Annotated in this window: 44 protein-coding genes, 1 tRNA gene and 1 pseudogene (1 of these 46 running past the window's edge); 26 read left to right on the top strand and 20 right to left on the bottom strand. The window is 70.9% G+C overall.

The window, feature by feature from the left end; genetic code table 11:
- Positions 1–482 carry the 5' portion of a C40 family peptidase gene (locus ACZ5WE_RS32115; protein ID WP_467695200.1) on the bottom strand. 568 nt of this gene lie to the left of the window's left edge, so the window shows 482 of its 1,050 coding nt (coding positions 1–482); the start codon lies at positions 480–482; its stop codon lies beyond the left edge, outside the window.
- Positions 483–699: 217 nt separating this feature from the next.
- Positions 700–1,506, bottom strand: a complete 807-nt coding sequence (locus ACZ5WE_RS32110; protein ID WP_467695202.1) for a class I SAM-dependent methyltransferase — start codon at positions 1,504–1,506, stop codon at positions 700–702.
- A 185-nt stretch (positions 1,507–1,691) separates the two neighbouring features.
- On the opposite strand from ACZ5WE_RS32110, the gene mshA reads away from it, so the two are divergent.
- From mshA to ACZ5WE_RS32095, 3 genes are all read left to right on the top strand, one after another.
- A complete protein-coding gene (gene mshA, locus ACZ5WE_RS32105) occupies positions 1,692–3,038 on the top strand; it encodes a D-inositol-3-phosphate glycosyltransferase (protein WP_467695204.1) in 1,347 nt (448 codons plus the stop codon).
- Positions 3,031–3,528, top strand: a complete 498-nt coding sequence (locus tag ACZ5WE_RS32100) for a type III secretion system chaperone family protein (protein WP_467695206.1) — start codon at positions 3,031–3,033, stop codon at positions 3,526–3,528. The genes mshA and ACZ5WE_RS32100 overlap by 8 nt, the downstream gene beginning before the upstream one ends.
- 112 nt (positions 3,529–3,640) lie before the next feature.
- Positions 3,641–5,296 (top strand): glycoside hydrolase family 55 protein, encoded by a 1,656-nt coding sequence (locus tag ACZ5WE_RS32095; RefSeq protein WP_467695208.1) that lies wholly within the window; start codon positions 3,641–3,643, stop codon positions 5,294–5,296.
- Between the two features lie 81 nt (positions 5,297–5,377).
- Here ACZ5WE_RS32095 and ACZ5WE_RS32090 read toward each other — a convergent pair whose 3' ends face one another.
- On the bottom strand, positions 5,378–6,139 hold the full coding sequence (locus tag ACZ5WE_RS32090; protein ID WP_467695210.1) for a phosphoglyceromutase: 762 nt from the start codon (positions 6,137–6,139) through the stop codon (positions 5,378–5,380).
- A gap of 201 nt (positions 6,140–6,340) precedes the next feature.
- Here ACZ5WE_RS32090 and ACZ5WE_RS32085 point away from each other — a divergent pair, with 201 nt between their 5' ends.
- On the top strand, positions 6,341–7,621 hold the full coding sequence (locus ACZ5WE_RS32085; protein ID WP_467695212.1) for an MDR family MFS transporter: 1,281 nt from the start codon (positions 6,341–6,343) through the stop codon (positions 7,619–7,621).
- A 112-nt stretch (positions 7,622–7,733) separates the two neighbouring features.
- Complete coding sequence (locus tag ACZ5WE_RS32080; RefSeq protein WP_363312846.1) at positions 7,734–7,892, top strand: hypothetical protein; 159 nt, start codon at positions 7,734–7,736, stop codon at positions 7,890–7,892.
- 378 nt (positions 7,893–8,270) lie between these two features.
- Here the strand turns inward: ACZ5WE_RS32080 and phoU are convergent, their stop codons facing one another.
- The gene (gene phoU / locus ACZ5WE_RS32075; protein ID WP_160510362.1) at positions 8,271–8,951 is read right to left on the bottom strand and encodes a phosphate signaling complex protein PhoU; all 681 of its coding nucleotides are present in this window, start codon (positions 8,949–8,951) and stop codon (positions 8,271–8,273) included.
- Positions 8,952–9,234: 283 nt separating this feature from the next.
- On the opposite strand from phoU, the gene phoR reads away from it, so the two are divergent.
- Positions 9,235–10,494 (top strand): two-component system sensor histidine kinase PhoR, encoded by a 1,260-nt coding sequence (gene phoR / locus ACZ5WE_RS32070; RefSeq protein WP_467695213.1) that lies wholly within the window; start codon positions 9,235–9,237, stop codon positions 10,492–10,494.
- A 5-nt stretch (positions 10,495–10,499) separates the two neighbouring features.
- Positions 10,500–11,171 carry a two-component system response regulator PhoP gene (gene phoP, locus ACZ5WE_RS32065; RefSeq protein ID WP_467539963.1) on the top strand — a complete coding sequence of 224 codons (672 nt, stop codon included), beginning with the start codon at positions 10,500–10,502 and terminating at the stop codon, positions 11,169–11,171.
- A 93-nt stretch (positions 11,172–11,264) separates the two neighbouring features.
- Here the strand turns inward: phoP and ACZ5WE_RS32060 are convergent, their stop codons facing one another.
- Entirely contained in the window at positions 11,265–11,990 is a 726-nt protein-coding gene (locus tag ACZ5WE_RS32060) for a copper chaperone PCu(A)C domain-containing protein (RefSeq protein ID WP_467695214.1), read from the bottom strand.
- A 638-nt stretch (positions 11,991–12,628) separates the two neighbouring features.
- On the opposite strand from ACZ5WE_RS32060, the gene ACZ5WE_RS32055 reads away from it, so the two are divergent.
- The 7 genes from ACZ5WE_RS32055 (at position 12,629) to ACZ5WE_RS32025 (ending at position 19,522) form a co-directional block, all read left to right on the top strand.
- Positions 12,629–13,111 carry a CarD family transcriptional regulator gene (locus tag ACZ5WE_RS32055; RefSeq protein ID WP_003953493.1) on the top strand — a complete coding sequence of 161 codons (483 nt, stop codon included), beginning with the start codon at positions 12,629–12,631 and terminating at the stop codon, positions 13,109–13,111.
- Positions 13,112–13,395: 284 nt separating this feature from the next.
- Positions 13,396–14,133, top strand: a complete 738-nt coding sequence (gene ispD, locus ACZ5WE_RS32050) for a 2-C-methyl-D-erythritol 4-phosphate cytidylyltransferase (RefSeq protein ID WP_467695216.1) — start codon at positions 13,396–13,398, stop codon at positions 14,131–14,133.
- Positions 14,123–14,629 (top strand): 2-C-methyl-D-erythritol 2,4-cyclodiphosphate synthase, encoded by a 507-nt coding sequence (gene ispF / locus ACZ5WE_RS32045; RefSeq protein ID WP_467695218.1) that lies wholly within the window; start codon positions 14,123–14,125, stop codon positions 14,627–14,629. The genes ispD and ispF overlap by 11 nt, the downstream gene beginning before the upstream one ends.
- A gap of 126 nt (positions 14,630–14,755) precedes the next feature.
- Positions 14,756–15,160: a PPOX class F420-dependent oxidoreductase gene (locus tag ACZ5WE_RS32040; protein WP_467695220.1), complete on the top strand. Its 405-nt coding sequence runs from the start codon at positions 14,756–14,758 to the stop codon at positions 15,158–15,160.
- Positions 15,161–15,250: 90 nt separating this feature from the next.
- The gene (cysS, locus tag ACZ5WE_RS32035; RefSeq protein ID WP_467695222.1) at positions 15,251–16,651 is read left to right on the top strand and encodes a cysteine--tRNA ligase; all 1,401 of its coding nucleotides are present in this window, start codon (positions 15,251–15,253) and stop codon (positions 16,649–16,651) included.
- Between the two features lie 124 nt (positions 16,652–16,775).
- Positions 16,776–17,732 carry a 23S rRNA (guanosine(2251)-2'-O)-methyltransferase RlmB gene (rlmB, locus tag ACZ5WE_RS32030; protein WP_467695224.1) on the top strand — a complete coding sequence of 319 codons (957 nt, stop codon included), beginning with the start codon at positions 16,776–16,778 and terminating at the stop codon, positions 17,730–17,732.
- A gap of 137 nt (positions 17,733–17,869) precedes the next feature.
- On the top strand, positions 17,870–19,522 hold the full coding sequence (locus ACZ5WE_RS32025; protein WP_467695226.1) for a DoxX family protein: 1,653 nt from the start codon (positions 17,870–17,872) through the stop codon (positions 19,520–19,522).
- Between the two features lie 83 nt (positions 19,523–19,605).
- Here the strand turns inward: ACZ5WE_RS32025 and ACZ5WE_RS32020 are convergent, their stop codons facing one another.
- From ACZ5WE_RS32020 to ACZ5WE_RS32010, 3 genes are all read right to left on the bottom strand, one after another.
- Positions 19,606–20,328, bottom strand: a complete 723-nt coding sequence (locus ACZ5WE_RS32020; RefSeq protein WP_367043303.1) for a nucleotidyltransferase family protein — start codon at positions 20,326–20,328, stop codon at positions 19,606–19,608.
- Positions 20,329–20,394: 66 nt separating this feature from the next.
- Positions 20,395–20,850: a hypothetical protein gene (locus ACZ5WE_RS32015; protein ID WP_467695228.1), complete on the bottom strand. Its 456-nt coding sequence runs from the start codon at positions 20,848–20,850 to the stop codon at positions 20,395–20,397.
- Between the two features lie 202 nt (positions 20,851–21,052).
- Complete coding sequence (locus ACZ5WE_RS32010; RefSeq protein ID WP_467695230.1) at positions 21,053–22,189, bottom strand: ABC transporter ATP-binding protein; 1,137 nt, start codon at positions 22,187–22,189, stop codon at positions 21,053–21,055.
- A gap of 202 nt (positions 22,190–22,391) precedes the next feature.
- Between ACZ5WE_RS32010 and ACZ5WE_RS32005 the strand changes: the two genes are divergently transcribed.
- Positions 22,392–22,465: transfer RNA gene (locus ACZ5WE_RS32005), tRNA-Thr, on the top strand.
- An 18-nt stretch (positions 22,466–22,483) separates the two neighbouring features.
- Here the strand turns inward: ACZ5WE_RS32005 and ACZ5WE_RS32000 are convergent.
- Genes ACZ5WE_RS32000 through ACZ5WE_RS31990 form a run of 3 tightly spaced genes read right to left on the bottom strand, consistent with a single transcriptional unit; the run spans position 22,484 to position 24,152 of the window.
- Positions 22,484–23,641 (bottom strand): sensor histidine kinase, encoded by a 1,158-nt coding sequence (locus tag ACZ5WE_RS32000; RefSeq protein WP_467695232.1) that lies wholly within the window; start codon positions 23,639–23,641, stop codon positions 22,484–22,486.
- A 47-nt stretch (positions 23,642–23,688) separates the two neighbouring features.
- Positions 23,689–23,871 (bottom strand): hypothetical protein, encoded by a 183-nt coding sequence (locus ACZ5WE_RS31995; RefSeq protein ID WP_467695234.1) that lies wholly within the window; start codon positions 23,869–23,871, stop codon positions 23,689–23,691.
- The gene (locus ACZ5WE_RS31990) at positions 23,868–24,152 is read right to left on the bottom strand and encodes a hypothetical protein (RefSeq protein WP_467695236.1); all 285 of its coding nucleotides are present in this window, start codon (positions 24,150–24,152) and stop codon (positions 23,868–23,870) included. The genes ACZ5WE_RS31995 and ACZ5WE_RS31990 overlap by 4 nt, the downstream gene beginning before the upstream one ends.
- 289 nt (positions 24,153–24,441) lie before the next feature.
- On the opposite strand from ACZ5WE_RS31990, the gene ACZ5WE_RS31985 reads away from it, so the two are divergent.
- The 6 genes from ACZ5WE_RS31985 (at position 24,442) to ACZ5WE_RS31960 (ending at position 34,209) form a co-directional block, all read left to right on the top strand.
- A complete protein-coding gene (locus ACZ5WE_RS31985) occupies positions 24,442–25,116 on the top strand; it encodes a response regulator (protein ID WP_467695238.1) in 675 nt (224 codons plus the stop codon).
- 426 nt (positions 25,117–25,542) lie between these two features.
- The gene (locus tag ACZ5WE_RS31980) at positions 25,543–26,289 is read left to right on the top strand and encodes a thioesterase II family protein (protein WP_467695240.1); all 747 of its coding nucleotides are present in this window, start codon (positions 25,543–25,545) and stop codon (positions 26,287–26,289) included.
- Between the two features lie 120 nt (positions 26,290–26,409).
- Positions 26,410–29,268 (top strand): helix-turn-helix transcriptional regulator, encoded by a 2,859-nt coding sequence (locus ACZ5WE_RS31975; RefSeq protein WP_467695242.1) that lies wholly within the window; start codon positions 26,410–26,412, stop codon positions 29,266–29,268.
- Between the two features lie 297 nt (positions 29,269–29,565).
- On the top strand, positions 29,566–32,592 hold the full coding sequence (locus tag ACZ5WE_RS31970; protein WP_467695244.1) for a helix-turn-helix transcriptional regulator: 3,027 nt from the start codon (positions 29,566–29,568) through the stop codon (positions 32,590–32,592).
- Positions 32,573–33,526, top strand: coding sequence for a metallophosphoesterase family protein (locus ACZ5WE_RS31965; protein WP_467695246.1), 954 nt, complete (start codon positions 32,573–32,575; stop codon positions 33,524–33,526). The genes ACZ5WE_RS31970 and ACZ5WE_RS31965 overlap by 20 nt, the downstream gene beginning before the upstream one ends.
- Positions 33,523–34,209: a 4'-phosphopantetheinyl transferase family protein gene (locus ACZ5WE_RS31960; protein WP_467695248.1), complete on the top strand. Its 687-nt coding sequence runs from the start codon at positions 33,523–33,525 to the stop codon at positions 34,207–34,209. Before ACZ5WE_RS31965 ends, ACZ5WE_RS31960 begins: the two co-directional genes overlap by 4 nt.
- A gap of 188 nt (positions 34,210–34,397) precedes the next feature.
- Here the strand turns inward: ACZ5WE_RS31960 and ACZ5WE_RS31955 are convergent, their stop codons facing one another.
- The 9 genes and pseudogenes from ACZ5WE_RS31955 to ACZ5WE_RS31915 form a co-directional block, all read right to left on the bottom strand.
- Positions 34,398–35,618 (bottom strand): glycosyltransferase, encoded by a 1,221-nt coding sequence (locus ACZ5WE_RS31955; protein WP_467695250.1) that lies wholly within the window; start codon positions 35,616–35,618, stop codon positions 34,398–34,400.
- Positions 35,619–35,731: 113 nt separating this feature from the next.
- Positions 35,732–36,283: a CcdC protein domain-containing protein gene (locus tag ACZ5WE_RS31950; RefSeq protein WP_467695252.1), complete on the bottom strand. Its 552-nt coding sequence runs from the start codon at positions 36,281–36,283 to the stop codon at positions 35,732–35,734.
- A 150-nt stretch (positions 36,284–36,433) separates the two neighbouring features.
- Positions 36,434–42,814, bottom strand: a pseudogene (locus tag ACZ5WE_RS31945) (type I polyketide synthase); the annotation flags it as partial.
- Between the two features lie 24 nt (positions 42,815–42,838).
- Positions 42,839–53,866 carry a type I polyketide synthase gene (locus ACZ5WE_RS31940; RefSeq protein WP_467695254.1) on the bottom strand — a complete coding sequence of 3,676 codons (11,028 nt, stop codon included), beginning with the start codon at positions 53,864–53,866 and terminating at the stop codon, positions 42,839–42,841.
- Between the two features lie 38 nt (positions 53,867–53,904).
- Complete coding sequence (locus ACZ5WE_RS31935) at positions 53,905–74,760, bottom strand: type I polyketide synthase (protein WP_469157309.1); 20,856 nt, start codon at positions 74,758–74,760, stop codon at positions 53,905–53,907.
- A 310-nt stretch (positions 74,761–75,070) separates the two neighbouring features.
- Positions 75,071–80,752: a type I polyketide synthase gene (locus ACZ5WE_RS31930; RefSeq protein ID WP_467696123.1), complete on the bottom strand. Its 5,682-nt coding sequence runs from the start codon at positions 80,750–80,752 to the stop codon at positions 75,071–75,073.
- Positions 80,753–80,833: 81 nt separating this feature from the next.
- A complete protein-coding gene (locus ACZ5WE_RS31925; protein WP_467696120.1) occupies positions 80,834–86,458 on the bottom strand; it encodes a type I polyketide synthase in 5,625 nt (1,874 codons plus the stop codon).
- 19 nt (positions 86,459–86,477) lie between these two features.
- On the bottom strand, positions 86,478–108,305 hold the full coding sequence (locus ACZ5WE_RS31920) for an SDR family NAD(P)-dependent oxidoreductase (protein WP_469157308.1): 21,828 nt from the start codon (positions 108,303–108,305) through the stop codon (positions 86,478–86,480).
- A 187-nt stretch (positions 108,306–108,492) separates the two neighbouring features.
- On the bottom strand, positions 108,493–109,383 hold the full coding sequence (locus ACZ5WE_RS31915; protein WP_467696248.1) for an ACP S-malonyltransferase: 891 nt from the start codon (positions 109,381–109,383) through the stop codon (positions 108,493–108,495).
- A 500-nt stretch (positions 109,384–109,883) separates the two neighbouring features.
- On the opposite strand from ACZ5WE_RS31915, the gene ACZ5WE_RS31910 reads away from it, so the two are divergent.
- From ACZ5WE_RS31910 to ACZ5WE_RS31890, 5 genes are all read left to right on the top strand, one after another.
- Complete coding sequence (locus tag ACZ5WE_RS31910; RefSeq protein WP_467696249.1) at positions 109,884–111,518, top strand: flavin monoamine oxidase family protein; 1,635 nt, start codon at positions 109,884–109,886, stop codon at positions 111,516–111,518.
- A 57-nt stretch (positions 111,519–111,575) separates the two neighbouring features.
- Positions 111,576–113,333, top strand: a complete 1,758-nt coding sequence (locus ACZ5WE_RS31905; RefSeq protein WP_467696251.1) for a fatty acyl-AMP ligase — start codon at positions 111,576–111,578, stop codon at positions 113,331–113,333.
- Positions 113,333–114,925 (top strand): acyl-CoA carboxylase subunit beta, encoded by a 1,593-nt coding sequence (locus ACZ5WE_RS31900; RefSeq protein ID WP_467696252.1) that lies wholly within the window; start codon positions 113,333–113,335, stop codon positions 114,923–114,925. The genes ACZ5WE_RS31905 and ACZ5WE_RS31900 overlap by 1 nt, the downstream gene beginning before the upstream one ends.
- Positions 114,922–115,152, top strand: coding sequence for an acyl-CoA carboxylase epsilon subunit (locus ACZ5WE_RS31895; RefSeq protein ID WP_467696254.1), 231 nt, complete (start codon positions 114,922–114,924; stop codon positions 115,150–115,152). The genes ACZ5WE_RS31900 and ACZ5WE_RS31895 overlap by 4 nt, the downstream gene beginning before the upstream one ends.
- A gap of 81 nt (positions 115,153–115,233) precedes the next feature.
- On the top strand, positions 115,234–115,343 hold a 110-nt coding region (locus tag ACZ5WE_RS31890), incomplete at its 3' end, for a biotin carboxylase N-terminal domain-containing protein (RefSeq protein ID WP_467696255.1).

The following is a 115,343-nucleotide window of genomic DNA, read 5'->3' as shown; positions in this document are numbered from 1 at the left end:
GCGTCCTTGGCGTAGATCCGCAGGTCTTCCTGCGTCCGCTCCATCTCGGTCATCATGCCCTTGGTGGCCTTCTGGCCCTGCCGCATCCGTCCGGCGCCGTCCAGGAACTCCTGGGGGTCGTCGCTCAGCATCAACCGGGCCTCGGACGACACCCCGCCGCTGCGGTACTGGGCGCGGGCGGCGGCGCCCGCGCGGGACTTGAGCTTGTCCAGCTTCCGCTGGCCGTCGGTGATGGACCGGGCGAGCTTCACGATCTGCTTGGACTGCTTCTCGCTCTTCTCCTCCGCCGCGTTGTACGCGTCCGTGGCGACGCCCGCGTCGTGGTAGAGCTTCTCGATCTCCTTGCGCAGGCCCTCAAGGGACGTGGTCGTGCCGGGCGTTGGCTTCGCCGGACTCGCGTGGGCCGCGCCCGGTGCGCCGAGCACCGCTGCCGCGCAGATCAGCGCCAGGCCAGCCACAGTCGAACTTCGCTTGCCGGTCACGTCCGCCTCCCCCAAAGCTGATTTACCGTCAGTAACATACGGGTGCCCCGGGGATGGTGCCATGCCGACGCGCAATGCGACAGAGCGCAGCGGCAACTCCGATCCCCAGCCGCCCCATGTGACGAACGGCACGCGTAGATCGTTCCCTTCGCGGCGTGCCGCACGCGGAGTTCACCCTGCGCCGCCTCGCGAATTCACCCGTAGGCACCCCGGGCGTTCACCCCTGATGCGGCTGACGCGGCGCCAACGCCGCCCACGGCACCGTCACTTCGCCCTGCCGCCACCGCGGGGGGCGGTCCGCCACCGGCCAGTCCGCGGCCAGGTCCCGCACCGCCCTGATCCACCGCTGGCGGGCGCCGTACGAGGCGTAGGGCGCGGCGGCGGCCCAGGCCCGGTCGAAGTCGCGCAGGAACGCGTGCACCGGCTCGCCCGGCACGTTCCGGTGGATCAGCGCCTTGGGCAGGCGCTCGGCGAGGTCGGAGGGCCGGTCCAGCGATCCGAGGCGGGTCGCGAAGGTCACCGTGCGCGGCCCTTCGGGCCCGAGCGCGACCCAGACGTGCCGCCGTCCGATCTCGTCGCACGTCCCCTCGACGAGCAGCCCGCCGGGCGCGAGCCGCGCGCACAGTCGTTCCCACACGGCGGCGACCTGTTCCTCGTCGTACTGCCTGAGCACGTTCGCGGCCCGGATCAGCGCGGGCCTGCCCGGCAGCGGGATCTCGAAGCCGCCGTGCCGGAAGGTGAGCCCTTCCCGCTCGTAGGGCTTCGCGGCCGCGACCCGCGCCGGATCGATCTCGACGCCGACCACGCGCGCGTGCGGGGCGGCGGTCCTGAGCCGCAGGAGCAGCTCGACGGCCGTCCAGGGTGCGGCCCCGTAGCCGAGGTCGACGGCTACGGGGTCGGGGGAGCGCCGCAGCCCGGCGCCGTGCGTGGCGGCGATCCAGCGGTCCATGCGGCGCAGGCGGTTGGGGTTGGTGGTCCCGCGCGTCACCGATCCCACGGGGCGGGAAGGGGTGCGGGAAGCCATGAGGGAAAGGGTATGCGCCCTGGTGGCGGGGGTACGTGCCGAGCCGCGCGAGGTCGTTGGTTGGGCCTCGACCGGTAATGATTTGGCAAAGAGGAAATGGAGCCGTCCCCTCCGATGTTCTCCCTCTGGAGGACCGTGCACGCCCTCCGTTATGCCATGCCCGCGCGCACAAGGAGGACCGCCACGTGAGCCAATACGTGACCAGGCTCGGCCGTCGCTCGCCGGCAGCGCCGAGCAGGCTCCGAATCCCCGGTACACACCGGCGCCCCCGCCGGGTGGCCATGCTCAGCGTGCACACGTCCCCGCTGCACCAGCCCGGCACGGGCGACGCGGGCGGCATGAACGTCTACATCGTGGAGCTGGCCAAGCGACTCGCGGCCATCAACATCGAGGTCGAGATCTTCACGCGCTCGACGACGGGCACACTGCCGCCGGCCGTCGAACTCGCCCCGGGCGTCCTCGTGCGCCACGTGGACGCCGGTCCCTACGAAGGCCTGGCGAAGGAGGAGCTGCCCGCCCAGCTCTGTGCCTTCACGCATGGCGTGATGCAGGCGTGGGCGGGCCACCGCCCCGGCCACTACGACCTGGTCCACTCCCACTACTGGCTCAGCGGGCATGTCGGCTGGCTCGCCGCCGAGCGCTGGGGCGTGCCGCTGGTGCACGCCATGCACACGATGGCCAAGGTCAAGAACGCGGCGCTCGCGAAGGGCGACGCCCCGGAGCCCGCGGCACGCGTGATCGGCGAGACGCAGATCGTGCGGGCGGCCGACCGGCTGATCGCCAACACCTCCGAAGAGGCCGACGAGCTCGTACGGCACTACGAAGCCGACGCCGGCAAGGTCGCTGTCGTCCACCCGGGCGTGAACCTCGACCGCTTCCGTCCCGCCGACGGCCGCGCCGCCGCCCGCCGCCGCCTCGGCCTCCCGCAGGACGCCCTTGTCCCGCTCTTCGCGGGCCGTATCCAGCCCCTGAAGGCGCCGGACGTCCTGCTCCGCGCGGTCGCCGTCCTCCTCGACCAGCGCCCCGAGCTCCGCTCGAACATCGTCGTACCCGTCGTGGGTGGCCCGAGCGGCAGCGGCCTCGCGAAGCCGGAGGGGCTGCAGAAACTGGCCGCGAGGCTGGGCATCGCGGACGTCGTCCGCTTCCAGCCGCCGGTGGGCCAGGAGCAACTGGCGGACTGGTTCCGGGCGGCCTCGGTCCTGGTGATGCCGTCGTACAGCGAGTCGTTCGGGCTCGTGGCCATCGAGGCCCAGGCGGCAGGCACCCCGGTCCTCGCGGCATCGGTGGGCGGTCTGCCGGTCGCCGTACGCGACGGCGTGACCGGCTTCCTGATGGACGGCCACGAACCGGCCCACTACGCGCGCGTGCTGCGCGATTTCGCCGAAACCCCCCACCTCGTGGATCGCATGGGCGACGCGGCCGCCCGGCACGCGCAATCCTTCGGCTGGGACACGGCGGCTTCGGCCACGGCGGACGTGTACACGGCGGCCATGCACGAGCACAGGCGTCGCGTACGCTCGCATCATGGCTGATGAGGCGGGCGCGGCGGAGATCATCGAGGGGACGCTGACGGAGGCGGACCTGGAGTGGGAGAGCCCGGAGCCGGGCTCGTACGTGGTGAAGCTGCCCGGCACGCGCAAACTGTCGACGACCCTGTCCGTGAAGCTCGGCAAGCACGCGCTGTCCCTGACGGCGTTCGTGATCCGGCACCCCGAGGAGAACCACGAGGCGGTGCACCGCTGGCTCCTTGAGCGGAACCTGCGCCTGTACGGCGTGAGTTACGCGATCGACCCCCTCGGCGACGTCTATCTCACCGGCAAGCTCCCGCTCTCGGCGGTCACCCCGGACGAGCTCGACCGCCTGCTCGGCTCGGTCCTGGAGAACGCGGACGGCTCCTTCAACACGCTCCTGGAGCTGGGATTCGCGTCGGCGATCCGCAAGGAGTACGCGTGGCGGGTGTCGCGGGGCGAGTCCACGCGCAACCTCGACGCGTTCACTCACCTGACCCAGCCGCGGGACTGACCCGCAGAGCTAAGAGGCTCAGTACGACTCCTTCCCCCTAGGGGGCGCTCGTGGCATGCTCGCGCCATCGCAGAGTGAATGGCGTTCACATCCATGGAAGATGGTGGCGGGCATGGGCACGGAACTCCCCAGCAGACGTGGCGTACTCGGCGGCGCGATGGCCGTGGCGGCGGTCGCCGCGACCGGCGGGGCACAGGCACACGCGGGAGCAGACGAAACCCCTGTTCTCTGGCGGGAGTTCACGGCAACCCCGTACACGCACCCCCAGATCCCCTACGTAGCCCGAGCGGGCGCCCACTCCGGCACCCGCCATCTCCCCAGCCCCCAAGTGGTCGCCAACGTGAGGGACTACGGAGCGAGGCCGGACGGCACGCAGGACGCGGCCCCCGCGATCAACCGGGCCCTGGCGGAAGCGGGCGCGAGGGGCGGCGGCACGGTGGTCATCCCGCCCGGCAGGTACCGCGTCGACGGCATCATCCGCATCGCCCACGACAACGTGGTGCTTCGGGGGGCGGGCAGCGCGCGCACCACCCTCCACGCGACGAGGAACCTCACGGAACTGATCGGCCCCTACGGCTCCCGCTACGGCGGCGACAAGTCGAGCTGGTCCTGGGCGGGCGGCCTCATCTGGCTCTGTCCACAGCCTCGTTGGGAGTCACTGACGACGGCCATCAAGGCGAAGGCGTGGCCCTTCGAGGGCTGGACGGGCAACAAGCGCGACGCATGGCAGACGCTCACGACGACAGCCGCCGCGAGCCGGGGCGATCGCACCCTGAGGGTCAGCGACACCTCCCGCCTCCACAAGGGAGACCTGGTGCTCCTGCGCCTCGCGGACGACGCGGACCACACGCTCCTGGAGCACATGGCGGGCGGAGGGCCGGGCGCGGAGTCCTACACCTGGGACGACAAGACGAAGCTCACGTCGTACGTCCCCTACGAGTGGCCGGTACGGATCACTTCAGTAAAGAAGAGCACGGTCACCCTGGAACGCCCGCTTCCGTTGGACGTGCGCGAGGAGTGGGACCCGCGACTGACGACGCACGTGAAGGCGCTGACGGGCGCGGGAGTCGAGGCACTGACGCTGGAGGCGGTCGAGACCCCCCAATCCCCCCACCTCCTGGACAAGGGCTACAACGGGGTCACGTTCCAGTGCGCGTACGACTGCTGGGCGGACGACATCGTGGTCCGACACGTGGACAACGGCTTCGGCCTGGTGAGCGCGTCGGCCTGCACCCTGCGCCGCACGCGTGTCGCGGGCCGGGGCGCGCACCACCCGTACTTCTGCCGGGAGGGCTCGCACGACAACCTGATCGAGGACTTCCACATAGACCGGCGCACGACTCCGGCCCCCTCGGGCACCCAGCTCCACGGCATCAACGTAGAGGGCCTGTCCTCCTACAACGTCTGGTCCCGGGGCGTGATGGAGATGGGCACGTTCGACAGCCACAGGGGCATGCCCTTCGCGAACGTCCGCACCGACATCACGGTCGACAACAACGGCCGCCACGGGGGAGACGCCAGCGCGGGCCCCCTCTTCGGAGCCCGCTTCACGCACTGGAACATCCGCGTCACCAACGAGCGCGCGGGCCTGATGAAGATCGACGGCCTGGCCTCGTACAGCGCGACGGTGGGCCTCAACGAAGTCCGCGAGTTCGACCAGATCGACGTACCGGACTTCTCCGGAGACCTCCATGCGCGACTGGAGCTCTACGGGACCACGGGCACGGTCCGCCCGCGGAACCTGCATGAGGCGCAGAGAGAGCTGTAGCAGCCCTCGGCGGCCCCGGCACAAAGCCCCCCGCCGGCGAGAAACCGCAGGCAGGGGGCTCGGCTCAGTGAAAATGCAGGGCTACTTCTTCTTGCCCTGGTTCTTGACCGCCTCGATGGCCGCCTTCGCCGCGTCCGGGTCGAGGTACGTGCCGCCCGGCTTCACGGGCTTGAACTCGGCGTCCAGTTCGTACGCCAGCGGGATGCCCGTCGGGATGTTCAGGCCCGCGATGTCCTCGTCCGAGATGCCGTCCAGGTGCTTGACCAGGGCGCGCAGCGAGTTGCCGTGGGCCGCGACCAGGACCGTCCTGCCCGTCAGGAGGTCCGGGACGATGCCGTCGAACCAGTACGGGAGCATGCGGACGACGACGTCCTTGAGGCACTCCGTCTGCGGGCGCAGCTCCGGCGGGAGCGTCGCGTAACGCGGGTCCTCGAACTGCGAGTACTCGGCGTCGCGGTCCAGCGCCGGCGGCGGGGTGTCGTACGAGCGGCGCCAGAGCATGAACTGCTCCTCGCCGAACTCGGCGAGCGTCTGCGCCTTGTCCTTGCCCTGCAGCGCACCGTAGTGACGCTCGTTCAGGCGCCAGCTGCGGTGGACCGGGATCCAGTGGCGGTCGGCCGCCTCGAGGGACAGCTGCGCGGTGCGGATCGCGCGCTTCTGGAGCGACGTGTGGACCACGTCGGGGAGCAGGCCGGCGTCCTTGAGCAGCTCACCGCCGCGGACCGCCTCCTTCTCGCCCTTCTCGTTGAGATTGACGTCCACCCAGCCGGTGAACAGGTTCTTCGCGTTCCACTCGCTCTCGCCGTGGCGGAGGAGGATCAGCTTGTACGGTGCGTCGGCCATGCCCCTGAGCGTAATCGAACCGCCGGGTGCCCCGCGCGCCCGCCCGCGGCCCGGACGGCGGGCCGGTGGATTGACGGGTTTCGCTAATCCGCTGGCTCTCCGGGACGGCCAGGTCGTAATGTTCGATCGGCGCTAGAGACACTTACAAGAGGCGCTGACGCGAGACGCTTGCACGTCTGCCCGAACCGTGGGGGAAAACCGATGTCACTCGCCGCCCTGAGACGCGCCGCCAAGGAGTCCGTCTCCGGTCTTCCCCGCGAGTTCTGGTGGCTGTGGACCAGCACCCTGGTCAACCGCCTCGGCGCCTTCGTCGCCACCTTCATGGCGCTCTACCTGACCCTCGACCGCGGCTACTCCGCGACGTACGCCGGTCTCGTCGCCGCCCTGCACGGACTCGGCGGCGTCATCTCCTCGCTCGGCGCCGGCGTGATGACGGACCGTCTCGGGCGGCGGCCCACCCTCCTCATCGCCCAGGCCTCCACCGCACTCTCCGTCGCCCTCCTCGGCTTCATGAAGGACCCCCTGGCCATCGCGGCCGTCGCCTTCCTCGTCGGCATGGCGAGCAACGCCTCCCGGCCGGCCGTCCAGGCGATGATGGCCGACATCGTCCGCCCCGAGGACCGGGTGCGGGCCTTCTCGCTCAACTACTGGGCCATCAACCTCGGGTTCGCGATCTCGTCCACCGGCGCGGGCTTCATCGCGGAGTTCAGCTACCTCGCCGGGTTCCTCATCGAAGCCGTGATGACCATGGCCTGCGCCATCGTCGTCTTCATGAAGCTGCCGGAGTCGCGGCCCGTGCGCACCGCCCTGGAGAAGGCGTCGGAACCGGACGTCGGCCTCGGGACCGTCCTGCGCGACGGGCGCTTCATGGGCGTCGTGGGGCTCTCCTTCCTCCTGGCGCTGATCTTCCAGCAGGGTTCCGTGGGGCTGCCCGTCGCCATGGGCGAGGCCGGGTTCACGCCTGCCGACTACGGCATGGCCATCGCCGTCAACGGCGTACTGATCGTCGCCCTGCAGATCCCGGTCACACGCTTCATCGAGCACCGCGACCCGCAACGCCTGTTGGTCATCTCCGCGCTGCTCGCCGGCTACGGCTTCGGACTCACCGCCTTCGCCGGGTCCATCGGCGTCTTCGCCCTGACCGTGTGCGTCTGGACGCTGGCCGAGATCGTCAACGCCCCCACGCAGACCGGCCTCGTCGTACGGCTCTCGCCGACCCACGGCAGGGGCCGTTACCAGGGCATGTACACCCTGTCGTGGGCCGTCGCCGCGCTCGTCGCCCCGCTGATGTCCGGCTTCGTCATCGACCGCTTCGGGGCCCAGTGGCTCTGGGGCACCTGCGCGGTCATCGGCACGGTCGCGGCCGTCGGCTACTGGTCGCTGATGAGGGGGCTGCGCGCCGAGGGGGAGGCGGTGGAAGCGGCCGCCGTGCCCACGGCTCCCGCGTCCGGCGAGGCCGTCGATGTTCCCGCCCGCGCATAAGGGTCGCGCCACTGCCTGCCCGTCAACACCCGCGCGCGTGTGCGCCGTTGCTGCGCCCCTTCCAGTGGGCATGGAATGGGCATCAGGCAGTACGCCTTCGAGGAGGAGTCCCATGGCCGAGTCCCCCATGACCGAAACCGCCCCCGAGCAGTCGGCGAAGACGCCCGGCCTGCCCGAGCTCGTACTCCTTGGCTCCTGCGGCTGCGGCTCGGGCTGCGGCTGCGGCTGCCAGTCGGGCGGCCCGTGCCAGTGCGGCGGCTGCTGCGGCTGACCCCGCCTCGAACACAGCTGTGCCCCGCACGAACTGACCGTGCGGGGCGCACCCCTGCGCGGGGACAGCCTCAGGCGCCCTCCACCGGCGTTCCCGGCAGAACCATCCTCGTGCGTCCCTCGCACTGCTCGGCGCCGGGGCGCCTCCCAGGCTTCGGGACGCTGCGCCGGACTCCGTCCGTCGACGGGCGGGAGGCGCGGTCCGTCACCGGCGGGGGCGTTGGGGCGGGACCGGTGACGTCGGCCTCAGGCGCCCTCCACCGGCGTTCCCGGCAGAACCTTCCTCGTGCGTCCCTCGCACTGCTCGGCGCCGGGGCGCCTCCCAGGCTTCGGGACGCTGCGCCGGACTCCGTCCGTCGACGAGTGGGAGGCGCGGTTCTCAGGCGCCCTCCACCGGCGTTCCCGTCTGCTGCATTTCGTCGGCGTGTTCGCCGGTGACCAGGTAGACGACCCGCTTCGCCACCGACACCGCATGGTCCGCGAAGCGCTCGTAGTAGCGGCCCAGGAGCGTCACGTCCACGGCCGTTTCGATGCCGTGCTTCCAGCGGTCGTCCATCAGGTGCTGGAAGAGCGTCCGGTGCAGCAGGTCCATCTCGTCGTCGTCCTGCTCCAGCTGGAGCGCCAGGTCGACGTCCTTGGTGATGATGACCTCCGCCGCCTTGGCCATGAGCCGCTGCGCCAGCTGACCCATCTCCAGGATCGTCGCGTGCAGGTCCTGCGGAACGGCCGACGCGGGGAAGCGGAGGCGGGTCAGCTTTCCGACGTGCTGGGCGAGGTCGCCCGAGCGCTCCAGGTCGGCGCTCATCCGCAGCGAGGTGACGACGATGCGCAGATCCGTGGCGACCGGCTGCTGCCGTGCGAGGAGGGCTATCGCGCGCGCCTCCAGCTCGTGCTGCAGATCATCGACCTTCTGGTCGGCGGCGATCACGCTCTCGGCCATCTTCAGGTCGGCGTCGAGCATGGCCGTGGTGGCACGCCCGATCGCGGACCCGACAAGGCGGGCCATCTCGACCAGGCCCTCGCCGATCGAGTCAAGTTCCTCGTGGTACGCGTCCCGCATGTGGATGTCCCTCTCTAAGTACGTCCGGGGGGTGACCCCCACGCTCCCACGGTGGGGGTCGCACGCGTCCGTTTCCGGCATCCCGAATGAACCATCCCTGTCACCCAGGTGAACTGTGGGCGACGGGGAGCGCCCCGCCCGGAACCGCCCCGGCGCGGGCCGGAGTAACCCGTTCGGCCGAAGTGAACCATCACCGTCCCCTCGGTGAACTCTGGGCGACGAGTGTTCGAGTGGGCCCCCGTATGGCTGTGGCCCGCGCGTAAAGGACGCATAACCTGGAGGCATGGACGTGAACGCGGCGGTCGCCGCAGCGGCAGCGATCGCCGGAGTGTGCACCGGTGTGATCGCCATGCTGGCGTTCCGCTGGAGCGAGCGCGACCTGAAACGCCCCACCCGGACCTCCCTGCACACCGACCCCGTACTCCCGCCCGGAGTGGACACCGTCCTCTCCGTGCTCCGCTCCTCCGCGGTCGTCCTCGACGAGGCGGACAGCGTCGTGAAGGCCAGCTCGGCGGCGTACGCCCTGGGCCTGGTCCGCGGCGGCAAGCTCGCCGTCGAGCCCATGCTCCAGATGGCACGCGACACCCGCCGTGACGGCGAGATACGCCAGGTCGAGCTTGACCTGCCGCGCCGCGGCACCGGCCGCGGCGAGGCCCTCGCCGTCTCCGCCCGCGTCGCCCCCCTCGGCTCCCGCCTGGTCCTGCTCCTGGTGGAGGACCTCACCGAGGCCCGCCGCATCGAGGCCGTACGACGCGACTTCGTCGCGAACGTGAGCCATGAGCTCAAGACCCCGGTGGGGGCACTCTCCCTGCTCTCCGAGGCCGTCATGGACGCCTCCGACGAGCCCGAGGCAGTCGAACGCTTCGCGGGCCGCATGCAGATCGAGGCGACCCGCCTGACCAGCCTCGTCCAGGAACTCATCGACCTCTCCCGGGTCCAGAACGACGACCCCTTGGAGGACGCCGAACCCGTCCGTGTCGACGAACTGGTGGCGGAGGCGATCGACCGCAGCCGTCACCAGGCCTCCCACAAACAGATCACCATGGCCGCGGGCGGCACCGCCGACCTGCAGATATGGGGCAACCGCGGCCAGCTGGCCGCGGCACTGGGCAACCTCGTCGAGAACGCCGTGAACTACTCGCCCGCCCGCACCCGGGTGGGCATCGCGGCCCGCCGGGTCACCGCACCGGGCGGAGACCTCATAGAGGTGGCCGTCACCGACCAGGGGATCGGCATCTCCGACAAGGACAAGGAGCGCATCTTCGAGCGCTTCTACCGAGTGGACCCGGCCCGCTCCCGGGCCACCGGCGGCACCGGCCTCGGCCTCGCCATCGTCAAACACGTGGCCGCCTCGCACGGCGGGGAGGTCACCGTGTGGAGCTCCGAGGGACAGGGCTCCACCTTCACGCTGCGGCTGCCCGAAGCAGCCGCGAACCGCGACCGCGGATCCGGTCACGGCGGAGACGGCAGCGAAGCCGACACCGCACGGCCCGAAGAGACCACTTCGTACGAACCCATTCCTGCCCCGGAGGTCCTTCCGTGACCCGAGTGCTCGTCGTAGAGGACGAGGAATCCTTCTCCGACGCCCTGTCCTACATGCTCCGCAAAGAAGGCTTCGAGGTCGCCATCGCGGCCACCGGCCCGGACGGACTCGACGAGTTCGAGCGCAATGGCGCCGACCTCGTCCTGCTCGACCTGATGCTGCCGGGCCTGCCCGGCACGGAGGTCTGCCGCCAGCTGCGCGGCCGCTCCAATGTCCCGGTGATCATGGTCACCGCCAAGGACAGCGAGATCGACAAGGTGGTCGGACTCGAAATAGGAGCCGACGACTACGTGACGAAGCCCTTCTCGTCCCGCGAGCTCGTGGCCCGCATCCGCGCGGTCCTGCGCCGCCGCGGCGAGCCCGAGGAGGTCGCGCCGCAGGCCCTGGAGGCGGGCCCGGTCCGTATGGACGTGGACCGTCACGTCGTCACGGTCTCCGGCTCCAAGGTCGACCTGCCCCTCAAGGAGTTCGACCTCCTGGAGATGCTCCTGCGCAACGCGGGCCGCGTCCTGACCCGCATGCAGCTCATCGACCGCGTCTGGGGCGCGGACTACGTGGGGGACACCAAGACCCTCGACGTCCACGTCAAGCGCCTGCGCGCCAAGATCGAGCCCGACCCCGGCGCACCGCGCTACCTGGTCACGGTGCGCGGCCTGGGCTACAAGTTCGAGCCGTAGACGGCCCCCCGGTAGACCCGGCAGACATAGGAAGGGCGGGAACCCGGCACCGGGTTCCCGCCCTCCCGTGTGTACGTCTCGTACGTACGCCGGTCAGTGCTGGACGGCGTCGCCCGCACCGTGCGACTGGGCGCCGCCGCCGGCCGGCGACGAGGCCGCCCCGGACGGCTCGGTGTTCGCACCGTCGGCGGGCGTGCCCGAGGGGTTCGTGGACGGCGAGCCCGACGGGTCGGCCGATGCGCCGCCGGACGGCTTCGACGACGGCTTCGCGCCCGGAGCCTCGGGAACCTCGGTCGGGCCCCACTTCTTGAAGTAGCTCTCGGCCGGCACGACGAAGGTCTTCATCTTCACGTCGCCGGTCTTGCTGAAGGCGAAGGTGACCGGCTGCGCGTCGCCGTCCTTGACGGCCTCGCGGCTGCTGGCCAGGACGGCGGAGGCGTTGTCCTTGCCGCCGATGATGACCGAGCCGCCGGCGGGGATGGTCAGCGGACCGCCCCGCTTGGAGGTCTTGTCGTCCTTGGCCGGCGTGATCTTGGCCTTCTTGCCGGTGCCGTTGACCGCGATCTCGTCCAGCGTCTGGTCGGTGCTGCCGTTGTTGAAGATCGTCGCGGAGATCACCGCGGGGCCGGTCGACTTCAGGTCGGGCTGGGTGATCACCATGGCGTTCTGGATCTTGATGTCGCCGACGGCGGTCGCGGCGTTGTCCGGCTTGATCTCGTGCGTCTGGGCGTTGTTACCGGCGCCGCACGCGGCGAGCGACGCGAGCGAGAACGCGATGGCGGTGGCGGCGATGGCGCCACGTCGAAGGCTGCGGCTCACGGCGGCGGCAACTCCTTGAACGAGGGCGGAACGGGAGGGGCGGGCGGCCGTAAAGCCGCCCTAAGTGTGTGTCAGCGGGCTTAGGTTACCGAGCCGTTCCCGCGCCACCGCACCCGACCCGCCCCTACGGGTGGTGAGCCTGGCTCCCGCGGCTTGTGTCCCGACACGCGCGCCCCTGCCGTCACGTCCGCGACATTGGCCTCTCGTTCACCATTCACTTAAGTGCCGTCAAGAGTCATCGCGGCCCGTCCTGCGGATTTCCGGTAAGGAATGCATGGCGGTCCGGGGAAGTCGGGGAAATTGATCACCGGGGACACTTGATCAATTCCGGATTCCTGCCGAACGCGGGCCCGCATGCCTCTCCGGTCGCCGAACGGAGTAGCGGAAGTTCACCGCTTGGAACCCGGCAAACCGGGACGTTCAGCCTCGTGGAGCGCTCTCGAAGGGGGTGTGACAGGCGCGTTTCTGCTTCCCCGGAGAGCCGCTCCCACCTGCGAATACCTCGCTCCGGAAGCCCTTCGCAGCACGTTCCTGTTGCTGTTGTCAAGCCCCGAGATATGCCCTGACCTGCGAAAACGCCATTCAGAAGAGGCGGTTCTCGTGTTAGGATGGATAGCCACGGAAGGGGTACCTGTCACATGACGTTCAAGGTTGGCGACACCGTGGTCTATCCCCATCACGGGGCCGCGCTGATCGAGGCCATTGAGACTCGCCAGATCAAAGGCGTGGACAAGACCTACTTGGTGCTGAAGGTCGCCCAGGGCGACCTGACGGTACGTGTGCCTGCGGACAATGCGGAGTTCGTCGGCGTGCGTGATGTGGTCGGTCAGGACGGGCTCGACCGGGTCTTCGAAGTACTGCGCGCGCCGTACGCCGAAGAGCCGACGAACTGGTCCCGTCGCTACAAGGCAAATCTCGAGAAACTCGCATCGGGCGATGTCATCAAGGTCGCGGAAGTCGTGCGTGACCTGTGGCGTCGTGAGCGTGAGCGCGGACTGTCCGCGGGTGAGAAGCGCATGCTCGCCAAGGCTCGCCAGATCCTGGTGAGCGAGCTCGCCCTCGCGGAGAACACGAACGAGGACAAGGCCGAGGCCCTGCTTGACGAGGTCCTCGCGTCCTGATCGCGTCCTGACACAGGCATACGTCTCGGCGCCATGAAATGCCGCGGTGCCCGCTGACCCTCAATGGTGTCGCCGGGCGCTGCGGCATGTTCGTACCCAGACGTCATCCCTGAAGTGCCAGATGTGATCAGCGCCAGATGTATTCCCTGAAGCGTGAGGCGTGAGTGCCGGGCTCGGGCGGCTGGCTCGACCAGATGTCACGGAAGGGTCCGGTCAAAGGCCCGCGCCCGGCGTCGCTGTGGCCATACCCACCTCGGCCGAGCGCACAAACCTGAACGGAAGCGATGTCTGAGGAATCCCGCACCGCGGTCGTGATCCCCGCCGCCGGACGCGGCGTGCGGCTCGGCCCGGGCGCCCCCAAGGCGCTCCGCGCGCTGAACGGCACGCCCATGCTCATCCATGCCGTACGGGCCATGGCCGCCTCCCGCGCCGTCTCGCTCGTCGTCGTCGTGGCCCCGCCGGAGGGCGCCGCCGAGGTCAAGTCCCTGCTCGCCGATCACGCGCTGCCCGAGCGCACCGACTTCGTCGTGGTCCCCGGCGGCGAAACCCGCCAGGAGTCCGTGAAGCTCGGCCTCGACGCCCTGCCGGACGGCATCGGCGTCGTCCTGGTGCACGACGCGGCCCGCCCGCTCGTGCCCGTCGACACCGTCGACGGAGTCATCGAGGCCGTCCGCGAAGGCGCCCCGGCCGTCGTCCCCGCGCTGCCCCTGACCGACACCGTCAAACAGGTCGAGCCCGGGGACCCCGAAGAGCCTGGCCGGCCCGAGCCCGTGGTCGCCACGCCCGAGCGGTCCCGCCTGCGCGCCGTGCAGACCCCGCAGGGCTTCGACCGCGACACCCTCGTCCGCGCCCACGAGACGGTCACCGACAACGTCACGGACGACGCCAGCATGGTCGAGCAGCTGGGCCTCCAGGTCGTCGTCGTACCCGGCCACGAAGAAGCCTTCAAGGTCACGCGGCCCCTCGACCTCGTCCTGGCCGAGGCCGTGCTCGCCCGCAGGAGGGCCAACGATGGCTTCTGAGAACCAGCCACAGCAGATCCGCATCCCGCAGGTCGGCATCGGCACCGACGTGCACGCCTTCGAGGAAGGGCGCGAGCTGTGGTGTGCCGGGCTCCTCTGGGAGGGCGAGAGCGCGGGCCTCGCAGGCCACTCGGACGGGGACGTCGCCGCGCACGCCGCCTGCGACGCCCTGTTCTCCGCGGCCGGCATCGGTGACCTCGGCGCGCACTTCGGCACCGGCAGGCCCCAGTGGTCCGGCGCGTCGGGTGTGACGCTGCTCGCAGAGGCGGCCAGGATCGTGCGCGCCGAGGGCTTCGAGATCGGCAACATCGCCGTCCAGGTCATCGGCGTACGCCCCAAGGTCGGCAAGCGGCGTGACGAGGCGCAGAAGACGCTGAGCGCCGCCGCGGGCGCCCCGGTCGCCGTGTCCGGCACGACGACGGACGGGCTCGGCCTCACCGGCCGCGCCGAGGGCCTCGCCGCGATCGCGACGGCACTGGTCGTGCGGACGGACTGACCGGCGAACCGGCGACGGGTGAAATGCCGCTGCGGTGGGGTGCGTTGGAGGAGTATCGGGAACGCACCCCGCAGTACCTCCACACCTCCACGTCAGTCAGCGACGTACGAGAGAGAGGCACCCGCCATGGCCGCCGAACTGTCCGACAGGCTCAAGGCCCTTCTCGACACCCCCGTCTTCATCAGCGTGGCCACCGTCCAGCCCGACGGCAGCCCTCAGGTCTCACCGGTCTGGGTGAAGCGCGACGGCGACGAACTGCTCTTCTCCACCGTGCTCGACCGCCGCAAGGAGAGGAACCTGCGCCGCGACCCCCGCGTGACGGTGCTGCTCCAGCCCTTCGAGGCGCCGTACACGTACGCCGAGATCCGCGGTGAGGTGACGATGACCACCGAGGGCGGGCAGGAGCTGATCGACGAGCTGGCGCTGAAGTACACCGGCCTCAAGTACGTCGAGTTCAATCCGTCCTCCGTGAACGAGAAGCCCCGCGTCGTCGTCCGCGTCACTCCGCGCAAGGTCGTCGGCCGCCTCTGAGGCCCTCTCGCGCCCGCGCATGCCACAGTTCCGTGCCCTGTCGACCCCGGAGGTCGCAGGGCACTGTCCTTGGACCACTACCCTGGTGTGGTGACGATTCGCCTGTACGACACCAGCGCCCGGCAGATCCGAGACTTCAGCCCGCTCACCGACGGCTGTGTCTCGATCTACCTGTGCGGCGCGACGGTGCAGGCGGCCCCGCACATCGGCCACATCCGGTCGGGCCTCAACTTCGACATCATGCGCCGCTGGTTCGACTACCGCGGCTATGAGGTCACCTTCATCCGCAACGTCACGGACATCGACGACAAGATCATCCGGAAGTCGGCCGAGCAGGGCCGTCCATGGTGGTCGATCGGGTACGAGAACGAGCGGGCCTTCAACGACGGCTACGACGTCCTCGGCTGCCTGCCGCCCACGTACGAGCCGCGCGCCACCGGGCACATCACCGAGATGGTCGAGATGATGCGCGGCCTGATCGAGCGCGGCCACGCGTACGAGTCGGACGGCAACGTCTACTTCGACGTGAAGTCCTTCCCGGGCTATCTGGAGCTGTCCAACCAAGAGCTGGACAACCTGCTGCAGCCGTCGGGCGAGGGCGAGACCGGCAAGCGCGACCCGCGTGACTTCGCCATGTGGAAGGCCGCCAAGGAGGGGGAGCCCAGTTGGGAGACCCCCTGGGGCCGCGGCCGTCCCGGCTGGCACCTGGAGTGCTCGGCGATGGCCCACAAGTACCTCGGCCGTGAGTTCGACATCCACGGCGGCGGCATCGACCTGATCTTCCCGCACCACGAGAACGAGATCGCGCAGGCCAAGGCCTTCGGCGACGCGTTCGCGCGGTACTGGGTGCACAACGGCTGGGTCACCATGAGCGGCGAGAAGATGTCGAAGTCGCTCGGCAACTCGGTCCTCGTGTCCGAGATGGTCAAGAAGTGGCGCCCGATCGTCCTTCGCTACTACCTGGGCACCCCGCACTACCGCTCGATGATCGAGTACAGCGAGGAGGCCCTGCGCGAGGCCGAGTCCGCGTTCGCGCGGATCGAGGGCTTCGTGCAGCGCGTGGTGGAGAAGGCCGGGGGCGTCGTGGAGCCCGCCGCCGATGTGCCGCCCGCCTTCGCCGACGCGATGGACGACGACCTGGGCGTCCCGCAGGCGCTCGCCATCGTGCACACGACGGTCCGGCAGGGTAATTCCGCCCTGGCCGCCGACGACAAGGAAGCCGCGGTGGAGCGGCTCGCCGAGGTGCGGGCCATGCTGGGCGTCCTCGGCCTCGACCCGCTCGACCCGCAGTGGGCCGGCGAGGGCGACCGCGGCGAAGACCTCCACGGGGTCGTCGACACGCTCGTCCGTCTCGTGCTCCAGCAGCGGGAGGCGGCGCGTGGCCGCAAGGACTGGGCCACCGCCGACGCCATCCGCGACCAGCTCAACCAGTCGGGCCTCGTCATCGAGGACGGCCCGACCGGACCGCGGTGGACTCTCGGCCCGCGCTGAGCGTCCGACCTCGCGATGTGCCGCCCGGCGACCCAGGCGGCACACTTCATATACGTACGCAGTCACGCCGTGGGCAGCCATGCAGCAAGCAGGCAGCCGCACGCAACACAGAGACAGGTAGGTCATGGCCGCTAACAACCGCCGCATGTCAGGCAAGAAGGGCGCGCAGGTCGGCAGCGGCGGGAACCGGCGCCGCGGCCTTGAGGGCAAGGGCCCGACGCCGCCCGCCGAGGCGCGCAAGGGACACAAGAAGAACCGCATCGCCAACGCCGCCGCCAAGAAGGCCTCGGGCGGTCCCGGCGGACGCCGTCCCGCCGCCGTGAAGGGCCGCGGCAAGGGCACGTCCGAGATGGTCGTCGGCCGCAACTCGGTCGTCGAGGCGCTGCGCGAGGGCGTGCCGGCCTCGATGCTCTACGTCCAGCAGTTCATCGACAACGACGAGCGCGTCCGCGAGGCGCTGCAGATCGCCGGTGAGCGCGGCGGCATCCACCTCATGGAGGCGCCCCGCCCCGAGCTGGACCGCATGACCAACGGCCTCAACCACCAGGGCCTCGTGCTCCAGGTGCCGCCCTACGAGTACGCGCACCCCGAGGAGCTCGCGGCCGCCGCGTACGACCAGGGCGAGGACCCGCTGATCGTCGCGCTCGACGGCGTGACGGACCCGCGGAACCTGGGCGCCGTGGTGCGTTCCGCCTCCGCCTTCGGCGGGCACGGCGTCGTCGTCCCCGAGCGGCGTGCCGCCGGGATGACCGCGGGCGCCTGGAAGACGGCCGCCGGTGCCGCGGCGCGTACGCCCGTCGCGCGTGCCACGAACCTGACCCGCGTCCTCGAGGCCTACAAGAAGGCCGGGCTCGCGATCGTCGGGCTCGCGGCGGACGGCGAGCACGAGGTCGGCGACCTGGAGGCGCTGTCCGGTCCCGTCGTCATCGTCATCGGCAGCGAGGGCAAGGGCCTCTCGCGTCTGGTCGGCGAGACCTGCGACTACCGCGTGCGGATTCCGATGCCGGGCGGGACGGAGTCCCTGAACGCCGGTGTCGCCGCGGGCGTCGTGCTCTACGAGGCGTCCCGGCGCCGGAGTTAGCCGTCATCCCGGACGTCGGCCGGCCCGGATTCAATGGGCCGGCCGACGTCGGTGCCGACGTCCGTAGGAGATCTTGACGCGGTCCGGACATTTCCGCGCGGTCAAGGCAGTGTCCTAAACACACATCACTCGGTTAGATGAGTGTGGACACCAGAACGCCCCGCAATCCCACGGGGGGAAGCTCGTCAGGGTTCGACGAAGCTCCCGCGCTGAGCATGGTGAAGGTGCCGAGCGACCCGGCGCAGGTCATCGTGAATCACGCGAGCTTCCGCGTGCAGCTCCCCACCGCGCAGCGGACCCAATCCCCGCGTATCGCACGGCACTTGAGAAATGCCGATGACAGCGTGCGTATCCCCGCAGCCGGCGCCGCCGCCCGGCGCCGCTCGCCCGTCGTCTGGAGCGGGAAGTCCGAGCCGGGCGACCCCGGAGCCACCGGACTGCTGCAGGCGGTGCGTGGAACCGGCGTGCGCCATTCGGCCGAAGCCGGCGGCTCCTCCTACGACGACGGAGGTGCCACGCAGGTCATCCCCCGCATCGACGTCGACGACGACCTCGAGAGTACGCAGGCCACGCCTGCCGTCATCGGTCCTCGTCATCCCGGCCCCGGCACCCGGCTCATTCCGCGCATGCCGATGCCGGAGAGCGACCTCGACGAACAACTCCCCTACGGGGGCGACGAGTTCGACCAGGACTACGGCGACACGGACGACCGCCAGGTCGTGCGGCGGCACGGGGCCGACCCGGTCCGGCACGCCTACTACCCCGGCCGCCGGATGAACCTCGGCGTCGTGCTGCTTCCGCTGCGCGTCTTCCTCGGGTTCATCTCCATCTACGCCGGCATGGGCAAGCTCTGCGACCCCGTGTACTTCGACGGCGGCGACCGCGGCTCCATGGTCAAGTGGCTCAACTCGCTGCACCCCTGGGCGCTCGCCGAGCCACTGCGGGACTTCGCCCTCTCGCACCCGGTGGGCGCCGGGCTCTGCATCGCCTTCCTGCAGATCATCGTCGGCGTGCTCACGGTGCTCGGTCTCTGGCAGCGGGTCGCGGCCGGCATCGGCGTGCTCCTGTCCGCCGCGCTCATCGTCACCGTCAGCTGGAAGACCGTCCCCGCCTACGACGCGCCGGACATCATCTATCTGGCCGCATGGTCGCCGCTGATCATCGCGGGCGCACCCGTCTACTCCGTCGACGGACGCCTCGCCGGTGAGGCGTGGCGGACGCTCGGGCCGCGCGTGGACATCTGGGAGCTCCGGCGCCGTGTGCTGCGGCGCGGGGCGCTCGTCGGGGCGCTCGTCGTCGGGCTCACACTGCTCATCGGTTCGATGCTCGGCGGCGCCGTGCGGGACGCCGACCGTGTGACCGTGCCGGGACCCGGCGAGGCCCCGCGCAACGAACTGCCGGGCTCACCGCTCCCGGGGGAGCCCGGGAAGAAGCAGCAGCAGCGCCAGGGACAGTCGCAGAGCCCCACGGACACCGGGTCCGGGGCGCCGACGCGGGGCAGTTCCGCGAGCCCCACGCAGGGCGCCGCGGCGACCACTCCGGGCGCGGCGCGCGAGTCCGCCGCGGCGGGCACCGGCCAGGGGCAGCCCAGCCAGACACAGGGCGCCACCGGTCAGGCACCGCCACAGCAGTCCTCGCCCCAGCAGCCTCCGACGTCGGCCACCGCGGGACCCACGTCCAGCGGCGGCGGCAGCGGCGGCGGAGCACCCGAGGGCGGCACGAGCGGCGGCAGCGGCAGCACGGGCGGCGGCAACAGCCGGCTCGTGGGCGGCCTGCTGGGCGGCGGCTGACCTCCCCCCTCCGGATACGGCGACGGGGCCCCGCACAGACACTGTGCGGGGCCCCGTCGGCGTACGTAGGCGGGGAGCGGGTCTCAACCCTCCTTGCCCGCCAGTTCCTTGGCCGCCTCCGTGAGGTCCTTCGCGGTGTCGATCGCCCGCCAGTAGGCGCCCTGCGGCAGCGGGAAACCCGCCAGGCTCTTCTCGCGGGCCAGGCGGGGGAACGTGGTGCGCTCGTGGTCGCCGCGGTCCGGCAGGAGCGCCGTGAAGGAGGCGGAGAAGACGTACACGCCCGCGTTGATGAGGTAGGGGGACGGCGGGGACTCGATGAAGTCCGTGATGTGGCCGAACGCGTCCGTCTCGACGGCGCCCCACGGAATGCGGGGGCGGGCCAGGGCGAGGGTCGCGGTGGCGTCGCGCTCGGCGTGGAAGGCCGCCATGTCGCGCAGCGAGAAGCGGGTCCAGATGTCGCCGTTCGTCGCGTACCAGGGGCGGTCCGCGTGCGGGAGGTGGCGGGCGGCGTACTTCAGGCCGCCGCCGCGGCCCAGGGGCTCGTTCTCGACGACCGTGGTGACGTTCAGGGGGAGGTCCGCCGACTCCAGCCACTCCTGGAGCACTTCGGCGAGATGGCCGCAGGAGACGACCGCGTCCGTCACGCCCTCGGCCGCCAGCCAGGAAAGCTGATGGCCGATGATCGGGGTCCCCGTGCCGGGGATCTCGACCATCGGCTTGGGCCGGTCGTCGGTGTACGGACGGAGGCGCGAGCCTTGGCCTCCGGCCAGGACAACGGCTTGGACAGGGTGCGGGTCAGAGGTCATGTACCGCACGATATGCGGATGTCGCGGGACTCCGACCCGGCCCCCTGTCCTCGGTCTCCGGGCGGCTCAAGACGACTGTGCGGCGACACCTGTCGCGAAGGACGTGTCGCAGACCGGGCGGGCGTACGACTGGGCGCGTGTCGGGCCGTACGCCCGGACGGCCGCGCGGCCGAGAGCACGGGCGATGGAGACGCAGTGCTTGGCGAGCGACGGGTGGCGGTTCACCTCCTGCTGGAGGTGGGTGAGCGCGACGCCCGGGTTCCTCTCCTGGAGCTCCAGGAGCAGCCGGTCGCGCAGGATGTCCTGCGGTGCGCGGGACTTGGCCGGTACGGAGAGGTCGTCGGCGGATGCGGTGAGCATCGATTCCGAGGAGCTCTGGGACCAGTTGACGCTGGTGACCGCGAGGGTCCCGGAGAGCACCAGCATCACGGGCAGGACGAGGGCGAGCGTGCGGCCGATGCGGCGGGCGGGGCCCCGGTGGGCTCGGCGCGGCTTCTGGGTGTAGTTGGCGGAGTGCGTCACGCGAGTGAGCGTAGCGGTCGGTGATGATTTGGCGACATTACGTCACTCGGTCGAGCGACGGAGAATGAGGTTTCTTTGGAGCGGTGTTGACGAGCGCGAGGCGAAATGACCGGTCTGCCGGGGTATTTGTCGACAACGTGGGTGCACGCGCAGGGCCCCGCACCGGAGTGCGGGGCCCTGTCCTTGCTGGTGAGCGGGATCGTCAGTCGGTGAGGCGCTCGCCCGTCGACGTCGAGAACACGTGGATCTCGCCCGGACGGGGTACGACGTGCAGCTGCGTGCCCTTCTCCGGGACCCGGCGGCCGTTCACACGGACCACGAGGTCCTTGTGCTCGCCGCCGACCTCCGCGGAGCCGTAGACATAGCCGTCGGCGCCGAGCTCCTCGACGACGTTCACGGATACGGCGAGGCCCGCGGGGGCGTCCTCGGTCTCCTTCGAGAGGGACTTCGCCGTGGCGCCGTCCTGCTCGACGATGTCGAAGTGCTCCGGGCGGACGCCGACGGTGACCGTGCGGTCGCCCTTGTCGGCGGCGGCGGACAGCGCCTCGCGGTTGACCGGCACGACGGAGTTGCCGAACTTCACGCCGCCGTCGGTGATCGGGACCTCGACGAGGTTCATGGCGGGGGAGCCGATGAAGCCCGCGACGAAGAGGTTGACCGGGCGGTCGTACATGTTGCGCGGCGAGTCGACCTGCTGGAGCAGACCGTCCTTCAGCACGGCCACGCGGTCGCCCATGGTCATGGCCTCGACCTGGTCGTGGGTGACGTAGACGGTGGTGATGCCGAGGCGGCGCTGCAGGCTCGCGATCTGCGTACGGGTGCTCACGCGGAGCTTGGCGTCGAGGTTCGACAGCGGCTCGTCCATGAGGAAGACCTGGGGCTCACGCACGATGGCGCGACCCATGGCGACACGCTGGCGCTGACCACCGGAGAGCGCCTTCGGCTTGCGGGCCAGGTAGTCCGTGAGGTCGAGGATCTTCGCCGCGTCCTCGACCTTCTGGCGGATCTCGGCCTTGTTGACGCCCGCGATCTTCAGGGCGAAGCCCATGTTGTCGGCGACCGTCATGTGCGGGTAGAGCGCGTAGTTCTGGAACACCATGGCGATGTCCCGGTCCTTGGGCGGCAGGTGCGTGACGTCGCGGTCACCGATGCGGATGGCGCCGGCGTTCACGTCCTCCAGGCCCGCGAGCATGCGCAGGGAGGTGGACTTTCCGCAGCCGGAGGGACCGACGAGGACGAGGAACTCGCCGTCCGCGACGTCGAGCTCGAGCTGGTCGACGGCGGGCTTGTCGCCACCCGGGTAGATGCGGGTCGCCTTGTCGAACGAAACAGTGGCCATGGTGAGGGCCCCCTTCACCGGCAGGAACGTGCCGGACGATCCGTTGTAAAGAGAGGAGTGGTGTAGTCCACCTGAGCGAACTGCTCGGACGGTACCCCGGGGGGGACGGGTCTGTCAGTAGTCCTGCGCCCGCGACCTTCGAGGAAATTTTCGACAGGGGCACCGTCGGTGTTGGTTACACTGCTCGGGCACGTCAGTGCATGCCTCCTTAGCTCAGATGGCCAGAGCAACGCACTTGTAATGCGTAGGTCGTCGGTTCGAATCCGACAGGGGGCTCTTGCGTCCGGCACCGTTTCACTCGGGTACCTCGGCGGTCACCGCCCACCGCGTGTCGCCCTCCAGGCGGTGGGCGACGAGTGAGCCGCCGACGAGGGCCAGGCGTTCGCGCATGCCCGTGAGGCCGTAGCCGGGGGCGTGGTCCGGGTCGGGGAGGCTCGACGTCGGCGTGGCGTTCTCGACGGTGAGCCGCAGTCCGTCCGCGCGGTACTCCACCGTCACCCCGACTGTCTCGCGGGGGGCGTGCTTGGCGGCGTTGGTCAACGCCTCGCGTGCCGTCTGCACCAGCGAGACCGTGGCCGCGGGTGAGATCGGCCGCAGGTCGCCCAGGATGTCCACGTGGACCTCGCTGAGGTGGTTCGAACGGTGTTGCACGGCGAGGCTCTTGAGCGCCTCGGGGAGTGAGGGCACGTCCCCCCGCAGGGCCGCCACCGCGTTGCGCGCCTCGACCAGGCCCTCGTCCGCCAGCCGGTTGGACCGGCGCACCCGGGTCAGCGCCCCGGCCGCGTCGCCCTTCTCTATCAGCGCGGTGGCGACCTTGAGCTGGACGCTCAGCGCACCCAGGGAGTGCGCGAGTACATCGTGCATCTCCCGTGCGATCCTGCTGCGTTCACCCAGCGCGGCGGCCCGCGCCTGCTCCTGCTGGATCAGCTGGTTCTGCGCCAGCAGTTGCTCGGCCTGTTTGGCGCGGCCCTCGTACTGGCGCCGGTTGAGGCCGAACAGCGTCAGCACTAGGGCGAGCAGGGTGTAGCCGAGTACATACGTGAGCGGCTGCCCGGCGAGCGCGCAACTCAGCCAGATGGCCACCACGCACGCGCACGTCACGACCGTGAGCATGCGCGCCGAGGAGGCGATCATCGAGGTGAATCTGCCGAGGAGTACGCACAGCATGATCACCGCGGTCGCGTCGTCGGAGTACCCCACGACCAGCGCCGGCAGCAGCGCGCTCGCCGCCAGCATGGCACTGGCCGCCTCGGGCCGGACGGGATGCAGGACCATGAACAGGGTCCAGCACAGCAGACTCGCCGCGTACACGCCCCAGACCCAGAGCGTGTCCTCCCTCGCCGTGACCATGGCCACGACGAGCACGGCCGTCCCGAAGAACTGCACCACGAGCCAGGCAGGCGCCAGCCGGTCCACGAGGCGCCAACTGCCGCGTGCGGATGCCTTGTTCACCTTGCTCCAACGATGTCGTGCGATGACCCCGGGCGGTATGGGCAAGCCTATTTGGGGCCCGTTCTCCGATAGATGATGATCATGGCGGTCAGTACGAGAATAACCGCTGCCACCACGATGCCCATCTTCCACAGCCGGTCCAGCAGGACCGCGAAGAGGATGTCTCCCGCCTCCTCGCCATCTGCCTGAACGGACATGGCCGGCTGCCCCGCCCGAACCGTCCAGCTCATGGCCGGCCGCCGCCTCCGGTGAGGCGGTCCAGGGCCCAGAGAACCCCTCGGCGCCCCGGCGCCGCACGGTCGGCGGGTAGTCCCGCGGCCCGTCGGTCCCGGAGCTGAGACCTCACGGCGCCCTCCACCCGCCTTCTGACGGCGGCGAGTTGGCCGCCGCGCTTGAGGACGATCAGGATCACGAAGGCGATGACCACGAGCACCGAGACGGCGGCGACGATCAGGGCGAAGCGGATCAACAGGATGGTCATGACCGTATCGAGGTCCAGGGCCAGGCTCATGTGCGTTCCTTCCGGGGCATGCCCAGAGGGTAGGAACGAGGGGCCTTTCCGCGGGTCCACCCTGTGGTGGAGATCAGGGCGCAGATCCTCGCTTGCGCCCTTCCCCGCCTGGCCGGTTGCGCATCCGCGGTCACACACCGTGCCTGGCCGGCCCGGGGATTGCGGGTAGGTTGGGTCGCCGAAGGAGAGCGGGGGACGCCTGGTTCGGCGGCCGCGCTCGGACCGCAAGAGGTGTGTGTGGGGGGTCGCCGGCGTGGATGCTGAGCCCGGATCGGTGCGGATTCGCGTCATGGTCGTGGACGATCAGCAGATCGTTCGTGAAGGTCTGATGTCACTGCTCGATCTGATGGATGACATCGAGGTGGTGGGAGGCGCGGCCGACGGCGCTCAGGCGGTGCGGCTGGCCGGTGAGACCTCGCCCCAGGTGGTGCTCATGGACTTGCGCATGCCGGGCATGGGCGGGGCGGAGGCCACCCGGAGGATTCTCTCGGAACACCCGGACGTGGCCGTGTTGGTGCTGTCGACGTTCGCCGACGACGAGTCCCTCGTCGACGCGCTGAATGCCGGGGCGTGCGGCTATCTGACGAAGGACGCCAATCAGGAGCAGATCGCGGTGGCCATCCGCAGCTCCGCCCACGGCCAGTCCACCTTCGATCCGGCGGTGACCCGCCGGCTGGCCGCCGCGCTCAGCGTGCCCGGTGCCGCCCCGAGTCGGGCCCAACAGCCCTCGCCCGCACCGGCCCCGGTCCGGCGCCGGGTCAATCCCGACGGCCTGACCGGCCGCGAGGTCGATGTGCTCAAGCTGATCGCCCAGGGGCTGAGCAACGGGGAGATCGCCTCGACGCTCTTCATCGAGGAGGCGACGGTCAAGACGCACATCAACAACGCGTTCGCCAAGATCAACGCACGCAACCGGGCCGATGCCGTGCGCTACGCCTATCAGCAGGGGCTGGCGCACCCCTGAGCCGCCCGCCACGGGAGGGGCGTGTCCGGCGGGCGAAGGCTCCCTGCCGGGCCGCCGCTCGTGGCGGTGGGGCACCCGCGGGTCGTTGCCCCGGACCTCGTTCTGCCTGTCATGGGAAGGCGGGCGGAGCGTCGAACCCCTACTTTTTGAGGTTTATTTGAGGTTTGGGGGCCCGCAGGGGTGGGCATGGCGTAAATCACGTCCGCGCCGCCTTGATGTCGCCCGACGGGGGCGCATCCCTCGTGGAACTCGGCTTTTGTGCCGTCGAACCCCTGCGCCGCCCCCAATGCCGGGCGCCGCAACCCCTCGACGCGGCCGCGCAGCCCCTAAATAGGGGTACCCCCTACTTTGATCAAGCTGTCTACTATTGCTGCTTCCGGCGGGTACGTCGCACCGAGCTCCTAATTGAAGGCGGAACGGCAGCCAATGATTGAAACGCTAACCAACACGCCCTGGTTGATACGGTTCCGGGCCGCCCCGCAGGCCCGAACCCGCCTCATCTGCTTTCCTCACGCGGGTGGCTCGGCATCATTTTACTTTCCCATGACCCGGATGATCGCTGCCGATGCGGACGTTCTCGCGGTGCAATACCCGGGACGCCAAGATCGTCGGTCCGAACCCTGCATCACGGATTTGGGAGCGCTCGCCGACGAGATCGCGTCGGCCCTCGAGCCGGGGCTCGACCTGCCCACCGTCCTCTTCGGCCACAGCATGGGGGCGACGCTCGCCTTCGAGGTGGCGCGACGGCTGGAGCGGGACCCGGGGTTCACTCCGCGAAGGATCGTCGCCTCGGGGCGGCGCGCGCCCTCCGCGCACCGTGACGAGACAGTCCACAAGCGCGACGACGACGGCATCATCGACGAGATGCGCCTGCTCAGTGGCACTGACGCCCGCATCTTGGCCGACGAGGAGTTCCTCCGGATGGCGATGCCCGCCATCCGCGGCGACTACACCGCCGTCGAGACGTACCGGGTCGAACCGGGCGCCACGGTGCGGGCGCCGATCACCGTGCTCACGGGCGACACCGACGTACGGACGAGTGCGGAGGAAGCCGCCGCGTGGCGGCAGCACACCAGTGGCGACTTCGAACTGCACACCTTCGCCGGCGGCCACTTCTTCCTGACCGACCACCAGGAGCGGGTCGGCAGAATCGTTTCGGGTTGCCTGCTCTAGAACCCTTCGTCTGCACGACCGGCGCGCGAGGGTGTTTTTGCGGTTCGCATTCACTGACATAATATTCACCGTCGGGCTTTCCGTTTCACCGCGAAAGCCCCGGCGGCTCGGGGGAGAAATATGTTCTTGGAGGCACACTATGTCGAGCGGGAAAATCAGCGGGGCCTGCTGAGAGAGCTCCTGGAAAGCGCGGGCGAGGGGCGAGGACAGGTCGCACTGCTCAGCGGTGCGGTCGCCAGCGGGAAATCAGCGCTATTGATGAATTGCGCCGACCAGGCATTGGCGGAAGGCGCCATCCTGCTGGATGCGGCGGGGGTCCCCGCCGAGCGTGCCCGGCCGTTCGGTCTCCTCGGCAGGATCTTCGCGAGCGCGCCGCTGACCTCGGCGGTCCACGCCGAAGTGGCCCGGCTGATCGACGGAGCGTCCGGGGACGAGTCATCGGTTCACGACCAGATGCTGGCCATGCCCCAACTGAGTGCGGCTCTCCTCGACTTGGCGAAGAGCGACCTGGTGGTGATCGCGGTTGATGATGTTCATGACAGCGATCAGGCATCTCTTCGGTTTCTGCTCTATCTGACCCGCCGCATTCGCCACGTCCGGATGCTGGTCGTGCTGACCGAACCCGCCCGACTCGAATCGAGCAAGCGTGGATTTCACACGGAACTCGCGCATCTGCCGCACTGCACCTTGCTGCGGCTGAAGTTGCTGTCGCCGATCGGCACCGTGGGACTCCTGAGCGAACATTTCTCCCCCTCGACGGCCGCGCGCCTCGCCCCGGAACTGCAGGACATCACCGGCGGCAGCCCGCTCCTGCTCCGGGCACTGGTCGAGGACCGCCTCACCGCCACCGAGGCGGGCGACCCGTACCAGCCGCTCGAACGGGGCGACAACTACGCGCAGGCCGTGATCGACTGCCTGCACCGGTGCGGCCCCGAACCGACGGAGATCGCGCGGGGCATCGCCGTCCTTGGGCCGCACACCGGACCGGGGCTGCTCAGCCGCCTGCTCGGCCTCCACCTCAGGGCTGTCGAGCAGGCCGTCGCCGACCTCGGGCAGTGCGGGCTCCTGAGCGAGGGCCGCTTCCGCGACGAACAGGTCGCGTCGGTCGTGCGGGACGCCATGCCGGCCGACCGCCTCTCGCGACTGCACACCCGCGCCGCCGAACTCCTGCACCAGGACGGCTCAGCCGCGAACGACATCGCCCACCACCTCGTCGTGGCCCGGGACACGGCGGACCTCTGGACGGTTCCGGTGCTCCAGGAGGCCGCCGAGTACGCGCTGGCGGACGGCGACAAGGACTTCGCCCGCCGCTGCCTCGCCCTCGCCAGGGAATCCTGCCGGGACGACCGCGTGCGCGCCTCGCTCACCGTCAAGCTGGCCGGCGTCGCCTGGCGCACCGATCCGGCGGCCGTCGACATCAAGGCTTCGACGCTCCTGCTGGACGCGAGGGCGGCCCGGCTCTCGCCCGGCGACCTCGTGGTCTCCCTGTCGTATCTGGCCTGGTCGGGTCGGCTGCACGAGGCGAGGGAGGTGCTGGAGGCCCTCGAGGGGGACGACGGCTGGTCCGGGCGCGAGGAACGGACGGCCCTGACCGCCGCCCGCCGCTGGCTGACCGTGCTCAGTCCCTCGCTGGGCATGGAGCCGGGCGGTGAGGAGCCGATGCGCCCCGGCCCCGCCGACACGCTCGCCGGAGACGCGGAGATCGCCCATCTGCACGCCTCGTCCGCGGTGTCGGCCGCCCTGTCGGACAGCCGGCGCGAGGACGCGGTCTCCGAGGCCACCCGGGTCCTGCAGCGCTACCGGCTCGACGACGGCTACGTACAGCCCCTGGTCCTCGCCCTCTGGGCGCTCGTTTACGCCGACCGGCTGGATCTCGCCATCCCCTGGTGCGAGCGGCTGCTCAACGAGTCCGCGGACCACCATGCCCCGCCGTGGCAGGCCATGTTCACCTCCGTACGGGCCGAGATAGCCCTGCGCCAGGGCGACCTGCCCGGGGCGAAGGCGCGCGCCGAAGCGGCGCTGCGGCAGCTGGGGCCGCGAAGCTGGTCCCTGGCCCGCTCCTTCCCGCTCGCCACGCTGATCCAGGCGCACACGGGCATGGGGCAGTTCGACGAGGCGGAGAGCCTGCTCGGCCAGACCGTGCCCGAGGTGTTCCTGCACACCCTGCCCGGCCTGCACTACGCACGCGCCAGGGGCCGGTGGAACCTGGCCACCGGCCGCCACCACGCCGCTCTGGGGGACTTCCTGGCCTGCGGCGAGGCCCTCGAGGAGTGGGGTGTGGACGCTCCCGAGCTGGTGCCGTGGCGGCTCGACGCGGCGGAGACCTGGCTGGCCCTCGGCCACCCCGAGAAGGCCCGGAGCCTGGCCGAGCAGCAGCTGCTGCGCAGCCCCGGCCGGGCGCGCGGTACCGCTCTGCGGCTGGTCGGCGCGACCGGCGACGGCCGCCGCGGCCTCCAGCAGCTCCAGGAGGCGGTGGAGCTACTGGAGAACGGCGGAGACCGGCTTCAACTGGCCCTGTGCCTCGGCGATCTGGGGCGGCTCCACCGGGTGATGGACGATGTCAACCGGGCCCGGATGCTCGTACGCAAGGCGTGGCATGTGGCCAAGTCCTGCGGCGCCGAACCGCTCTGCCGTCAGCTGATACCGGGCGGCGCGGAACCCGATCTGGAGACGCCGCGTCATGAGCCGGTGCTGCCGCAGAACACGGCCTCGCTGACCGAGGCGGAGAGCCGGGTCGCCGTGCTGGCAGCCCACGGCAACACGAACCGGGAGATCGCGGCCAGGCTGTATGTCACCGTGAGCACGGTGGAGCAGCATCTGACGCGCATATACCGGAAGTTGAAGGTCAACCGGCGGCGCGAGCTGCCGACCCGGCTGGTGGGCGGCAGCAACGCCCAGTTCGCGCTGAACGGCAGGCAAACAGTCGCCGACCTGGTTCCGATGGAGGTGACGTCCTGTGGAACCGGCCGTCGCAGCTAACCGAATCTGTACATGACCTGGACACCTTTCCGGTGTCCTGACCGGAGATGATGCTCCGGTCACCCCCGCTCCGCCGGACCGCCGCGGAGCAGTCGGGGGCAGTACCCCCGCACCGCGGGGAACGCAACGGGGAAGCGCAGCGGCAGTCGTGTCCCGGCCTCGGCCGGGACAGCGGTCACGACCGGCGCGGCGCACATCGCAACGGGGAAGCACGAAGTGCGGGCATGACCGGTCGACCGCCGGTGTGTCCGTACCTCATCGCCCCTCGCGTGCGACGGAGGGGAAGGACACGTGGCCATGATGGTGCATCGGGGCGAGGAAACGGCGCGGCTCCGCGAGTTTCTCGGGATGGACTCAAGAGCGGCGAGACCCTGTCCCCGCCTCGCGGTCATCAGCGGCGCGGCCGGCATCGGCAAGAGTGAACTCCTGCACGCGCTCGCTGACTTCGCGGCGGCGAACCGGATCACCGTCGTGAGCGCCGTGGCGGCGCCCACGGAACAGGGCCTGCCGTACGCGGTCCTGGAACAGCTCCAGCAGGGCATGCCGGGCGAGCCCGAGCCGGCGCACCGGGCGGCCCCCGGCCGTTCCGGAGCCACCGAGCCCCCGGCCCCCGTCTCCCAGGTGCCCCTGCGGGTCCTGCGGGAACTGACGCGCAGGCTCGGCGCACCGGCCGCCGCGGGGCAGGTGCTGATCACCGTCGACGACATCCAGTTCGCGGACGTCCAGTCCCGCCAGGTCCTGCGGTACCTGCTGCGGCACTCCGGTCTGACCGGGCTGTCCGTGGTGGTGACGGAAGGGCCCGCGGCGACCGGGGCGCTCTTCTCCGCCGACGCGTTGCCGGAGCCCGGCCGCGTGCTGCGCGTGCCGCTCGGCCCGCTCGGTGTCGAGGGCGTCGGCCACCTGCTCGCCGACCGGCTGCCCTCCGCCGATGCCGGCCGCCTCGCCCCGGACTTCCACCGTGCGACGGGTGGCAGTCCCATGCTGCTCGAGGCGCTCGCCGCGGACCAGCTCCTGCTGCCGGCCGCAGACCGGGGTGACGGGACGCCCCGGGCCGGTGACCTCTTCCGGCAGGCCGTGCTGCGCTGTGTCCAGCGCAGCGGTCACCACGCCCTCAACGTCGCACGCGGTCTCGCGCTGCTCAGGGAGCCGTCGACCTCGCCCAACGTGAGTCTTCTGCTCAGCGTCGAGGACCGGACGATCCGACAGGCCGCGACCGCTCTGGAGGAGGCGGGCATCCTGCATGGCCGGCAGTTCCGCCATGAGGCGATGGCGCAGGCCGTACTGGAGGACCTGCCGGCCGAGGAGGCGGCGCAGCTGCGCTACTGCGCGGCCAAGGTGCTGCACCAGCGCGGTGCGGACCCCGTGCGGGTCGCGGTCCAGCTGCTGGACCAGGACCTGCGAGGGCCGGCGGATGAGGCATGGGTGTGGCAGGTCCTCCAGGAGGCCGCCCGCCGGACGTCGGCCGACGGTGAGGCGGACTTCGCGATGCGGTGCCTGCAGATGGCCGAGCGCTGCTGCCGCGACGAGCCGACCCGGTTGTCCATCAGGGCCCAGCTGGCCGAGCTCAACTGGCGTCATCAGCCGGCGACCGCCGCCCAACAGGTCCAGTCACTGGCCCTGCCGGCCCGCGGCGGTCAGCTGACGGTGGGTCACACCCTGCGGCTGGTGCCCAAGTTGATGTGGTACGGGTACGTGGACGAGGCGACCGCTGCCCTGCGGGCGGCGAGCACGACGGCCGCCGAGACGCACGCACCGCGCCTGGACGACGAGGTCACGGCCGCCCGGCTGCAGGTGGCCGGCACCTGCCCGGGCGCCCTCACGGAGAACGACCGGGCCCCGTACGACGAACAGTGGCCGGAGCTAGGGACGGCCACCTCCAAGGCGTCCACCTCCAAGGCGTCCACCTCCAAGGCGTCCACCTCCAAGGCGTCCACCACCGAGGCTCCCACCACCGAGGCTCCCACCACTACTGCGACCGTATCCACGGCGACCGAGCCCGTGGCGGCCGAGTCCGCGTCGACCGCACCCGTCACGACCGCACCCGCCACGACCACACCCTCCCCGGCTGCCAAAGTCAGTGCGCCGGTGCGGGCGTTCAGCGCTCTGAACTCCGTCCTGGGGCTGCGGGCGGAGGCGACGGCGGTGGCGGACGCCGAGCAGACGCTGCGGTCCACCGTCCTCACCGAGGCCACCGTCGAGACGTTGCTGGCGGCGCTTGCCGCCCTCATCCTCAGCGATCTGCTCACCACATCGGCCCGCTGGTGCGACCGGCTGTTCGGGCAGGCCCGCAGCGGGCGTGCCCCGGCCCTGCTCATGGCGATCCGGGCGCACATCTTCCTGCGGCAGGGCAACCTCACCGCGGCGGTGGAGCGAGCCGAGTCGGCACTGGCGCGGCTGCCGACGCACGGCTGGGGCGTCGGCATCGGCCTGCCCCTGTCCGCGCTGGTGGAGGCCCGCACGCGCATGGGGCATCACGAGGCGGCGGCGGAACTGCTCGAACGGCCCATACCCGACGCGATGTTCCGGACCCGCTACGGACTCTCCTACCTCCACGCACGGGGTGGGCTGCAGCTGCGGACCGGGCGTCATCATGCCGCTCTCGCCGACTTCCTGCGGTGCGGCGAACTCATGACGGCCTGGGGCATGGACTCACCCACCCTGACGCCGTGGCGCACCGGCGCGGCGCAGACCTGGCTCAAGCTGAAGCACCCCGAGCGGGCCGCGGCCCTGGTCGACGACGAGCTGTCCCGCACGCATCCCGAACACCTGCGCACCCGGGGGGCCGCTCTGCGGGTGCTGGCGGCAACCCGCCCCCTCCCGCACCGGCCGGCACTGCTGGAAGAGGCCGTACGACTGCTTCGCGACGTCGGTGACTCCTACACCATGGCCCTGGCCATGACCGACCTCGGCCACGCCTACAAGCGGCTGGGCGAACCCGCCAAGGGGCGCGGGCTGGTCCGGCAGGCGGGCCAGGTGGCCGACCTCTGCGGCGCGTACGAACTGTTCCGGGCGCCCCAGCCCGCCGCGGCCCGCGTCGCCCCCACCGCGGACCGAGTCGCCCCCGCCGAGCCCGAACCCCTGCCCGACAGGCCGGAGCCCACCACCGGGACCGGCGTCCGCGCGGAGGAGGCACTCACGGAGGCCGAGCGCCGGGTCGCCAGGCTGGCCGCGCTCGGCCACACCAACCGCGAGATCTCCAGCAAGCTCTTCATCACCGTCAGCACGGTGGAGCAGCACCTCACCCGGGTCTACCGGAAAATCAACATCAGGCGCCGACAGGACCTGCCGACCAGTTTGGAATTCGATGTCGCCGACTGCGCCTGAACTCCCCGCCCACGAACCCGCCCCCGCCCACGACCCCGCTCCGGCCAGTGGCGCCGGACGGCAGCTCCTCGCGGTGAGCGACCTGCATGTCGGGATGGCCGACAACTGGCCCATCACCGAGTCGCTGCGCCCGGAGGGCGACGACGACTGGCTGATCGTGGCCGGAGACGTCGCCGAACTGACGCAGGACATCGAGCGGGCACTGCGCATGCTGGCCGACCGGTTCGCCAAGGTGATCTGGGCGCCGGGCAACCACGAGCTGTGGACGCCGCGCGAGGACCCGGTCCAGTTGCGCGGCGAAGCCCGCTACCGGCATCTGGTGGAACTCTGCAGAAGCCTCGGCGTGGTCACGCCGGAGGACCCCTACCCGGTCTGGGACGGCCCGGGCGGGCCCGTCGCCGTCGCCCCGCTCTTCGTGCTCTACGACTACACCTTCCGGGTACCCGGCGCGACGACAGAGGAGGAGTCGCTGGCGCTCGCCTACGAGGCGGGCGTGGTGTGCACGGACGAGTTCCTGCTCCATCCAGACCCCTACCCCGGCCGGGCCGCGTGGTGCCGGGCGCGCGTGGCCGAGACCGAACGCCGACTGGCGGCGCACGACCCGGAGCTGCCCCTCGTACTCGTGAACCACTTCCCGCTGGTGCGCCAACCCACGGACGTCCTGTGGCACCCGGAGTTCGCCCAGTGGTGCGGGACCGAGCTGACCGCCGACTGGCACACACGCTTCAACACCGCCGCGGTCGTCTACGGGCATCTGCACATCCCGCGCACCACCTGGTACGACGGAGTCCGCTTCGAGGAGGTCTCCATCGGCTACCCGCGCGAGTGGCGCAAACGCGGCCACCCGCGCGGGCTGCTGCGCCGGATCGCTCCGTTCACACCGGAACCCGGGGCCCAGGAGGGCGCCGCCGACCGACTGAAGGCGCGGGCATGATCGGCGGGTTGCTGCCGGGGACGGTCGTCTGCGCCGAGGCCTTCGAGGACGGAGAGCGGCCGGAGGCCGCCCTGTTTCCGCAGGAGGCGGCCCTCGTCGCGTCCTCGGTGGCCGGGCGGCGCGCGGAGTTCGCGACCGTACGGGCCTGCGCGCGGCGGGCGCTCGCCGGTCTGGGGCTGCCGCCCGCACCGGTGCTGCCGGGGGTGCGCAACGTGCCGCAGTGGCCGCGGGGCGTGGTGGGCAGCATGACGCACTGTGCGGGCTATCGCGCCGCGGCGCTGGCCAGGGGCGACGACGTCCTGGCCGTCGGGATCGACGCGGAGCCCGACGGGCCGCTCCCCGACGGGGTGCTGGGGGCGATCGCACTGCCGCGCGAGGCCGCGTGGGTGCGCGCGCCGGGGCCAGCCAGCGGCGTGCACCGGGACCGCTTGCTGTTCAGCGCCAAGGAGTGCGTCTACAAGACCTGGTTCCCGCTCACCCGGCGGGAGATCGACTTCGACGACGCGGAGATCACCTTCAGCGATACCGACGGGACGTCCGGGATGTTCTCGGCGCGGATCCTGCGCCCGGGGCGGCTGCCGGACGGGGCTCCGCTGACGGGGTTCACCGGACGCTGGCTCGCCCGGGACGGGCTGCTCGTCACCGCGATCGCGCTGGAGACTCAGCGGCCTGCCCGGCCTTAGGCACGGCGGCACGCGACAAGAGACCGGAACGCCAGAAGGGACGGGCGCCGGCTCCGATGGTCGATCGGAACCGGCGCCCGCCGGACGCTGCCGGACGGGGGGCCGGCAGCGGGCTCAGGTGGACCTGTCGTGAGGTCAGATCCTGGTCACAGTCACAGTCACAGTCACAGTCGGAGTCCCAGTCACAGTCACGCGGTGGCTGTGGCGACGAGCGATTCGAGGTGGGCGACGACCTCGCCGATGCCGGCAAGGCCGAGCATCTGCCGGTGGGCGCTGCGCATGCCCGCCTTGATCCGGTCGTCGCCGAGCACCTGCTTGCAGGCCAGGGCGACACCCTCGGCCGTCACGTCCGTGACGTGGGCGCCGAGGCCGAGCTCCGCCAGCCGCTCGGAGTTGTGCAGATGGTCGCCGAACTGCGGCAGCGACACCATCGGCACACCCTGCCGGATGGCCTCACGCACGCTGTTGTACCCGCCGTGCGTCACGAACAGCTGGGCGCACTCCAGGAGTTGCTGCTGGGGCAGCCAGTCCGTCACGATCACGTTGTCGCCCACCGTGACGCCGTCGACGGGGAAGCCCGCGGTGCCCACGACCGCGTAGCAGTCGAGTGCGGAGAGCCCCTCGATGATGGCCCGCAGCGTCTCGGAGGGGTGGAGCATGCCCTCGGGCGGTTCGACGCCCTGCTCCTTCATGCCCATCACCGTGGGCAGCGCGCTGCCCACCGACGCCACCACCAGCGGGCGGTCGCCCGGCAGTTCGGCCAGCTCGGCGGGCAGGCCGCGCGTGCCGTGCAGCGCCGCGGGCTGCTGGTAGGCGAACGCCTCCGGCGCCGGGTACCGGGTGAAGGAGAACGTCCCGGGGACGCAGTCGATGCGGCCGTAGGGGTAGACCGACCACGGCTCCGTACGGGGCGGGAGGCCGACTTCCGCGCGCCGCTCGTTCAGGAAAGGCAGCAGACCTTCGGGATCGGTGACATTCGTCGGCCCGGAAGGGCAGGAGACGTGCGGAATACCGAGCGCTTCTGCGACCAGTACGCCGGTCAATTCGCCACCGTCCCGCAACACCAGATCGGGATTCCATTCCCGGGCGATCGGAATGATCCGCTCGAAGGTGGTCGTGATATGCGGTCCGCCGCCCCACAGGATCATCTGCAGCCTGTTGTCGACGACGATCTCCTCGCCGGGATTGCTCTCCGTGAAGCGGTCCCGCAGGGAGAATATGGAGTGCATGATCTCCGGAATGCCCGGCATGACGGGCCGTACGGTGACCGGCGTTCCCTCGAATACGGGGACGAGATGCTCGGGCACCGTGGCGAGTACCTCGTGGCCCGCCTCGGCCAGCGCCCGCGCCAGCGGCAGCACCTCATTGGCATGCCCCTGGGTTCCGGTCACCGTACAGAAAACTCGCATTTCCAGATCTCCCTGAGGTTCAGTGTGTGCCGTGCCGGCCCAATTTCCTGGAGTGAATATTTCCGGCCGGCGAGAGGCGGCGACAACCCCTACCCGCCCCACCCGTCACACGGTCAGACCGTGCTGGTCTGCCTGGTCCGCGGCGCCGGCGCCACGGGCCGCGGGCGCCGCATCCAGCGGATGGCCACGCCGACCGTGCGGACCAGGACCATGGCCATGGCCATCAGGACGAAGAAGGCGGCGACCCCCTCGGGGTCGATCTGCTGCTCCACGGTCCACTTGCCGAAATCGGCGCGGAAGGAATCGATGTTCTCCAGCGACCAGATGAAGCTGAGCCGGCCGACGAGTACCACCATCCAGATGGCCAGGTATTTCCAGCCGGCCCTGGTGTAGGTCTTTCCGGTGGCCGCGTCGTTCTCGACGCGCATGGTGTAGAGAAGTCCGACACCGATGGCCGCGCCAATGGCGATTCCGATACCCGCCGACGTGAGATTGGGCTGCGACGTCTTCATGTTGTGCAGCATGTCGTAGGCGAAATACGCCACCAGCCCCAGCGGCATGAGCAGCTTGAGGAGTCCGAAGCGATGCCGCCCCACCTGGGTGGTAAGGACGATGGTGATCAGGATCCCGCTCAGGAACAGAGCATCCAACATGGCGTCAGTCACTGCGTACCTCCGATTCGTTCTAGTGCGTATAAAGAAGACTAGGAGCCGCGCGATTATCGGTCCTGAGGTCACGGGTGGAGAAAGGGGGTGGAGACCGAGACTTCGGTTTCCACCCCCACATGCCCCCCGCAGGGAGGAGCCGGCCGACCGCTACGCCGACGGGTCCAGCCGCGACAGCCACTCGTGCACGGCCCGCGCGGTCTCCCCCGCGTGCTCCTCCATCATCGAGAAGTGGTCGCCCCCGGTGTCGAGCACGCTGTGCTCAAGGCGCCAGGAGGACTGCCAGTCGGCTGTGTGCCGCCAGTTGGGCAGCGGCTCCGAAGCCCTCACCAGCAGCGTGGGCGTGGCGATCGGCTGTGGCTGCCACCCGCCGAAGACGCGGAAGTACCCCGCCATCGCGGTGAGCCGCACATCACCGAGCGCCCCCAGGCCGCCTGCCGCCGCGCCCGATCCGGCCCCGGAGTCCGGCCCTTGCGCGTCGTCCGGATTCCCGGCCCCGCCGATCCGCGTCTGGACGCCCGCGAACGCCCGCGCGTCCAGCGGATAGATGTCCATCAGGACCAGCGCCCGCGGCCGTACGCCCAACGACTCGAGCCGCCTCACCAGCGCGTGCGCCAGCATGCCTCCGGAGGAGTGCGCGGCGAGCACGAACGGCTTTCCGTCCGTGTGGGCGAGCAGCGATTCGGCGTGCGCCGCGGCCAGCGCGTCCACATGCGCGGGCAGCGGCTCCCCGGGGACGAAGCCGGGCGCCGGCAGCACCGACACAGTACGGACATCGCGGAGCGCGGCGGCGAACCGGGCGTACTCGTGCGGTCCTGACATCGGCAGGACCGAGGGGATGCAGATCAGTTCGGCGCCGGACTCGCCCTTGGCGAGCCGGACCACGTCCAGCTCTCCGGAGAGCTCCGCGGACGACGCGAACGACGGCCGGAACTCCGAGGCGGTGGTGAGCAGCGTGACGAACTCCTGGAGCCGCCCCATCTCGCCCGCGCGCCGCGCCATCGCTCCGAACACGCTCTCCTGGCCGGCCGCGGCGGGCGCGGCCCCTTCCTCGGGACGCGGCTCGGCCGATGCCATGGCCCGGGTGAGATAGCCGGCAAGCGCCTCCGAGGTCGGGTTCTCGAAGGCGACGGTCGCCGGCAGCCGTACACCGGTCGCGGCGCCGAGGCGGTTGCGCAGTTCGACGGCGCTGAGCGAGTCGAAACCCATCTCCAAAAACCGCCGGGTGGGCGCCACCGCGTCCGCGTCGGCATAGCCGAGGACCGAAGCGGCCTGGGTACGGACGTACTCCAGCATCGCCGCGCCCCGCTCGTGCTCCGGCAGCCCGGCCAGCCGCTCCGTCAGCGACGGGCCCGTGGCCCCCGCCCCGCCGGCGGAGCGCCGGGCGACAGCCTTGACCAGGCCCCGCAACAGCGGCGGCACACCCTCCGGATCCGCCTGGGCACGCAGGCCCGCCAGGTCCAGCCGCATCGGCACGAAAAGGGTGCGCTCGTGGTGCCACGCCGCGTCGAACAGCTCCAGACCCTCCTGCGAACCGAGGCCGGGGATACGGCTTCGGGTGCGGGTGGCGGCGTCCTCACCATTGGCCTCACCGATCACACCGAGGCTGTCCAGCCACAGGCCCCAGGCCATCGAGGTGGCGGGCAGGCCCCGGACGCGCCGGTGCTGGGCGAGGGCGTCGACGAACGCGTTGGCGGCCGCGTAGTTGGCCTGGCCCGGGTTGCCCATCACGCCGGCCGCGGACGAGAACAGCACGAAGGCACTGAGGTCCAGTTTCTCGGTCAGCTCGTGCAGATGCAGCGCGGCATCCACCTTGGGGCGCATGACCTTCGCCAGCCGCTCGTGGGTCAGCCCGTCGACGACGCCGTCGTCCAGCACTCCGGCGCTGTGCACCACCGCCGTCAGCGGATGGTCGGCGGGCACATCGGCGAACAGCGCCTCGAGCGCGGACCGGTCGGAGGTGTCGCAGGCCGCCAGCCGTACATCGGCGCCCAGCGCGGTGAGTTCGGCCGTCAGCTCGGCGGCTCCGGCCGCTTCGGCGCCACGCCTGCTGGTCAGCAGCAGACGGCGCGCGCCGTGCTCCGTCACCAGGTGGCGGGCCACCAGGGCGCCCAGCGTCCCAGTGCCGCCGGTGATCAGCACGGTCCCGTCGGGGTCGAGAGCCGTGCCCGGCCCCGCATCCCCGGCCGCCGGATCCGTCCCCGCTCCGCTCGCGCCGGCCACCGGGACCCGCGCGAGCCGAGGTGCCAGCGCGCTGCCCGCACGCAGCGCGATCTCCGGCTCCTCGGAGGCCGCCGCGGCCCACAGCGCATCGGCCGAGGACCGCTCACCGTCCAGGTCGACGGTGACGAACCGGTCCGGATTCTCCGCACGCGCGGAGCGCAGCAGGCCCCATACGGGGGAGTCCGCCAGGCCCGGTACGTCCTCGTCGGGGCCGGTGGCGACCGCGTTCCGGGTCACCACGACCAGCCGGGCGTCCGCGAGGCGCGGCTCCGCGAGCCACGCCTGGACGAGGTCGAGCGCTTCGCGGGCCGCGCGGTGCGCGGCCGCCGCGGTCTCGGCCGCACCACCGGTGCCGCCCCCGGGGGCCAGGCCCAGCGGCGCGAAGACCAGCTCAGGGACGGGCGTGCCCGCCGCCAACTCGGCGGCCAGCGCATCGAGATCGGCGTGGCTCGGCCCCGTCGCGTCGGGCAGAGCGGCACCGATCACCGCGTACGATGCCTTCCCGCCGGCCGCCGAGAGCGACAGCGGCACCCAGTCGACCTGGAACAGCGACTCATGGTGGCGCGTGCTCGCCGCGCTCAGCTTCTCCGCCGAGATCTGCCGCACCACCAGCGCGTCGGCGGCCACGACCGGACGCCCGGCGGCGTCACCGACCTGAAGGGAGAGCGCGTCCTCGCCCTCGACCGGCGCGAAACGCACCCGCAGGGCCTTGGCGCCCGTCGCGTACAGGCTGACGCCTCGCCACGAGAAGGGCAGCCACAGCCCGCCCGCATCCGACCCGTCCGCTCCGTCGCCGACCGTCCCCGCGGCCACGGCGTGCATCGCCGCGTCCAGCAGAGCGGGATGCACACCGAACTCCGTTGCCGCGGAGTGCAGTTCCTCCGGCAGGTCGATCTCGGCGAAGATCTCCGCACCGCGCCGCCACACCCCGCGCAGCCCCTGGAACGCCGGTCCGTAGCCGATCCCGGCGGCGTGGAACTCGTCGTACAGGCCGTCCACCGGCACCGCCTCGCCACCCTGGGGCGGCCACGCCGTGAAGTCGAACGACGCGGGCGCGGCGGCTCCGGCGAGGGTTCCCGTGGCGTGTCTGGTCCACGGCTGCTCGCCGGTGGCATCGTCCGGCCGGGCGTGGACACTGACGGCGCGGCGCCCCGTACCGTCCGGCACGCCGACGACGAGCTGCACCGCGACGCCGCCCTCCGCGGGCAGGATCAGCGGGGCCTCGAACGTCAGCTCCTCCACCACCCCGCAGCCCACCCGGACACCGGCATGCAGGGCCAGCTCCACGAAGGCCGTACCCGGCAGCAGCACGGTGTCCAACGCGGCATGGTCCGCGAGCCACGGATGGGTGCGCAGAGAGAGCCTGCCGGAGAGCAACAGGCCGTCCTCGTCGGCCCGTTCGATCGCTGCGGCCAGCAGCGGATGACCGGCCGGAACCAGCCCCGCCGATGTCACATCACCGTCATAGGGCCCCGGCTCCAGCCAGTAGCGGCTGCGCTGGAACGCGTATGTCGGCAGCTCGGCCCGCCCCGCGGGGCCAGGGCTGATCACGGTGTCCCACGCGGGCTCGGCCCCCGCGGCGTGGGCGGTGGCCAGCGCGGTGAGGAAACGCCGCGCGCCTCCCTCACCGCGTCGCAGCGTGCCAAGGACAGTGGCCTCGCCGCCGGCGCTCTCCAGGATGCCCTGCAGCGGCACCGTAAGGACGGGATGCGGGCTGACCTCGATGAACATCTGGTGACCTGAGGCCAGCAACTCGCGTACCGTGCCGTCGAACTCGACCGTCCGGCGCATGTTCTCGTACCAGTACGCGGCGTCCATCGTGGCGGTGTCGAGCAGCCCACCGGTGACGGTCGAGTACAACGGCACTTGAGCAGGCCGCGGCACGACCGGGCCGAGATCGGCGAGGATCCGCTCGCGGAGCGGCTCGACCTGCGCGGAGTGCCCGGCACCCAGCGCACCCGGCACGCGCCGGACCCGTATCTCCGCCGCTTCCATCGCGGCGACGAACTCGTCGACCGCGTCGGGCACCCCGGCCACCACACACGCGCCGGGTCCGTTGACCACCGCGACCGACAGGCGGTCGCCATGGGGTGCGATCCACTCCCGCACGGACTCCACCGGGGCGAGGACGGATGCCATCGCGCCCTTGCCGATCAGCGCGAGCAGAGCCTTGCTGCGCAGCGCGACGATGCGGGAGGCATCCTGCAGCGACAGCGCGCCTGCGACGTACGCGGCGGCGACCTCGCCCTGCGAGTGGCCCACGACGGCAGCGGGCCGCACGCCCAAGGACCGCCACAGCGCGGCCAGCGACACCATCGTGGTGAACAGCATCGGCTGCAGCACATCGAGCCGTTCCGGGTCCGGTGTGCCCTGCGATCCGCGCAGCGCGTCGGCCACCGACCAGTCGAGGAACTCGGCGAAGGCCGCGTCACACTCGGCGACGGAGGCCGCGAACACCGGCGACGACTCCAGCAGCCCGGCGGCCATGCCGAGCCACTGCGAACCCTGACCCGGGAAGACGAACGCGATCTTCCGGTCCGGCCGGGCCATGCCCTGGACGATCCGCGCGTCCTCGACTCCCTCACCCGTCTCCGCGGAGCCATCCGCGAGCGCCGCCAGGCCGCGAAGCAGCCCGTCACGGTCGTCGGCGACCACGGCGGCCCGGTAGTCGAACGAGGCGCGCGTGGTCACCAGGGAGTGCGCCACATCCGCCGGGTCCAGGTCGGGGCGGGCGGCGATGTGGGCCCGCAGACGCCCGGCCTGACCGCGCAGCGCCTGCTGCGACTTGGCGGACAGGAGCCAGGGAGCGGCGGCATCCGGCAGCGGCCGGACGACCGCCCGCGGGGAACCCTCCACGGAGGCGGTCCGCGCGGGGGCCGACGGGAGGGCCGCGGCGTCCACCGGCTCCGGGTCCTGGTCCGGTGCCTGCTCCAGGATCACGTGCGCGTTGGTGCCACTGACACCGAACGACGAGACGCCCGCGCGGCGGGGCTCCTCGGACTCCGGCCACGGGCGGGCCTCGGTGAGCACCGCCACGGAACCACCGGACCAGTCGACCTTCCTCGTCACCTCGCCGACATGCAGGGTCTTCGGCAGCACTCCGTGCCGCATGGCCATCACCATTTTGATGACGCCGCCGACACCCGCCGCGGCCTGCGTATGCCCGACGTTGGACTTGAACGAGCCGACCCACAAGGGGTGTTCGGCGTCACGAGCCTGCCCGTACGTGGCGATCAGCGCCTGCGCCTCGATCGGGTCGCCGAGCGTGGTCCCGGTGCCGTGCGCCTCCACCGCGTCCACCTGCTCCGGCGCGAGGCGGGCGTTGGCCAGCGCCTCCTGGATGACGCGCTGCTGGGAAGGGCCGTTCGGGGAGGTCAGGCCATTGGACGCGCCGTCCTGATTGACCGCCGTACCCCGAATGACACCCAGCACCCGGTGGCCGCTGCGGCGCGCGTCGGAGAGCCGCTCCAGGAGCAGCATGCCCGCTCCCTCGGAGAAACCCGCGCCGTCCGCGTCCTCGGAGAATGCCTTGCACCGTCCGTCCGCCGCCAGCCCCTGTTGCTTGCTGACCTCGATGAAGGTGCCCGGCGCGCACATGACGGTCGCGCCGCCTGCGAGCGCCATGGAGCACTCGCCGCTGCGCAGCGCCTGAACCGCCAGGTGCAGGGTGACCAGCGACGAGGAGCACGCGGTGTCCACGGTCACGGCCGGACCGACCAGACCGAAGGTGTACGAGACCCGGCCCGAGGCCACGCTCCCGGAGGTTCCCGTGCTGAGGAAACCGCCGACACCCTCCGGCAGCACGGGAGCCTGCGCCAGATAGTCCGTGTTGTTCATCAGGCCCGCGAACACACCGGTCCTGCTGCCCCGCAGCTCGGCCGGGTCGATCCCGGCGCTCTCGAACGCCTCCCACGACGCTTCGAGCAGCAGCCGCTGCTGCGGCTCCGTCGCGAGCGCCTCACGCGGCGAGATACCGAAGAACGCCGGGTCGAACTCGGCGGCACCGTGCACGAACCCGCCGTACACGGTGTCGGAGGTGTATCCCTCGCCCTCCTCGCCGGAGCCCTGCAGCGCCGCGATGTCCCACCCTCGGTCGGTGGGGAACTCCGTGACGCCGTCACGGCCCTCGCGCACCAACTCCCACAGCCCGTCGGGGTCTTCCACCCCGCCCGGGAAGCGGCAGCTCATGCCGACGATCGCGATGGGCTCGTGCGCGCCGGCCTCCAGCTCGCCGAGGCGCTGACGGGTCTGGTGCAGATCGGCCGTGACCTGCTTAAGGAAGTGACGGAGCTTTTCCTCGTTGGACATGGTGACGTCTCTTCTCCTAGCGGGTCAGGAAATGCCGAATTCTCGGCCGATGAACTGGAACATCTCGTCGTCGCTCGCGGAGCCGATCGCGTCCGCCACCGACTCCGTCTCCCCGGCGCCCTCGTCGCCGCGGCCCTCGCCCAGGCGGGCCAGCAGCGTCTGGAGACGGGTGCTGATACGGACCCGCTCACCGCCGTCCGGTTCGAGCGAGGAGAGCAGCGACTCGAGCGCGTCCAACTCGTCGTGCACGCTGCGCCCGGCTCCGTCGCCGTCGGGCAGCGCGCCCAGCAGGTACTCGGCGAGTTCGACCGGGTTCGGGTAGTCGAAGATCAGCGTGGCCGGCGGCCGCAGTCCGGTCGCCTTGCCGAGCTGGTTGCGGAGCTCGACACCGGTCAGCGAGTCGAACCCCAGCTCCCGGAAGGCACGGTCCGCGGGAACCTCCGACACACCTGCGAAACCGAGCACCGACGCGGCCTGCTGCCGTACGAGGTCGAGCAGCGCGGCCCGGCGGTCCTCACGCGAGAGCCCGGCGAGCCGCTGGGTGAGCGTGTCGCTCTCGGCCCGTGAAGTGGCCTGGGCCGTCCGGCGGTTGGGGGTGCGGATGAGTCCGCGGAGGAGTGGGGGTGTGCCGTGTGTGGTGGCTTGGGTGCGTACCGCGGCCAGGTCCATGTGCATGGGTACGAGCAGGGTCTGCTCGTTGGTCCACGCGGTGTCGAGGAGGCGCAGGCCCTCGGCGTGGGTGAGGCCGGTCATGCCGCCGCGGTTGATGCGGTTGGCGTTGGCGTCGCCGAGGTCCGCGGTCATGCCGCTGGTTTGTTCCCAGGCTCCCCAGGCGAGGGAGGTTGCGGGGAGGCCGAGTGAGTGGCGGTGGTGGGCGAGTGCGTCGAGGAAGGTGTTGGCGGCGGCGTAGTTGGCTTGGCCGGGGTTGCCGAGGATGCCGGCTGCGGAGGAGAAGAGGACGAAGGCGGAGAGGTCGAGGTCCTTGGTGAGGTGGTGGAGGTTGAGGGCGGCATCGGCTTTGGGGCGCAGGACTGCGTCGAGGCGTTCGGGGGTGAGGGAGTTGATGACGCCGTCGTCGAGGACGCCTGCCGTGTGGATGACGGCGGTGAGGGGGTGCGTGTCGTCGATCGTGTGGAGCAGTGTTTGGAGTGCGTCCCGGTCGGCGGCGTCGCATGCGGCGATGTCGACGGTGGTGGCGCCGAGTTGGGTCAGTTCGGCGGCGAGTTCGGGTGCGCCTTCGGCGTCGAGGCCGCGGCGGCTGGTGAGGAGGAGGTGGCGTGCGCCGTGTTCGGTGACGAGGTGGCGGGCGACGAGTGAGCCGAGGGCGCCGGTGCCGCCGGTGATGAGAACGGTGCCCGAGGGGTCCAGGGCGGTGGCGGCCGGGTTGTCGGTTACGGGCACGCGGGCCAGGCGCGGCACGCGTACGCCGCCATCGCGCAGTGCCGCCTCCGGTTCGTCGGAGCCGAGGAGCGCCCACAGCCCGGTGAGTTCCGAGGCCTCGTCGAGGTCCAGGAGGACGAACCGGTCGGGGTTCTCGGCTTGCGCGGCGCGTACGAGGCCCCAGACGGGTGCGTTGGCCAGGTCGCTGACGGTGTCGTCGGGGCCGGCGGCGACGGCGCCGCGCGTGACGAACACCAGGCGGGAGGCGGCGAAACGGTCTTCCGCCAACCAGTGCTGGACCAGGGCCAGCGCGTGGTGCGCGGCCCGATGCGCGGCGGCAGCCGTGTCCGTACCTTCGTGGGCAGGGGCAGCACCTTCGTGGGCAGGGACAGTACCTTCGTGCGCAGGGGCAGCACCTTCGTGCGCAGGGGCAGCGGCGAGAACGACCTCGGGAATGGCGTCGGACCCTGCGATTTCCGCCAGGTCCATGAAGGTCGCCGCGTCGACACCGGAGCCCTTGAGCAGCCGCTGGAGTCCGTCATCGGTTCCGACAACGGCACAGGAGAGTGCCGGAGCGGCCGGAGCGGCCGGAGGAGTGGTGAGTTCGGTCCAGTCGATGCGGAAGAGAGCGTCGTGCGTGGCCTCGCGCCCACCGGCGAGCTGCTCGGCCGCGAGCGCGCGCAGCGTCAACGACTCCACCGACGCCACGTGGGCGCCTGTCTCGTCGGCGACCGTCAGCGACACCGCGTCGGCGCCGCCGGAACCGTTGGCCGCGGCCGGGGACAGCCGCACGCGCAGGGCGGATGCGCCGGTCGCGTGCAGGGACACACCGTTCCACGCGAAGGGCAGCCACGGGCCGCTCTCCGGCCGGCCCTCGCCCGGCGCTCCCACGAAGTCGCCCAGGGCCACGGCGTGCAGAGCGGAGTCGAGGAGGGCGGGGTGGAGCCCGTAGCCGCTGGTCGCGGTGTCCTCGGGCAGCGCCACTTCGGCGTAGACGTCGCTGCCGAGCCGCCAGGCCGCGCGAAGGCCCTGGAAGACCGGGCCGTACGCGAGGCCGGCCCCGACGAGGTCCGCGTAGAGGCTCTCCGTGTCCAACGACTCGGCGCCCTTGGGCGGCCACACCGACAGGTCGGAAGAGGCGACCGGCGTGTTCTCCGCCAGGAGGCCGGAGGCATGGCGGGTCCACGGCTCCGTGGCGTCCGCGCCGTCCGGGCGGGAGTAGATACCGACCTGGCGCAACCCGTTCTCCTCGGCGGCACCCACCGTCACCCGCAGGGCGACACCGCCGCGCTCGGGCAGGACGAGGGGGGCTTCGAGCGTCAGCTCCTCGACCTGGCCGCAGCCGGCCTGGTCACCGGCGTGGATCGCGAGCTCGACCAGCGCGGTACCCGGGAGGAGGACGGTGTCCATGACGGTGTGGTCGGCGAGCCAGGGGTGGGACTGGAGGGACAGCCGGCCGGTGAGCAGGACGCCGTCCGAGTCGGGGAGAGCGATCGCGGCCCCGAGCAGCGGATGGCTGGTGGCGGACTGGCCGAGCCCCGACGCGTCGCCGGTGGCGGACAGCGACTGGAGCCAGTAGCGCTGGTGTTGGAAGGCGTAGGTGGGGAGGTCGATGCGGTGGGCGCCCCGGCCCTCGTATACGCCGTCCCAGTTGAGTTCGGCGCCGTGGACGTGGGTGTGGGTGAGGGCGGAGGTGAGGGTTTCGGTTTCGGGGCGGTTTTTGCGGAGTACGGGGCTGAAGAGCGTGTCTTCGGGGGCTTCGGTGAGGGTTTGCTGGGCCATGGCGGAGAGGGTTCCGTCGGGGCCCAGCTCGATGAAGGTGGTGACGCCTTGGTCGGCGAGGTGGGTGATGCCGTCGGCGTAGCGGACTGCCTGGCGGACGTGGCGGACCCAGTAGTCGGCGGTGCAGAGGTCTGCGGTGTCGGCGAGCTGGCCGGTGAGGTTGGAGACGACGGGGATGTTCGGAGCACCGTAGGTCAGGCGTGCTGCGATGGTGCGGAATTCGTCCAGCATGGGTTCCATGCGGGGTGAGTGGAAGGCGTGGCTGACGCGGAGTTGGTGGACCTTGCGGCTCTGCTGACGCCAGTGCTCCAGGACTTCGACCACGGCCGGTTCGTCGCCGGAGATGACTACGGAGGAGGGTCCGTTGATGGCGGCGATGGCGATCTCGTGGTCGCGGCCTTCGATCGTCGCAAGGACTTCGGCTTCGGTGGCCTGGATCGCGGCCATGGCCCCACCGGCAGGCAGGGCCTGCATGAGTCGTCCGCGTGCGGCGACCAGCGTGGTCGCGTCATCGAGCCCGAAGACCCCGGCCACGTGTGCGGCGGCCAGTTCGCCGACCGAGTGGCCGACGAGGAAGTCAGGGGTGAGCCCCCATGCCTCGACCAGGCGGAAGAGTGCGACCTCGATCGCGAAGAGTGCGGCCTGGGTGAATACCGTCTGATCGATGAGCCCGGCATCCGTGCTGCTGTCCGTACCGAAGACGACGTCCTTCAGCGGCTGCTCAAGGTGTCCGTCGAAGTGCGCGCACACCTCATCGAAGGCAGCGGCGAACACCGGGTACGCCTCGTACAGCTCGCGGCCCATCCCAACCCGCTGGCTGCCCTGACCCGTGAACAAGAGCGCCAGCTTGCCGCGGTTGGTGCTGCCGGTCGTGACCGCTCCGGACGGTTCGCCTGCGGCCAAGGCCCGGACGCCCGCCAGGAGTGCGTCCCGGTCGGTGCCGGTGACGATGGCTCGGTGTTCGAAGCGGGCCCGCGCGATGGCGAGGGAGTAGCCCACATCGGTCGGGCTCAGCTCGGGGCGCTCGTCGAGGTAGGTCGTGAGCCGTGCCGCCTGTGCCCGCAGCGCGTCCTCGGTCTTCCCGGAGAGCACCCACGGCACCGCGCCACCAACCACGGTCGGCACGGTCGACGGCACTGTCCCGGCTTCAGTCGCGAACTGCTCGATCACGACGTGGGCGTTGGTGCCGCTGATGCCGAAGGAGGAGACGGCGGCTCGGCGGGGGTGTCCGGTTTCGGGCCACGGCTGGGCTTGGGTGAGGAGGGAGACGTTGCCGGTGGTCCAGTCGACGTGGGGGGAGGGTTCGTCGACGTGGAGGGTCTTGGGCATGACGCCGTTGCGTAGCGCCATCACCATTTTGATGATGCCGGCGACGCCGGCGGCTGCCTGGGTGTGGCCGAGGTTGGACTTGATGGAGCCGAGCCAGAGCGGCTGTTCGGTGTTGCGGTCCTGGCCGTAGGTGGCCAGCAGCGCCTGGGCTTCGATGGGGTCGCCGAGCCGTGTGCCGGTGCCGTGCGCCTCGACGATGTCCACATCGGCCGTGGTCAGGTCGGCGTTGGCGAGGGCTTGGCGGATGACGCGCTGCTGGGAGGGGCCGTTGGGGGCGGTGAGGCCGTTGGAGGCGCCGTCCTGGTTGACGGCGGAGCCGCGGACGACGGCGAGGATGTGGTGGCCGTTGCGCTCGGCGTCGGAGAGGCGTTCGACGAGGAGCATGCCCACGCCCTCGGACCAGCCGGTGCCGTCGGCGGCGCCGGCGAAGGGCTTGCAGCGGCCGTTCAGGGCCAGGCCGCGCTGGAGGGCGAAGCTGGCGAACGTGTCGGGCGTCGGCATGACCGTGACACCACCGGCCAAGGCCAAGGAGCACTCGCCCCGGCGCAGCGACTGCGCGGCCAGATGGAGGGCGACGAGGGAGGACGAGCACGCGGTGTCCACGGTGACGGCCGGGCCCTCGAACCCGAACGTGTAGGACACCCGCCCCGAGATGACACTGCTGGAACCGCCCGTACCGAGGAAGCCCTCCACACCCTCCGGGATCTCCGTCGGACGCGAGGCGTAGTTGTGGTACATCACGCCCGCGAAGATGCCTGTTGAACTGCCGCGTACGGAGGCCGGATCGATGCCCGCGCGCTCCAGTGCTTCCCAGGAGGCTTCGAGGAGCAGCCGCTGTTGCGGGTCCATCGCCACGGCCTCACGCGGGGAGATGCCGAAGAAGGCCGGGTCGAAGTCGCCCGCGCCCTGCAGGAATCCGCCTTCGAGGGCGTACGAATCGCCGTCGCGCTCCGGGTCCTCGCCGAAGACCCGCTCCAGGTCCCAGCCGCGGTCGGTCGGGAAGGACGTGATCCCGTCGCCGCCGTTGAGCAGGAACTGCCACATGCCCTCGGGTGACGTGATTCCGCCCGGGTAGCGGCAGGCCATACCGACGATCGCGATCGGCTCGTCATCCGCGGGCCCGGCAGCCGAGGCCTCGATCGCCGCATGGGTGTCGGTGAGCTCGGCCACTACGAAGTCGGCGACGGCCGTCGCGTTCGGGTGGTCGAAGACGAGGGTGGCGGGGAGCCGGAGCCCGACAGCCGTACCGAGCTGGTTACGGAACTCGACGGCCGTCAGCGAGTCGAACCCGAACTCCTTGAACGCCTTCTCAGGGTCCACCGATTCGACATCGGGATAGCTGAGCACCGCGGCGACCCTCGACCTGACCAGCTCGAGCGCGAACGCATGCCGCTCGCTGGGCGCGTGCGCGACCAGTTGCCTCGCCCATTCGCCCTGCGCCACGGCCGGTGTGTTGGTGTGGGCGTTGCGGCGGCTGGGGGTGCGGATGAGTCCGCGGAGGAGTGGGGGTGTGCCGTGTGTGGTGGCTTGGGTGCGGATGGCGGCCAGGTCCATGTGCATGGGTACGAGCAGGGTCTGCTCGCTGGTCCACGCGGTGTCGAGGAGGCGCAGGCCCTCGGCGTGGGTGAGGCCGGTCATGCCGCCGCGGTTGATGCGGTTGGCGTTGGTGTCGCCGAGGTCCGCGGTCATGCCGCTGGTTTGTTCCCAGGCTCCCCAGGCGAGGGAGGTTGCGGGGAGGTTGTGGGTGTGGCGGTGGTGGGCGAGTGCGTCGAGGAAGGTGTTGGCGGCGGCGTAGTTGGCTTGGCCGGGGTTGCCGAGGATGCCGGCTGCGGAGGAGAAGAGGACGAAGGCGGAGAGGTCGAGGTCCTTGGTGAGGTGGTGGAGGTTGAGGGCTGCGTCGGCTTTGGGGCGGAGTACGGCGTCGAGGCGTTCGGGGGTGAGGGAGTTGATGACGCCGTCGTCGAGGACTCCGGCCGTGTGGATGACGGCGGTGAGGGGGCGCTGGTGATCGATCGAGTCGAGCAGTGTTTGGAGTGCGTCCCGGTCGGCGGCGTCGCAGGCGGTGATCTCGATGGTGGTGGCGCCGAGTTGGGTCAGTTCGGTGGCGAGTTCGGGTGCGCCTTCGGCGTCGAGGCCGCGGCGGCTGGTGAGGAGGAGGTGGCGTGCGCCGTGTTCGGTGACGAGGTGGCGGGCGACGAGTGAGCCGAGGGCGCCGGTGCCGCCGGTGATGAGGACGGTGCCCGAGGGGTCCAGGGCGGTGGCGGCCGGGTTGTCGGTGACGGGCACGCGGGCCAGGCGCGGCACGCGTACGCCGCCGTCGCGAAGTACGGCTTCGGGCTCATCGGAGGCGATGATGGGCCACAGCGCGCTGAGCTCGGGCGTGTCGTGGCCGGTGTCGATGAGGACGAACCGGTCGGGGTTCTCGGCCTGTGCGGAGCGCACGAGGCCCCAGACGGGAGCGTGGGCGAGGTCGCTGACCGTGTCGTCGGGGCCGGCGGCGACGGCGCCGCGCGTGACGAACACCAGGCGGGAGTCCGCGAGGCGGTCCTCGGCCAGCCAGTTCTGCACGAGGGCCAGCGCGCGGTGAGCGGCGACGTGTGCGGCATCGGCCGTACCTGTGCCCTCGTCGGAATCGAGGGGAGCGAAGACGACCTCGGGGATCGTGCCGGTGGCGGCGAGTTCGGTCAGGTCCGAGAACAGGGGTCCGTCGGCGAAGGGGTTCGCCCCGCCCAGCACGGCGTGAGACCTGGACTCGGCGGCCGGTAGTGACAGCTCCGGCCACTCCACGTGGAAAAGCGAGTCGTGGAACCCGCCACGCCTGGCGGTGAGTTGTTCGGGGGTGATGGCGCGGAGTACGAGGGCGTCGGCGGTGGCGACGGGTGTTCCGGTCTCGTCTGCGGCGGTGATGGATACGGCGTCGGTGCCGGCTGGTGAGAGTTTGACGCGCAGTGAGGTTGCGCCGGTGGCGTGGAGGGTGACGCCGGTCCAGGCGAAGGGCAGGTGTGCCTGGTCCGATGTCTGGGTGAAGTTGCCGAGGGCCACGGCGTGGAGGGCGGCGTCGAGGAGTGCGGGGTGCAGTCCGAAGCCGTCGGTGGTGGTGTCTTCGGGCAGTGCCACCTCGGCGAACACATCGCCGCCCGATCGCCAGGCAGCCCGCAGGCCCTGGAACACCGGACCGTAGGACAGGCCCGCATCGGCCAAGCCGGCGTACAGACCGTCGAGTTCGACGAACTCGGCTCCCTTTGGCGGCCACACCGACAGATCAGGGGAGGCGGCCGGGACGGTGTCGTTCAGCGAGCCGACCGCATGAAGGGTCCATGGGACATCGGGCTCGGTGTCGTCGGGGCGCGAGTGGATGGCTACGGACCGGCGGCCTCCCTCGTCGGGGGCCTCCACCGTGACGCGTAGCGCTACGCCCCCATGCTCGGGGAGAACCAGCGGTGCCTGGAGCGTCAGCTCGTCCAGGGAACCGCAGCCGACCTGGTCACCGGCGTGGATCGCGAGCTCGACCAGTCCGGTACCGGGTACGAGGACGGTGTCCATGACGGTGTGGTCGGCGAGCCAGGGGTGGGACTGCAGGGACAGACGCCCCGCGAGAAGCACCCCGTCGGAGTCCGGGATCGCCACAGCGGCGCCCAGCAGCGGATGCCCGGTCGCCCCGAGGCCGAGGCTGATCGCGTCACCACCGGGGGCCGGCATGTCCAGCCAGTAGCGCTGGTGTTGGAAGGCGTAGGTGGGGAGGTCGACGCGGTGTGCGTCGTGGCCCGCGAAGACGCTGTCCCAGTTCAGTTCGCGTCCGCGTATGTGGGTGTGGGTGAGGGCCTGGGTGAGGGTTTCGGCTTCGGGGCGGTTCTTGCGGAGTACGGGGGTGAAGAGTGTGTCGTCGGGGGCTTCGGTGAGGGTTTGTTGGGCCATGGCGGAGAGGGTTCCGTCGGGGCCGAGTTCGATGAAGGTGGTGACGCCTTGGTCGGCGAGGTGGGTGATGCCGTCGGCGTAGCGGACTGCCTGGCGGACGTGGCGGACCCAGTAGTCGGGCGAGGAGAGGTCTGCAGTGTCGGCGAGCTGGCCGGTGAGGTTGGAGACGACCGGAATCTGCGGGGTTCCGAATGTGATTCCGGCTGCGATGGTGCGGAACTCTTCCAGCATGGGTTCCATGCGGGGGGAGTGGAAGGCGTGGCTGACCCGCAGCTGGTGGACCTTTCGGCCCTGCTGACGCCAGTGCTCCATGATCTCGGCCACGGCCGTCTCGTCGCCGGAAATGACTACGGAGGAGGGTCCGTTGATGGCGGCGATGGCGATCTCGTGGTCGCGGCCTTCGATCGTCGCAAGGACTTCGGCTTCGGTGGCTTGGATGGCGGCCATGGCCCCACCGGCAGGCAGTGCCTGCATGAGTCGTCCGCGTGCGGCGACCAGCGTGGTCGCGTCATCAAGCCCGAAAACCCCGGCCACGTGCGCGGCAGCCAGCTCGCCCACCGAGTGACCGACGAGGAAGTCAGGCGTCAGCCCCCACGCCTCGACCAGCCGGAACAGCGCGACCTCAATCGCGAACAACGCGGCCTGGGTGAACACCGTCTGGTCGATGAGACCAGAGCCGTCGGCCGCGCCGCCCGTACCAAAGACGACATCCTTCAACGGACGCTCAAGATGCCCATCGAAGCGTGCACACACCTCATCGAAGGCAGCAGCGAATACCGGATAGGCCTCGTACAGCTCGCGACCCATCCCAACCCGCTGGCTGCCCTGACCCGTGAACAAGAACGCAAGCCGGCCCCGGCGCACGACCCCTGCCGTCACTGATCCGGAGACCTCACCGGCGGCGAGGGCCTCCAGCGCGGCCAGCAGCTCTTCGCGGTTCGCGCCGGTGACGATGGCCCGGTGCTCGAAGCGGGCCCGCGCGACGGCGAGGGAGTAGCCCACATCGGCCGGACACAGGTCGGAGTTCTCCCGCACGAACGAGTGCAGCCGCTCGGCCTGCGCCCGCAGCGCGTCCTCCGTCTTGCCCGAAAGCACCCACGGAACGATCCCGCCGACGGCCGGAGTCGCGACGGCGTCGGAGGTCTCTGCCTCCACCGCCGCGGTCGGCGCCTGCTCCAGCACCACGTGGGCGTTGGTGCCGCTGACGCCGAAGGAGGAGACGGCGGCCCGTCGGGGCCGTCCGGTCTCCGGCCACTCCCGCGCCTCGGTCAGCAGCGATACCGCCCCCGCCGACCAGTCGATCTTTCTGGAAGGAGCGTCCACGTGCAGGGTCTTCGGCAGGACACCAGCGCGCAGCGCCAGGACCATCTTGATGATGCCCGCGACACCGGCCGCCGCCTGCGTGTGACCGACGTTCGACTTGAACGACCCGAGCCACAGGGGCTGTTCCGCCGAACGTTCCTTGCCGTAGGTGGCCAGCAGCGCCTGGGCTTCGATCGGGTCGCCCAGTCGCGTACCCGTGCCATGTGCCTCGACGACATCCACATCGCCCGTCGACAGACCGGCGTTGGCGAGGGCCTGTCGGATGACGCGCTGCTGCGAGGGGCCGTTGGGGGCGGTGAGGCCGCTGCTCGCGCCGTCCTGGTTGACGGCGGAGCCGCGGACGACCGCGAGCACCTTGTGGCCGTTGCGCTCCGCGTCCGAGAGCTTCTCCAGGAGCAGCATGCCGACGCCCTCTGAGAAGCCCGTGCCGTCGGCTGCGTCGGCGAAGGCCTTGCAGCGGCCGTCGAGCGCGAGACCGCGCTGGCGCGAGAACTCCAGGTACGTACCCGGAGTGGCCATCACGGTGGCGCCACCGGCCAGGGCGAGGGTGCAGTCGTCGTTGCGCAGCGCCTGAGCGGCGAGGTGCAGTGTCACGAGCGAGGACGAGCAGGCCGTGTCCACGGTGACGGCCGGGCCTTCGAGGCCCAGAGTGTAGGAGACGCGGCCGGAAGCGACGCTGCCGGAACCGCCCGTGCCCAGGAAACCCTCCAGGCCCTCGGGTATGCCCTCCTGCGCGGGAGAGGGCGTGTAGTCGGTGTTGTTCATCAGGCCCGCGAACACGCCGGTCTTGCTGCCGTGCACCGACTCCGGGTCGATCCCGGCCCGCTCGAAGGCCTCCCAGGAGGCTTCGAGGAGCAGCCGCTGCTGCGGGTCCATCGCCAGCGCCTCACGCGGCGAGATCCGGAAGAAGGTGGGGTCGAAGTCCCCGGCGCCTTCCAGGAATCCACCGCGCGGTACGCGCTTCTCACCGGAGCCACCGGAGCCACCGGAGTCACCGGACCCGGCGGAGTCACCGGACCCGGCGGAGTCACCGGACCCGACGGAGTCACCGGACCCGGCGGCCGCCTCCTCGTCGGCGAGCGACAGGGCATCGAGGTCCCAGCCGCGGTCGGCGGGGACCTCCGTGATGCCGTCCCGCCCGTCGGCCACCATCTGCCACATCTCCTCGGGCGTGCTGATTCCGCCCGGGTAGCGGCAGGCCATGCCGATGACGGCAATCGGCTCGCGGTCCTTGTCCTCCGCCTCCTGCAGGCGGCGGCGGGTATCGCGCAGGTCGGCCGTCGCCCGCTTGAGGTAGTCGACCAATTTTTCTTCGTTCGACACTGAGGTCACTCCACTGTGAGGGCTACGACGTGCGGGTTTCAGGACTGGCCAAGTTCGTTGTCGAGCAGGTCGAACAACTCGTCGGCTGTCGCCGACTCCAGCGCGTCGTCCGATGCCGCGCCGTTCGTTTCGGTCTGGGCGTCGGTCCACTTCGACATCACGGCCCGCAGACGGGCGGTGATCCCGGAACGCTCGTCGGCGCCGCCACCGATCTCCGCGAGCAGGGATTCGAGCTTGTCGAGCTCGGAGTGGACGGACAGCGCGGACGTGCCCGTCTCCGTACCGAGCTCCGCCGCGAGGTAGTCGGCCACGGCGACCGGCACCGGGTAGTCGAAGATCAGCGTGGCGGGCGGCCGGAGTCCGGTTGCCTTGCCGAGCTGGTTGCGCAGTTCGACGGCCGTCAGCGAGTCGACACCCAGCTCCAGGAAGCCGCGCTTCGGGTCGATGTCATCGGGTCCCGCAAAACTGAGGACGGCTGCCGTCTGCGTACGGACGAGGTCGAGCAGCAGCTCCGTGCGCTTCTCCGCGGTGAGGCCGGCCAGGCGCTCCGCGAAGGCCTGGGACTCGACGGCCGGTGTGGTGGTGTGGGCGTTGCGGCGGCTGGGTGTGCGGATGAGTCCGCGGAGGAGTGGGGGTGTGCCGTGTGTGGTGGCTTGGGTGCGGATGGCGGGGAGGTCGAGGTGCAGGGGGATGAGGAGGGGGTGGTGTGTGTGCCATGTGGCGTCGAGGAGTTGGAGGCCTTGGGTGGGGGTGAGGCCGTTGAGGCGGTGTTGGTGTGTGTCGGTGAGGTCGGCGGCCATGCCGCCCGCCTGCTCCCAGGCTCCCCAGGCGAGGGAGGTTGCGGGGAGGTTGTGGGTGTGGCGGTGGTGGGCGAGTGCGTCGAGGAAGGTGTTGGCGGCGGCGTAGTTGGCTTGGCCGGGGTTGCCGAGGATGCCGGCTGCGGAGGAGAAGAGGACGAAGGCGGACAGTTCCGTGTCGGCTGTCAGTTCGTGGAGGTTGAGGGCGGCGTCGGCCTTGGGGCGCAGGACTGCGTCGAGGCGTTCGGGGGTGAGGGAGTTGATGACGCCGTCGTCGAGGACGCCGGCCGTGTGGATGACGGCGGTGAGGGGGTGCTGGTGATCGATGGACTTGAGCAGTGTTTGGAGGGCGCTGCGGTCGGCGGCGTCGCATGCGGCGATGTCGACGGTGGTGGCGCCGAGTTGGGTCAGTTCGGCGGCGAGTTCGGGTGCGCCTTCGGCGTCGAGGCCGCGGCGGCTGGTGAGGAGGAGGTGGCGTGCGCCGTGTTCGGTGACGAGATGGCGGGCCACGAGTGAGCCCAGAGCTCCGGTGCCGCCGGTGATGAGGACGGTGCCCGAGGGGTCCAGGGCGGTGGCGGCCGGGTTGTCGGTGACGGGCACGCGGGCCAGGCGCGGCACACGTACGCCGCCACCGCGCAGTGCCGCCTCCGGTTCACCGGTCGACACCACCGAGGCGAGCCGGTCCCAGGCCGGCGACGCGTCGTGGTCGGTGTCGATGAGGACGAACCGGTCGGGGTTCTCGGCCTGTGCGGAGCGTACGAGGCCCCAGACGGGAGCGTTGGGCAGGTCGCTGACGGTGTCGTCGGGGCCGGCGGCGACGGCGCCGCGCGTGACGAACACCAGGCGGGAGTCCGCGAGGCGGTCCTCGGCCAGCCAGTTCTGCACGAGGGCCAGCGCGCGGTGAGCGGCGACGTGTGCGGCATCGGCCGTGTCGACGGACTCGGCGGCTGCTGCCGATGGCGCGAAGACGACATCCGGCAGGGGCGTACCGGACTCGACGGCCTTGGCGAGAGCGTCGATGTCGGCGTACGTCACGGGCTCCGAAGCACCGGGCGGCAGCCCGGCATCGGTGCCGATCACAGCCAGGGCCCTGTGCACGGGTGCCGGGACGGGGATCTCCGTCCAGTCGACCTCGAACAGGGAGTCGTGGAAGGCCTGCCGGTCGGCGGCGAGCTGGGTGGAGTCCACCGGCCGCAGCATCAGTGACTCCACGGTCGCGACAGACGCGCCGCTTCCGTCGGCCGCGCTGATCGATACGGCGTCGGTGCCGGCTGCCGAGAGCTTGACGCGCAGTGCGGTTGCGCCGGTGGCATGGAGGGTCACGCCGGTCCAGGCGAACGGCAGCAGTGCCTCGTCTGACGCTTCGGTGAAGTCACCCAAGGAAACGGCGTGCAGAACGGCGTCGAGGAGAGCGGGGTGCAGTCCGTAACCGTCGGTCGCTGTGCCTTCGGGGAGTGTGACCTCCGCGTAGATGTCGTCACCGAGTCGCCAGGCCGCGTGCAGCCCCTGGAAGACCGGGCCGTAGGTGAGGCCGACACTCGCCAGACCGTCGTACAGCCCGTCGAGTTCGATGGCATCGGCGCCCTTGGGCGGCCAGACCGACAAGTCGGCGCCACCGTAGGAAACTCCTCCGGACAGGAGTCCGGTGGCGTGGCGCGTCCACGGCGTCTCAGCCTCGGCGTCGTCGTGGCGCGAGTGGATGGTGACGCGGCGGTGACCGTCGTCCTCGGCGGCCACGGTCACCCGGAGGGCGATGCCGCCCTGTCGCGGGAGGACGAGGGGGGCTTGAAGCGTCAGTTCCTCGAGTACGTCGCAGCCGACCTGGTCACCGGCGTGGATGGCCAGCTCGACCAGCGCGGTACCCGGGAGGAGGACGGTGTCCATGACGGTGTGGTCGGCGAGCCAGGGGTGGGACTGGAGGGACAGCCGGCCGGTGAGCAGGACGCCGTCCGAGTCGGGGAGCGCGATCGCGGCCCCGAGCAGCGGGTGCTTGGTCGTGCCGAGCCCGAGGCTGGTGGCGTCGCCGGACGAGGCTGTGGCGTGGAGCCAGTAGTGGTCGTGTTGGAAGGCGTAGGTGGGGAGGTCGATGCGGCGGGCGCCCCGGCCCTCGTATACGCCTTCCCAGTTCAGTTCCCGACCGCGTATGTGGGTGTGGGTGAGGGCCTGGGTGAGGGTGTCGGCTTCGGGTCGGTTTTTGCGGAGTACGGGGCTGAAGAGCGTGTCTTCGGAGGCGTCGGTGAGGGTTTGCTGGGCCATGGCGGAGAGGGTTCCGTCGGGGCCCAACTCCAGGAATGTCGTGACGCCTTGGTCGGCCAGGTATGTGATGCCGTCGGCGTAGCGGACTGCCTGGCGGACGTGGCGGACCCAGTAGTCGGCGGTGCAGAGGTCTGCAGTGTCGGCGAGCTGGCCGGTGAGGTTGGAGACGATCGGAATCTGCGGAGTTCCGAATGTGATTCCGGCTGCGATGGTGCGGAATTCTTCCAGCATGGGTTCCATGCGGGGTGAGTGGAAGGCGTGGCTGACGCGGAGTTGGTGGACCTTGCGGCCCTGCTGGCGCCAGTGCTCCAGAACCTCGACCACGGCCGTCTCGTCGCCGGAAATGACTACGGAGGAGGGTCCGTTGATGGCGGCGATGGCGATCTCGTGGTCGCGGCCTTCGATCGTCGCAAGGACTTCTGCTTCGGTGGCCTGGATCGCGGCCATGGCCCCACCGGCAGGCAGCGCCTGCATCAGCCGTCCCCGCGCGGCGACCAGCGTGGTCGCGTCATCGAGCCCGAAAACCCCGGCCACGTGTGCGGCAGCCAGTTCGCCGACCGAGTGGCCGACGAGGAAGTCAGGGGTCAGCCCCCACGCCTCGACCAGTCGGAAGAGTGCGACCTCGATCGCGAAGAGTGCGGCCTGCGTGAATACCGTCTGATCGATGAGCCCGGCATCCGCGCTGGCGCCCGTACCGAAGACGACATCCTTCAACGGCCGTTCAAGGTGTCCGTCGAAGTGCGCGCACACCTCATCGAAGGCAGCGGCGAACACCGGATACGTCTCGTAAAGCTCGCGGCCCATTCCGACCCGCTGACTGCCCTGACCCGTGAAGAGGAACGCCAGCTTGCCGACCGGACTGGTCGAGCCTTCGACGAGTCCAGGGGCCGTGTGTTCGGCGGCGAGGGCCTCCAGCCCGGCCAGCAGCTCCTGACGGTTCGCGCCCGAGACGACGGCTCGGTGTTCGAAGCGTGCCCGGGTGACGGCGAGGGAGTAGCCCACGTCGGCCGGGCTCAGCTCGGGGCGCTCGTCGAGGTAGGTCGTGAGCCGTGCCGCCTGTGCCCGCAGCGCGTCCTCGGTCTTGCCGGAGAGCACCCACGGCACGACCCCGCCGTCCGCCGGAGCCTCTGTCACCGGCTCGGCGTCGACGGTCGGCGCCTGCTCCAGGATGACGTGGGCGTTGGTGCCGCTGATGCCGAAGGAGGAGACGGCGGCTCGGCGGGGGTGTCCGGTTTCGGGCCACGGCTGGGCTTGTGTGAGGAGGGAAACGGCACCCGTCGACCAGTCGACGTGGGGTGAGGGTTCGTCGACGTGGAGGGTCTTGGGCATGACGCCGTTGCGTAGCGCCATCACCATTTTGATGATGCCGGCGACGCCGGCGGCTGCCTGCGTGTGACCGAGGTTGGACTTGATGGAGCCGAGCCAGAGCGGCTCGCTGCCCTCGCGGTCCTGGCCGTAGGTGGCCAGTAGTGCCTGGGCTTCGATCGGGTCGCCCAGTCGCGTACCCGTGCCATGTGCCTCGACCACGTCCACGTCACCGGGCGCCAGGCCCGCGCCCGCCAGGGCTTGGCGGATGACGCGCTGCTGGGAGGGGCCGTTGGGGGCGGTGAGGCCGTTGGAGGCGCCGTCCTGGTTGACGGCGGAGCCGCGGACCACCGCGAGGACCTGGTGGCCGTTGCGCTCGGCGTCAGAGAGGCGTTCGACGAGGAGCATGCCCACGCCCTCGGACCAGCCGGTGCCGTCGGCGGCGCCGGCGAAGGGCTTGCAGCGGCCGTTCAGGGCCAGGCCCCGCTGGAGGGCGAAGCTGGCGAACGTGTCGGGCGTCGGCATGACCGTGACACCACCGACAAGCGCCATGGAGCAGTCACCACGCTGCAGCGACTGCGTCGCCATCTGCAGGGCGACGAGGGAGGACGAGCACGCGGTGTCCACGGTGACGGCCGGGCCCTCGAACCCGAACGTGTACGAGACACGGCCGGACGTGATGCTGCTCGCACTGCCGTTGCCGAGGAAGCCCGCCACCTCGTCCGGCACCTCGGTGAGCCGGGACGCGTAGTTGTGGTACATCACGCCGGCGAAGACGCCGGTCGAGCTGCCGCGTACGGAGGCCGGATCGATGCCCGCGCGCTCCAGTGCCTCCCAGGAGACCTCCAGCAGCAACCGCTGCTGCGGGTCCATCGCCATGGCCTCGCGCGGCGAGATACCGAAGAAGGTCGGATCGAAGTCGGCGGCCTGGTGCAGGAAGCCGCCCTCCAGCGCGTACTCCGACGAGGGCCGGTCCGTGTCACCGTCGAAGAGCCCGTCCAGGTCCCAGCCGCGGTCGGTCGGGAAGGGGGTGATCCCGTCCCCGTCCGCGAGCAGGAACCGCCACATCTCCTCGGGGGTGGTGATTCCGCCCGGGTAGCGGCAGGCCATGCCGACGATCGCGATCGGATCGTCGTCGGTGTTGTCGCGGGTCACCACAACGGCGGTCGCCTCGGGCCGGGTGCCCATGACTTCGGCGATGAGGTACTCGGCGACGGCTGTCGCGTTCGGGTAGTCGAAGACGAGGGTGGCGGGGAGGCGGAGCCCGGTGGCGGTGTTGAGCTGGTTGCGCAGTTCGACGGCGGTGAGGGAGTCGAAGCCCAACTCCTTGAAGGCGCGCGCCGGTTCGACGGTGGCGGCATCCTCATAGCCCAGGACATGGGCGACGCTTGTGCGGACCAGGTCGAGGAGGAGCGTGTGGCGCTCTTCGGACGAGAGCCCGGAAAGGCGTTGCGCCAGGGCACCGGTCTCGACGGTCGCGGCGGAGGCCGTGCGACGGGTGGAGGTACGGACCAGTCCACGCATCAAGGGCGGCACGCCGGTCGAGGTGGCCTGGGCGCGTACCGCGGCCAGGTCCATGTGCATGGGTACGAGCAGGGTCTGCTCGCTGGTCCACGCGGTGTCGAGGAGGCGCAGGCCCTCGGCGTGGGTGAGGCCGGTCATGCCGCCGCGGTTGATGCGGTTGGCGTTGGTGTCCCCGAGGTCCGCTGTCATGCCGCCCGCCTGCTCCCAGGCACCCCAGGCGAGGGAGGTTGCGGGGAGGCCGAGCGAGTGGCGGTGGTGGGCGAGTGCGTCGAGGAAGGTGTTGGCGGCGGCGTAGTTGCCCTGCCCCGGGCTGCCCATGACGCCGGCAACGGAGGAGAACAGGACGAAGGCGGACAGTTCCGTGTCGGCTGTCAGTTCGTGGAGGTTGAGGGCGGCGTCGGCCTTGGGGCGCAGGACCGTGTCGAGGCGTTCGGGGGTGAGGGAGTTGATGACGCCGTCGTCGAGGACTCCGGCCGTGTGGATGACGGCGGTGAGGGGGCGCGCGGCGTCGATCGAGTCGAGCAGTGTTTGGAGTGCGTCCCGGTCGGCGGCGTCGCATGCGGTGATCTCGACGGTGTCCGCGCCGAGTTGGGTCAGTTCGGCGGCGAGTTCGGGTGCGCCTTCGGCAGCAAGGCCGCGGCGGCTGGTGAGCAGGAGGTGGCGTGCGCCGTGTTCGGTGACGAGGTGGCGGGCGACGAGTGAGCCGAGGGCGCCGGTGCCGCCGGTGATGAGAACGGTGCCGGACGGGTTCAGTCGGATGTCCGTCTGGTCGGTACCGGGCGCGGGCACGCGGGCGAGGCGTGGCACGCGTACGCCGCCGTCGCGGAGGGCGGCTTCGGGTTCGTCGGAGGCCAGGAGGGGCCACAGGGTTCCGAGTTCAGGTGCTTCGGTGTCGGTGTCGAGGAGGAGGAAGCGTTCCGGGTTTTCGGACTGGGCGGAACGTATGAGTCCCCAGAGGGGTGCGTTGGCCAGGTCGGTGACGGTGTCGTCGGGGCCGGTGGCGATGGCACCACGGGTGACGAACACCAGTCGGGAGTCGGCGAAGCGGTCTTCGGTCAGCCAGTTCTGGATCAGGTTCAGGGCGTGGTGTGTGGCTTGGTGGGCTGCGGTGGCCGGGTCTGGGCCCTCGTAGGGCGGCAGGGGCGCGAGGACGACCTGGGGGATGGTGTCGTCGGTGGCGGCGAGTTCGGTCAGGTTCGTGTACGAGGGTCCGTCGGCGAGGAGGCCCGAGGCGTCGCCGAGCACTGCCCATGTACCCGACTCGGCCGGCGACAGCGACAGCTCAGGCCACTCGATGCTGAACAGCGAGTCGCTGAAACTCTGTGAGCCTGCGGTGAGTTGTTCGGGGGTGATGGCGCGGAGTACGAGGGCGTCGGCGGTGGCGACGGGTGTTCCGGTCTCGTCTGCGGCGGTGATGGATACGGCGTCGGTGCCGGCTGGTGAGAGTTTGACGCGCAGTGCGGTTGCGCCGGTGGCGTGGAGGGTGACGCCGGTCCAGGCGAAGGGCAGGTGTGCCTGGTCCGATGTCTGGGTGAAGTTGCCGAGGGCCACGGCGTGGAGGGCGGCGTCGAGGAGTGCGGGGTGCAGTCCGAAGCCGTCGGTGGTGGTGTCTTCGGGCAGTGCTACCTCGGCGAACACATCGCCGCCCGATCGCCAGGCAGCCCGCAGGCCCTGGAACACCGGACCGTAGGACAGGCCCGCATCGGCCAAGCCTGCGTACAGACCGTCGAGTTCGACGGACTCGGCTCCCTTCGGCGGCCACGCCGACAGGTCGAAGGACGCTTCCGGCGTGCTCTCCGTGAGGAGGCCGACCGCGTGACGGGTCCACGGCTCCGTGACATCCGCCTCGTCGAGTCGCGAGAAGATCGCGACCTGCCGCCGCCCGCTCCCATCGGCAGCGTCAACGGCCACTCGGACGGCGATACCGCCGCGCTCGGGAAGCACCAGCGGCGCCTGGAGTGTCAGCTCCTCCAGGGAACCGCAGCCGACCTGGTCACCGGCGTGGATCGCGAGCTCGACCAGTCCGGTACCGGGTACGAGGACGGTGTCCATGACGGTGTGGTCGGCGAGCCACGCGTGTGACTGGAGCGAGAGACGGCCCGTGAGGACGATGCTGTCCGTCTCGGGCAGCGACATCGCCGCGCCGAGGAGCGGGTGTCCGGTCTTACCGAGTCCGAGGCTGGTGGCATCACCGGCCGGGGCGGTGGCCCGGAGCCAGTAGTGCTGGTGTTGGAAGGCGTAGGTGGGGAGGTCGACGCGGTGGGCGCCCCGGCCCTCGTATACGCCGTCCCAGTCGAGTTCCGCGCCGTGGACGTGCGCGTGGGCGATGGCGGAGGTGAAGGTTTCGGCTTCGGGGCGGTTCTTGCGGAGCACGGGGCTGAAGACCGCGGTGCGGAGGGCCTCGGGGACGGATTCCTGGGCCATGGCGGAGAGGGTTCCGTCGGGGCCCAGCTCGATGAATGTCGTGACGCCTTGCTCGGCGAGGTGGGTGATGCCGTCGGCGTAGCGGACTGCCTGGCGGACGTGGCGGACCCAGTAGTCGGGCGAGGAGAGGTCTGCAGTGTCGGCGAGCTGGCCGGTGAGGTTGGAGATGACCGGAATCTGCGGGGTTCCGAATGTGATCCCGGCTGCGATGGTGCGGAACTCTTCCAGCATGGGTTCCATGCGGGGGGAGTGGAAGGCGTGGCTGACCCGCAGCTGGTGGACCTTGCGGCCCTGCTGACGCCAGTGCTCCAGAACCTCGGCCACAGCCGGCTCGTCACCGGAAATCACCACGGACGACGGGCCGTTGATGGCGGCGATGGCGATCTCGTGGTCGCGGCCTTCGATCGTCGCAAGGACTTCTGCCTCGGTGGCCTGGATCGCGGCCATGGCCCCACCGGCAGGCAGCCCCTGCATGAGCTGTCCGCGCGCGGCGACAAGCCTGGTCGCGTCATCAAGCCCGAAGACCCCGGCCACGTGTGCGGCGGCAAGCTCGCCCACGGAGTGACCGACGAGGAAGTCAGGCGTCAGACCCCACGCCTCGACCAACCGGAACAGCGCGACCTCGATCGCGAACAGCGCAGCCTGCGTGAACACCGTCTGGTCGATCAGACCGGCATCCGCGCTGGCGCCCGTACCGAAGACGACGTCCTTCAGCGGCCGTTCAAGGTGTCCGTCGAAGTGCGCGCACACCTCATCGAAGGCAGCGGCGAACACCGGATACGTCTCATACAGCTCGCGGCCCATCCCAACCCGCTGGCTGCCCTGACCCGTGAAGAGGAACGCGACCCGGCCACGGCTGACGCTGCCCGAGGTCACCGCCCCCGACACGTCCCCGGCCGCCAACGCAGCGACACCCGCCAGGAGTTCACCCTGGTCGGCCCCGGTGATGACGGCCCGGTGCTCGAAGCGTGCCCGGGCGACGGCAAGCGAGTAGCCCACATCGGCCGGACGCAGGTCGGAGTTCTCCCGCAGGAAGGCCACGAGCCGCTCGGCCTGTGCCCGCAGCGCACCCTCCGTCTTGCCGGAGAGCACCCACGGCACGACCCCACCGGTCACCGGCGCCGCACCCACCGGCGAAGTGGCCACCGTGTCGGGGCTCTCGGTCGGTGCCTGCTCCAGGATGATGTGCGCGTTCGTGCCGCTGATGCCGAAGGACGACACCGCTGCTCGGCGCGGACGGTCGGACCCGGACCACTCCCGCGCCTCGGTCAGCAGCGAGACATCACCCGCCGACCAGTCGACGTGTGGGGAGGGCTCGTCGATGTGCAGGGTCTTGGGCATGACGCCGTTGCGCAGCGCCATCACCATCTTGATGATGCCGGCGGCTCCGGCCGCAGCCTGCGTGTGACCGAGGTTCGACTTGATGGAGCCGAGCCAGAGCGGCTCGCGGCCCTCGCGGTCCTGGCCATAGGTGGCCAGCAGCGCCTGCGCCTCGATCGGGTCGCCCAGTCGCGTACCCGTGCCGTGTGCCTCGACCACGTCCACGTCGCCCGGTGCCAGGCCCGCGACTGCCAGGGCCTGGCGGATGACGCGCTGCTGCGAGGGGCCGTTGGGGGCGGTCAGGCCGTTCGACGCGCCGTCCTGGTTGACGGCGGAGCCGCGGACCACCGCGAGCACCTGGTGGCCGTTGCGCTCCGCGTCCGAGAGCCGCTCGACCAGGAGCATGCCCACGCCCTCGGACCACGCGGTGCCGTCCGCGGCGCCCGCGAAGGCCTTGCAGCGGCCGTCGCCTGCGAGGCCGCCCTGGAGGGCGAAGTCGATGAAGGTGTCCGGGTTCGGCATGACGGTGACGCCGCCGGCCAGCGCCAGGGAGCACTCCCCGCGACGCAGCGCCTGAACAGCGAGGTGCAGGGTGACCAGCGAGGACGAGCACGCGGTGTCCACGGTCACGGCAGGCCCCTCGAGGCCGAACGTGTACGAGACGCGGCCGGACACGACACTGCTGGAGTTGCCGGTGCCGAGGAAGCCGCCGACCCCGTCGGGGATGTCCGTCACGCGAGCGGCGTAGTTGTGGTACATCACGCCGGCGAACACGCCGGTCGAGCTGCCGCGTACGGACGCGGGGTCGATCCCGGCCCGCTCGAACGTCTCCCAGGAGGCTTCGAGGAGCAGCCGCTGCTGCGGGTCCATCGCCAGCGCCTCACGTGGCGAGATCCCGAAGAAGCCGGGGTCGAACTCGGGGGCGTCGTGCAGGAATCCGCCGGCCAGCGCGTACTTCGTGCCGGGCCGCTCCGGGTCCTCGATGAACTGGTCCTCGACGTCCCAGCCGCGGTCGGCGGGGAACCGCGATGTGCCGTCGCCGCCCCGCATCAGGAACTGCCACATGCCCTCGGGCGATGTGATTCCGCCCGGGTAGCGGCAGGCCATGCCGACGATCGCGATCGGCTCGTCGTCGGTGAGCACCACGGCGGCGGGCGCCGCCGCCTGCGGGGTGTCCGCACCACCGAACTCGGTGAGCAGGAAGTCGACCAGGGACAGAGGGTTCGGGTAGTCGAAGACGAGGGTGGCGGGGAGGCGGAGCCCGGTGGCGGTGTTGAGCTGGTTGCGCAGTTCGACGGCGGTGAGGGAGTCGAAGCCCAACTCCTTGAAGGCACGGGCGGGTTCGACGGTCGCGTGGTTGTCGTAACCCAGGACGTGGGCGACATGCGTACGGACCAGGTCGAGGAGGTGCGCGTGGCGCTCATCGCGGGTGAGCGGGGCCAGACGTTGTGCGAGGGCACCGGTCTCGACGGCCGCGGTGTGGGCGGTACGGCGTGCCGGGGCGCGGACGAGACCGCGCATCAGAGGCGGCACGCCCGCCGAGGCGGCCTGGGCGCGCACGGCGGCCAGGTCCATGTGCGCCGGCAAGAGCAGGGCCGCGCCGGTGGACCATGCGGCGTCGAGGAGGCGCAGGCCCTCGGCGTGGGTGAGGCCGGTCATGCCGCCGCGGCTCATGCGGCCGGCGTTGGTGTCGCCGAGGTCCGCTGTCATGCCGCCCGCCTGCTCCCAGGCACCCCAGGCGAGGGAGGTCGCGGGGAGGCCGAGTGAGTGGCGGTGGTGGGCGAGTGCGTCGAGGAAGGTGTTGGCGGCGGCGTAGTTGCCCTGGCCGGCGTTGCCCATGACGCCGGAGGCCGACGAGAAGAGGACGAACGCGGAGAGCCCCAGATCCCAGGTGAGTTCGTGGAGGTTGAGGGCGGCGTCGGCCTTGGGGCGCAGGACCGTGTCGAGGCGTTCGGGGGTGAGGGAGTTGATGACGCCGTCGTCGAGGACTCCGGCCGTGTGGATGACGGCGGTGAGGGGGCGCGCGGCGTCGATCGAGTCGAGCAGTGTTTGGAGTGCGTCCCGGTCGGCGGCGTCGCATGCGGTGATCTCGACGGTGTCCGCGCCGAGTTGGGTCAGTTCGGCGGCGAGTTCGGGTGCGCCTTCGGCAGCAAGGCCGCGGCGGCTGGTGAGCAGGAGGTGGCGTGCGCCGTGTTCGGTGACGAGGTGGCGGGCGACGAGTGAGCCGAGGGCGCCGGTGCCGCCGGTGATGAGAACAGTGCCCGACGGGTCCGGAACGAGGGCGGCCGCTTCACTGTCGGAGACGGGCATGCGTGCCAGCCGGGGAGCCCGTACGACGCCGTCGCGCAGGGCTGCTTCCGGCTCATCGGAGCCCAGGAAGGGCCACAGCGAGCCAAGTTCGAGAGATGCGCCGTTGGTGCCGGTGCCGGTGTCGGTGTCGGTGTCGGTGTCGGTGTCGAGGAGGACGAACCGGCCGGGGTTCTCGGCCTGCGCGGACCGTACGAGGCCCCAGACAGCCGCGTTGATCAGATCACGGACGGTGTCGTCGGGGCCGGCGGCGACGGCGCCGCGTGTGACGAACACCAGCCGGGAGTCGGTGAACCGGTCTTCGTCCAGCCAGTCCTGGATGAGGGCCAACGCGCGATGCGTGGCCCGATGCACGGCAGCGGCAGCGGCAGTGCCCGTATCCGTGTCCGTCTGCGCCTCCGTACCCTTGCGGTCGGTCAGCGGGACGAGCACGACCTCGGGGACCGTCTCGACGTCGGCGAGCTCGGCCAGGCCGGAGAAGACCCGGCCATCGGCGAGAGAACCCGGCTCCCCGAGCACTGCCCAGGTCGACGGCTCGGCCGACGGCACGGAAAGCTCGGGCCACTCCACGCGGAACAGCGAGTCGGTGAAGCCGCCTTGGCCCGCCGAGAGCTGCTCGGCCGTGACCTGGCGGAAGACGAGGGAATCGGTCGAGGCGACCGGCGCACCGGCTTCGTCCGCCATGACGAGGGCCACACCGTCGGGTCCGGTCGGCGTCAGCCGTACGCGCAGCATCGACGCGGCCGTGGCGTACAGGGACACGCCACTCCACGCGAACGGCAGACCCGTCCCCGTCCCCGTCCCCGTCTCCTGCTCCGGCGACGTGCTCAGCGATGCGGCGTGCAGGGCGGCGTCGAACAGCGCGGGGTGGAGCCCGAAACCGCCGGTCGGGGTGCCCTCGGGCAGGGCGACCTCGGCGTATACGGCGTCGTCCAACCGCCAGGCGGCGCGCAGCCCCTGGAAGACCGGCCCGTAGGACAGTCCCGTGCCGGAAAGGTTCTCGTAGAGATCCTCGACCTCGATGGACTCGGCGCCCCTCGGCGGCCATACGGACAGGTCGAAGGAGGCATCCGGCGCGGTCTCCGCCAGGAAACCGGCGGCGTGCCGGGTCCACGGCTCTTCTTCCGCGCCCTCGGGCCGGGAGAAGACGGCCACCGGACGCCGCCCGAGCGTGTCCACGGCCTCCACGGTCACGCGCAGGACGACGGCACCGCGCTCGGGGAGAACCAACGGGGCCTGGAGCATCAGCTCGTCGAGGTGGCCGAAGTTCACCTGATCACCGGCATGGATCGCCAGCTCGACCAGCCCGGTACCGGGCAGCAGAGCCGACCCCATCACGAGGTGGTCCGCGATCCACGGGTGGCTCTGCAGGGAGATGCGCCCGGTGAGGACGAGCGTGTCCGACTCGGGCATCACGACGGCGGCACCGAGCAGTGGGTGCTCGGTCGCGGACTGCCCGAGCACGGAGACGTCACCCGCGGGGACGCCCATCTCCAGCCAGTAGTGCTGGTGCTGGAAGGCGTAGGTGGGGAGGTCGACGCGGTGGGCGTCGTGGCCTGCGTATACGCCGTCCCAGTCGAGCTCCGCGCCGTGGACGTGCGCGTGGGCGAGGGCGGAGGTGAAGGTTTCGGCTTCGGGGCGGTTCTTGCGGAGTACGGGGCTGAAGACCGCGGTGCGGAGGGCCTCGGGGACGGATTCCTGGGCCATGGCGGAGAGGGTTCCGTCGGGGCCCAGCTCCAGGAATGTCGTGACGCCTTGGTCGGCGAGGTGGGTGATGCCGTCGGCGTAGCGGACTGCCTGGCGGACGTGGCGCACCCAGTAGTCGGGCGAGGAGAGGTCTTCGGTGTCGGCGAGCCGTCCGGTCAGGTTGGAGACGACCGGAATCCGCGGAGTCCCGAACGTGATCCCGGCTGCGATGGTGCGGAATTCGTCCAGCATGGGTTCCATGCGGGGGGAGTGGAAGGCGTGGCTGACCCGCAGTTGGTGGACCTTGCGGCCCTGCTGACGCCAGTGCTCCAGAACCTCGGCCACGGCCGGTTCGTCGCCGGAAATGACTACGGAGGAGGGTCCGTTGATGGCGGCGATGGCGATCTCGTGGTCGCGGCCTTCGATCGTCGCAAGGACTTCGGCTTCGGTGGCCTGGATCGCGGCCATGGCCCCACCGGCAGGCAGTGCCTGCATCAGCCGACCCCGCGCGGCGACCAGCCTGGTCGCGTCATCGAGCCCGAAGACCCCGGCCACGTGCGCGGCGGCCAGCTCGCCGACCGAGTGGCCGACGAGGAAGTCAGGGGTCAGCCCCCATGCCTCGACCAGGCGGAAGAGTGCGACCTCGATCGCGAACAGCGCCGCCTGCGTGAACACCGTCTGATCCAGCAGACCAGAGCGGTCGGCATCCGCGCTGGCGCCCGTACCGAAGACGACATCCTTCAACGGCTGCTCAAGATGCCCGTCGAAGTGCGCGCACACCTCATCGAAGGCAGCGGCGAACACCGGATAGGCCTGGTAAAGCTCGCGGCCCATCCCAACCCGCTGGCTGCCCTGCCCCGTGAACAGGAACGCGACCCGGCCACGGCTGACACTGCCCGAGGTGACCGCCCCCGACACGTCCCCGGCCGCCAACGCAGCGACACCCGCCAGGAGTTCACCCTGGTCAACCCCGGTGATGACGGCCCGGTGCTCGAAGCGTGCCCGCGCGACGGCGAGGGAGTAGCCCACATCGGCCGGACGCAGGTCGGAGTTCTCCCGTACGAAGGCCGCGAGCCGCTCGGCCTGTGCCCGCAGCGCACCCTCCGTCTTGCCGGAGAGCACCCACGGAACGACGACCCCACCATCCACCGGAGCCCCAGCGACCGGCTCGGAGGTCTCTGCCTCCACCGCCGTGGCCGGCGTCGGCGCCTGCTCCAGGATGGTGTGCACGTTCGTGCCGCTGACGCCGAACGACGAGATGCCTGCCCGGCGCGGGTGCCCGGTCTCCGGCCACTCCCGCACCTCGGTCAGCAGGGAGACGGCGCCCGCCGACCAGTCGACCTGCGGCGTCGGCTCGTCCACGTGCAGGGTCTTCGGCAGCAGGCCTTCCCGCATGGCCATGACCATCTTGATGACACCGGCGACACCCGCGGCCGTCTGGGTGTGGCCGATGTTGGACTTGATGGAGCCGAGCCACAGGGGCTGGTCCGCGTCGCGGCCCTGACCGTAGGTGGCGAGCAGTGCGCCCGCCTCGATCGGGTCGCCGAGCCGTGTGCCGGTGCCGTGTGCCTCGACCACGTCCACGTCGCCCGGTGCCAGGCCCGCGCCCGCCAGGGCTTGGCGGATGACGCGCTGCTGGGAGGGGCCGTTGGGGGCGGTGAGGCCGTTGGAGGCGCCGTCCTGGTTCACGGCGGAGCCGCGGACCACCGCGAGGACCTGGTGGCCGTTGCGCTCGGCGTCGGAGAGCCGCTCCAGCAGGAGCAGTCCCGCGCCCTCGGACCAGCCGGTGCCGTCGGCGGCACCGGCGAAGGCCTTGCAGCGGCCGTCGCCGGACAGACCGCGCTGCCGGCTGAACTCGATGAAGGCGCCCGGGGTGGCCATGACGGTGATACCGCCGGCCAGAGCCAGATCGCACTCGCCCTGGCGCAGCGACTGCGCGGCCAGGTGCAGGGCGACGAGGGAGGACGAGCAGGCGGTGTCCACGGTCACGGCGGGGCCCTCCAGCCCCAGGGTGTAGGACACACGGCCGGAGATGACGGAGGACTGGGTGCCGGTGAGGAAGTAGCCCTCGGTTCCCTCGGGGGCGTCGTGCGCGTCGATGCCGTAACCCTGGGACCCGGCGCCGATGAAGACGCCGCCCTGGCTGCCGCGCAGCGACAGGGGGTCGATGCCCGCGCGCTCCAGCGCCTCCCAGGAGGCTTCGAGCAGCAGCCGCTGCTGCGGGTCCATCGCCAGCGCCTCACGCGGCGAGATCCCGAAGAACCCGGCGTCGAAGCCGCCGGCGCCGTCGATGAAGCCGCCCTCGTACGCGTACGTGGTTCCGCTGCGCTCCGGGTCCGGGTCGTACAGGTCGTCGATGGGCCAGCCGCGGTCGGTGGGGAACGGGGAAATGGCGTCGCGGCCTTCGAGGACGAGTCGCCAGAGCTCCTCGGGCGTGCTGACGCCGCCCGGGTAGCGGCAGCTCATCGCGACGATGGCGATGGGCTCGTCGTCGACCGCCGGGCCGGCGACGGCGCCGGGACGTGCCGAGTCGGCCGCGCCCGCGTCGTCGGCGCCGAGCAGCTCGGTGAGGACGAGCCCGGCGACGGCGTCGGCGTTCGGGTAGTCGAAGACGAGCGTCGTGGGCATCTTGAGACCGGTCGCGCCGTTCAGGCGGTTGCGGATGTCGACCGCCGTGAGCGAGTCGAAGCCGAGCTCGCGGAAGGCTGAACCGGGCTCGATCGCCGCCGCGTCGGCGTGGCCGAGCGCGGCGGCGGCCTGCGTGCGGACGAGGTCGAGGACCAGCTCGCGCTGTTCGCCCGCCGACAGACCGCTCAGCCTCCGCGCGAGCGCGTTGCCGCCCGCGGGCTCGGTGGGATTCTCCGTGGCCGCGTCCAGGACGCGCCGTACCTCGGGAAGGTCTTCGATGAGGGGACGCCGGCGGATGGCGGAATAGGCGGGGGCGAACCGGTCCCAGACGAGGTCGGACACGCACACCGTGGTCTCGTCGTGTTCCACGGCCTGGACCAGGGCGGAGACGGCGAGTTCGGGGCTCATGCGCTTGAGGCCGACGCGCAGCATGGCCTCTTCGTCGCCATCGGTGCCCATACCGCCGCCGCCCCACAGGCCCCAGGCGATGGACGTGGCGGTACGGCCCCTGGCGCGGCGCCGCTCGGCGAACGCGTCGAGGAAGGAGTTGCCGGCGGCGTACGCGCCCTGGTCGGCGCCGCCCCACACCGCGGCGGCGGAGGAGAAGAGGACGAAGGCGTCCAGGGGGGTGTCGCCGAGCAGGTCGTCGAGGTGGGTGGCGCCCGCGGTCTTGGCCGCGACGACGCCCGCCACGTCGTCGAGGGCGCTGTCCATGAGCGAGCCGGTGTCGCCGACTCCGGCGGCGTGCACGACCGCCGTCAGCGGCCGGGCCTCGTCGGCCTCCAGGTCGGCCAGGAGGGCGGCCAGCGAGTCGCGGTCGCCCGCGTCGCACGCGGCGATGGTGACCTGGGCGGCGCCGAGCCCGGCGAGCTCGGCGCCCAACTCACGGGCGCCGGGCGCCTGATCGCCGCGGCGGCTGGTGAGGACCAGGTGCTCGGCGCCGTTGGCCGCCGCCCAGCGGGCGACATGGCCGCCGAGCGCGCCCGTACCGCCGGTGATGAGAATCGTGCCCCGCGGCGTCCACGAACCGCCGGCCGAGTCGGCGAGCGGCGCCCGGACGAGACGGCGGCCGAAGATCCCCGTCGAACGTATCGCGAGCTCGTCCTCCGCGCCGAGACCGGCCAGGACGTCGGTGAAGCGGGCCAGCGAAGGAGCGTCGACCGTCTCGGGCAGGTCGAGCAGACCGCCCCAGCGGTCGGGGTGTTCGAGCCCGGCCACCCTGCCGAGGCCCCAGACCTGGGCCTGCGCCGGGTCGGCGGCCCGGTCCGACCGGCCGACGGATACGGCGCCGCGGCCGGCGAGCCACAGCGGAGCCTCGACCCCGGAGTCACCGAGGGCCTGGACGAGTTCGAGCGTTCCGGCGAGCCCCGACGCCACGTGGGGGTGGCCGGGGTGCGGGGCCGTGTCGAGCGCGAGCAGCGAGAGCACACCGTCCAGGGCCTGGTCGCCCGCGGCCGCACGGATCAGCTCGGCGAGCGACGCGCGGTCCGAGCCGGTCGCGCTCCACGCCACCCGCACCGTCGCGACACCGCGGCCGCGCAGGGCCTGCTCGGCCGCGGGCACCCAGGCGTGGGTCTCGTCCCCGGCCGGGACCACCAGCAGCCAGGTGCCGGAGAGGCGCTTCGCCGGGGAGACGGACAGGGGCTTCCAAGTGACGCGGTACCGCCAGGCGTCGACGGTGTTCTTCCGCCGGTTCTGGCGCCGCCACGTCGACAGGACCGGCAGCGCCGCTTCGAGCCACTCGGGCTCTACCTCACCGTCGAAGTCGAGCGCGGCGGCCAGCGCGGCCGTGTCCTCGCGCTCCACGGCCTCCCAGAAGCGCGTCTCCTCGGGGGCGGCGGCATGGTCGGCCGCCGCCTCGTCGGGCTGCGCGGCTTCGAGCCAGTAGCGCTGGTGCTGGAAGGCGTAGGTGGGGAGGCCGACGCGGTGTGCGTCGTGGCCCTCGTATACGCCGTCCCAGTCGAGTTCCGCGCCATGGACGTGTGCGTGGGCGATGGCGGAGGTGAGAGTTTCGGCTTCGGGGCGGTTCTTGCGGAGTGCGGGGCTGAAGACCGCGGTGCGGAGGGCCTCGGGGACGGATTCCTGGGCCATGGCGGAGAGGGTTCCGTCGGGGCCCAGCTCGATGAAGGTGGTGACGCCTTGGTCGGCGAGGTGGGTGATGCCGTCGGCGTAGCGGACTGCCTGGCGGACGTGGCGGACCCAGTAGTCGGCGGTGCAGAGGTCTGCAGTGTCGGCGAGCTGGCCGGTGAGGTTGGAGATGACGGGGATGTTCGGGGCCCCGTAGGTCAGGCTGTCTGCGATGGTGTGGAATTCGTCCAGCATGGGTTCCATGCGGGGTGAGTGGAAGGCGTGGCTGACGCGGAGTTGGTGGACCTTGCGGCCCTGCTGACGCCAGTGCTCCAGGACTTCGACCACGGCCGGTTCGTCGCCGGAGATGACTACGGAGGAGGGTCCGTTGATGGCGGCGATGGCGATCTCGTGGTCGCGGCCTTCGATCGTCGCAAGGACTTCGGCTTCGGTGGCCTGGATCGCGGCCATGGCCCCACCGGCAGGCAGGGCCTGCATGAGTCGTCCCCGTGCGGCGACCAGCGTGGTCGCGTCATCGAGCCCGAAAACCCCGGCCACGTGTGCGGCGGCCAGCTCGCCCACCGAGTGGCCGACGAGGAAGTCAGGGGTCAGCCCCCATGCCTCGACCAGCCGGAAGAGTGCGACCTCGATCGCGAAGAGTGCGGCCTGTGTGAACACCGTCTGGTCGATCAGACCAGAGCGGTCGGCATCCGCGCTGGCGCCCGTGCCGAAGACGACGTCCTTCAGCGGCTGCTCAAGGTGTCCGTCGAAGTGCGCGCACACCTCATCGAAGGCAGCGGCGAACACCGGATACGTCTCGTACAGCTCGCGGCCCATCCCGACCCGCTGGCTGCCCTGGCCCGTGAACAGGAACGCCAGCTTGCCGGCCGTGCTCGCGGAGGCCGTACCCTCCACGACCCCCGCGGCGGACCGCCCGGCGGCCACGGCTTCCAGACCGGCCAGCAGTTCCGCACGGTTCGTACCCGAGACCACGGCCCGGTGCTCGAACCGCGCGCGCGAGACGGCGAGTGAGTACCCCACGTCGGCCGGTCCGAGGCCAAGCCGCCCCGCGAGGAACGAGGTCAGGCGCTCGGACTGGGCCCGCAGCGCGGCCTCGGTCCTGCCCGAGATCACCCAGGACACGGGGGCGTTCTCCTGCTGCGTCCCGGTCGGGGGCTCCTCGGCGGGAGGCTCGGCCGCCGCCTGCTCCAGGATGATGTGCGCGTTCGTACCGCTGATGCCGAACGAGGACACCGCGGCCCGCCGCGGACGCCCGGTCTCCGGCCAGTCCCGCGCTTCGGTCAGCAGGGAGACGGCACCCGCCGACCAGTCGACCTTGGTGGAGGGCTCGTCGATGTGCAGGGTCTTGGGCATGACGCCGTTGCGCAGCGCCATCACCATCTTGATGATGCCGCCGGCGCCCGCGGCGGCCTGCGTGTGCCCGACGTTGGACTTGAAGGAGCCGATCCACAGCGGTTGTTCGGCCGGGCGCTCCTGGCCGTAGGTGTTGATGAGCGCCTGGGCCTCGATGGGGTCACCGAGCGTGGTGCCCGTGCCGTGGGCCTCGACGACGTCGACCTGGTCGGAGGAGAGCTGGGCGTTGTCGAGGGCCTGGCGGATGACGCGCTGCTGGGAGGGGCCGTTGGGGGCGGTGAGGCCGCTGCTCGCGCCGTCCTGGTTGACGGCGGAGCCGCGGACGACCGCGAGCACCTGGTGGCCGTTGCGCTCCGCGTCCGAGAGCCGCTCGACGAGCAGCATGCCCACACCCTCGGCGAAGCCGGCACCGTCCGCGAGGTCCGAGAAGGCCTTGCAGCGGCCGTCGGGCGAGAGGCCGCCCTGGCGTGCGAGGTCGATGAACGCCTCGGGGGTCGACATGACCGTGGTGCCGCCGGCGAGAGCCATGGAGCACTCGCCGTTGCGCAGCGCCTGGACGGCCAGGTGCAGTGTCACCAGCGACGAGGAGCAGGCCGTGTCGACGGAGACGGCCGGGCCCTCGAGCCCGAGGGTGTACGAGATGCGTCCCGACGTGACGCTGTATGCGTTGCCGGTGCTGAGATATCCCTCTACGCCGTCCGGGATTCGGTCGAGCCGGGTGGCGTAGTCCTGGTACATCACGCCCGCGAAAACTCCGGTCTTGCTTCCGCGCATCGCGTGCGGGTCAATTCCCGCGTGCTCGAAGGCTTCCCAGGCGACTTCGAGGAGCAGTCGCTGCTGCGGGTCCATCGCCAGCGCCTCACGCGGCGAAATTCCGAAGAACGCGGGGTCGAACTGTGCGGCGTCGTAAAGGAATCCGCTCTCACGGTTGTAGAAAGTTCCCGGCTTTTCGCGGTCGGGGCTGTAGAGCCGATCGATGTCCCAGCCGCGGTCGGTGGGAAGGTCGGATACGGCGTCCCGGCCGTCCGCGACCATCTGCCACAGATCCTCCGGGGAGTTGGCTCCGCCCGGATAACGGCAGCTCATGCCCACGATCGCGATGGGCTCGTGTGCCCGCGAGTCGGCCTCGCTCAACAGCTGCTTCGTCTGCTGCAGATCGGCCATTACCCGCTTGAGGTAGTCGCGAAGCTTCTGCTCATTCTGCATCTAAAGCAACCTCTTGAGGACGGACAGCACTTGGGCACCTGGGCAATACATGAGATCGCGCCGCACGCGAAACCCCGGCGGAAGCCCTTTGCGACGTGACTCCCCGGCTGGGAGACCCATTCGGCGATGCCTCGAACCGGCTGGGGATGAGCACGGGGGACACATCGACAAGACTTCACATATGACGCTAGGAGATGGCCACCCGACGCGGCACCCCTAACCTTCCCTAACCGCCCCCCTACGCCCCCCAGGGCCGGCCACGCTCCTTTGGGGAGGTGACCGGCCCTGGGCCGGAAGGAATTGCCGTGGGTCAGGACAGACCGAGCTCCTGGTCGATCAGGGCGAACATCTCGTCGTCGCTCGCCGCTGTGAGGTCCGTGGCCACGGCAGCGGCGCCGCCGCCCACGACGACCTGGCGGCCGAGGACGGCCAGTAGGGCCTGGAGCCGGCTCGCGACCTTGTCGCGGTCCTCGTCGGACAGTTCGGCGGTGGAGACGGTGGCCTCGAGACGGCCGAGGTCGACATGGACGGGGGTGGCTCCCGGCCCCGCGGCGTCGGCGGTGAACCGAGTGCCGAGATACTTGGCCACCGCGCCCGCCGACGGATAGTCGAAGATCAGGGTAGCCGGGAGTCGCAGGCCGGTCGCGCCGTTGAGCCGGTTTCGCAGCTCCAGGGCGGTCAGCGAGTCGACGCCGAGGTCCAGGAAGCCGCGCTCCGGCTCGACCTGCCTGCTGCCGGTGAAGCCGAGCACCTTGGCGACGTTCAACTGGACCAGTTCCAGCAGCACGGCGGCCTGCTTCTCGTCGGTGAGACCCGACAGCCGTTGCGCGAGCGAACTGCCCTGCGGTTCCGCGTCCGGCGCGTTCGACGTGGCACGGCGTACCGGCGCCTTGACCAACCGGTCCAGCAGGGCGGTGAGTTCACCGGACGAGGCCTGGGCGCGCAGCCGGGGGAGGTCGAGCCGTACCGGCACGGAGACGGCCTCCCCGGTGGCCAGCGCGGCATCGAGCAGGGCGAGTCCCTCCGTCGAGGAGATCGTGGCCAGGCCCGAGCCCGTGATGCGCCGTACGTCGCCGGTGGCCAGGTTCGCGGTCAGATCACTGCGCTGCTCCCACAGGCCCCAGGCCAGTGAGTGGGCGGTGCGGCCGGCGGCCCTGCGGTGCCGGGCCAGTGCGTCGAGGAACACGTTCGCCGCCGCGTAGTTCGCCTGGCCGGGGCCGCCGAAGACACCCGCCGCCGAGGAGAAGAGCACGAACGCGGCAAGATCGATGTCCTGTGTCAGCAGATGCAGATTGACGGCTGCGTCGACCTTCGGACGCATGACCGCCTCGAGTCGCTCGGGGGTGAGCGAGCCGACCACACCGTCGTCGAGTGAGCCCGCCGTGTGGACGACAGCGGTCAGCGGACGGTCCGCGGGCACGGCGGCCAGGAGTGCCGCCAGAGCCTCCCGGTCCGCGGCGTCGCACGCGGCGACGGTCGTCTCGGCCCCGAGCGCGGCGAGCTCGGCCACCAGTTCGGTGACGCCCGCTGCCGCCGCCCCGCGGCGACTCGCCAGCAGCAGGCGGCGGGCTCCGTACTCGGTCACCAGGTGGCGGGCCACCAGCGCACCGAGAGTGCCGGTACCGCCGGTGATCAGGACAGTGCCCTCGGGATCGAGCCGCGGGCGGGCGGGTTCGGCAGGAGCCTCGGTCCTGGCGAGCTTCGGCACGTAGAGGGCGTCGCCGCGCACGGCGAGCTCGGGTTCCTTCGAGCCGGCCGCCGAAGCCAGCAGGTCACGCGTCACGCCGTCCGCGCCGTCCGCGCCGTCCGGATCGAGGTCGAGGAGGACGAACTGCCCCGGGTTCTCCGCCTCTGCCGAGCGGATCAGACCCCATAGGGGTGCGTGCACGAGGTCGGTGGGAGCCGCGTCAGCGCGCCCGGCCGTGGCCCCGCGGGTGATCAGGACGAGCCGCGACCCGCCGAACCGCTCGTCGGCCAGCCACGCCTGTACGGTCTCCAACGCCCGGACGGAAGCGGCGCGCGCGTCCTTCGCCACGCTCGTGAGGCCCTTGGCGCCGAGCGGCGCGAAGGGCACAAAGACGATCTCCGGCACGGGCAGGCCCCCGTCGACGGCAGCCGCGAGACCGGCGAGATCCGCATGGACCGCCGACTCCGCCGCCGACTCCGCCGCACCGTCGTCGGCACCCCCCAGCACACCGTGCAGACCGAACCCGTCGCTCCCCAGGGCTGCCCACCGCCTGCCGGCGGACGCGATCGGCGCCGCCGGAGCACTCGGGGCGCTCACCCAGTCGACGTGGAACAGCGACTCGTGCCACGCCCCACCGGCCGAGGACAACTGCCCCGCCGATACGGGACGCGTCGCCAGGCCCTCCACGGAGACGATCGGGGCGCCGGTGGTGTCGGCCGCCGCCAGAGTGATCCGCCGGTCGCTGTCGACACTGAGCCGCACCCGCAGATGCGAGGCACCCTCGGCGTGGAAGCTGACGCCGGCCCACGAGAACGGGAGCCGCACCTCGGCCTCCTCGCCCCCGCCGCCGCTTCGCGCGGCGTGTTCGGCGCCGACGATGACAGCGTGCAACGCGGCGTCGAGCAGCGCGGGATGCACGGCGAACCCGTCGGTACCGGTGCCCGGGGCCAGCGCGACCTCCGCGAAGATCTCCTCACCGCGCACCCAGACCGAGCGCAGGCCCTGGAAGGCGGGCCCGTACTCGTAGCCGTGCTCGACCAGACCCTCGTACAGGCCGTCGAGCGCGACCTCGTCGGAATCGGCCGGCGGCCAGGACATCAGGTCGGCGTCCACGGTCGCCACGGCCGGTGCGAGCGCGCCCACGGCGTGCGGCGTCCACGGCTCGTCGACGGCGTTGTCCGGGCGTGAGTAGATGCCGACCGTACGGCGCTCCGACGCGTCGGGAGCACCCACGACCACCTGCAACTGCAACGCCCCGGCCTGCGGCAGCACCAGCGGAGCCTGAATCGTGAGCTCCTCGACCTGACCGCAACCGACCTGGCCGCCGGCGTGGATCGCCAGCTCGACCAGCCCGGTGCCGGGGAGCAGCACGGTGCCCATGACGGCATGGTCGGCCAGCCACGGGTGCGTGCGGAGGGAGACCCGTCCGGTGAGCAACAGGCTGTCGGAGTCGGCTGGGGTGACGGCGGCTCCGAGCAGCGCGTGCTCACTCCCCACGAGGCCCAGGCCGGCGGCGTCATGGGCGGATGCGGGGCCTTCGAGCCAGTAGTGGTCGTGTTGGAAGGCGTAGGTGGGGAGGTCGATGCGGTGGGGGGCGTGGCCTGCGTATACGCCGTCCCAGTTGAGTTCCGCGCCGTGGACGTGCGCGTGGGCGATGGCCTGGGTGAGGGTTTCGGCTTCGGGGCGGTTTTTGCGGAGTACGGGGGTGAAGAGTGTGTCGCTGGGGGCGTCGGTGAGGGTTTGTTGGGCCATGGCGGAGAGGGTTCCGTCGGGGCCCAGCTCCAGGAATGTCGTGACGCCTTGGTCGGCCAGGTATGTGATGCCGTCGGCGTAGCGGACTGCGTTGCGGACGTGGCGGACCCAGTAGTCGGGCGAGGAGAGGTCTTCGGTGTCGGCGAGCTGGCCGGTGAGGTTGGAGACGACCGGAATCCGCGGAGTTCCGAATGTGATTCCGGCTGCGATGGTGCGGAATTCGTCCAGCATGGGTTCCATGCGGGGGGAGTGGAAGGCGTGGCTGACCCGCAGCTGGTGGACCTTGCGGCCCTGCTGACGCCAGTGCTCCAGAACCTCGACCACAGCCGCCTCGTCACCGGAAATCACCACGGACGAGGGTCCGTTGATGGCGGCGATGGCGATCTCGTGGTCGCGGCCTTCGATCGTCGCAAGGACTTCGGCTTCGGTGGCCTGGATCGCGGCCATGGCCCCACCGGCAGGCAGCGCCTGCATGAGGCGTCCCCGCGCGGCGACCAGCGTGGTCGCGTCATCGAGCCCGAAAACCCCGGCCACGTGTGCGGCGGCCAGCTCGCCCACCGAGTGGCCGACGAGGAAGTCGGGGGTGAGCCCCCACGCTTCGACCAGTCGGAAGAGTGCGACCTCGATCGCGAACAGCGCAGCCTGCGTGAACACCGTCTGATCCAGCAGACCAGAGCCGTCGGCATCCGCGCTGGCGCCCGTACCGAAGACGACATCCTTCAACGGACGCTCAAGATGCCCATCGAAGCGTGCACACACCTCATCAAAGGCAGCAGCGAACACCGGATACGTCTCATACAGCTCGCGACCCATCCCAACCCGCTGGCTGCCCTGACCAGTGAACAGGAACGCGACCCGGCCGCTGTTCACGCTGCCTGAGGTCACCGCCCCCGACACGTCCCCGGCCGCCAACGCAGCGACACCCGCCAGGAGTTCACCCTGGTCGGCCCCGGTGATGACGGCCCGGTGCTCGAAGCGTGCCCGCGCGACGGCAAGCGAGTAGCCCACATCGGCCGGACGCAGGTCGGAGTTCTCCCGTACGAAGGCCGCGAGCCGCTCGGCCTGTGCCCGCAGCGCACCCTCCGTCTTGCCCGACAGGACCCACGGAACGACGACCCCACCATCCACCGGAGCCCCGGCGACCGGCTCGGTGTCGACGGTCGGCGCCTGCTCCAGGATGACGTGGGCGTTGGTGCCGCTGAGACCGAAGGACGAGACACCGGCCCGGCGCGGGCGCCCGGCCGACGGCCAATCGCGTGCCTCGGTCAGCAGCCGGACGTCACCCGCCGACCAGTCGATCCTTCGGGAGGGCTCGTCGACATGAAGGGTCTTGGGCATGACGCCGTTGCGCAGCGCCATCACCATCTTGATGACGCCGACGACGCCCGCAGCGGCCTGCGTATGACCGAGGTTGGACTTGACCGAGCCGAGCCACAGCGGTTCCGCGCCCTCGCGCCCCTGCCCGTAGGTGGCTATGAGGGCCTGCGCCTCGATCGGGTCGCCCAGCCGCGTACCCGTGCCGTGCGCCTCGACCACGTCGACTTCCGCCGACGTCAGCCGGGCGTCCGCGAGTGCCTGGCGGATCATGCGCTGCTGGGAAGGGCCGTTCGGGGCGGTGAGTCCGTTGGAAGCGCCGTCCTGATTGATGGCCGAACCGCGTATCACGGCAAGGATGTCGCGACCGTTGCGTTGCGCGTCGGAGAGCCGCTCCAGGAGCAGCATGCCCACGCCCTCGCCCCAGATCGTGCCGTCCGCGCCGTCGGCGAACGCCTTGATGCGGCCGTCCGTCGCGAGGCCCCGCTGCCGGGCGAAGTCGGTGAAGGAGATGGGCGTCGCCTGGACCTGGGCCCCGCCGGCGAGCGCAAGCGCGCAGTCGCCGCGGCGCAGTGCCTGCGCGGCGAGGTGCAGCGAGACCAGGGACGACGAGCACGCGGTGTCCAGCGTGATCGCGGGCCCCTGGAGGCCGAGGCTGTAGGCGATCCGGCCCGAGGCGACGCTGTTGACATTTCCATTGGACAGGAACGGCTCGACATCGGCCGGCACAGTCGGGAGAATGCAGCCGTATTCGTTGTGGATCATTCCCAGATACACGCCGGTCGAACTGCCCTTCAGCGAAACGGGGTCGATCCCCGCACGCTCCAGTACCTCCCATGAGGTCTCCAGAGCGAGCCGCTGCTGGGGATCCATCGCGACGGCCTCGCGCGGGGAGATCCCGAAGAACGCCGGGTCGAACGCGTCGGCGTCCTCGATGAAACCGCCTTGGCGCACGTACGTCGTGCCGGGGCGGTCGGGGTCCGGGTCGTACAGCGAATCAAGTTCCCAGCCGCGGCCCTCGGGGAACTCGGAGATCGCGTCGACCCCGTCCGCCACCAACCGCCACAGGTCCTCGGGTGAGGCCACTCCGCCGGGGAATCGGCAGGCCATGCCCACGATCGCGATCGGCTCGTGCTCCGCTTCCTCGACCTCGACCAGGCGATGACGGGTCCGGCGCAGCTCGGCCGTCACGAACTTGAGATTTTCCAGAAGTTTCTCGTCCTGCGCCATCAGATTCATCACCTATCGAAGTCAAATACCGTGCGAGGGCCGGAGATGCCGGTACCGGGATTTCGCTGGATCCCGGTACGCGGCGGATTCTCAGGCCTTTCCGAATTCCCGCTGGATAAGGGCCAGCATCTCGTCGGCGGTCGCCGATTCGAGATCGTCGTCACTGTCCGCGGCAGCCCCGGACGCGGCGCTCTGGATTTCGCTCCACTTGGACAGCAGGCTCTGCAACCTTTCCGTGACCCTCGCCACCCGGTCGCCCTCGTCGCTGTCGACGCCCCCTTCTCCTTCCGCGCTGAAGTCGCCGGTGCCGGTGCCGGTGCCGGTGAGCGCGACGCGGGACATCGCCGACTCCAAGCGGTCGAGCTCGGACAGGACCGAACCGACCGGTGCGGCAGCGTTCGCGGCAGCGGCTGTGTCCGCGGTACCGCCGACCACCTCGGCGCACAGGTACCGCGCCAGGTCCAGCGGGGTGGGGTAGTCGAAGACCAAGGTGGACGAGAGGCGGAGCCCGCCGCTCGTGCCGATACTCGCGTTCAGGCGGTTGCGCAGCTCGACCGCGGTCAGCGAGTCGAAGCCAAGCTCTCTGAAAGTCCGTTCGGCGTCGACCGAGCCGGCCTCCGAGTGCCCGAGCACCGTCGCCACGTTCGACGTCACCAGCTCGAGGACGCTCCTCATCCGCTCGGCGGGTGACAGTCCGGCGAGGCGATCCGCGAAGGACAGAGCCTTCGGTCCGGTGTCGGCACCGGCGTTCGCGTGTGCCACTCGCCTCGCCGGCACCCGTACGAGCTTGCGGAGGATCGCGGACGCCGGGCTGTCGTCCACCCGCAGCCGCGCCGGATGCAGCCCCATCGGAGAAACGGCCGCCAGCCCCGATGTGCGTGCTGTGTCGAGGAGTTGGAGGGCTTGGGTGGTGGGGAGGGGGGTCATGCCGGAGCGGTGGATGCGCTCGATGTCGGCGGTGGTGAGGTGTCCGGTGATGCCGCTGCGTTGTTCCCACAGGCCCCATTGGAGGGAGGTTGCGGGGAGGCCGAGTGAGTGGCGGTGGTGGGCGAGGGCGTCGAGGAAGGTGTTGGCGGCGGCGTAGTTGCCCTGTCCTGGGTCGCCGAAGAGGCCGGCGGATGAGGAGAAGAGGACGAAGGTGGAGAGGTTGAGGTCCTTCGTCAGGTCGTGGAGGTTGACGGCCGCGTCGATCTTGGGGCGGAGAACCGCGTCGAGACGCTCGGGGGTAAGAGAGGTGAGCAGGCCGTCGTCGACGACGCCGGCGGTGTGGAAGACGCCGGTGAGAGGACGGTCGACGGGGATGTCGGCGAGGAGAGCCGCGAGCGCCTCACGGTCCGCGACGTCACAGGCGGCGAACTGGACACTCTCCGCACCCAGTTCCGCGAGTCGGTCGGCCAGTTCGCGCGCGCCGTCCGCGTTCTGCCCGCGACGGCTGGTGAGGATCAGGTGCCGTACGCCGTGCTCGGTGACGAGATGGCGGGCGACGAGACCGCCCAGCGTGCCCGCTCCGGTGATCAGGGCTGTTCCGTCCAGGTCCGGCGCTGCGACCTCAACGTCGTCATCGGTTCTGGCGACTCGACTCAACCGCGGTACGTGCACCGCTCCTTCCCGCACGGCGATCTGCGGCTCAGCGGCTCGGAGTACCGGCCACAGGGCCGCGAGCCCCGCGGATTCGTCGGTGTCGAGGAGCAGGAAGCGATCGGGGTTCTCGGCCTGCGCGGAACGTACGAGTCCCCAGATGGGCGCGTTGGCCAGATCGGTCACGCCTTCGCCGGGCCGGACGGCGACCGCACCTCGGGTGGCGAGGACGAGTCGGGACGCGGCGAAGCGGTCCTCCGCCAGCCAGTCCTGGACGAGCGCGAGCGTATGGCGGGCGGCCCGGTGCGCGGCGATGGCCGTGTCGGCGTCCCCGTATCCCGCCAGGGGCGCGAGTACGACGTCGGGAACGGTGTCTGCGGCAGCCAGTTCGGCCAGGTCCGCGAACTTCGGGCCGCCGACGGTGAAGCCCTCCGGCTCACCCAGCACCGCCCACGTGGCTGGGCTCACCGAAGGGAGAGACAGCTCCGGCCATTGCACGTGGTAGAGGGAGTCGTGGAAGGGGCGGTGGGTGGTGGTGAGTTCGGCGGGGGTTGTGTGGCGCCAGGTGATGGTGTGTGCGGTGAGGACGGGTGTGCCTGTGTTGTCGGCTGCGTGGAGGGAGCCGTTGGTGGTGGAGAGTTTGATGCGCAGGGTGGTGGCGCCGGTGGCGTGGAGGGATACCTGGTGCCAGGTGGCGGTGGTGCGTGGCTGTTCGTGGGGGTTCAGTGGCAGGGCGTGGAGGGCGGCGTCGAGGAGTGCGGGATGTAGTGCGTAGCCGTCGGTGGTGGTGCCTTCGGGGAGGGTGACTTCGGCGTAGACGTCGTCGCCGAGTCGCCATGCCGCACGCAGGCCCTGGAAGACCGGCCCGTAGGTCAGCTCGGCGTGTGCGAGGTCTCCGTAGACCGTGTCGACGTCGATCGGCACGGCCCCCTGCGGCGGCCACACCGACAGATCGGAGCCCTCGCTGTGGACATCGCCCGTGAGCAGGCCCACGGCGTTCTTCGACCAAGGCGTGTCGGCCCCGGCGCTCTCGGGCCGCGAGTGGATCGCCACCGCCCGGTGCCCCCGGTCATCTGCGGCATCGACCGTCAGCCGGAGCACTACTCCGCCCTGCTCGGGCAGGACGAGGGGGGCCTGGAGCGTGAGCTCCTGGACGTGACCGCAGCCGACCTGGTCACCGGCGTGGATCGCGAGCTCGACCAGTGCCGTGCCCGGCACCACTGCCGTGCCCACGAGGGTGTGGTCGGCCAGCCACGGGTGCGACTGCAACGACAGCCGGCCGGTGAGGAGCACGCCACCGGTATCGGGGATGACCACGGCGGCACCGAGCAGCGGATGCGCTGTCCCGTCCAGCCCGAGGCCGGCGGCATCACCGGCCGGGGCGGTGGCCCGGAGCCAGTAGTGCTGGTGTTGGAAGGCGTAGGTGGGGAGGTCGACGCGGTGTGCGTCGTGGCCCTCGTATACGCCGTCCCAGTTGAGTTCCGCGCCGTGGGTGTGGGCGTGGGCGATGGCGGAGGTGAGGGTTTCGGCTTCGGGGCGGTTCTTGCGGAGTACGGGGCTGAAGAGTGTGTCGCTGGGGGCGTCGGTGAGGGTTTGCTGGGCCATGGCGGAGAGGGTTCCGTCGGGGCCCAGCTCCAGGAATGTCGTGACGCCTTGGTCGGCCAGGTATGTGATGCCGTCGGCGTAGCGGACTGCGTTGCGGACGTGGCGGACCCAGTAGTCGGGCGAGGAGAGGTCTGCAGTGTCGGCGAGCTGACCGGTGAGGTTGGAGACGATCGAGATGCTCGGGTTCCTGTAGTCGATCCCGGCTGCGATGGTGCGGAATTCTTCCAGCATGGGTTCCATGCGGGGTGAGTGGAAGGCGTGGCTGACCCGCAGCTGGTGGACCTTGCGGCCCTGCTGACGCCACTGCTCCATGATCTCGACCACGGCCGTCTCGTCTCCGGAAATGACCACGGAGGAGGGGCCGTTGATGGCGGCGATGGCGATCTCGTGGGCGCGGCCTTCGATCGTCGCAAGGACTTCGGCTTCGGTGGCCTGGATGGCGGCCATGGCCCCACCGGCAGGCAGCGCCTGCATCAGCCGCCCCCGCGCGGCGACCAGCGTGGTCGCGTCATCGAGCCCGAAAACCCCGGCCACGTGTGCGGCGGCCAGCTCGCCCACCGAGTGGCCGACGAGGAAGTCGGGGGTGAGCCCCCACGCTTCGACCAGTCGGAAGAGTGCGACCTCGATCGCGAACAGCGCAGCCTGGGTGAACACCGTCTGGTCGATCAGACCAGAGCCGTCGGCATCCGCGCTGGCGCCCGTACCGAAGACGACATCCTTCAACGGCTGCTCAAGGTGCCCGTCGAAGTGCGCGCACACCTCATCAAAGGCAGCAGCGAACACCGGATAGGCCTCGTAAAGCTCGCGGCCCATCCCAACCCGCTGGCTGCCCTGCCCCGTGAACAGGAACGCGACCCGGCCACGGCTGACAGCGCCCGAGGTGGTCTCCCCGGCAGCAACAGCCCGCAGTCCGGCCAGCAGCTCCTCACGGCTCGTGCCCGCGACCGCGGCCCGGTGCTCGAACCGTGCCCGCGACACCGCCAGCGAGTACCCCACGTCCGCCGGGCGCAGCTCGGGCCTCTGCTCCACGAAGGAGAGCAGCCGCTCGGCCTGCGCCCGCAACGCGCCCTCGGTCTTGGCCGAAAGGACCCATGGGACGGGACCGCCGGCAACCGGCGTCCCTCCGGCCCCGAGTTCCGGCGTAGGCGCCTGTTCCAGCACCACGTGGGCGTTCGTGCCGCTCATGCCGAACGACGACACCGCTGCCCGCCTCGGCCTGTCGACCTGCGGCCACTTGCGTGCCTCGGTCAGCAGGCGGACGTCACCCGCTGCCCAGTCCACCTCGGGGGCCGGCTCGTCGACGTGCAGGGTCTTGGGCAGCAGGCCCTCCCGCATGGCGATGACCATTTTGATGATGCCCGCGATGCCCGAGGCCGCCTGGCTGTGGCCGATGTTGGACTTGATGGAGCCGAGCCAGAGCGGCTCGCCGCCCTCGCGGCCCTGGCCGTACGTGGCCAGCAGTGCCTGCGCCTCGATCGGGTCGCCCAACCGCGTACCCGTGCCGTGCGCCTCGACCGCGTCGACATCGTTCGTCGACAGCCCGGCGTTGCTCAGCGCCCGCCGGATGACGCGCTGCTGCGAGGGCCCGTTGGGTGCCGTCAGGCCGTTCGACGCGCCATCCTGGTTGAGGGCCGTGCCCCTGATCACCGCCAGTACCTGGTGGCCGTTCCGGCGGGCGTCGGAGAGGCGTTCGACGAGGAGCATGCCCACGCCCTCCGCCCAGCCGGTGCCGTCCGCCGCACCCGCGAAGGGCTTGCAGCGGCCGTCGGGGGCGAGGCCGCGCTGCCGCGAGAACTCCACGAACGTGTCCGGCGTCGACATGACCGTGACGCCACCTGCGAGCGCGAGCGAGCACTCTCCCCGGCGCAACGACTGGACCGCCAGGTGCAGGGCGACGAGCGAGGACGAGCACGCGGTGTCCACGGAGACGGCGGGCCCTTCGAGGCCGAGCACGTACGAGACACGACCCGAGGCGACGCTGCCCGAGTTGCCGGTGCTGAGGTAACCCTCGAGACCCTCCACGGACTTGGTGAACTCGGAGTAGTAGTCCGAGCTCATCACTCCGGCGAACATGCCCGTCTGGCTGCCGCGCATCGCCTCGGGATCGAGACCGGCCCGCTCGAAGGCCTCCCAGGAGGCTTCGAGGAGCAGTCGCTGCTGCGGGTCCATCGCCAGCGCCTCGCGCGGCGAGATCCCGAAGAACGCGGGATCGAAGTCACCCGCCTCGTAGAGGAATCCGCCCTCACGCGAGACGATCTTTCCGGGCTTGTCGGGATCGGGGTCGTACAGCCCCTCGATGTCCCAGCCGCGGTCCGTCGGGAACCCGGAGATCGCGTCGGCCCCGTCCGACACCAGCCTCCACAGGTCCTCGGGCGAAGCGGCCCCGCCCGGGTAGCGGCAGGCCATGCCGACGATCGCGACGGGCTCCGTCGCCGCTCCGACGAGTTGCCTGTTCTGCTGCTTGAGGCTCTCGGCTTCCTTGATCGACGCACGCAGCGCCTCGACGAGTTGTGCCTGGGACGTTGTCATCAAGAGCTCCACACATCAGACGTCACGAGTCGGCGTTTCCGAGCGCCATACGGATCAGGTGTTCGGTGTCCATCGCGTCGATATCGTCGATCGCGTCGGCTCGGCCGTCTTCCTCGGGCGCGGGGTCCGCGCCACCCGAACCGGCCAGGTCCATCAGGAGATCCAGCACACCGGCCTCGCGGAAGCGAGCCAGCGGGACCGCCGCGAGGGCGGCGCGGATACGCGCCTCCTCGGGGTCGGCGCCGGTGTCGGTGCCCTCGCCGTCCGGGACCAGCTGGGCCCGCAGGTATCCGGTGATTGCGAGCGGCGTCGGATAGTCGAAGACGAGAGTGGCGGGCAGCCGCAGGCCGGTCTCCCCGTTGAGACGGTTGCGCAGTTCGACCGCCGTCAGCGAGTCGAAGCCCAACTCCTTGAAGGCGCGGCCCGGTTCGAGGCCTCCACCCCCACCGGCGCCCCCGCTGCCGCTGTGTCCGAGGACCGCCGCGACATGGGTGCGCACGGCCTCGAGCAACAACGCGTCCTGTTCCTCACCGCTGAGGCCGGCGAGCCGGTCGGCGAACGCCGCCCCGCCACCGGAGGGGCCGCCGCCCGCCGCCGTGCGCCGGCCGGGCCCACGCCGCAGCCCGCGCAGCAACGCCTCGTCCGAACCGCCCTCATGCGCGAGCAACTTGATGAGATCCAGGCGGACCGGGGCGACCACGGGCCGACCGGACTCGCGGGCCACGTCGAACAGCGACATGCCGAGCTCCGAGGAGATCGGCAGCATGCCGCCGCGCTCCATGCGCTGCACGTCGGCTGCCGTGAGGTGCCCGGTGATGCCACTGCGCGCACCCCAGAAGCCCCACTGGAGGGAGGTGGCGGCGAGGCCGCAGGACCGCCGGTGCTGCGCCAGGGCGTCGAGGAAGGAGTTGCCCGCCACGTAGTTGGCCTGGCCCGCCTCGCCGAAGAGACTGGCGGCGGAGGAGAAGAGGACGAAGGCCGACAGGTCCAGGTCCCTCGTCAGCTCGTGGAGGTTGAGTACGGCGTCGATCTTCGGTCGCAGTACCCGGCCGAGCCGCTCAGGCGTGAGCGAACCGACCGTGGCGTCGTCGATCACTCCGGCGGTGTGCACGACCGCGGTGAGCGGATGTTCGGCCGGCACGGACTTCACCAGGGTGGTCAGCGCCGAGAAGTCCGTCACGTCACAGGAGGCGATCTCCACCTGCGCGCCGAGTCCCGTGAGCTCGGCCGCCAACTCCGGTGCGCCCTCGGCGTCGAGGCCGCGGCGGCTGGTCAGCAGGAGATGACGCACGCCGTGTTCGGTCACCAGGTGACGCGCCACCAGCGCTCCGAGCGTGCCGGTACCGCCGGTGATCAGCGCGGTGCCGTCCCGGTCCAGTCCGACAGGGGCTGCCGTGGGCACCCCGGCGACGGGAACGCGGGCGAGGCGCCGCGCGGACACCTGGCCTCCCCGTACGGCCAGTTCGGGCTCACCGGAGGCGAGGGCATCGGCGAGCAGCTCGGCGGTGAGTTCGTCACTCCGCACGTCCAGGAGCACGATCCGGTCCGGGTTCTCGGTCTGCGCCGAGCGGATCAGCCCCCATACGGCGGCGTTCTCCAGGTCCGGCACGTCCTCGTCGGGGTCGGTGGCAGCCGCTCCCTGGGTCACGACCACGAGACGCGAGTCGGCGAACCGCTCGTCGGCCAGCCACTCCTGGGCCAGGCCGAGCGTCCGGTACAGCGCCGAGTGCGCCGCCTGCGCGAGGCCCTGCGCGAGGTCCTGCGCGCCACCCAGTTCCGCCCCGCCGCTCGTTTCGGGCGTGGAACTCAGGGGCGCGAACACCACGCGCGGTACGGACCGCTCCCGGGCCAGCTCGCTCAGATCCGCGTACCAGGCCGCACCGTCGAAGGGCAACCCCAGGGAGTCACCCCCGAGCACAGCCCACCCGGCGGCGGCGTCCGGCGCGAAGGCGCCGGAGGTGCCGAGCGCCAGTGGTGCCCACTCGGAGTGGAACAGCGCCTCATGGAACCCGGCGCGGCCCGCGGAGATCGCCTCGCCCGTCACCGGCTGCCGCTCCAGCGCGGCGATCGTCGCCACGGGTGATCCGGTGCGATCCGCGATCTGCACGGCAAGGTGCTCGGTGATGCGTACGCGCAGCAGGGAAGCGCCCGTCGCGTGGAGCGAGACGCCGCTCCACGTGGTCGGCAGGGAGACCCGGCCGTCGTCAGTCGCCTCAGTCGCGTTGGTCGCGTCGAGCGTGTCGAGGTGCAGCGTGTGCAGCGCGGCGTCGAGGAGCGCGGGGTGGATCCCGAAGCCGTCGGTCGCGGTTCCCTCGGGAAGCGCGATCTCGGCGTACGTGTCGTTACCGAGCCGCCAGGCATTGCGCAGGCCCCGGAAAACCGGTCCGTAGTCGGCGCCGATATGCGTCAAGTCGTCGTACAGACCGTCGAGTCCGACCTCCGTGGAGCCCTTGGGCGGCCACACCGAGAGGTCGAAGTCGCTGTCGGCGGTGCCGTTCGCGAGCACTCCGTCGGCGTGCCGGGTCCACGGAGCCCGCGCGTCGGCGTCGTCCGGCCGCGAGTAGATCACCACACGTCGGCGACCGCTTTCGTCGGCGGCCTCCACGGTCACGCGGACAGCGCTGCCGCCGCGCTGGGGGAGCACGAGCGGGGTCTGAACCGTCAGCTCCGCCAGGCTGCCGCAGCCGGCTTCGTCGCCGGCGTGGATCGCCAGCTCGACGAGGACGGACCCGGGCACCAACACCGACCCGAGGACCACGTGGTCGGCCAGCCAGGGGTGCGACTGGAGTGAAAGCCGGCCGGTGAGGACGGTCGTGTCCGACTCCGGAAGGGCGATGGTGGCACCGAGCAACGGGTGCCCGGCGGGCGCCTGGCCGAGCCCTGTGGCATCACCGAGGGGAGAGAGCGCTTCGAGCCAGTAGCGGTCGTGTTGGAAGGCGTAGGTGGGGAGGTCGATGCGGTGGGGGGCGTGGCCCTCGTATACGCCGTTCCAGTCGAGTTCGGCGCCGTGGGTGTGGGCGTGGGCGATGGCCTGGGTGAGGGTTTCCGTTTCGGGGCGGTTTTTGCGGAGTACGGGGGTGAAGAGTGTGTCTTCGGGGGCTTCGGTGAGGGTTTGTTGGGCCATGGCGGAGAGGGTTCCGTCGGGGCCCAACTCGACGAACGTCGTGACGCCTTGGTCGGCCAGGTATGTGATGCCGTCGGCGTAACGGACTGCCTGGCGGACGTGGCGGACCCAGTAGTCGGCGGTGCAGAGGTCTGCAGTGTCGGCGAGCTGACCGGTGAGGTTGGAGACGATCGAGATGCTCGGGATGCCGTAGTCGATCCCGGCTGCGATGGTGTGGAATTCGTCCAGCATGGGTTCCATGCGGGGGGAGTGGAAGGCGTGGCTGACCCGCAGCTGGTGGACCTTGCGGCCCTGCTGACGCCAGTGCTCCATGATCTCGACCACGGCCGTCTCGTCGCCGGAAATGACTACGGAGGAGGGTCCGTTGATGGCGGCAATGGCGATCTCGTGCTCGCGGCCTTCGATCGTCGCAAGGACTTCTGCCTCGGTGGCCTGGATCGCGGCCATGGCCCCACCGGCAGGCAGTGCCTGCATCAGCCGTCCCCGCGCGGCGACCAGCCTGGTCGCGTCATCAAGCCCGAAAACCCCGGCCACGTGCGCGGCGGCAAGCTCGCCCACCGAGTGACCGACGAGGAAGTCAGGGGTCAGCCCCCACGCCTCGACCAGCCGGAAGAGCGCGACCTCGATCGCGAACAGCGCCGCCTGCGTGAACACCGTCTGGTCGATGAGCCCGGCATCCGCGCTGGCGCCCGTACCGAAGACGACATCCTTCAGCGGCTGCTCAAGGTGTCCGTCGAAGCGTGCACACACCTCATCGAAGGCAGCGGCGAACACCGGATAGGCCTCGTACAGCTCGCGGCCCATCCCGACCCGCTGGCTGCCCTGCCCCGTGAACAGGAACGCGACCCGGCCACGGCTGACGCTGCCCGAGGTCACCGCCCCTGACACGTCCCCGGCCGCCAACGCAGCGACACCCGCCAGGAGTTCGTTCCGATCGGCCCCGGTGATGACGGCCCGGTGTTCGAAGCGTGCCCGGGCGACGGCGAGGGAGTAGCCCACATCGGCCGGACGCAGGTCGGAGTTCTCCCGCAGGAAGGCCGCGAGCCGCTCGGCCTGTGCCCGCAGCGCACCCTCGGTCTTGCCGGAGAGCACCCACGGCACGACCCCACCGTCCGCCGGAGCCTCTGTCACCGGCTCGGCGTCGACGGTCGGTGCCTGCTCCAGGATGACGTGGGCGTTCGTACCGCCGATGCCGAAGGACGAGACGCCTGCCCGGCGCGGGTGGTCGGCCTCCGGCCAGTCCCGTGCCTCGGTCAGTAGCCGGACATCGCCCGCCGACCAGTCCACCTCCGCCGACGGCTCGTCGACGTGCAGGGTCTTGGGCAGCAGCCCCTCCCGCATCGCCATGACCATCTTGATGATGCCCGCCACGCCCGAAGCAGCCTGGCTGTGGCCGATGTTGGACTTGATCGAGCCGAGCCAGAGCGGTTCCCCGCCCTCGCGGCCCTGGCCGTACGTGGCCAGCAGTGCCTGCGCCTCGATCGGGTCGCCCAACCGCGTACCGGTGCCGTGCGCCTCCACGGCGTCCACGTCCGTCGGCGTCAGCCTCGCGTTGGCGAGTGCCTGGCGGATGACGCGCTGCTGGGACGGGCCGTTCGGGGCGGTCAGACCGTTCGACGCGCCGTCCTGGTTGACGGCTGTGCCGCGCACCAGCGCGAGAACGGTGTGGCCGTTGCTGCGTGCCTCCGACAGCCGCTCGACCAGCAGCATGCCCACGCCTTCCGCCCAGCCGGTGCCGTCCGCGGCCGCCGCGAAGGCCTTGCAGCGGCCGTCGGGTGCGAGCCCGCGCTGCCGCGAGAAGTCGACGAACGTGTCCGGGCTGGCCATGACGGTGACGCCGCCGACCAGTGCAAGCGAGCACTCACGCTGGCGCAGCGACTGCACGGCCAGGTGCAGGGCGACGAGCGAGGACGAGCACGCCGTGTCCACGGAGACGGCGGGGCCTTCGAGGCCGAGCACGTACGAGACACGACCCGAGGCGACGCTGCCCGAGTTGCCGGTGCCGAGGTAGCCCTCGACGCCTTCCGGGGCGGAGTCGCGGCCCGAGTAGTAGTCGGAGCTCATGACACCGGCGAAGACACCGGTCTGGCTGCCGCGTATGGCCGCCGGGTCGATCCCGGCCCGCTCGAGCGCCTCCCAGGAGGCTTCGAGGAGCAGCCGCTGCTGCGGGTCCATCGCCAGCGCCTCGCGCGGCGAGATCCCGAAGAACGCGGGATCGAAGTCACCGGCGCTCTCCAGGAAGCCGCCGACGCGGGCGTACGTGGTGCCGACGCGGTCGGGGTCGGAGTCGAAGAGGGCGTCGAGGTCCCAGCCGCGGTCGGCCGGGAAGTCCGTCAGGCCCTCCTCGCCCGCGAGCAGCAGCCGCCACAGCGCCTCGGACGACGTGGCCCCACCGGGATAGCGGCAGGCGACGCCCACGATCGCGATCGGGTCGTCGTCCGTCGCCGCGACGGTGTCGGTCGGCACGGCGACGGCGAGTGCCGCCCCGTCCCCCTGTCCGAGAACCTCACTGCCTATGTACTCGACGAGTGCGGCGGGCGTCGGGTAGTCGAAGACCAGGGTCGCGGGGAGCCGGAGGCCGGTCTCGCCGCCCAGGCGGTTGCGCAGTTCGACGGCGGTGAGGGAGTCGAAGCCCAGCTCCTTGAAGGCCCGGCCGGGTTCGACCGCGCTCGCGCCGCCGTGACCGAGAACGGCGGCCACGTGGGTGCGTACGAGGTCCAGCAGCGCGTTGTCCTGCTCGGCGCGGGACAGACCGGACAGGCGCTGCGCCAGACCCGATCCGGCGGCCACGGCCCCGGTCCGGACCGTGCGCCGCGCGGGAGCGCCGACGAGCTGGTGGAGAAGCGCCGGGACGGTGCTGCCCTGCGTCCGTAGTGCGGCGAGGTCCAGCGGGATCGGGACCAGCGCCGGCTCCGTGCCGCGGACCGCGGCGTCGAACATCGCGAGCCCCGCATCCGTGGCGAGCGGCACGGTTCCCGCACGCCTCATGCGCTCGATGTCGGCGGCGGAGAGGTGCCCGGTGATCCCGCTGCGCTGCTCCCAGAACCCCCAGGCCAGGGAGGTGGCGGGCAGTCCCTGGGCGCGGCGGTGTGAGGCCAGGGCATCCAGGAAGGTGTTGGCGGCCGAGTAGTTGCCCTGCCCGGCCTCGCCGAACACGCCGGCCGCGGAGGAGAAGAGGACGAAGGCGGACAGGTCCAGGTCCTTCGTCAGCTCGTGCAGATGGAAGGCGGCGTCCGCCTTGGGGCGCAGGACCGCGTCGAGTCGCTCCGGGGTGAGGGAGTCGATGACCCCGTCGTCGAGGACACCGGCGGTGTGGATGACGGCCGTGAGGGGCTGCTCGGCGGGGATGCCGGCGATGAGGGCCGCCAGAGCCTCGCGGTCCGAGGCGTCGCAGGCTGCGATGGTGACGGTGGTGGCGCCGAGGGCGCCGAGTTCGCGGGCCAGTTCGTCGGCGCCTTCGGCCGCACGGCCTCGGCGGCTGGTGAGCACCAGGTGACGTATGCCGTGCTCGGTGACGAGGTGGCGGGCGAACAGCGCGCCGAGCGACCCGGTACCACCGGTGATCAGGGCCGTGCCCCGGTCGTCGATGCCGGTGCCCGGCTCTGCTCCCCCGGTGGAGAAGCGGGCCAGGCGCGGTACGAGAGCCCTGCCCTGACGCAGCGCCACCTGCTCCTCGGTCGTGGCGGCGACAGCCGCAAGGAGTGCGGCCCCGTGGGCCGTCGGCATCGCACCGGCGGCGCCGGTACGGGCGGGGGCAGGGTCGGGGGCGGGGGCGTGCGTGTCCAGGTCGAGGAGGCCGAACCTCCCCGGGTTCTCCGCCTGCGCCGACCGTACGAGGCCCCAGACGGGGGCGTTCACGAGGTCCTCGACCCCGCCATCCGCACCCGTCGCAACCGCGCCTCGGGTCACGAAGACCAGGCGGGACCCGGCGAAGCGGTTCTCCGCCAGCCAGCTCTGGACGAGCTCCAGGACGCGATGCGCGGCCGAGCGGACGGCAGCCGCGATGTCCGTCTCGAAGTGGCCGTCGGTCTCGGCGCCGGCGTCGGGGTCCGGGTCGGTGTCCGTGCCTGCGTCCATGGCCGTCGCCGTGGCGGTGAGGGGGACGAACACCACGGCAGGTACGACGTCCGCCTGAGCCAGCTCGGCCAGGTCGGCGCACAGGGTCGCGCCGGTCAGACCGAGGGAGTCGCCCCCGACCACGGCCGACGTGGTACTCGCGCCCGTCGCAGGAATTGCCGTCTCCGGCCATTGCACGTGGAAGAGGGAGTTGTGGAAGGGGTGGTGGGTGGTGGTGAGTTCGTCGGTGGTGGGGCGGCGCCAGGTGATGGTTCGTGCGGTGAGTACGGGGGCGCCTGTGTCGTCGGTGGCGGTGATGGAGCTGTTGGTGGGGGTGAGCTTGACGCGCAGGGTGGTGGCGCCGGTGGCGTGGAGGGTGACGTTGTTCCAGGTGGCGGTGGTGCGTGGCTGCTTGTGGGGGTTCAGTGGCAGGGCGTGGAGGGCGGCGTCGAGGAGTGCGGGGTGCAGTCCGTAACCGTTGGTGGTGGTGCCCTCGGGGAGTGCGACTTCGGCGTATACGTCCTCGCCGAGTCGCCAGGCGGCGCGCAGGCCTTGGAAGGCGGGGCCGTAGGCCAGCTCGGCATGTGCGAGGTGTTCGTGGACCCTGTCGACGTCGATCGGAGCGGCACCCTGCGGCGGCCACACCGACAGATCGAGAGACTCTCCCTCGGCCATGGCGGACAGCAGGCCGTCCGCATTGAGTACCCATGCCTCGTCCGGCTCCGCCTCCTCGGGCCGGGAGAAGATCCGCACCGGGCAGAACCCGTTCTCGTCGGCCTCCTGCACGGTCACACGCAGCGCGACGCCGCCGCGCTGGGGAAGGACCAGCGGAGCCTGGAGCGTCAGGGTGTCGATCGTGCCGTGCCCGACCTGGTCACCGGCGTGGATCGCGAGCTCGACCAGCGCCGTGCCCGGCACCACTGCCGTGCCCATGACGGCGTGGTCGGCCAGCCACGGGTGAGACTGCAGGGAGAGTCGGCCGGTGAGGATGGTCGTGTCCGAGTCGGGGAGAGCAATGGTGGCGCCGAGCAGCGGGTGCTCGGTGGTACCGAGCCCGAGGCTGGTGGCATCGCCGGACGAGGCCGCCACTTGCAGCCAGTAGTGCTGGTGTTGGAAGGCGTAGGTGGGGAGGTCGACGCGGTGTGCGTCGTGGCCTGCGTATACGCCGTCCCAGTTGAGTTCGGCGCCGTGGACGTGCGCGTGGGCGATGGCGGAGGTGAGGGTTTCGGCTTCGGGGCGGTTTTTGCGGAGTACGGGGGTGAAGAGTGTGTCTTCGGGGGCTTCGGTGAGGGTTTGTTGGGCCATGGCGGAGAGGGTTCCGTCGGGGCCGAGTTCGATGAAGGTGGTGACGCCTTGTTCGGCGAGGTGGGTGATGCCGTCGGCGTAGCGGACTGCGTTGCGGACGTGGCGGACCCAGTAGTCGGGCGAGGAGAGGTCTTGGGTGTCGGCGAGCTGGCCGGTGAGGTTGGAGACGATCGAGATGCTCGGGGTCCCGTAGTCGATTCCGGCTGCGATGGTGCGGAATTCGTCGAGCATGGGTTCCATGCGGGGTGAGTGGAAGGCGTGGCTGACGCGGAGTTGGTGGACCTTGCGGCCCTGCTGGCGCCAGTGCTCCAGGACTTCGACCACGGCCGTCTCGTCGCCGGAAATGACTACGGAGGAGGGTCCGTTGATGGCGGCGATGGCGATCTCGTGGTCGCGGCCTTCGATCGTCGCAAGGATTTCGGCTTCGGTGGCTTGGATGGCGGCCATGGCCCCACCGGCAGGCAGTGCCTGCATGAGTCGTCCGCGTGCGGCGACCAGCGTGGTCGCGTCATCGAGCCCGAAGACCCCGGCTACGTGTGCGGCGGCAAGCTCGCCGACCGAGTGGCCGACGAGGAAGTCGGGGGCGAGCCCCCATGCCTCGACGAGTCGGAAGAGTGCGACCTCGATCGCGAAGAGTGCGGCCTGTGTGAACACCGTCTGGTCGATCAGACCAGAGCCGTCGGCATCCGCGCTGGCGCCCGTACCGAAGACGACGTCCTTCAACGGACGCTCAAGATGCCCATCGAAGCGTGCACACACCTCATCGAAGGCAGCGGCGAACACCGGATACGTCTCGTACAGCTCGCGACCCATCCCAACCCGCTGGCTGCCCTGACCAGTGAACAGGAACGCAACCCGGCCGCTGTTCACGCTGCCTGAGGTCACCGCCCCTGACACGTCTCCGGTCGCCAACGCAGCGACACCCGCCAGGAGTTCACCCTGGTCGGCCCCGGTGATGACGGCTCGGTGCTCGAAGCGTGCTCGGGCGACGGCGAGGGAGTAGCCCACATCGGCCGGACGCAGGTCGGAGTTCTCCCGTACGAAGGCCGCGAGCCGCTCGGCCTGTGCCCGCAGCGCGTCCTCGGTCTTGCCGGAGAGCACCCACGGAACGACGACCCCACCATCCACCGGAGCCCCGGTGACCGGCTCGGTGTCTACGGTCGGCGCCTGCTCGATGATCGTGTGCGCGTTCGTGCCGCTCAGGCCGAACGACGAGATGCCTGCCCGGCGCGGGTGCCCGGTCTCCGGCCACTGCCGCGCCTCGGTCAGGAGGGACACCGCCCCTGCCGACCAGTCGACCTCGGGCGACGGCTGATCCACGTGAAGGGTTCGCGGGAGGACACCCTCCCGTATGGCCATGACCATCTTGATGACACCGGCGACGCCGGCGGCTGCCTGGGTGTGGCCGATGTTGGACTTGATGGAGCCGAGCCAGAGGGGCTCCCCGCCCTCGCGGCCCTCGCTGCCCTCGCGGTCCTGGCCGTAGGTGGCCAGTAGTGCCTGGGCTTCGATCGGGTCGCCCAGTCGCGTACCTGTGCCGTGTGCCTCGACCACGTCCACGTCGCCCGGTGCCAGGCCCGCGCCCGCCAGGGCCTGGCGGATGACGCGCTGCTGGGAGGGACCGTTCGGAGCGGTGAGGCCGTTGGAGGCGCCGTCCTGGTTGATGGCGGAACCGCGGACCACTGCCAGCACTTGGTGGCCCTTGCGCCGTGCGTCCGACAGCTTCTCGACGAGCAGCATGCCCACGCCCTCGGCCCACGCGGTGCCGTCGGCGGCGCCGGCGAAGGCCTTGCAGCGGCCGTCGGGGGCGAGGCCGCGCTGCCGCGAGAAGTCGACGAACGTGTCCGGTCCCGCCATCACGGTGACACCGCTGACCAGGGCCAGCGAGCAGTCACCCTGGCGGAGCGACTGCACGGCCAGGTGCAGGGCGACGAGCGAGGACGAGCACGCGGTGTCCACGGAGACGGCGGGGCCTTCGAGGCCGAGTGCGTACGAGATGCGTCCGGAGGCCACGCTTCCGGACGTGCCGGTGCTGAGGTAGCCCTCCAGATCCTCGGGGACCGACTGGAGACCGGGGAAGTAGTCGGTGGCCATCACGCCGGCGAAGACGCCGGTCTGGCTGCCGCGTACCGAATCGGGGTCGATGCCCGCACGCTCGAAGGCCTCCCAGGCCGCCTCCAGCATCAGGCGCTGCTGGGGGTCCGTGGCGAGCGCCTCGCGCGGCGAGATCCCGAAGAACGCGGGATCGAAGTCGCCCGCCCGCTCCAGGAACCCACCGACCTGGACGTAGGTCGTGCCCGTCTTCGCCGGGTCCGGGTCATACAGGCTCTCGACGTCCCAGCCGCGGTCCGTGGGGAACGGCGAGAGCCCTTCACGCCCGTCGATCAGGAGCTGCCACAGCTCCTCCGGTGAGGACACCCCACCGGGGAAGCGGCAGCTCATGCCCACGATCACGATGGGGTCGTCGTCCGACCCCGCCGAGCCGACCGGGACCGTCGGTGAGGTCACGTCGGTCACGTCGATCCCCGCGGCACCGAGGAGTTCGGTGCGCAGGAAGTCGACGAGTGCGGCGGGCGTCGGGTAGTCGAAGACCAGGGTCGCGGGGAGCCGGAGGCCGGTCTCGCCGCCCAGGCGGTTGCGCAGTTCGACGGCGGTCAGCGAGTCGAAGCCCAGCTCCTTGAAGGCGCGCTTCGGCGCGACGGCGTCCGCGCTGCCGTGGCCCAGAGCGGCTGCGACGTGGGTGCGCACCAGGGCGAGAAGTGCGCTGCTCTGCTCGCCTTCCGGCTGCCCGGCGAGGCGGAGAGCCAGGGACGACGTCTCGGTGTGCGCCGCCTTTCCGCCGGCGACACGGCGGGCCGGAGACCCGGCAAGGCCGCGCAGCAGCGCGGGAAGTGCCGTGCCCTGGCCGCGCAGCGCGACGAGATCCAGCGGCATGGGTACATACAGCGCCTCGTCCGACGACGAGATGACGGTGTCCAAGAGGGACATGCCGAGCTCCGAGGAGATCGGCAGCATGCCGGAGCGCCTGATGCGCTCGATGTCTGCGGCAGAGAGGTGTCCGGTGATGCCGCTGCGCTGCTCCCAGAAGCCCCAGGCGAGGGAGGTCGCGGGGAGGCCGAGTGAGCGGCGGTGGTGGGCGAGGGCGTCGAGGAAGGTGTTGGCGGCCGAGTAGTTGGCCTGACCCGCGTCGCCGAATACACCGGCGGCGGAGGAGAAGAGGACGAACGCGGAGAGGTCGAGGTCCTTGGTGAGTTCGTGGAGGTTGAGGGCGGCGTCGGCCTTGGGGCGCAGGACCGTGTCGAGACGCTCGGGGGTGAGGGCGCTGATGACACCGTCGTCGAGGACGCCGGCCGTGTGGATCACCGCACCGAGGGGCCGCTCAGTGGGGATACCGGACAGGAGGGCCGCGACGGCTTCGCGGTCGGCGGCGTCGCAGGCGGCGATCTCGACTGTGTCCGCGCCGAGTTGGTTCAGTTCGGCGGCCAACTCGGTTGCGCCTTCGGCAGCAAGGCCGCGGCGGCTGGTGAGCAGGAGGTGGCGTGCGCCGTGTTCGGTGACGAGGTGGCGGGCGACGAGGGAGCCGAGGGCGCCGGTGCCGCCGGTGATGAGAACGGTGCCGGACGGGTTCAGTCGGATGTCCGTCTGGTCGGTGCCGGGCGCGGGCACGCGGGCGAGGCGTGGCACGCGTACGCCGCCGTCGCGGAGGGCGGCTTCGGGTTCGTCGGAGGCCAGGAGGGGCCACAGGGTTCCGAGGTCAGGTGCTTCGGTGTCGGTGTCGGTGTCGAGGAGGAGGAAGCGTTCCGGGTTTTCGGACTGGGCGGAACGTATGAGTCCCCAGAGGGGTGCGTTGGCCAGGTCGGTAACGGTGTCGTCGGGGCCGGTGGCGATGGCACCACGGGTGACGAACACCAGTCGGGAGTCGGCGAAGCGGTCTTCGGTCAGCCAGTTCTGGATCAGGTTCAGTGCGTGGTGTGTGGCTTGGTGGGCTGCGGTGGCCGGGTCTGGGCCCTCGTAGGGCGGCAGGGGCGCGATGACGACCTGGGGGATGGTGTCGTCGGTGGCGGCGAGTTCGGTCAGGTTCGTGTACGAGGGTCCGTCGGCGAGGAGGCCCGAGGCGTCGCCGCCGAGTACCGCCCACGTGTCCGGTTCGGCGGGTGCCAGCGTCAGCTCGGGCCAGTCGAGGCGGTAGAGGGAGTTGTGGAAGGGGTGGTGGGCGGTGGTGAGTTCGTCGGGGGTTGTGTGGCGCCAGGTGATGGTGTGTGCGGTGAGGACGGGTGTGCCTGTGTTGTCGGCTGCGTGGAGGGAGCCGTTGGTGGTGGAGAGTTTGATGCGCAGGGTGGTGGCGCCGGTGGCGTGGAGGGATACCTGGTGCCAGGTGGCGGTGGTGCGTGGTTGTTCGTGGGGGTTCAGTGGCAGGGCGTGGAGGGCGGCGTCGAGGAGTGCGGGGTGTAGTGCGTAGCCGTCGGTGGTGGTGCCTTCGGGGAGGGTGATCTCGGCGTAGACGTCGTCGCCGAGTCGCCATGCCGCACGCAGGCCCTGGAAGACCGGCCCGTAGGAGAGTTCAGCCTGGGCGAGGCGCTCATAGACCGCGTCCACGTCGAGGGGCGCGGCATCTTCGGGCGGCCACACCGACAAGTCGAAGTCGGCGACTTGGGCCACTTCGGAGACGCGGCCCGTTGCGTGGCACTGCCATGGCTCGTCGATCGAGGCCTCTTCGGCACGCGAGTAGATCGCGACGGCCCGGTGCCTGTCTTCGTCGGCGTCGTCCACGGTCACGCGGAGGGCGACGCCGCCCTGTGCGGGCAGTACGAGCGGAGCCTGAAGGGTCAATTCCGCCAACGCACCGCAACCGGCTTCGTCGCCGGCCCGAGTCGCCAGCTCCACCAGGAGTGATGCGGGCACCACTGGTACGCCCATCACCACGTGATCCGCGAGCCAGTCGTGGGACTGCAGCGAGAGACGGCCGGTCAGCAGGATGGTTCCCGTCGCGGGCAGCGCGACCGCAGCGCCGAGCAGCGGGTGCGTGACCGACGCCAGCCCGGCAGGGACAAGGCTGCCGGTGGGGGCGGTGGCACGGAGCCAGTAGTGCTGGTGTTGGAAGGCGTAGGTGGGGAGGTCGACGCGGTGGGCGCCCCGGCCCTCGTATACGCCGTCCCAGTTGAGTTCCGCGCCGTGGGTGTGGGCGTGGGCGATGGCGGAGGTGAGGGTTTCGGCTTCGGGGCGGTTCTTGCGGAGTACGGGGCTGAAGAGTGTGTCTTCGGAGGCGTCGGTGAGGGTTTGCTGGGCCATGGCGGAGAGGGTTCCGTCGGGGCCCAGCTCCAGGAACGTCGTGACGCCTTGCTCGGCCAGGTATGTGATGCCGTCGGCGTAGCGGACTGCCTGGCGGACGTGGCGGACCCAGTAGTCGGGCGAGGAGAGGTCTGCGGTGTCGGCGAGCTGGCCGGTCAGGTTGGAGACGACGGGGATGTTCGGGGCCCCGTAGGTCAGGCGTGCTGCGATGGTGCGGAATTCTTCCAGCATGGGTTCCATGCGGGGTGAGTGGAAGGCGTGGCTGACCCGCAGTTGGTGGACCTTTCGGCCCTGCTGACGCCAGTGCTCCATGATCTCGGCCACGGCCGCCTCGTCGCCGGAAATGACTACGGAGGAGGGTCCGTTGATGGCGGCGATGGCGATCTCGTGCTCGCGGCCTTCGATCGTCGCAAGGACTTCTGCTTCGGTGGCCTGGATCGCGGCCATGGCCCCACCGGCAGGCAGCGCCTGCATGAGTCGTCCGCGTGCGGCGACCAGCGTGGTCGCGTCATCGAGCCCGAAGACCCCGGCTACGTGTGCGGCGGCAAGCTCGCCGACCGAGTGGCCGACGAGGAAGTCGGGGGCGAGCCCCCATGCCTCGACGAGTCGGAAGAGTGCGACCTCGATCGCGAAGAGTGCGGCCTGCGTGAACACCGTCTGGTCGATCAGACCAGAGCCGTCGGCATCCGCGCTGGCACCCGTACCGAAGACGACATCCTTCAACGGCTGCTCAAGGTGCCCGTCGAAGTGCGCGCACACCTCATCGAAGGCAGCGGCGAACACCGGATACGTCTCGTACAGCTCGCGGCCCATCCCGACCCGCTGGCTGCCCTGACCCGTGAACAAGAACGCGACCCGGCCACGGCTGACAGCGCCCGAGGTAACCGCCCCCGACACGTCCCCGGCCGCCAACGCAGCAACACCCGCCAGGAGTTCACCCTGGTCGGCCCCGGTGATGACGGCCCGGTGCTCGAAGCGTGCCCGGGCGACGGCAAGCGAGTAGCCCACATCGGCCGGACGCAGGTCGGAGTTCTCCCGTACGAAGGCCGCGAGCCGCTCGGCCTGTGCCCGCAGCGCACCCTCCGTCTTGCCCGACAGGACCCATGGAACGACGACCCCACCATCCACCGGCGCCCCGGTGACCGGCTCGGAGGTCTCTGCCTCCACCGCCGTGGTCGGCGTCGGCGCCTGTTCCAGAATCACGTGGGCGTTCGTGCCGCTGATGCCGAACGACGAGACGCCCACCCTGCGCGGACGTCCGGTGTCCGGCCACTGCCGCGCCTCGGTCAGCAGGGAGACGGCACCCGCCGACCAGTCGATCTCGGGCGACGGCTCGTCCACATGCAGGGTTTGCGGCAGAACGCCTTCCCGCATCGCGGCGACCATCTTGATGATGCCGGCGGCTCCGGCCGCAGCCTGCGTGTGACCGATGTTGGACTTGACGGAGCCGAGCCAGAGCGGCTCGCGGCCCTCGCGGTCCTGGCCGTAGGTGGCCAGTAGTGCCTGGGCTTCGATCGGGTCGCCCAACCGCGTACCCGTGCCGTGTGCCTCGACCACGTCCACGTCGCCCGGTGCCAGGCCAGCGCCCGCCAGGGCCTGGCGGATGACGCGCTGCTGCGAGGGGCCGTTGGGGGCGGTGAGACCGTTCGACGCGCCGTCCTGGTTCACGGCCGTACCGCGGACGACCGCGAGCACCTTGTGGCCGTTGCGCTCGGCGTCGGAGAGTCGCTCGACGAGCAGCATGCCCACGCCCTCGGCCCAGATCGTGCCGTCGGCGGCGCCGGCGAAGGCCTTGCAGCGGCCGTCGGGTGCGAGGCCGCGCTGGCGCGAGAAGTCGACGAAGGTGTCCGGGGTCGACATGACCGTGACGCCACCTGCGAGCGCCATCGAGCACTCTCCCCGGCGCAACGACTCGACGGCCAGGTGCAGGGCGACGAGCGAGGACGAGCACGCGGTGTCCACGGAGACGGCGGGGCCTTCGAGGCCGAGTGCGTAGGAGATGCGTCCGGACGCCACGCTTCCGGACGTGCCGGTGCTGAGGTAGCCCTCCAGATCCTCGGGGACCGACTGAAGGCCGGGGAAGTAGTCGGTGTTCATGACACCGGCGAAGACACCGGTCTGACTGCCGCGTACGGACGCCGGGTCGATTCCAGCCGCCTCAAGCGACTCCCAGGAGGCTTCGAGGAGCAGCCGCTGCTGCGGGTCCATCGCCAGCGCCTCGCGCGGCGAGATCCCGAAGAACTCGGCGTCGAATTCGGCGGCGGAGACGAATCCGCCCCGGCGGACGTATGTCGTACCGACGTGTGCCGGGTCCGGGTCGTACACGCCCTCGATGTCCCAGCCGCGGTCGGTGGGGAACGTGGAGAGGCCCTCGCCCTTCCCGACGACCATGCGCCAGAGGTCGTCCGGCGAGGCCACGTCACCCGGGAAGCGGCAGGCCATGCCGACGATCGCGATCGGCTCGCCGTCGTTGCGCGGCGCGGTGGCCGGGGTAACGGAGCCGACGGTGGCGGACTGGTCGGCGAACGTCTCGGCGAGGAGGTGCTCCACCAGCGCCGACGGGGTCGGGTAGTCGAACGTGAGGGTCGCGGGCAGGCGGAGCCCGGTGAGAGTGTTCAGGCGGTTGCGCAGCTCGACCGCGGTCAGCGAGTCGAACCCCACTTCCTTGAAGGCCCGCCCCGGCTCGATCGCCCGCGCGTCGCCGTGACCGAGCACGGACGCGACGTGACCGCGTACGAGTTCGAGCAACGTGCTCGTCCGCTCCGCGGGCGACAGCCCGGCCAACCGACGGGCCAGCGCGGACGTGCCGCCGGCCGCAGACGCACCGCTCGCGGCCACACGGCGCGCGGGCATGCCGACGAGCCCGCGCAGCAGCGCCGGGGCAACGGCCGAGGGCGCGCGGAAGGCGGCGAGATCCAGGCTCATGGGCGCTGAGACAGGAGCGCCCGATGTGCGTGCTGTGTCGAGGAGTTGGAGGGCTTGGGTGGTGGGGAGGGGGGTCATGCCGGAGCGGTGGATGCGCTCGATGTCGGCGGTGGTGAGGTGTCCGGTGATGCCGCTGCGTTGTTCCCACAGGCCCCATTGGAGGGAGGTTGCGGGGAGGCCGAGTGAGTGGCGGTGGTGGGCGAGGGCGTCGAGGAAGGTGTTGGCGGCGGCGTAGTTGCCCTGTCCTGGGTCGCCGAAGAGGCCGGCGGATGAGGAGAAGAGGACGAAGGTGGAGAGGTCGAGGTCCTTCGTCAGGTCGTGGAGGTTGACGGCCGCGTCGATCTTGGGGCGGAGAACCGCGTCGAGACGCTCGGGGGTGAGGGCGCTGACGATGCCGTCGTCGAGGACTCCGGCCGTGTGGATGACGGCGGTGAGGGGGCGCGTGTCGTCGATCGAGTCGAGCAGCGTCTGCAGTGCGTCCCGGTCGGCGGCGTCGCATGCGGTGATCTCGACGGTGTTCGCGCCGAGTTGGGTCAGTTCGGCGGCCAACTCGGGTGCGCCTTCGGCAGCAAGGCCGCGGCGGCTGGTGAGCAGCAGGTTGCGTACGCCGTGCTCGGTGACGAGGTGGCGGGCGACGAGTGAGCCCAGAGCTCCGGTGCCGCCGGTGATGAGAACGGTGCCCGAGGGGTCCAGGGCAACGGCGGCAACGGCGACCGGGTCATCCTCGACAACGGGCACGCGGGCGAGGCGTGGCACGCGTACGCCGCCGTCGCGGAGGGCGGCTTCGGGTTCGTCGGAGGCCAGGAGGGGCCACAGGGTTCCGAGGTCAGGTGCTTCGGTGTCGGTGTCGAGGAGGAGGAAGCGTTCCGGGTTTTCGGATTGGGCTGTGCGGACCAGGCCCCAGAGGGGTGCGTTGGCCAGGTCGGTGACGGTGTCGTGGGGGCCGGTGGCGATGGCACCACGGGTGACGAACACCAGTCGGGAGTCGGCGAAGCGGTCTTCGGTCAGCCAGTTCTGGATCAGGTTCAGGGCGTGGTGTGTGGCTTGGTGGGCTGCGGTGGCCGGGTCTGGGCCCTCGTAGGGCGGCAGGGGCGCGATGACGACCTGGGGGATGGTGTCGTCGGTGGCGGCGAGTTCGGTCAGGTTCGTGTACGAGGGTCCGTCGGCGAGGAGGCCCGAGGCGTCGCCGCCGAGCACCGCCCACGTGGCCGGGCTCACCGAAGGGAGAGACAGCTCCGGCCATTGCACGTGGTAGAGGGAGTTGTGGAGGGGGTGGTGGGTGGTGGTGAGTTCGTCGGGGGTTGTTTGGCGCCAGGTGATGGTGTGTGCGGTGAGGACGGGTGTGCCTGTGTTGTCGGCTGCGTGGAGGGAGCCGTTGGTGGTGGAGAGTTTGATGCGCAGGGTGGTGGCGCCGGTGGCGTGGAGGGATACCTGGTGCCAGGTGGCGGTGGTGCGTGGTTGTTCGTGGGGGTTCAGTGGCAGGGCGTGGAGGGCGGCGTCGAGGAGTGCGGGGTGTAGTGCGTAGCCGTCGGTGGTGGTGCCTTCGGGGAGGGTGACTTCGGCGTAGACGTCGTCGCCGAGTCGCCATGCCGCACGCAGGCCCTGGAAGACCGGCCCGTAGGAGAGACCACTGTGTTCCAGGCCGGCGTAGACACCGTCGGCCCCGGCCGGGGTGGCACCCTGCGGCGGCCATGCGGACAGGTCGAACTCCGCGTGCTCGGCGGCCCTCGTCAGCGTGCCGGTCGCGTGCAGCGTCCACAGGCTGCCGGGGGCTGCCTCGTCGGAGCGGGAGAAGAACCGGATCGGGCGGCGGCCCGCGTCGTCGGCGGCGTCCACGGCCAGCCGCAGCACCACCGCGCCCTGTTCGGGCAGGACCAGCGGAGCCTGGAGCGTGAGTTCCTCGACCGTCCCGCAGCCGACCTGGTCACCGGCGTGGACGGCCAGCTCGACCAGTGCCGAGCCCGGTACGACGGGCGAGCCCAGCACCACGTGATCCGCGAGCCACGCGTGCGACTGCAGCGACAGGCGCCCTGTCAGAAGCACCCCGTCCGACTCCGGCAGCGCGACCGCCGCGCTCAGGAGCGGATGCCCCGTCGCCGACTGCCCGAAGCCCGTGGCGTCCCCGGAGCGGGTGGGCGTCTCCAGCCAGTAGTGGCGGCGCTGGAAGGCGTACGTCGGCAGGTCCACGCGCTGCCCGCCGCGGCCCGCGAAGACCCCGTCCCAGTCCAGCTCCGCGCCGTTCACGTGCATGTGGGCGACGGCCGACGTGAAGGCCTCGGCCTCGGGGCGGTCCCTGCGCAGCGCCGGGGCGAAGACCACGTCCTCGGCGTCGGGCAGGGACTCCTGGCCCATCGCCGAGAGGATGCCGTCGGGGCCGAGTTCCACGAAGGAGGTGACGCCCTGCTCGGCGAGGCAGGTGATGCCGTCCCGGAAACGTACGGCCTGACGCACGTGCCGTACCCAGTACTCCGGTGAGCACAGCTCTTCCGCGGTGGCCTGCTCGCCGGTCACGTTGGAGACGATCGGGATACGCGGCGCGGAGTAGGTCATCACACGGGCGTGCCAGCGGAATTCGTCCAGCATGGGTTCCATGCGGGGTGAGTGGAAGGCGTGGCTGACGCGGAGCCGGCGGACCTTGCGGTCCTTCTGACGCCAGTGCTCCAGGACCTCGGCCACGGCCGTCTCGTCGCCGGAAACCACTACGGAGGAGGGTCCGTTGATGGCGGCGATGGCGATCTCGTGCTCGCGGCCTTCGATCGTCGCAAGGACTTCTGCCTCGGTGGCCTGGATGGCGGCCATGGCTCCACCGGCGGGCAGCGCCTGCATGAGCCGTCCCCGCGCGGTCACCAAAATCGCCGCGTCCTCGAGATCGAAGACGCCGGCCACGTGCGCGGCGGCCAGCTCGCCGACCGAGTGGCCGATGAGGAAGTCGGGGGTCAGCCCCCACGCTTCGACCAGCCGGAAGAGTGCGACCTCGATCGCGAACAGCGCGGCCTGCGTGAACACCGTCTGGTCGATCAGACCAGAGCCGTCGGCATCCGCCTGGTCCGCACCGAAGACGATCTCCTTCAACGGCCGCTCAAGATGCAGGTCGAGGTAGGAGCAGACTTCGTCGAAGGCAGCGGCGAACACCGGATACGTCTCGTACAGTTCGCGGCCCATTCCGGCCCGCTGGCTGCCCTGACCCGTGAACAGGAACGCGACCCGGCCACGGCCGGCACTCCCCGCCGTCACCGATCCGGAGACCTCACCGGCGGCGAGGGCCTCCAGCGCGGTCAGCAGCTCCTCGCGGCTCGCGCCCGCGACGACGGCGCGGTGCTCGAAGCGGGCCCGCGCGACGGCGAGGGAGTAACCCACGTCGGCCCGACGCAGGTCGGAGTTCTCCCGTACGAAGGCCGCGAGCCGCCCGGCCTGCGCGCGCAGTGCGTCATCCGTCTTGCCCGAAAGGACCCACGGCACGACCCCGCCGACCACCGGAGCCCCGAGGACCGGCTCGGCTTCGTCGGCGGGCGCCTCCTCCAGGACCACATGCGCGTTCGTGCCGCTCATACCGAACGACGAGACACCGGCCCGGCGCGGCCGCCCTGTCCGCGGCCACGGGCGTGCCTCGGTCAGCAGCGCCACGTTCCCCGCCGACCAGTCCACGTGCGGGGACGGCTCGTCGGCGTGCAGCGTCTGCGGCAGCACGCCCTCCCGCATCGCCAGGACCATCTTGATGACACCGGCGATACCGGCCGCGGCCTGGGTGTGGCCGACGTTCGACTTCAGTGAGCCGAGCCAGAGCGGCTCCCCGCCCTCGCGTTCCTGGCCGTACGTGGCGAGCAGCGCCTGCGCCTCGATCGGGTCGCCGAGCCGTGTACCCGTGCCATGGCCCTCGACGGCGTCGATGTCCGTCGCGGCCAGGCCGGTTCCCGCGAGGGCGCGGCGGATGACGCGCTGCTGGGCGAGACCGCTGGGGGCGGTCAGGCCGTTGGACGCGCCGTCGGAGTTGACGGCGGTGCCGCGCACCACCGCGAGGACCTTGTGGCCGTTGCGCCGGGCCTCCGAGAGCCGCTCCAGGACGACGACGCCGACGCCCTCGCCCCAGCCGGTGCCGTCGGCGTCAGCGGAGTACGCCTTGCAGCGTCCGTCGGCCGAGAGGCCGCGCTGCCGGCTGAAGGCGAGGAACCCGCCGGGACTCGACATGACGGCCGCACCGCCCGCCACGGCGAGCGGGCAGTCGCCGCGGCGCAGGGCCTGGACGGCGAGGTGGAGCGCGACGAGCGAGCCGGAGCAGGCGGTGTCGACGGTGATGGTGGGACCTTCGAAGGCGAAGGTGTAGGCGAGGCGTCCGGAGGCCACGCTGGCGGCGTTGCCGGTCAGCAGGTAGCCCTCGAAACCCTCGGCGGCATCCTGCAGGCGCGGGCCGTACTCCTGGTTCTCGACGCCTACGAACACACCGGTCTGGCTGCCGCGCGCGGTCCGGGGGTCGATGCCCGCGCGTTCGAGGGCCTCCCAGGTGCTCTCCAGCAGGAGCCGCTGCTGCGGGTCCATGCCCAGAGCCTCGCGCGGGCTGATGCCGAAGAAGTCGGCGTCGAACTCACCCGCGTCGTGCAGGAATCCGCCCCGGCGGGTGTAGCTCTTGCCCGCCTCGTCGGGGTCCGGGGAGTACAGGTCGTCGAGGTCCCAACCCCGGCGGGTGGGGAAGTCGGAGATCGCGTCGCCACCCTCGGCGAGGAGCCGCCACAGCTCATCGGGGGTGCTGACGCCGCCGGGGAGGCGCACGGCCATGCCGACGACGGCGATCGGCTCGTCGTCGGCCGCGACGGCGCCCAACGGCTCACCCTCGTCGCCCTGGCCCGCGGCGGCGCCGTACAGGAGACGCTGGAGTTCACGCGCGAGCGCGCGCGGGGTGGGATGGTCGAAGGGCAGGGTGACGGGCACGCGGAGCCCGGTGGCCGCTACGAGCCGGCTGTGGAAGTCGACGGCGGCGAGCGAGTGGAAGCCGAGTTCGAGGAAGGAACTCTCGGGGTCGATACCGTTCGGCACCTCGCGGTCCGCGCTCTTGAGCACGTCCTCGGTCAGACCGGTGACGAAGGCGAGCAGGTGGTGTTCCTGCTCCGGCCCGGTCAGTTCAGCCTGCGAACGGAATTCTCCGGACTGGCCTACCATCGCTCGCTCCACAACTCTGCCGACATGGCTGTTCAAAGAAACCGGACTTCACGCGAGAGTATGTGGACGCCGAGTGGCGGTCACACCCCTACGCACCCCTTGGGGGCATTGCCGATATGGGGGTTGGTGATGTGGTGGCATTCGGCGCCGCGACAACAGCGGCCGGATAATTGCGCACCGCCGGGCATCAGCTTTTCGTGGGCTGCGGAGTGGGCTTCGCAGTGGGCCGCAGAGTGGACCGGAGAACGCTTTTCGGGTCGACGGCCACGACGTCGAAGTTCCGGGTGGTGCACTTCACCCGCCGGAACAGATTGTCGGGGCCGGTGATGTAGAGCTTCCGTACACCGAGGCCGAGCAGTGAATCGACGACATCGGGCCAGTTGATGGCCTTGTCGAACGTGTCGAGCAGCATGGTCCGCATGGCGTCCGCGGTGCGCACGACACTGCCGTCCTGGTCGGCGACGACGGTGAGCTTCGGGTCGCGGATCTCGTACCGGGACAGGACTTCCTCATCGGCCTTGCGGCGGAGCCCGCCGAACGCCTCGGCGTGCACGGGCGGACGCATCGTGTACATGGAGTAGCCGCCCATGGCGCCGACGGCCTTCTTCAGGCCGTCCAGGAGGTGTTCGCGTACCGTCACCATGCGGAAGCCCTCGTCGAGCCGGCCGGAGATGTCGTACCAGTCGCCGTTCGCGGTGAGCCCGTCCAGGTACTCCTGGAAGGGCTCCTCCGGGACCCGCACACAGGAGTGGGTGACCACGTCCTGGTGCTCGGAGGCGAAGAACTCCTGTTCACAGCGCGCGAGTTCGGCCGTCATGCGGACGGTGTCCGCGAAGTCGAGCGCCCCGGTCCAGGCGGCGGCGGCCTTCTGCCCGAAGCTCGGCCCGACGCAGTAGTCCGGGCGCATCCCGAGGAGGTCCTCGGCGCGGTCGGCCAGCGCGAGGGAGTTCACCAGGAAGGCCACCTGCGTGTACTCCGAGTAGTCGTCCTCGGCTCCGTGGAACCGGTCGAGGAGCGAGTACCCGAGCGCCTTGTCGGCAGCCGATGTGCGGCGCCTCGCGTACCTGTCGAGAACCATGAATTTGCCGACCGCGGAAAAGCTTGACGGTCCCATCCCCGGAAATACGACAGCTGTCTTCTCTTCCATCAGATTTCACCCACAGTCAGCCAGCGGACAGCATGGCCGACGCTATGGGGGCGGGCGGGCCGTGGGCCACCCCATAGGCCCCCTAATCGCACCCCGTAGACACCCCTTGACGTTCACGAGTACCGGTACGCGTACCACACGGCCTCGTGTGCGGACGCCTTGCGGGGCCGTCCGGTTCCCGTATCCCGTATGTCGCACAGGCAGGGGGGATAGGGGTTGCCTGTGCCTCCCGGCGAAAAATAGCGTGTGGCTGCCGGCGCAGGCGGTCCTCGGCCGACGTTCTCCATTCGGCCGGGCCACGCAGACGGCATCGACATGCGGCTCGCGCGGCGTGAGCGGGCGGAGCCTCCCGGAATTCCATTGATTCCCCGACCAGCATCGCCGAAACGGCCCGAAGGGTTTTCCTGATGACGTCACCCAGCCCGGCTTCAATGAGCATGCTTGTTCCGGACTTTCCCTTCTCCTATGACGACTGGCTGCGCCATCCCGCCGGTCTGGGGGAGTTGCCGCCCGGCCGCGCCGGTACGCCGGTGGCCGTGGTCGGTGGTGGCATCTCCGGGCTGACGGCGGCCTATGAACTGATGCGGCTCGGTCTGCGGCCCGTCGTGTACGAGGCCGGCGAGCTGGGGGGCCGTATGCGCGCCGTGCCCTTCGCGGGCCGCCCCGAATACGTCGCCGAGCTCGGGGCGATGCGCTTCCCGAAGTCGGCGCGGGCCCTGTTCCACTACATCGACCTCCTCGGCCTGGACACCCGGCCGTTCCCCAACCCGCTGGCACCGGACACACCCGGCACGCTCATCGACGTCAACGGCAGCCAGCACTGGGCCCGTTCGCAGGACGACCTGCCGATGCTCTACCAGGAGGTCGCCGACGCCTGGGAGAAGACGCTCCAGGAGATGGCCGAGCTGTCGACGGTGCGCGGCGCGATCCAGCAGCGCGACATCGTGACGCTCAAGGCCGTCTGGAACCGCCTGGTCCGCGACCTCGACGACCAGTCCTTCTACGGCTTCCTGGCGTCCTCGTCCTCGTTCCACTCCTTCCGGCACCGTGAGGTCTTCGGCCAGGTCGGCTTCGGCACGGGCGGCTGGGACACCGACTTCCCCAACTCGGTCCTGGAGATCCTGCGGGTGGTCTTCACCGAGGCCGACGACGACCAGCTCTCCGTCGTCGGCGGTGTGCAGCAGTTGCCCCGGGGGCTGTGGGAGCGGCGCCCCGCGGCACCGGTCCACTGGCCCGAGGGCACCTCCCTCTCCTCGCTGCACGGCGGCGGTCCGCGGCCGGGCGTCGTGGGGCTGCGGCGCAAGGGGTCCGACTACGTCGTCGAGGACGCGTCCGGGGACGTCAGCGTCTACCCGGCGGTGGTGTTCACGCCGCATCTGTGGACGCTTCTGAACCGGATCGACTGCGAGCCGGGGCTGTTGCCGACCGAGCACTGGACGGCCGTGGAGCGCACGCACTACATGGGCTCCTCCAAGGTCTTCGTCCTCACGGACCGCCCGTTCTGGCGTGACATCGACCCGCGCACCGGCCGGGAGACGATGGGCATGACCCTCACCGACCGCATCGCGCGCGGCGTGTACCTCTTCGACAACGGCGCGGACCGCCCCGGTGTGATGTGCCTGTCGTACACGTGGAACGACGACTCGCTGAAGTTCGCGACCCTGTCTCCGCAGCAGCGCCTCGACGTGCTCCTCGACCGGCTCGGCGAGATCTACCCGGGGGTGGACATCCGCTCGCACATCATCGACGAGCCGATCACCGTCACCTGGGAGACGGAGCCCGATTTCATGGGGGCGTTCAAGGCGAACCTGCCGGGCCAGTACCGGTATCAGCGCCGCCTTTTCACCCACTTCATGCAGGACCGGATGGACGCCTCGCACCGCGGGTTCTTCCTCAGCGGCGACGACGTCTCCTGGACCGCGGGCTTCGCCGAAGGCGCGGTGACCACCGCCCTGAACTCGGTGTGGGGCGTGGTCAACCATCTGGGCGGCCGTACCCCGGCGGCCAACCCCGGGCCCGGCGACCTCTTCGACCGGCTCGCACCGGTGGAACTGCCCTACGCCTGAGCCGGCCGTGTTTGTCCATCAATCCCCATGCTCCTCGCGGAACGAGGTATCACGATCATGACCAGGACCGGACCGGATGTGCGGGCGGGCAATGTCTCGACCCTGCCGGAGGCGCTCCGCCTGAGCTGCGAGAAGCAGCCCGACGAAGTCGCCTACGTATTCCTGCGCGACGGTGAGGAGCCCGACGGGTCCCTCACCTACCGGCAGTTGGAGACCGACGCGGGTTCCCGTGCCGCCGCCCTTCAGCGGGCCGGTCTGAGCGGCGGCAACGCCGTGCTGCTCTACCCCTCGGGTCTGGAGTTCGTGCGAGCGCTGCTCGGCTGCATGTACGCGCGGGTGGCCGGCGCCCCGGTTCAGGTGCCCACCCGGCAGCGCGGGGTGGAGCGGCTGCGCCGCATCGCGGACGACGCGGGTACCAGCACCGTGCTGACCACGGGAGCCGTCAAGCGCGACCTGGAGGAACGGTTCGGCGATCTGCCCGAGCTGGCCGGGCTCACGCTCATCGACACCGAGGCCCTGCCGGACGCCCCGTGGACGGGCGAGGGTCCGGGCGCCGAGGACATCGCGCTGCTCCAGTACACGTCGGGCTCCACCGGCGACCCGAAGGGCGTGATGGTCACCCACGCCAACTTCCTGAGCAACGTCGCCGAGACAGAGGACCTGTGGCCGGCCGGACCCGACGGCGTGGTCGTCTCCTGGCTGCCCCTCTTCCACGACATGGGCATGCTGTTCGGCGTGCTGATGCCGCTGTGCTCGGGCATCCCCGCCTACCTGATGGCGCCGGAGGCCTTCATCCGCCGTCCCGGCCGCTGGCTGGAGGCGATAGCGCGGTTCCGCGGCACGCACGCCGCCGCGCCGAGCTTCGCGTACGAACTCTGCGTACGGGCCCAGGAGGACGGCAAGGTCGCCGCGGACATCGACCTGTCGACCTGGCGGGTGGCGGCCAACGGCGCCGAGCCCGTGCGCTGGCGAGCCGTGCGCGCGTTCGCGGCGGCGTTCGCGGCGGCGGGCTTCGACCCCGGCGCCATGAGCCCGGGCTACGGTCTCGCCGAGAACACCCTCAAGGCCACCGGCAGCCGCCTCGGACAGGAGCCGACCGTGCTGTGGGTGGCCGCGGACGCCCTGCTGGCCGGCCGGGCGGAACTGCGCGCCCCGGGCGCCGAGGGAGCCCAGCCCCTCGTGGGATCGGGCTTCCCGGTCTCCGGCACCCGGGTGCGGATCGTCGACCCCGTGGCGCTGACCGAGTGCCCCGAGGGCCGGGTCGGTGAGATCTGGGTGGACGGGCCCTGCGTCGCGGCCGGCTACCTCGGGCGGGAGCGGGAGAGCGAGGACACCTTCCGGGCGGTCGTCGCCGGGCCGGAAGGCACCGGTGGCGCGACGCATCTGCGCACCGGCGACCTGGGCTTCCTGCTCGACGAAGAGCTGTATGTGACCGGCCGGTTCAAGGACGTCATCATCCGCAACGGCCGGAACTTCTACCCGCAGGACATCGAGCTCTCGGCGGAGAACGCGGCGCCGGGGCTGCACCCGAACGCCGCCGCGGCGTTCTCCGTGGACGACGGCGAGACGGAGCGCCTGGTGGTCGTCGTCGAGGCCGACGGCAGGGCACTGCGCGGCACCGGCCCGCAGGAGCTGAGAGAACTGATCCACCGGGCCGTGTACGAACGGCAGCGACTGGAGACGGACGAGGTCGTGATCGTGCGGCGTGGCCTCCTGCCCCGTACCACCAGCGGCAAGGTGCAGCGACGCGCCTGCCGCGAGCGATACCTGAACAACGAACTGAAGCCTGCCGCGGCAGCGGAGCGGAGCGCCTGATGGCAGCGGAAGAGACCCCCGGCACCCCTCCCCGCAACGGGACCGCGTCGCGCCTTGACGAGCTGCGGCGGCGCCGCGACGAACTCGCCGCGCACGCCGGATCCGACGCGGTACGACGCCAGCACGAGAAGGGCAAGATGACCGCCCGGGAGCGCATCGACGCGCTGCTCGACCCGGGGACGTTCGTCGAGCTCGACGCCTTCGCCCGCCACCGCAGCCACGACTTCGGCATGGAGCGCAACCGCCCGCTGGGGGACGGCGTGGTCACCGGTTACGGCAAGGTGGACGGCCGCAAGGTGTGCGTGTTCGCCCAGGACTTCACGGTCTTCGGCGGCAGCCTCGGCGAGAAGTACGGCGAGAAGATCGTCAAGGTGATGGATCTGGCCCTCAGCACCGGCTGCCCCATCATCGGCATCAACGACTCCGGCGGCGCCCGCATCCAGGAGGGTGTGGTCTCGCTCGCCTTCTACGCCGAGTTGGTCAAGCGCCACGTCGAGGGCTCGGGCGTCATCCCGCAGATCTCGCTGATGATGGGCCCCTGCGCGGGCGGTGCGGTCTACGCGCCGGCGATCACCGACTTCGTGGTGATGGTGGAGGAGACCTCCCACATGTTCGTCACCGGACCCGAGGTGCTGCGCACCGTCATGGGTCAGACGGTGGACCGGGAGGAGCTGGGCGGCGCGCTCAGCCACAACACCGTCTCCGGCAACGCCCATTACCTGGCGCAGGACGAGAAGGACGCGTTCGAGTACGTCCGGCTGCTGCTGAGCCATCTGCCCTCCAACAACATGGAGGACCCGCCGGACTACGACGTGACCGAGCCGGGGGACCTCACCGAGGCGGACCTGGCCCTGGACACGCTGATCCCCGACAGCCCCAACCAGCCCTACGACATGCGCAGGGTCATCCGCACCGTCCTCGATTCCGGTGAACTCCTCGAGGTGCAGCCGCTGTTCGCGCAGAACGTCGTCTGCGGCCTCGGCCGGGTCAACGGCCGCAGCGTGGGCGTCGTCGCCAACCAGCCGATCGTCCAGGCGGGCGCCCTGGACATCGACGCCAGTGAGAAGGCGGCACGCTTCATCCGCATGTGCGACTCCTTCCATGTGCCGGTGCTCAGCTTCGTCGACGTACCGGGCTTCCTGCCGGGTCTCGAACAGGAGCAGGGCGGCATCATCCGCAGGGGTGCCAAGCTCATCTACGCCTATGCCGAGGCCACCGTGCCGATGGTCACCGTGGTCACCCGCAAGGCGTACGGCGGCGGGTACGGAGTCATGGGCTCCAAGCACCTGGGCATCGACGTCAACCTGGCCTGGCCGACGGCCGAGATCGCGGTCATGGGTGGCGAGAGCGCGGTGAGCGTACTGCACCGCCGCGCCGTGGCGGAGGCCGACGACCCGGACGCCGAGCGGGCGCGGCTGCGCGAGGAGTACGAGCAGGCGCTCTGCAACCCGTACGCGGCCGCCGAGCGCGGCTACGTGGACGCGGTGATCATGCCGCACGAGACCCGGGTGAGCATCGCGGGCGCACTGGAGACACTGCGCGGCAAGCGAGCCCACCGGCTGCCGCGCAAGCACGGCAACATCCCCCTGTGAACGGTCGGGGCGAGGGGGGCACCACCCCCCACGAGGGAGACGGCCTGCGGGTGGAGCGCGGGCGTCCGACAGAAGAGGAACTCGCCGCGGTGGTGGTCGCGGTGACCGCGCTCCTTACGGAGCGGTCCGCGCGCCGGGGAACCGCGGCTCCGCGTCCGCGCCGCCGCTGGGGTTCGCCCACGCAGCGCATGACGCGCCCGCCCGAGCGAGGCGGGTTCGGTGGCTGACCGGTACACGGCCGGACAGGCCGTCCGTCGCCGCCGGGCGGTCTCCGCCATCAACGACCACATGGGAACCGGGAGTTCATCGTGCACAAGATCCTGATCGCCAACCGTGGCGAAATCGCTGTCCGCGTTGCTCGGGCATGCCGGGATGCAGGGATCGCGAGCGTAGCCGTCTACGCGGATCCTGACCGGGA

The organism is Streptomyces sp. NPDC033180 (assembly GCF_055577645.1).
This window is presented reverse-complemented; position numbering and strand designations above follow the sequence as displayed.

Excerpts from the sequence above, each read along its gene's own strand:
- ACZ5WE_RS32110 (WP_467695202.1), bottom strand. The coding sequence starts at position 1,506 with ATGGCTTCCCGCACCCCTTCCCGCCCCGTGGGATCGGTGACGCGCGGG.
- ACZ5WE_RS32100 (WP_467695206.1), top strand. The coding sequence starts at position 3,031 with ATGGCTGATGAGGCGGGCGCGGCGGAGATCATCGAGGGGACGCTGACG.
- ACZ5WE_RS32095 (WP_467695208.1), top strand. The coding sequence starts at position 3,641 with ATGGGCACGGAACTCCCCAGCAGACGTGGCGTACTCGGCGGCGCGATG.
- ACZ5WE_RS32090 (WP_467695210.1), bottom strand. The coding sequence starts at position 6,139 with ATGGCCGACGCACCGTACAAGCTGATCCTCCTCCGCCACGGCGAGAGC.
- ACZ5WE_RS32085 (WP_467695212.1), top strand. The coding sequence starts at position 6,341 with ATGTCACTCGCCGCCCTGAGACGCGCCGCCAAGGAGTCCGTCTCCGGT.
- ACZ5WE_RS32080 (WP_363312846.1), top strand. The coding sequence starts at position 7,734 with ATGGCCGAGTCCCCCATGACCGAAACCGCCCCCGAGCAGTCGGCGAAG.
- phoU (WP_160510362.1), bottom strand. The coding sequence starts at position 8,951 with ATGCGGGACGCGTACCACGAGGAACTTGACTCGATCGGCGAGGGCCTG.
- phoR (WP_467695213.1), top strand. The coding sequence starts at position 9,235 with ATGGACGTGAACGCGGCGGTCGCCGCAGCGGCAGCGATCGCCGGAGTG.
- ACZ5WE_RS32055 (WP_003953493.1), top strand. The coding sequence starts at position 12,629 with ATGACGTTCAAGGTTGGCGACACCGTGGTCTATCCCCATCACGGGGCC.
- ispD (WP_467695216.1), top strand. The coding sequence starts at position 13,396 with ATGTCTGAGGAATCCCGCACCGCGGTCGTGATCCCCGCCGCCGGACGC.
- ispF (WP_467695218.1), top strand. The coding sequence starts at position 14,123 with ATGGCTTCTGAGAACCAGCCACAGCAGATCCGCATCCCGCAGGTCGGC.
- ACZ5WE_RS32040 (WP_467695220.1), top strand. The coding sequence starts at position 14,756 with ATGGCCGCCGAACTGTCCGACAGGCTCAAGGCCCTTCTCGACACCCCC.
- rlmB (WP_467695224.1), top strand. The coding sequence starts at position 16,776 with ATGGCCGCTAACAACCGCCGCATGTCAGGCAAGAAGGGCGCGCAGGTC.
- ACZ5WE_RS32025 (WP_467695226.1), top strand. The coding sequence starts at position 17,870 with ATGAGTGTGGACACCAGAACGCCCCGCAATCCCACGGGGGGAAGCTCG.
- ACZ5WE_RS32020 (WP_367043303.1), bottom strand. The coding sequence starts at position 20,328 with ATGACCTCTGACCCGCACCCTGTCCAAGCCGTTGTCCTGGCCGGAGGC.
- ACZ5WE_RS32010 (WP_467695230.1), bottom strand. The coding sequence starts at position 22,189 with ATGGCCACTGTTTCGTTCGACAAGGCGACCCGCATCTACCCGGGTGGC.
- ACZ5WE_RS31995 (WP_467695234.1), bottom strand. The coding sequence starts at position 23,871 with ATGAGCTGGACGGTTCGGGCGGGGCAGCCGGCCATGTCCGTTCAGGCA.
- ACZ5WE_RS31990 (WP_467695236.1), bottom strand. The coding sequence starts at position 24,152 with ATGAGCCTGGCCCTGGACCTCGATACGGTCATGACCATCCTGTTGATC.
- ACZ5WE_RS31985 (WP_467695238.1), top strand. The coding sequence starts at position 24,442 with ATGGTCGTGGACGATCAGCAGATCGTTCGTGAAGGTCTGATGTCACTG.
- ACZ5WE_RS31980 (WP_467695240.1), top strand. The coding sequence starts at position 25,543 with ATGATTGAAACGCTAACCAACACGCCCTGGTTGATACGGTTCCGGGCC.
- ACZ5WE_RS31975 (WP_467695242.1), top strand. The coding sequence starts at position 26,410 with ATGTTCTTGGAGGCACACTATGTCGAGCGGGAAAATCAGCGGGGCCTG.
- ACZ5WE_RS31970 (WP_467695244.1), top strand. The coding sequence starts at position 29,566 with ATGATGGTGCATCGGGGCGAGGAAACGGCGCGGCTCCGCGAGTTTCTC.
- ACZ5WE_RS31965 (WP_467695246.1), top strand. The coding sequence starts at position 32,573 with ATGTCGCCGACTGCGCCTGAACTCCCCGCCCACGAACCCGCCCCCGCC.
- ACZ5WE_RS31960 (WP_467695248.1), top strand. The coding sequence starts at position 33,523 with ATGATCGGCGGGTTGCTGCCGGGGACGGTCGTCTGCGCCGAGGCCTTC.
- ACZ5WE_RS31955 (WP_467695250.1), bottom strand. The coding sequence starts at position 35,618 with ATGCGAGTTTTCTGTACGGTGACCGGAACCCAGGGGCATGCCAATGAG.
- ACZ5WE_RS31935 (WP_469157309.1), bottom strand. The coding sequence starts at position 74,760 with ATGCAGAATGAGCAGAAGCTTCGCGACTACCTCAAGCGGGTAATGGCC.
- ACZ5WE_RS31930 (WP_467696123.1), bottom strand. The coding sequence starts at position 80,752 with ATGAATCTGATGGCGCAGGACGAGAAACTTCTGGAAAATCTCAAGTTC.
- ACZ5WE_RS31920 (WP_469157308.1), bottom strand. The coding sequence starts at position 108,305 with ATGGTAGGCCAGTCCGGAGAATTCCGTTCGCAGGCTGAACTGACCGGG.
- ACZ5WE_RS31915 (WP_467696248.1), bottom strand. The coding sequence starts at position 109,383 with ATGGTTCTCGACAGGTACGCGAGGCGCCGCACATCGGCTGCCGACAAG.
- ACZ5WE_RS31910 (WP_467696249.1), top strand. The coding sequence starts at position 109,884 with ATGAGCATGCTTGTTCCGGACTTTCCCTTCTCCTATGACGACTGGCTG.
- ACZ5WE_RS31905 (WP_467696251.1), top strand. The coding sequence starts at position 111,576 with ATGACCAGGACCGGACCGGATGTGCGGGCGGGCAATGTCTCGACCCTG.
- ACZ5WE_RS31900 (WP_467696252.1), top strand. The coding sequence starts at position 113,333 with ATGGCAGCGGAAGAGACCCCCGGCACCCCTCCCCGCAACGGGACCGCG.